This window comes from Pseudomonas sp. c313 (assembly GCF_055407145.1).
Window position 1 is genome coordinate 1 of record NZ_JBUZRD010000007.1, and the last position, 111,802, is coordinate 111,802.

The 111,802-nt window shown below is 59.5% G+C and carries 111 protein-coding genes; 56 read left to right on the forward strand and 55 right to left on the reverse strand.

The window, feature by feature from the left end:
- Positions 1–198: 198 nt before the first annotated feature.
- Positions 199–1,419: a CaiB/BaiF CoA transferase family protein gene (locus ACZRKZ_RS19020; RefSeq protein WP_463967424.1), complete on the reverse strand. Its 1,221-nt coding sequence runs from the start codon at positions 1,417–1,419 to the stop codon at positions 199–201.
- A gap of 13 nt (positions 1,420–1,432) precedes the next feature.
- Positions 1,433–2,614, reverse strand: coding sequence for an acyl-CoA dehydrogenase family protein (locus ACZRKZ_RS19025; RefSeq protein WP_133100527.1), 1,182 nt, complete (start codon positions 2,612–2,614; stop codon positions 1,433–1,435).
- Between the two features lie 157 nt (positions 2,615–2,771).
- On the opposite strand from ACZRKZ_RS19025, the gene ACZRKZ_RS19030 reads away from it, so the two are divergent.
- The 11 genes from ACZRKZ_RS19030 to ACZRKZ_RS19080 all read left to right on the forward strand — a co-directional run bounded on the left by ACZRKZ_RS19030 (position 2,772) and on the right by ACZRKZ_RS19080 (position 12,913).
- Positions 2,772–3,671, forward strand: a complete 900-nt coding sequence (locus ACZRKZ_RS19030) for a LysR family transcriptional regulator (RefSeq protein ID WP_463967425.1) — start codon at positions 2,772–2,774, stop codon at positions 3,669–3,671.
- Between the two features lie 452 nt (positions 3,672–4,123).
- Positions 4,124–5,245 (forward strand): Re/Si-specific NAD(P)(+) transhydrogenase subunit alpha, encoded by a 1,122-nt coding sequence (locus ACZRKZ_RS19035; RefSeq protein ID WP_463982433.1) that lies wholly within the window; start codon positions 4,124–4,126, stop codon positions 5,243–5,245.
- Between the two features lie 15 nt (positions 5,246–5,260).
- Positions 5,261–5,584, forward strand: a complete 324-nt coding sequence (locus ACZRKZ_RS19040) for an NAD(P) transhydrogenase subunit alpha part 2 (RefSeq protein ID WP_003187010.1) — start codon at positions 5,261–5,263, stop codon at positions 5,582–5,584.
- On the forward strand, positions 5,584–7,020 hold the full coding sequence (locus ACZRKZ_RS19045) for an NAD(P)(+) transhydrogenase (Re/Si-specific) subunit beta (RefSeq protein WP_463967427.1): 1,437 nt from the start codon (positions 5,584–5,586) through the stop codon (positions 7,018–7,020). The genes ACZRKZ_RS19040 and ACZRKZ_RS19045 overlap by 1 nt, the downstream gene beginning before the upstream one ends.
- Positions 7,021–7,200: 180 nt before the next feature.
- Positions 7,201–8,694, forward strand: a complete 1,494-nt coding sequence (locus ACZRKZ_RS19050) for an acetyl-CoA hydrolase/transferase family protein (RefSeq protein WP_463982434.1) — start codon at positions 7,201–7,203, stop codon at positions 8,692–8,694.
- A gap of 318 nt (positions 8,695–9,012) precedes the next feature.
- Positions 9,013–9,228: a DUF1127 domain-containing protein gene (locus tag ACZRKZ_RS19055; RefSeq protein ID WP_007911656.1), complete on the forward strand. Its 216-nt coding sequence runs from the start codon at positions 9,013–9,015 to the stop codon at positions 9,226–9,228.
- A 262-nt stretch (positions 9,229–9,490) separates the two neighbouring features.
- A complete protein-coding gene (locus tag ACZRKZ_RS19060; protein ID WP_463982435.1) occupies positions 9,491–9,703 on the forward strand; it encodes a DUF1127 domain-containing protein in 213 nt (70 codons plus the stop codon).
- 168 nt (positions 9,704–9,871) lie between these two features.
- Complete coding sequence (locus ACZRKZ_RS19065) at positions 9,872–10,192, forward strand: DUF2388 domain-containing protein (protein ID WP_463967430.1); 321 nt, start codon at positions 9,872–9,874, stop codon at positions 10,190–10,192.
- Positions 10,193–10,299: 107 nt separating this feature from the next.
- Positions 10,300–10,608: a DUF2388 domain-containing protein gene (locus ACZRKZ_RS19070; RefSeq protein WP_133100534.1), complete on the forward strand. Its 309-nt coding sequence runs from the start codon at positions 10,300–10,302 to the stop codon at positions 10,606–10,608.
- A 26-nt stretch (positions 10,609–10,634) separates the two neighbouring features.
- Positions 10,635–10,955, forward strand: a complete 321-nt coding sequence (locus tag ACZRKZ_RS19075) for a DUF2388 domain-containing protein (protein WP_133100535.1) — start codon at positions 10,635–10,637, stop codon at positions 10,953–10,955.
- Positions 10,952–12,913: a DUF7844 domain-containing protein gene (locus ACZRKZ_RS19080; protein ID WP_463982436.1), complete on the forward strand. Its 1,962-nt coding sequence runs from the start codon at positions 10,952–10,954 to the stop codon at positions 12,911–12,913. The genes ACZRKZ_RS19075 and ACZRKZ_RS19080 overlap by 4 nt, the downstream gene beginning before the upstream one ends.
- Here ACZRKZ_RS19080 and ACZRKZ_RS19085 read toward each other — a convergent pair.
- Positions 12,910–13,311 carry a GFA family protein gene (locus tag ACZRKZ_RS19085; protein WP_463982437.1) on the reverse strand — a complete coding sequence of 134 codons (402 nt, stop codon included), beginning with the start codon at positions 13,309–13,311 and terminating at the stop codon, positions 12,910–12,912. The genes ACZRKZ_RS19080 and ACZRKZ_RS19085 overlap by 4 nt on opposite strands.
- 298 nt (positions 13,312–13,609) lie before the next feature.
- Here ACZRKZ_RS19085 and ACZRKZ_RS19090 point away from each other — a divergent pair, with 298 nt between their 5' ends.
- From ACZRKZ_RS19090 to ACZRKZ_RS19130, 9 genes are all read left to right on the forward strand, one after another.
- Entirely contained in the window at positions 13,610–14,917 is a 1,308-nt protein-coding gene (locus ACZRKZ_RS19090) for a CitMHS family transporter (RefSeq protein ID WP_463967435.1), read from the forward strand.
- A gap of 69 nt (positions 14,918–14,986) precedes the next feature.
- A complete protein-coding gene (locus ACZRKZ_RS19095) occupies positions 14,987–15,754 on the forward strand; it encodes a TerC family protein (protein ID WP_463982438.1) in 768 nt (255 codons plus the stop codon).
- A gap of 235 nt (positions 15,755–15,989) precedes the next feature.
- Positions 15,990–17,648 carry a Na/Pi cotransporter family protein gene (locus ACZRKZ_RS19100; RefSeq protein ID WP_463982439.1) on the forward strand — a complete coding sequence of 553 codons (1,659 nt, stop codon included), beginning with the start codon at positions 15,990–15,992 and terminating at the stop codon, positions 17,646–17,648.
- Between the two features lie 55 nt (positions 17,649–17,703).
- Entirely contained in the window at positions 17,704–19,086 is a 1,383-nt protein-coding gene (locus ACZRKZ_RS19105; RefSeq protein ID WP_463982440.1) for a M16 family metallopeptidase, read from the forward strand.
- A 69-nt stretch (positions 19,087–19,155) separates the two neighbouring features.
- Positions 19,156–20,199 carry a DUF5924 family protein gene (locus ACZRKZ_RS19110; protein WP_463967439.1) on the forward strand — a complete coding sequence of 348 codons (1,044 nt, stop codon included), beginning with the start codon at positions 19,156–19,158 and terminating at the stop codon, positions 20,197–20,199.
- A gap of 55 nt (positions 20,200–20,254) precedes the next feature.
- Positions 20,255–21,403 (forward strand): ABC transporter permease, encoded by a 1,149-nt coding sequence (locus tag ACZRKZ_RS19115; RefSeq protein ID WP_463982441.1) that lies wholly within the window; start codon positions 20,255–20,257, stop codon positions 21,401–21,403.
- Entirely contained in the window at positions 21,400–22,203 is an 804-nt protein-coding gene (locus tag ACZRKZ_RS19120) for an ABC transporter ATP-binding protein (protein WP_463967441.1), read from the forward strand. Before ACZRKZ_RS19115 ends, ACZRKZ_RS19120 begins: the two co-directional genes overlap by 4 nt.
- Position 22,204: 1 nt before the next feature.
- The gene (locus ACZRKZ_RS19125; protein ID WP_463982442.1) at positions 22,205–23,143 is read left to right on the forward strand and encodes an MlaD family protein; all 939 of its coding nucleotides are present in this window, start codon (positions 22,205–22,207) and stop codon (positions 23,141–23,143) included.
- Positions 23,140–23,751 carry an ABC-type transport auxiliary lipoprotein family protein gene (locus ACZRKZ_RS19130; protein WP_463967443.1) on the forward strand — a complete coding sequence of 204 codons (612 nt, stop codon included), beginning with the start codon at positions 23,140–23,142 and terminating at the stop codon, positions 23,749–23,751. The genes ACZRKZ_RS19125 and ACZRKZ_RS19130 overlap by 4 nt, the downstream gene beginning before the upstream one ends.
- 39 nt (positions 23,752–23,790) lie before the next feature.
- Here the strand turns inward: ACZRKZ_RS19130 and ACZRKZ_RS19135 are convergent, their stop codons facing one another.
- From ACZRKZ_RS19135 to ACZRKZ_RS19155, 5 genes are all read right to left on the reverse strand, one after another.
- Complete coding sequence (locus ACZRKZ_RS19135; RefSeq protein WP_463982443.1) at positions 23,791–25,020, reverse strand: nucleoside recognition domain-containing protein; 1,230 nt, start codon at positions 25,018–25,020, stop codon at positions 23,791–23,793.
- Positions 25,021–25,124: 104 nt separating this feature from the next.
- Positions 25,125–26,456: a glutamate/aspartate:proton symporter GltP gene (gltP, locus tag ACZRKZ_RS19140; protein WP_149412744.1), complete on the reverse strand. Its 1,332-nt coding sequence runs from the start codon at positions 26,454–26,456 to the stop codon at positions 25,125–25,127.
- A 666-nt stretch (positions 26,457–27,122) separates the two neighbouring features.
- Positions 27,123–27,590: an inhibitor of vertebrate lysozyme family protein gene (locus tag ACZRKZ_RS19145; protein WP_463982444.1), complete on the reverse strand. Its 468-nt coding sequence runs from the start codon at positions 27,588–27,590 to the stop codon at positions 27,123–27,125.
- A gap of 2 nt (positions 27,591–27,592) precedes the next feature.
- Positions 27,593–27,757, reverse strand: a complete 165-nt coding sequence (locus ACZRKZ_RS19150; protein WP_084378456.1) for a DUF1328 domain-containing protein — start codon at positions 27,755–27,757, stop codon at positions 27,593–27,595.
- Between the two features lie 78 nt (positions 27,758–27,835).
- Positions 27,836–28,120, reverse strand: a complete 285-nt coding sequence (locus ACZRKZ_RS19155) for a hypothetical protein (RefSeq protein WP_463967447.1) — start codon at positions 28,118–28,120, stop codon at positions 27,836–27,838.
- Between the two features lie 391 nt (positions 28,121–28,511).
- Here ACZRKZ_RS19155 and algB point away from each other — a divergent pair, with 391 nt between their 5' ends.
- Positions 28,512–29,858 (forward strand): sigma-54-dependent response regulator transcription factor AlgB, encoded by a 1,347-nt coding sequence (gene algB / locus ACZRKZ_RS19160; RefSeq protein ID WP_463967448.1) that lies wholly within the window; start codon positions 28,512–28,514, stop codon positions 29,856–29,858.
- A 10-nt stretch (positions 29,859–29,868) separates the two neighbouring features.
- A complete protein-coding gene (locus tag ACZRKZ_RS19165; protein WP_463982445.1) occupies positions 29,869–31,656 on the forward strand; it encodes a KinB sensor domain-containing domain in 1,788 nt (595 codons plus the stop codon).
- Here ACZRKZ_RS19165 and ACZRKZ_RS19170 read toward each other — a convergent pair.
- The 6 genes from ACZRKZ_RS19170 to ACZRKZ_RS19195 form a co-directional block, all read right to left on the reverse strand.
- Positions 31,635–32,468, reverse strand: a complete 834-nt coding sequence (locus ACZRKZ_RS19170; protein ID WP_463982446.1) for an N-acetylmuramoyl-L-alanine amidase — start codon at positions 32,466–32,468, stop codon at positions 31,635–31,637. The genes ACZRKZ_RS19165 and ACZRKZ_RS19170 overlap by 22 nt on opposite strands.
- A gap of 99 nt (positions 32,469–32,567) precedes the next feature.
- Entirely contained in the window at positions 32,568–34,694 is a 2,127-nt protein-coding gene (locus ACZRKZ_RS19175) for a GGDEF domain-containing protein (protein WP_463982447.1), read from the reverse strand.
- Positions 34,691–35,569 (reverse strand): endonuclease/exonuclease/phosphatase family protein, encoded by an 879-nt coding sequence (locus tag ACZRKZ_RS19180; protein WP_149412751.1) that lies wholly within the window; start codon positions 35,567–35,569, stop codon positions 34,691–34,693. The genes ACZRKZ_RS19175 and ACZRKZ_RS19180 overlap by 4 nt, the downstream gene beginning before the upstream one ends.
- Positions 35,570–35,579: 10 nt before the next feature.
- Positions 35,580–36,215: a thiol:disulfide interchange protein DsbA/DsbL gene (locus tag ACZRKZ_RS19185; RefSeq protein WP_463967452.1), complete on the reverse strand. Its 636-nt coding sequence runs from the start codon at positions 36,213–36,215 to the stop codon at positions 35,580–35,582.
- 200 nt (positions 36,216–36,415) lie between these two features.
- Positions 36,416–37,030 (reverse strand): c-type cytochrome, encoded by a 615-nt coding sequence (locus ACZRKZ_RS19190; protein WP_463982448.1) that lies wholly within the window; start codon positions 37,028–37,030, stop codon positions 36,416–36,418.
- Positions 37,031–37,076: 46 nt separating this feature from the next.
- Entirely contained in the window at positions 37,077–37,367 is a 291-nt protein-coding gene (locus ACZRKZ_RS19195) for a c-type cytochrome (protein ID WP_133100558.1), read from the reverse strand.
- Positions 37,368–37,559: 192 nt separating this feature from the next.
- Here ACZRKZ_RS19195 and yihA point away from each other — a divergent pair, with 192 nt between their 5' ends.
- On the forward strand, positions 37,560–38,204 hold the full coding sequence (yihA, locus tag ACZRKZ_RS19200) for a ribosome biogenesis GTP-binding protein YihA/YsxC (RefSeq protein WP_133100559.1): 645 nt from the start codon (positions 37,560–37,562) through the stop codon (positions 38,202–38,204).
- 288 nt (positions 38,205–38,492) lie between these two features.
- Here the strand turns inward: yihA and polA are convergent, their stop codons facing one another.
- The gene (gene polA / locus ACZRKZ_RS19205; RefSeq protein ID WP_463982449.1) at positions 38,493–41,264 is read right to left on the reverse strand and encodes a DNA polymerase I; all 2,772 of its coding nucleotides are present in this window, start codon (positions 41,262–41,264) and stop codon (positions 38,493–38,495) included.
- Between the two features lie 74 nt (positions 41,265–41,338).
- On the opposite strand from polA, the gene ACZRKZ_RS19210 reads away from it, so the two are divergent.
- Together ACZRKZ_RS19210 and ACZRKZ_RS19215 are read left to right on the forward strand one after the other, a co-directional pair.
- Positions 41,339–41,629: a DUF2782 domain-containing protein gene (locus ACZRKZ_RS19210; protein ID WP_133100561.1), complete on the forward strand. Its 291-nt coding sequence runs from the start codon at positions 41,339–41,341 to the stop codon at positions 41,627–41,629.
- A gap of 56 nt (positions 41,630–41,685) precedes the next feature.
- On the forward strand, positions 41,686–42,636 hold the full coding sequence (locus ACZRKZ_RS19215) for a homoserine kinase (RefSeq protein ID WP_463967456.1): 951 nt from the start codon (positions 41,686–41,688) through the stop codon (positions 42,634–42,636).
- 31 nt (positions 42,637–42,667) lie between these two features.
- Here the strand turns inward: ACZRKZ_RS19215 and ACZRKZ_RS19220 are convergent, their stop codons facing one another.
- Positions 42,668–43,597, reverse strand: coding sequence for a zinc ABC transporter substrate-binding protein (locus tag ACZRKZ_RS19220; protein ID WP_463967457.1), 930 nt, complete (start codon positions 43,595–43,597; stop codon positions 42,668–42,670).
- A gap of 58 nt (positions 43,598–43,655) precedes the next feature.
- Here ACZRKZ_RS19220 and zur point away from each other — a divergent pair, with 58 nt between their 5' ends.
- Genes zur through ACZRKZ_RS19240 form a run of 4 tightly spaced genes read left to right on the forward strand, consistent with a single transcriptional unit; the run spans position 43,656 to position 46,461 of the window.
- Complete coding sequence (gene zur, locus ACZRKZ_RS19225; RefSeq protein WP_149412759.1) at positions 43,656–44,138, forward strand: zinc uptake transcriptional repressor Zur; 483 nt, start codon at positions 43,656–43,658, stop codon at positions 44,136–44,138.
- Entirely contained in the window at positions 44,138–44,923 is a 786-nt protein-coding gene (gene znuC / locus ACZRKZ_RS19230; protein ID WP_133100565.1) for a zinc ABC transporter ATP-binding protein ZnuC, read from the forward strand. The genes zur and znuC overlap by 1 nt, the downstream gene beginning before the upstream one ends.
- The gene (znuB, locus tag ACZRKZ_RS19235) at positions 44,916–45,704 is read left to right on the forward strand and encodes a zinc ABC transporter permease subunit ZnuB (RefSeq protein WP_463967459.1); all 789 of its coding nucleotides are present in this window, start codon (positions 44,916–44,918) and stop codon (positions 45,702–45,704) included. The genes znuC and znuB overlap by 8 nt, the downstream gene beginning before the upstream one ends.
- Positions 45,705–45,741: 37 nt before the next feature.
- Complete coding sequence (locus tag ACZRKZ_RS19240; RefSeq protein ID WP_463967460.1) at positions 45,742–46,461, forward strand: PA5502 family lipoprotein; 720 nt, start codon at positions 45,742–45,744, stop codon at positions 46,459–46,461.
- 52 nt (positions 46,462–46,513) lie between these two features.
- Here the strand turns inward: ACZRKZ_RS19240 and katE are convergent, their stop codons facing one another.
- Positions 46,514–48,655: a catalase HPII gene (gene katE / locus ACZRKZ_RS19245; RefSeq protein ID WP_463982450.1), complete on the reverse strand. Its 2,142-nt coding sequence runs from the start codon at positions 48,653–48,655 to the stop codon at positions 46,514–46,516.
- A gap of 268 nt (positions 48,656–48,923) precedes the next feature.
- Here katE and ACZRKZ_RS19250 point away from each other — a divergent pair, with 268 nt between their 5' ends.
- The 3 genes from ACZRKZ_RS19250 to ACZRKZ_RS19260 are packed head-to-tail and all read left to right on the forward strand — an operon-like array spanning position 48,924 to position 51,430.
- Complete coding sequence (locus ACZRKZ_RS19250) at positions 48,924–49,931, forward strand: methionine ABC transporter ATP-binding protein (RefSeq protein WP_463967462.1); 1,008 nt, start codon at positions 48,924–48,926, stop codon at positions 49,929–49,931.
- Positions 49,931–50,605 carry a methionine ABC transporter permease gene (locus ACZRKZ_RS19255; RefSeq protein ID WP_149412765.1) on the forward strand — a complete coding sequence of 225 codons (675 nt, stop codon included), beginning with the start codon at positions 49,931–49,933 and terminating at the stop codon, positions 50,603–50,605. The genes ACZRKZ_RS19250 and ACZRKZ_RS19255 overlap by 1 nt, the downstream gene beginning before the upstream one ends.
- Positions 50,606–50,656: 51 nt before the next feature.
- Entirely contained in the window at positions 50,657–51,430 is a 774-nt protein-coding gene (locus ACZRKZ_RS19260) for a MetQ/NlpA family ABC transporter substrate-binding protein (RefSeq protein ID WP_463982451.1), read from the forward strand.
- A 54-nt stretch (positions 51,431–51,484) separates the two neighbouring features.
- Here the strand turns inward: ACZRKZ_RS19260 and ACZRKZ_RS19265 are convergent, their stop codons facing one another.
- From ACZRKZ_RS19265 to ACZRKZ_RS19285, 5 genes are read right to left on the reverse strand one after another with little or no spacing between them, the layout of a single operon-like run.
- Complete coding sequence (locus ACZRKZ_RS19265; RefSeq protein ID WP_463982452.1) at positions 51,485–52,120, reverse strand: SCO family protein; 636 nt, start codon at positions 52,118–52,120, stop codon at positions 51,485–51,487.
- Positions 52,117–53,016 (reverse strand): heme o synthase, encoded by a 900-nt coding sequence (cyoE, locus tag ACZRKZ_RS19270; RefSeq protein ID WP_133100573.1) that lies wholly within the window; start codon positions 53,014–53,016, stop codon positions 52,117–52,119. Before cyoE ends, ACZRKZ_RS19265 begins: the two co-directional genes overlap by 4 nt.
- A complete protein-coding gene (locus ACZRKZ_RS19275; protein ID WP_463967465.1) occupies positions 53,004–54,083 on the reverse strand; it encodes a COX15/CtaA family protein in 1,080 nt (359 codons plus the stop codon). Before ACZRKZ_RS19275 ends, cyoE begins: the two co-directional genes overlap by 13 nt.
- 10 nt (positions 54,084–54,093) lie before the next feature.
- Positions 54,094–54,693: a hypothetical protein gene (locus ACZRKZ_RS19280; protein WP_463982453.1), complete on the reverse strand. Its 600-nt coding sequence runs from the start codon at positions 54,691–54,693 to the stop codon at positions 54,094–54,096.
- Positions 54,659–55,399 carry an SURF1 family protein gene (locus tag ACZRKZ_RS19285; RefSeq protein WP_463967467.1) on the reverse strand — a complete coding sequence of 247 codons (741 nt, stop codon included), beginning with the start codon at positions 55,397–55,399 and terminating at the stop codon, positions 54,659–54,661. Before ACZRKZ_RS19285 ends, ACZRKZ_RS19280 begins: the two co-directional genes overlap by 35 nt.
- Before the next feature lie 85 nt (positions 55,400–55,484).
- On the opposite strand from ACZRKZ_RS19285, the gene ACZRKZ_RS19290 reads away from it, so the two are divergent.
- Positions 55,485–55,688, forward strand: a complete 204-nt coding sequence (locus ACZRKZ_RS19290; protein ID WP_463967468.1) for a twin transmembrane helix small protein — start codon at positions 55,485–55,487, stop codon at positions 55,686–55,688.
- Between the two features lie 6 nt (positions 55,689–55,694).
- Here the strand turns inward: ACZRKZ_RS19290 and ACZRKZ_RS19295 are convergent, their stop codons facing one another.
- From ACZRKZ_RS19295 to coxB, 4 genes are all read right to left on the reverse strand, one after another.
- On the reverse strand, positions 55,695–56,582 hold the full coding sequence (locus ACZRKZ_RS19295) for a cytochrome c oxidase subunit 3 (RefSeq protein WP_463967469.1): 888 nt from the start codon (positions 56,580–56,582) through the stop codon (positions 55,695–55,697).
- A gap of 34 nt (positions 56,583–56,616) precedes the next feature.
- Complete coding sequence (locus ACZRKZ_RS19300) at positions 56,617–57,168, reverse strand: cytochrome c oxidase assembly protein (RefSeq protein ID WP_133100579.1); 552 nt, start codon at positions 57,166–57,168, stop codon at positions 56,617–56,619.
- 27 nt (positions 57,169–57,195) lie between these two features.
- On the reverse strand, positions 57,196–58,785 hold the full coding sequence (gene ctaD, locus ACZRKZ_RS19305) for a cytochrome c oxidase subunit I (RefSeq protein WP_463967471.1): 1,590 nt from the start codon (positions 58,783–58,785) through the stop codon (positions 57,196–57,198).
- A 70-nt stretch (positions 58,786–58,855) separates the two neighbouring features.
- Complete coding sequence (coxB, locus tag ACZRKZ_RS19310; RefSeq protein ID WP_463967472.1) at positions 58,856–59,983, reverse strand: cytochrome c oxidase subunit II; 1,128 nt, start codon at positions 59,981–59,983, stop codon at positions 58,856–58,858.
- A 367-nt stretch (positions 59,984–60,350) separates the two neighbouring features.
- Here coxB and ACZRKZ_RS19315 point away from each other — a divergent pair, with 367 nt between their 5' ends.
- Positions 60,351–60,998, forward strand: coding sequence for a hypothetical protein (locus tag ACZRKZ_RS19315; RefSeq protein WP_149412775.1), 648 nt, complete (start codon positions 60,351–60,353; stop codon positions 60,996–60,998).
- Between the two features lie 54 nt (positions 60,999–61,052).
- Here the strand turns inward: ACZRKZ_RS19315 and ACZRKZ_RS19320 are convergent, their stop codons facing one another.
- The 6 genes from ACZRKZ_RS19320 to ACZRKZ_RS19345 all read right to left on the reverse strand — a co-directional run bounded on the left by ACZRKZ_RS19320 (position 61,053) and on the right by ACZRKZ_RS19345 (position 68,630).
- Positions 61,053–62,594 (reverse strand): SulP family inorganic anion transporter, encoded by a 1,542-nt coding sequence (locus ACZRKZ_RS19320; RefSeq protein WP_350615009.1) that lies wholly within the window; start codon positions 62,592–62,594, stop codon positions 61,053–61,055.
- Between the two features lie 86 nt (positions 62,595–62,680).
- A complete protein-coding gene (locus tag ACZRKZ_RS19325) occupies positions 62,681–63,412 on the reverse strand; it encodes a carbonic anhydrase (protein ID WP_463982454.1) in 732 nt (243 codons plus the stop codon).
- 228 nt (positions 63,413–63,640) lie between these two features.
- Positions 63,641–64,699, reverse strand: coding sequence for a PA0069 family radical SAM protein (locus ACZRKZ_RS19330; protein WP_133100585.1), 1,059 nt, complete (start codon positions 64,697–64,699; stop codon positions 63,641–63,643).
- An 80-nt stretch (positions 64,700–64,779) separates the two neighbouring features.
- Positions 64,780–66,078 carry a c-type cytochrome gene (locus ACZRKZ_RS19335; protein WP_463982455.1) on the reverse strand — a complete coding sequence of 433 codons (1,299 nt, stop codon included), beginning with the start codon at positions 66,076–66,078 and terminating at the stop codon, positions 64,780–64,782.
- 12 nt (positions 66,079–66,090) lie between these two features.
- The gene (locus ACZRKZ_RS19340) at positions 66,091–67,875 is read right to left on the reverse strand and encodes a GMC family oxidoreductase (protein WP_463982456.1); all 1,785 of its coding nucleotides are present in this window, start codon (positions 67,873–67,875) and stop codon (positions 66,091–66,093) included.
- Between the two features lie 2 nt (positions 67,876–67,877).
- Positions 67,878–68,630, reverse strand: a complete 753-nt coding sequence (locus ACZRKZ_RS19345; RefSeq protein WP_463967475.1) for a gluconate 2-dehydrogenase subunit 3 family protein — start codon at positions 68,628–68,630, stop codon at positions 67,878–67,880.
- 292 nt (positions 68,631–68,922) lie between these two features.
- Here ACZRKZ_RS19345 and ACZRKZ_RS19350 point away from each other — a divergent pair, with 292 nt between their 5' ends.
- Positions 68,923–69,567: a dual specificity protein phosphatase family protein gene (locus tag ACZRKZ_RS19350; RefSeq protein WP_463982457.1), complete on the forward strand. Its 645-nt coding sequence runs from the start codon at positions 68,923–68,925 to the stop codon at positions 69,565–69,567.
- A gap of 93 nt (positions 69,568–69,660) precedes the next feature.
- Here ACZRKZ_RS19350 and ACZRKZ_RS19355 read toward each other — a convergent pair whose 3' ends face one another.
- Entirely contained in the window at positions 69,661–69,933 is a 273-nt protein-coding gene (locus tag ACZRKZ_RS19355) for a YheV family putative zinc ribbon protein (protein WP_463982458.1), read from the reverse strand.
- Positions 69,930–71,981: an oligopeptidase A gene (gene prlC, locus ACZRKZ_RS19360; RefSeq protein ID WP_463982459.1), complete on the reverse strand. Its 2,052-nt coding sequence runs from the start codon at positions 71,979–71,981 to the stop codon at positions 69,930–69,932. Before prlC ends, ACZRKZ_RS19355 begins: the two co-directional genes overlap by 4 nt.
- Before the next feature lie 102 nt (positions 71,982–72,083).
- Here prlC and ACZRKZ_RS19365 point away from each other — a divergent pair, with 102 nt between their 5' ends.
- Positions 72,084–72,629 (forward strand): gamma carbonic anhydrase family protein, encoded by a 546-nt coding sequence (locus ACZRKZ_RS19365; RefSeq protein ID WP_463967478.1) that lies wholly within the window; start codon positions 72,084–72,086, stop codon positions 72,627–72,629.
- 8 nt (positions 72,630–72,637) lie between these two features.
- Positions 72,638–73,291: an HAD family hydrolase gene (locus ACZRKZ_RS19370; protein WP_463967479.1), complete on the forward strand. Its 654-nt coding sequence runs from the start codon at positions 72,638–72,640 to the stop codon at positions 73,289–73,291.
- 111 nt (positions 73,292–73,402) lie between these two features.
- On the opposite strand, the gene ACZRKZ_RS19375 is transcribed toward ACZRKZ_RS19370, so the two are convergent.
- Positions 73,403–74,482, reverse strand: a complete 1,080-nt coding sequence (locus ACZRKZ_RS19375) for an aminopeptidase (RefSeq protein ID WP_463982460.1) — start codon at positions 74,480–74,482, stop codon at positions 73,403–73,405.
- A gap of 59 nt (positions 74,483–74,541) precedes the next feature.
- On the opposite strand from ACZRKZ_RS19375, the gene ACZRKZ_RS19380 reads away from it, so the two are divergent.
- Together ACZRKZ_RS19380 and ACZRKZ_RS19385 are read left to right on the forward strand one after the other, a co-directional pair.
- A complete protein-coding gene (locus ACZRKZ_RS19380) occupies positions 74,542–74,955 on the forward strand; it encodes a PA0061/PA0062 family lipoprotein (RefSeq protein WP_463982461.1) in 414 nt (137 codons plus the stop codon).
- A 42-nt stretch (positions 74,956–74,997) separates the two neighbouring features.
- Complete coding sequence (locus ACZRKZ_RS19385; protein ID WP_149412788.1) at positions 74,998–75,426, forward strand: PA0061/PA0062 family lipoprotein; 429 nt, start codon at positions 74,998–75,000, stop codon at positions 75,424–75,426.
- Here ACZRKZ_RS19385 and ACZRKZ_RS19390 read toward each other — a convergent pair whose 3' ends face one another.
- Together ACZRKZ_RS19390 and ACZRKZ_RS19395 are read right to left on the reverse strand one after the other, a co-directional pair.
- The gene (locus ACZRKZ_RS19390; RefSeq protein ID WP_149412789.1) at positions 75,427–75,666 is read right to left on the reverse strand and encodes a DUF1161 domain-containing protein; all 240 of its coding nucleotides are present in this window, start codon (positions 75,664–75,666) and stop codon (positions 75,427–75,429) included.
- Between the two features lie 141 nt (positions 75,667–75,807).
- A complete protein-coding gene (locus tag ACZRKZ_RS19395; protein ID WP_133100595.1) occupies positions 75,808–76,239 on the reverse strand; it encodes an OsmC family peroxiredoxin in 432 nt (143 codons plus the stop codon).
- A gap of 221 nt (positions 76,240–76,460) precedes the next feature.
- On the opposite strand from ACZRKZ_RS19395, the gene ACZRKZ_RS19400 reads away from it, so the two are divergent.
- On the forward strand, positions 76,461–77,462 hold the full coding sequence (locus ACZRKZ_RS19400) for an LLM class flavin-dependent oxidoreductase (RefSeq protein WP_463967484.1): 1,002 nt from the start codon (positions 76,461–76,463) through the stop codon (positions 77,460–77,462).
- A gap of 62 nt (positions 77,463–77,524) precedes the next feature.
- Here the strand turns inward: ACZRKZ_RS19400 and ACZRKZ_RS19405 are convergent, their stop codons facing one another.
- Both ACZRKZ_RS19405 and ACZRKZ_RS19410 read right to left on the reverse strand, forming a co-directional pair.
- Positions 77,525–77,749 (reverse strand): DUF1161 domain-containing protein, encoded by a 225-nt coding sequence (locus ACZRKZ_RS19405; RefSeq protein WP_133100597.1) that lies wholly within the window; start codon positions 77,747–77,749, stop codon positions 77,525–77,527.
- A gap of 118 nt (positions 77,750–77,867) precedes the next feature.
- Positions 77,868–78,083, reverse strand: a complete 216-nt coding sequence (locus tag ACZRKZ_RS19410; protein WP_133100598.1) for a dodecin — start codon at positions 78,081–78,083, stop codon at positions 77,868–77,870.
- 156 nt (positions 78,084–78,239) lie between these two features.
- On the opposite strand from ACZRKZ_RS19410, the gene ACZRKZ_RS19415 reads away from it, so the two are divergent.
- Positions 78,240–78,566, forward strand: coding sequence for an ElaB/YgaM/YqjD family protein (locus ACZRKZ_RS19415; protein ID WP_149412792.1), 327 nt, complete (start codon positions 78,240–78,242; stop codon positions 78,564–78,566).
- On the opposite strand, the gene ACZRKZ_RS19420 is transcribed toward ACZRKZ_RS19415, so the two are convergent.
- On the reverse strand, positions 78,563–79,459 hold the full coding sequence (locus ACZRKZ_RS19420) for a LysR family transcriptional regulator (protein WP_463982462.1): 897 nt from the start codon (positions 79,457–79,459) through the stop codon (positions 78,563–78,565). The genes ACZRKZ_RS19415 and ACZRKZ_RS19420 overlap by 4 nt on opposite strands.
- Positions 79,460–79,573: 114 nt before the next feature.
- Here ACZRKZ_RS19420 and trpB point away from each other — a divergent pair, with 114 nt between their 5' ends.
- A complete protein-coding gene (gene trpB, locus ACZRKZ_RS19425) occupies positions 79,574–80,815 on the forward strand; it encodes a tryptophan synthase subunit beta (RefSeq protein ID WP_133100601.1) in 1,242 nt (413 codons plus the stop codon).
- A complete protein-coding gene (trpA, locus tag ACZRKZ_RS19430; RefSeq protein ID WP_463982463.1) occupies positions 80,815–81,624 on the forward strand; it encodes a tryptophan synthase subunit alpha in 810 nt (269 codons plus the stop codon). The genes trpB and trpA overlap by 1 nt, the downstream gene beginning before the upstream one ends.
- A 142-nt stretch (positions 81,625–81,766) precedes the next feature.
- On the opposite strand, the gene ACZRKZ_RS19435 is transcribed toward trpA, so the two are convergent.
- The 6 genes from ACZRKZ_RS19435 to ACZRKZ_RS19460 all read right to left on the reverse strand — a co-directional run bounded on the left by ACZRKZ_RS19435 (position 81,767) and on the right by ACZRKZ_RS19460 (position 87,483).
- Complete coding sequence (locus tag ACZRKZ_RS19435) at positions 81,767–83,077, reverse strand: MFS transporter (protein WP_463967488.1); 1,311 nt, start codon at positions 83,075–83,077, stop codon at positions 81,767–81,769.
- Between the two features lie 125 nt (positions 83,078–83,202).
- Positions 83,203–84,351: a galactonate dehydratase gene (gene dgoD, locus ACZRKZ_RS19440; protein ID WP_149412796.1), complete on the reverse strand. Its 1,149-nt coding sequence runs from the start codon at positions 84,349–84,351 to the stop codon at positions 83,203–83,205.
- A 46-nt stretch (positions 84,352–84,397) separates the two neighbouring features.
- On the reverse strand, positions 84,398–85,018 hold the full coding sequence (locus ACZRKZ_RS19445; RefSeq protein WP_463982464.1) for a 2-dehydro-3-deoxy-6-phosphogalactonate aldolase: 621 nt from the start codon (positions 85,016–85,018) through the stop codon (positions 84,398–84,400).
- Position 85,019: 1 nt separating this feature from the next.
- Positions 85,020–85,997, reverse strand: a complete 978-nt coding sequence (locus ACZRKZ_RS19450; RefSeq protein WP_463982465.1) for a 2-dehydro-3-deoxygalactonokinase — start codon at positions 85,995–85,997, stop codon at positions 85,020–85,022.
- A gap of 177 nt (positions 85,998–86,174) precedes the next feature.
- The gene (locus ACZRKZ_RS19455; protein WP_149412798.1) at positions 86,175–86,501 is read right to left on the reverse strand and encodes a DOPA 4,5-dioxygenase family protein; all 327 of its coding nucleotides are present in this window, start codon (positions 86,499–86,501) and stop codon (positions 86,175–86,177) included.
- 31 nt (positions 86,502–86,532) lie between these two features.
- A complete protein-coding gene (locus tag ACZRKZ_RS19460) occupies positions 86,533–87,483 on the reverse strand; it encodes a choline sulfate utilization transcriptional regulator (protein ID WP_463982466.1) in 951 nt (316 codons plus the stop codon).
- 103 nt (positions 87,484–87,586) lie between these two features.
- On the opposite strand from ACZRKZ_RS19460, the gene betC reads away from it, so the two are divergent.
- The 3 genes from betC (at position 87,587) to ACZRKZ_RS19475 (ending at position 91,741) form a co-directional block, all read left to right on the forward strand.
- Positions 87,587–89,101 (forward strand): choline-sulfatase, encoded by a 1,515-nt coding sequence (gene betC, locus ACZRKZ_RS19465; RefSeq protein WP_463982467.1) that lies wholly within the window; start codon positions 87,587–87,589, stop codon positions 89,099–89,101.
- Between the two features lie 15 nt (positions 89,102–89,116).
- Positions 89,117–90,052 (forward strand): choline ABC transporter substrate-binding protein, encoded by a 936-nt coding sequence (gene choX, locus ACZRKZ_RS19470; protein WP_463982468.1) that lies wholly within the window; start codon positions 89,117–89,119, stop codon positions 90,050–90,052.
- Positions 90,053–90,172: 120 nt separating this feature from the next.
- Positions 90,173–91,741, forward strand: coding sequence for a SulP family inorganic anion transporter (locus ACZRKZ_RS19475; RefSeq protein WP_463982469.1), 1,569 nt, complete (start codon positions 90,173–90,175; stop codon positions 91,739–91,741).
- Positions 91,742–91,778: 37 nt separating this feature from the next.
- Here the strand turns inward: ACZRKZ_RS19475 and aroE are convergent, their stop codons facing one another.
- Positions 91,779–92,603: a shikimate dehydrogenase gene (gene aroE / locus ACZRKZ_RS19480; protein WP_463982470.1), complete on the reverse strand. Its 825-nt coding sequence runs from the start codon at positions 92,601–92,603 to the stop codon at positions 91,779–91,781.
- The gene (gene hemF, locus ACZRKZ_RS19485; RefSeq protein WP_463982471.1) at positions 92,603–93,535 is read right to left on the reverse strand and encodes an oxygen-dependent coproporphyrinogen oxidase; all 933 of its coding nucleotides are present in this window, start codon (positions 93,533–93,535) and stop codon (positions 92,603–92,605) included. Before hemF ends, aroE begins: the two co-directional genes overlap by 1 nt.
- 157 nt (positions 93,536–93,692) lie before the next feature.
- On the opposite strand from hemF, the gene ACZRKZ_RS19490 reads away from it, so the two are divergent.
- On the forward strand, positions 93,693–94,670 hold the full coding sequence (locus ACZRKZ_RS19490; RefSeq protein ID WP_463982472.1) for an NADPH:quinone reductase: 978 nt from the start codon (positions 93,693–93,695) through the stop codon (positions 94,668–94,670).
- Positions 94,671–94,746: 76 nt separating this feature from the next.
- On the opposite strand, the gene tsaC is transcribed toward ACZRKZ_RS19490, so the two are convergent.
- The 3 genes from tsaC to ACZRKZ_RS19505 form a co-directional block, all read right to left on the reverse strand.
- A complete protein-coding gene (tsaC, locus tag ACZRKZ_RS19495) occupies positions 94,747–95,304 on the reverse strand; it encodes an L-threonylcarbamoyladenylate synthase type 1 TsaC (RefSeq protein ID WP_463967498.1) in 558 nt (185 codons plus the stop codon).
- A 54-nt stretch (positions 95,305–95,358) separates the two neighbouring features.
- Positions 95,359–96,453, reverse strand: coding sequence for a DNA-processing protein DprA (gene dprA / locus ACZRKZ_RS19500; RefSeq protein ID WP_463982473.1), 1,095 nt, complete (start codon positions 96,451–96,453; stop codon positions 95,359–95,361).
- A 64-nt stretch (positions 96,454–96,517) separates the two neighbouring features.
- Complete coding sequence (locus tag ACZRKZ_RS19505; protein WP_463982474.1) at positions 96,518–97,318, reverse strand: peptidoglycan-binding protein; 801 nt, start codon at positions 97,316–97,318, stop codon at positions 96,518–96,520.
- Positions 97,319–97,452: 134 nt separating this feature from the next.
- On the opposite strand from ACZRKZ_RS19505, the gene def reads away from it, so the two are divergent.
- From def to ACZRKZ_RS19530, 5 genes are read left to right on the forward strand one after another with little or no spacing between them, the layout of a single operon-like run.
- On the forward strand, positions 97,453–97,959 hold the full coding sequence (gene def / locus ACZRKZ_RS19510; RefSeq protein WP_149412811.1) for a peptide deformylase: 507 nt from the start codon (positions 97,453–97,455) through the stop codon (positions 97,957–97,959).
- A gap of 57 nt (positions 97,960–98,016) precedes the next feature.
- Positions 98,017–98,976, forward strand: coding sequence for a methionyl-tRNA formyltransferase (fmt, locus tag ACZRKZ_RS19515; RefSeq protein ID WP_463967501.1), 960 nt, complete (start codon positions 98,017–98,019; stop codon positions 98,974–98,976).
- Positions 98,973–100,283 carry a 16S rRNA (cytosine(967)-C(5))-methyltransferase RsmB gene (gene rsmB, locus ACZRKZ_RS19520; RefSeq protein WP_463967502.1) on the forward strand — a complete coding sequence of 437 codons (1,311 nt, stop codon included), beginning with the start codon at positions 98,973–98,975 and terminating at the stop codon, positions 100,281–100,283. Before fmt ends, rsmB begins: the two co-directional genes overlap by 4 nt.
- A 23-nt stretch (positions 100,284–100,306) precedes the next feature.
- Positions 100,307–101,680, forward strand: coding sequence for a Trk system potassium transporter TrkA (gene trkA, locus ACZRKZ_RS19525; protein WP_463967503.1), 1,374 nt, complete (start codon positions 100,307–100,309; stop codon positions 101,678–101,680).
- Between the two features lie 18 nt (positions 101,681–101,698).
- Positions 101,699–102,010, forward strand: a complete 312-nt coding sequence (locus tag ACZRKZ_RS19530) for a hypothetical protein (protein WP_463967504.1) — start codon at positions 101,699–101,701, stop codon at positions 102,008–102,010.
- 132 nt (positions 102,011–102,142) lie between these two features.
- Here the strand turns inward: ACZRKZ_RS19530 and ACZRKZ_RS19535 are convergent, their stop codons facing one another.
- Complete coding sequence (locus tag ACZRKZ_RS19535; protein ID WP_463967505.1) at positions 102,143–103,030, reverse strand: lysophospholipid acyltransferase; 888 nt, start codon at positions 103,028–103,030, stop codon at positions 102,143–102,145.
- Positions 103,031–103,070: 40 nt separating this feature from the next.
- On the reverse strand, positions 103,071–103,628 hold the full coding sequence (locus tag ACZRKZ_RS19540; RefSeq protein ID WP_463967506.1) for a DNA-3-methyladenine glycosylase I: 558 nt from the start codon (positions 103,626–103,628) through the stop codon (positions 103,071–103,073).
- An 81-nt stretch (positions 103,629–103,709) separates the two neighbouring features.
- Here ACZRKZ_RS19540 and glyQ point away from each other — a divergent pair, with 81 nt between their 5' ends.
- The 4 genes from glyQ (at position 103,710) to ACZRKZ_RS19560 (ending at position 108,108) form a co-directional block, all read left to right on the forward strand.
- Positions 103,710–104,663, forward strand: a complete 954-nt coding sequence (gene glyQ, locus ACZRKZ_RS19545; protein WP_133100625.1) for a glycine--tRNA ligase subunit alpha — start codon at positions 103,710–103,712, stop codon at positions 104,661–104,663.
- Entirely contained in the window at positions 104,660–106,714 is a 2,055-nt protein-coding gene (gene glyS, locus ACZRKZ_RS19550) for a glycine--tRNA ligase subunit beta (RefSeq protein WP_463982475.1), read from the forward strand. Before glyQ ends, glyS begins: the two co-directional genes overlap by 4 nt.
- Positions 106,714–107,253, forward strand: a complete 540-nt coding sequence (gmhB, locus tag ACZRKZ_RS19555) for a D-glycero-beta-D-manno-heptose 1,7-bisphosphate 7-phosphatase (RefSeq protein ID WP_463982519.1) — start codon at positions 106,714–106,716, stop codon at positions 107,251–107,253. The genes glyS and gmhB overlap by 1 nt, the downstream gene beginning before the upstream one ends.
- An 84-nt stretch (positions 107,254–107,337) precedes the next feature.
- Positions 107,338–108,108, forward strand: coding sequence for a lysophospholipid acyltransferase family protein (locus ACZRKZ_RS19560; RefSeq protein ID WP_463982476.1), 771 nt, complete (start codon positions 107,338–107,340; stop codon positions 108,106–108,108).
- Positions 108,109–108,289: 181 nt separating this feature from the next.
- On the opposite strand, the gene ACZRKZ_RS19565 is transcribed toward ACZRKZ_RS19560, so the two are convergent.
- The gene (locus ACZRKZ_RS19565) at positions 108,290–110,593 is read right to left on the reverse strand and encodes a CHASE2 domain-containing protein (protein ID WP_463982477.1); all 2,304 of its coding nucleotides are present in this window, start codon (positions 110,591–110,593) and stop codon (positions 108,290–108,292) included.
- Between the two features lie 18 nt (positions 110,594–110,611).
- Positions 110,612–111,607 (reverse strand): FecR family protein, encoded by a 996-nt coding sequence (locus ACZRKZ_RS19570; protein ID WP_463982478.1) that lies wholly within the window; start codon positions 111,605–111,607, stop codon positions 110,612–110,614.
- Positions 111,608–111,802 lie beyond the last annotated feature (195 nt).

The window sequence follows — 111,802 nt, forward strand, 5'->3', positions numbered from 1 at the left end:
ATCGAAACCTACATAACTCTTTGTTTACCAAGGAGTTTTCCGTTTCGACTGCGCCGGAAGTGGGGCGAATTATAGACTTCCAGAATCTGCCGTCAACCCTTAATTTTGGCTTTCTATCAATAAGGTCGATTTGGTTAAAAAGCGATCGCCGCTTCTTCTATATAGAAGGGCTCTCGCACTCTATATAGAAGAAGGCACTCAGATAACGCCTGACTCCTTCAATGCTTCAACACTCGATGAAGACAACCCCAGCACCTGCTGCAACACCTGAAAGGTATGCTCGCCCAACAGGGGAGGCGCACTGCGGTATTCAACAGGCGTCTTGGAAAGGCGAATAGGGCTGGCAACCTGTGGAACCATTCCAGCCAACGCGTGAGGCAGCTCGATAGCCAATCCCCGGGCCTGAACCTGAGGATCGGCAAACACCTGCGCCAAATCATTGATCGGCCCACAAGGCACGCCAACCTTCTCAAGCTGTGCCACCCACTCAGCCGTGGTCTTGAAGACAGTCGCCTGACGAATCAAAGGAATCAGCGCCGCCCTATTGGCCACCCGCAGCTTGTTGGTGGCAAACCGAGGATCATCGGCCCACTGAGGCTGCCCAGCGACCTGAGCAAACTTGCGAAACTGCCCGTCATTACCCACGGTCAGAATGAAATCCCCGTCGGACGTGGGAAAGTCCTGATACGGCACGATATTAGGGTGCGCATTGCCTAGCCGCCTGGGCGACACACCCGTAGTCAGGTAATTCATCGCCTGATTGGCCAGACAAGCCACCTGGACATCCAGCAAGGCCATATCGATATGCTGCCCACCGCCATCATGATCGCGGTGTGCCATGGCCGCCAGAATCGCAACGGTGGAGTAAAGCCCCGTCAGGATATCGGTCAAGGCAACACCTACCTTGACCGGCCCTTCTCCCTCATCGCCCTCAGGTCGACCGGTCAGACTCATAAGCCCGCCCAACCCCTGAATCATGAAGTCATATCCAGCCCGCTTGGCATAAGGACCTGTCTGGCCAAAGCCAGTGATCGAGCAATAGATCAGCTCCGGATTGATTTCCTTGAGCGACTCATAGTCCAAGCCATAAGCCGCCAGGCCACCGACCTTGAAGTTCTCGATCAGAATGTCCGACTTCGCCGCTAGATCTCGAACCAGCTTCTGCCCCTCCGGCCGCGTGAAGTCGATGGTTACCGACTCTTTATTACGATTGGCCGATAAATAGTACGAGGCCTCACTGGTGTTCTCGCCATAAGCGTCCTTAAGGAAGGGCGGGCCCCAGGCGCGGGTATCATCGCCATTGCCAGGCCGTTCGACCTTGATCACCTCAGCCCCGAGGTCCGCTAGAATCTGCCCGGCCCAAGGGCCCGCCAGCACTCGCGACAAATCTAGTACCCGCAGATGCGATAGCGCGCCCATGGTCGTCCTCCTATTAATAGAACGCCTGAATACCGGTTTGGGCGCGCCCCAGAATCAGCGCATGCACGTCGTGAGTACCTTCATAGGTGTTCACCACTTCCAGGTTGACCAGATGACGGGCGATTCCGAACTCGTCGGAGATACCGTTCCCACCGAGCATGTCGCGAGCCATACGGGCAATATCCAACGATTTACCGCACGAGTTGCGCTTCATGATCGAGGTGATCTCGACCGCAGCCGTACCCTCATCCTTCATACGCCCCAAACGCAGGCAGCCTTGCAGGGCCAAGGTGATTTCGGTCTGCATGTCCGCCAGCTTCTTCTGAATCAGCTGGGTAGCGGCCAACGGACGACCGAACTGCTGGCGATCAAGGGTGTATTGGCGAGCCGTGTGCCAGCAGAACTCCGCAGCACCCAATGCCCCCCAGGAAATGCCATAACGCGCCGAGTTGAGGCAAGTGAACGGCCCCTTCAAACCCCGGACATCCGGAAAGATGTTTTCTTCCGGCACAAACACGTTGTCCATGACGATCTCACCCGTGATTGAGGCGCGCAGACCGACCTTGCCGTGAATCGCCGGGGCACTCAGGCCTTTCCAGCCTTTTTCCAAAACAAAACCGCGAATGTCGCCCGCATCGTCCTTGCCCCAAACCACAAACACATCAGCAATCGGGCTGTTGGTGATCCACATCTTGCTGCCGGTAAGGCTGTAGCCGCCATCCACCTTGCGTGCACGAGTAATCATCGCACCCGGGTCGGAACCATGGTCAGGCTCGGTCAGACCGAAACAACCAATCCACTCGCCGGACGCCAGCTTGGGCAGGTACTTTTGCTTTTGCGCTTCAGTACCGAATTCATTGATAGGCACCATGACCAAAGACGACTGCACACTCATCATCGAGCGGTAACCGGAGTCGACGCGCTCGACCTCACGAGCAATCAAGCCATAGCTGACGTAGTTCAAACCGCTGCCGCCGTACTGCTCGGGAATCATTGCCCCCAACAAACCTGTTTCACCCATTTCACGGAAGATCGCCGGGTCAGTCTTTTCATGGCGGAAGGCTTCAAGAACGCGCGGCGCCAGCTTGTCCCGGGCGAACTGCTCGGCACTGTCGCGCACCATGCGCTCTTCTTCGGTGAGCTGCTGATCCAGCAACAGTGGATCGATCCAGTTGAAGCTTGCCTTACCGCCCATGAGTGAGTCCTCGCGAAGTAGATCAAAAGTCGTGCATGGAGCCTAGGCCGGGCAGGCGAGGAGAGCAAACGAGGTTTTTGCATAGCCTTGTGCTAATTTATCACTCCGTAACGATTCAGAAGGGCATATATGCCTTTCATTAGTGAGGGTACGGTACATGCGCAGAAAGATCCCCAGCACCACAGCGCTGGTCAGTTTTGAGGCCGCAGCCCGCCACGAGAGCTTTACCAAGGCGGCGCAGGAGCTTTCCATCACTCAAGGCGCCATCTGTCGACAGATCGCCAGCCTTGAGGAGTTTTTGAGTGTCGAGCTATTTCGGCGGTCGCGCCGCGGGGTGAAGCTGACCGAAGCCGGCCTGTCCTACAGCCGCAGAGTGGCGACTCAACTGGATGCAGTGGAGCGCGATACGCTGTCAGTGATGGGCCAACAAGGTACCAATGTCATCGAACTGGCGGTGGTCCCGACCTTTGGCACCCAATGGCTGATTCCACGCCTCAAGGACTTCCAGCACCAGCACCCAGAAGTCACCGTAAACCTCACCAACCGCACACGGCCCTTTCTGTTTGCCGATACCGAATTCGACGCGGCGATCTACTTCGGAGACGCCGACTGGTCAGGTACCGAATCTCACAGATTGATGGGAGAAAACCCGCTCCCAGTATGCAGCCCGAAACTGCTGGGGGACCGCACACACTTCAGTGCACAAGAGATCGCCGAAATGCCCCTTCTGCAGCAAACCACCCGGCCTTACGCTTGGCGCCAGTGGTTCAACGCGCAGCAACTGAACGTCCCCCGCGACATGACAGGACCCCGTTACGAGCTATTCTCCATGTTGTCCCAGGCAGCCATGCATGACATGGGTGTCGCGCTGATCCCGCCGTTCCTCATTCAACGGGAATTGAGCGAGCACCAGTTGGTGGTTGCCAGCCCTCAGGTCCTCGCAAGCTCAAAGGCCTATTACCTGATGATTCCCGAGAGGAAAGTCGAATCAGCCTCCCTGCATGCGTTCAGAGACTGGCTGATCGACCAGTCACAGCGCTACAACCCTAATGTTTAAACAGGCATCTTACATTGTTGACCATGTAGTCAATTAATATTGAATCCTACAGATGTACATATATGTCGCAATTCGACAGACTGTACCTATCAGTCTTAAATCCGCCTTTAAGCCATGACTTACGTGGCCCACAGCGCCTTATCAAGCCCGATACTCACTTATTCACATCAACGATGGCGAAACTCTTTATTTTCGCCTTTATGCCTTTAGAAACCGGCATTTGACGTAGTTATTTACGGGTATTGCGACAATCAGTCACAGGGTGACTTGTAGTTAATTTTTCGTCACCCGCCATAATCCCTTGATGCTCGTAAAGTTCGCCTGCAAAATGCCGCGCCCCGCTGTCATTTCGGCGGGATCGTGCTGATCGGCCGCCCCAGTCACGCCCTCCATGGCGCGCTGGCCTTTTTACAAAAAGATCAAACGCAAAAAGATCACGCAGGAGATTTGACGTGCACATTGGTGTTCCTCTCGAAACCCAGACCGGTGAAACGCGGGTTGCTGCAACCCCGGAAACCATCAAGAAGCTGATCGGCCAGGGCCATAAGGTCACTGTACAGAGCGGGGCAGGCATTAACGCCAGCATCGTCGACAGTGCCTATGAAACGGCAGGCGCAACCATTGGCAGCGCCAACGATGCATTTGGCGCAGAGCTTATCCTCAAGGTGGTCGCCCCCAGCGACAGCGAACTGACGCTGATCAAAAGCGGCACCGTATTGGTGGGCATGCTCAATCCGTTCAGCAACGAAACCATCACCAAACTCGCCGACCGCGGCATCACCGCCTTCGCCCTTGAGGCGGCGCCGCGCACATCTCGCGCACAAAGCCTGGACGTACTGTCCTCCCAGGCCAACATCGCCGGCTATAAGGCTGTGTTGCTGGCCGCTCATCACTACCCACGCTTCATGCCGATGCTGATGACCGCCGCAGGAACTGTGAAAGCCGCCCGCGTGTTGATTCTCGGCGCTGGCGTTGCTGGCCTGCAGGCGATTGCCACGGCGAAACGGCTGGGCGCAGTGATCGAAGCGTCCGACGTGCGTCCCGCGGTGAAAGAGCAAATCGAATCCCTCGGCGCCAAGTTCGTCGATGTGCCGTATGAAACCGATGAAGAGCGCGAATGCGCCGTCGGCGTCGGTGGTTATGCCCGTCCCATGCCCACCAGCTGGATGCAGCGCCAGGCCCTCGCAGTGCATGAGCGCGCCAAGCAGGCCGATATCGTCATCACTACTGCACTGATCCCCGGTCGCAAGGCACCGACCCTGCTGAGCGCCGAAACCGTCGCGCAGATGAAGCCAGGCTCAGTGGTCATCGACCTCGCCGCAGCCCAGGGCGGTAACTGCCCGTTGACCGTGGCCGATCAAGTGGTCGTGGAAAACGGCGTGACCATTTGCGGCCCGACCAACTTGGCTGGTGCCGTCGCCGCTGATGCCTCGGCCCTGTATGCACGCAACCTGCTGGACTTCCTGAAGCTAGTCTTCACCCAGGAAGGGCAGTTTGAAATCAACCTTGAAGACGACATCGTCGCCGCGTGCCTGATGTGCCGCGACGGCCAAGTCATCCGCAAAAACGCCTAAGCAGGGATTCAGACGATGGAAGAGCTTATCTCCCCCGGTATCTACAACCTGATCATCTTCGTGCTGGCGATTTATGTCGGTTATCACGTGGTCTGGAACGTCACTCCCGCACTGCATACCCCTCTGATGGCGGTGACCAACGCCATTTCGGCGATTGTGATCGTCGGCGCCATGCTCGCCGCAGCGCTGACCGTCACTCCGCTGGGCAAGACCATGGGCACTCTTGCCGTGGCTCTGGCTGCGGTCAACGTGTTCGGCGGCTTCCTGGTCACCCGACGCATGCTTGAGATGTTCAAGAAAAAAGCCCCGAAAGCCGTAAAAGAAGAGGCGCCCAAGTAATGAGCATGAACCTTGTCACGACGCTCTACCTGATCGCGTCGATCTGCTTCATTCAGGCCCTCAAAGGTCTCTCGCACCCGACTACATCCCGACGCGGCAACCTGTTCGGCATGCTCGGCATGGCGCTGGCAGTACTCACCACCGTGGGCCTCATCTATAAGTTGGGCGCTGAGCTGGCCACCGCCGGTATCGGCTACGTGATTGTCGGCCTGCTGGTAGGCGGTACCGCTGGCTCAATCATGGCCAAGCGCGTGGAAATGACCAAGATGCCGGAGCTGGTAGCCTTCATGCACAGCATGATCGGCCTGGCTGCGGTGTTTATCGCCATTGCCGCTGTGGTTGAGCCGCAGTCCCTGGGTATCGTCAAACAGCTGGGAGATGCGATCCCTGCTGGCAACCGTCTGGAGCTATTCCTCGGTGCGGCCATCGGCGCCATCACCTTCTCCGGCTCGGTAATCGCCTTCGGCAAGTTGTCGGGCAAATACAAGTTCCGCCTGTTCCAGGGCGCATCAGTACAGTTCGGTGGCCAGCACAAGTTGAACCTGGTGCTGGGCCTGGCGACCCTGGGCCTTGGCCTGGCCTTCATGTTCACCGGCAACCTCAGCGCCTTTGCTCTGATGCTGGCCCTAGCGTTCGTGTTGGGCGTGCTGATCATCATCCCGATTGGCGGCGCCGACATGCCGGTGGTCGTATCGATGCTCAACAGCTATTCCGGCTGGGCAGCAGCGGGCATTGGCTTCTCGCTGAACAACTCGATGCTGATCATCGCCGGCTCGCTGGTAGGCTCCAGCGGCGCGATCCTTTCGTACATCATGTGCAAGGCGATGAACCGCTCCTTCTTTAATGTGCTGCTCGGCGGGTTCGGCACCACGACAGAGGCCGCCGGCCCGGCAGGCTCGAAAGAGGCGCGCCCAGTGAAATCCGGCTCGGCCGATGACGCCACCTTCCTGCTGACCAACGCCGACACCGTGATCATCGTTCCCGGTTACGGCCTGGCGGTAGCACGAGCACAACATGCGCTCAAAGAGTTGACCGAGAAGCTGACCCAACGTGGCGTGACCGTGAAGTACGCGATCCACCCGGTCGCCGGTCGTATGCCTGGCCACATGAACGTACTGCTGGCCGAGGCGGAAGTGCCTTACGACCAGGTGTTCGAGATGGAAGACATCAACTCCGAGTTCGGCCAGGCCGACGTGGTGCTAGTGCTTGGCGCCAACGATGTGGTCAACCCGGCCGCCAAGAACGATCCGAAATCGCCGATCGCCGGCATGCCGATTCTCGAAGCGTTCAAGGCCAAGACCATCATCGTCAACAAGCGTTCGATGGCCAGCGGCTATGCCGGCCTGGACAACGAACTGTTCTACCTGGACAAAACCATGATGGTCTTCGGCGACGCCAAGAAAGTCATCGAAGACATGGTCAAGGCCGTCGAATAAACACTGCTCCAGCGCAACACCCAAAACCCCGGCCTTTAGTAGGCTGGGGTTTTTTATTATCGAGGAAAACCCGACCAAAGGCTCTAAATCGCTGCCCTGCATTCGACCATGGTAGCGGGACGAAACTTTTTGAAATCACTAGACTGCCCACCTTGCCTCCGTTGCCCGAGATAACAATCCATGTACCGTGATCGTATCCGCTTGCCTTCGCTGTTGAACAAGGTCATGAGCGCTGCCGATGCCGCCGCCCTGATCCAGGACGGCATGACCGTCGGCATGAGCGGCTTCACCCGCGCCGGTGAAGCCAAGGCCGTGCCCCACGCCCTGGCCGAGCGCGCCAAGACCTCGCCGCTGAAAATCACCCTGATGACCGGCGCGAGCCTGGGCAACGACCTGGACAAACAGCTGACCGAAGCCGGGGTACTGTCACGCCGCATGCCGTTCCAGGTCGACAGCACCCTGCGCAAGGCCATCAATGCCGGCGAAGTGATGTTCATCGACCAGCACCTGTCGGAAACCGTCGAGCTGCTGCGCAACAAGCAACTCAAGCTGCCAGACATTGCCATCATCGAAGCCGTCGCCATCACCGAGCAAGGGCACATCGTGCCAACAACCTCGGTCGGCAACTCGGCCAGCTTTGCGATTTTCGCCAAGCACGTGATCATCGAGATCAACATGGCGCACAACCCAAACCTGGAAGGCCTGCACGACATCTACATACCGTCCTATCGCCCGACCCGCACACCGATCCCACTGGTGAAGGTAGACGACCGTATTGGCAGCACCGCAATCCCGATTCCGCCGGAAAAGATTGTCGCCATCGTCATCACCAACCAGGCAGACTCAGTGTCCACCGTGGCGGCGCCCGACAGCGATACTCAATCGATCGCCAATCACCTGATCCACTTCCTCAAAGAGGAAGTGGATGCCGGCCGTATGACCAACAAGCTCGGCCCGCTGCAAGCGGGTATCGGCAACATTGCCAACGCGGTGATGTGCGGCTTGATCGACTCGCCGTTTGAAGACCTGACCATGTATTCGGAAGTGCTTCAGGACTCGACCTTCGACCTGATCGACGCAGGCAAGCTGAGCTTTGCCTCGGGCAGCTCAATCACCTTGTCGGAACGTCGGAACGCTGATGTGTTCGGTAACCTGGAGCGCTACAAGGACAAACTGGTGCTACGTCCACAGGAAATTTCCAACCACCCGGAAGTAGTGCGGCGCCTGGGCATCATCGGCATCAATACCGCGCTGGAGTTCGACATCTACGGCAACGTCAACTCCACCCATATCTGCGGCACACGGATGATGAACGGTATTGGCGGCTCAGGCGATTTCGCCCGCAATGCGCACTTGGCGATCTTCGTCACCAAGTCGATTGCCAAAGGCGGGGCGATTTCCAGCGTGGTGCCCATGGTGAGTCACGTCGACCATACCGAACATGATGTCGACATCCTTGTGACCGAAGTGGGCCTGGCAGATCTGCGGGGCCTGGCTCCACGGGAACGGGCACGGGTGATCATCGATAACTGTGTACATCCAGCCTACCGCGACGCGCTGAACACCTACTTCACTACAGCCTGCACCCTGGGTGGGCATACCCCGCACATCCTGCGCGAAGCACTGAGCTGGCACATCAACCTGGAAGAAACCGGGCATATGCTGAAAGCGTAATTGATACAGATCCGGGCTGATGCAAATACAGTTTCATCAGCCTTGGATTGCCAGCGTAGATTCCGCAAAAAACTGTACTGCTGTACCGGTCATTTCCTACCAAAAAATCCTACAATCACCCTCATAAACACCTATAACGCACCATTTAAGTGCACACAGGTACAGTTTCCTCATTTTCGTACAGTACAGCCGCTATAAACAGTTAACTGGCCCCTCACAATACAGATGAACTGTATCTAGAGAGTCTTGCGCCGGAGGAGGATCATTGGCATCAGTTAAACCACTACCTAATCCCGCCACAAGCGGAAGGATGTCACCATGGAACGTACACTCAGTTCCGAACTGTTCTTCGAAGACAAAGCTGTAAATACCCAGGCTTCCTTGCCTTTGCGCGTTATCGCCAACCTGATGTTGTGGCAGCGCCGCATCTCCAGCCGCCATCAATTGGCTCGCCTGGATTCGCGTCTGCTGGCTGATGCCGGGATCAGCGAAGCTCAACGCTACGAAGAGCTGAGCAAGCCGTTCTGGCGCTAATGTAGCGCCCGCTGGTCCGAACCCACTGGGTCCACCGCCAGCATCCCGAATTGTTATAGCAAGACCCGCCCCGGGTGACTGGAGGCGGGTTTTGTTGTTTTTGGAACCTCGATTTCAGACAGCACACAGAAGGCCTGTCAAAAGAGCAGTACAGTTAAAAAAACAAAACAATTAAACAGTACAATTTATTATTAGTGTATCTGTACCGGTAATCGCAACAAGCCCAGCATGGTGCTCCAGAACACCAAGAAAGGCGCTCGCCATGAACCCCCTGCCAAATACCCTCGCCACCTTTGCACGATGTAATCTTTTTAAACGCCTTCTGCGCCGCGCCGCCTACACATTAACCCAATGGGCACGGCGCGCCCGCACGCGGCGCCAGTTGGCCGAGCTCGACCCACGAGAATTGTCAGATGCAGGTATCAGCCATGGCGACCGAATGGCCGAACTGTCCAAGCCCTTCTGGAGCGAGTAATCACGCCTACCGCCGGGACAGGCTATCCGAACAGATAAGTGGCAGCTAATATCCTGCTACCACGTGGCGAGCTCTGTAGAACGCGCGTCTGATGCCCTACGGCAACAACGCCCCGCTTACAGCGGCGGCTCTGCGCCACCTTCTTAGTTCATTCACAGGAGTCACCCCATGTCCCGTCTTCGTCTGCTGAGCGCTGCAGCCCTGCTGGTCCTGGCCGCTAACGCAAACGCTACCAGCCTGATCGTGACCACCGATTCGATCGTCGGCGCGCTAAAAGCTACTTCCGACGCCACCTCCGATGCCACGTCCTCACTGCGTGACAACAAGGTCGTACGCGCCGCCCGCGACGACGCGGCCAGCTTTGTTGCCAGCGAAGGCGCCATTCGTGGCGTGAAACTGGAAAGCGCCCTGGCGCAGATCCGCCAGCAAGCGCCACAACTCAATACAGCGACCGACGCGCAATTGGCCCAAGCCATCCTGGCGATCTGACCGCAAACCGGGACGAAGGGAACGCCAGCCGTTCCCTGAGACCTCGGCGCTGGCTCTCGCCCGGGCATTGCGCTAGCCTTGGCACTCGTTTTCAGTTGTCGAGTCCCATGGCTTTTTCATACCGCTTGTTGATTGTCCCTGCATTGCTTGCTGGCTGCTGGTCCGGTTCGGCCCTGGCCTTTGATCTGTCCACCCAAAGCATCGTAGTCAGCGCTTATGCCACCAGCAAAGTGACCTCCGCCCCGTTCGACAATAAATTGATACTGGCCGCCCAGGATGACGCTGCTGCTTTCATTGCCACTGACGGCCAATGGCGGGGAGCCCAGCTGGAATCAGCGTTGGATTATCTACGTCGTACCCAGCCAAAACTTAAGTCCAGCGACCTTGAACTGGCTCAGGCAATTCTCGTCCAATAATCATCTTTGTCTTACGGAGTTATTCCATGCGTAGCCCGCTGATCGCCGCCGCCCTCGGCCTGCTGTTGTTGGCCGATGTTGCCCAGGCACAAACCCTGGTGGCCACCAGTAACATCATCGTCCGGGCCTCTGGCCGTACCATTGATTTCACCTCGGACACCACCACCTCAATCCGAGATTCAAAAATTGTGCGCGAAGCCCACGATGATGCCGCCAGTTTCGTCGCCAGCGATGGCAACATTCGCGGCGCCCAACTGGAAGCAGCCTTCAACACCCTGCGTACCCGCGTGCCAGAAGCCCGTGACGCTAGTGACCAGATACTCGCCGAAGCCATCCTCGCACTGTGAGGCGCCTTGCCGCCTGGCTATTGGCCGCAACTGTACTGCTGTGTGGCAACGCCGCCCAAGCTAGCCTGCAACTGCGGCTCAAGACCGACGGTTTGAGCCCGGCCGAACAGCAGGCCAGCCAGGCATTACTCGATGACGCCATGCAGTCCTTGCCACCGCGCTTCATTGAGCAGTTGGACCGGCGCATAGACGTCGGCTGGACCAATGACATGCCCGGCAACGCCTACGGCCAGGCATCCCTGGTGTCCGAGCTGGACCTCAACCGCAACCTTCTGGCCAGCCTTACCGACGGCACGGCTGCCACTAAAAAAACCAATCGCCCCCACGGCACCGTACGCCGGGAAATGCTCGCCACCGTGCTGCATGAACTGACCCACATCTACGACCGCGCCCGCCTGTGGCCCAACGCTGACCGCGCGCGGATCCAGCGCTGCAGCCGCCAAAACAGCATCACCGGCCTGATTGGCCTACCCGATCAATGCCGCGGGCAAAATGACCGCCGCTTCACCCTCAGCGACGACCCGCGCCTGCTGGACCTGGCTGGTTGGCCGCAATACGTCGGCCGGCGTGGCGAGCGCGAACAGCACAACCGGCAGATTGCCCGCAGCCCTGACATCTACGAAATCACCAATCCCAAGGAGTATGTCGCGGTCAACATGGAGTATTTCCTCCTCGACCCGAGCTACGCCTGCCGCCGTCCCTCGCTGTACCGCTATTACAAGGAGCACTTTGGTTGGGCGCCGCCAGCCAAGGACAACTGCGCCAAGACCTTCGCCTTCCTCAACGCCGGCAACGATTTCGCCAAGACCCCGCTGGGCCAGGTTGACCCAGAACGGGTCTACGCCATCGATTACCTGCTGGCCGAAGCCAACCAGAACCTGGTCAGCCGCTGGGGCCACAGCATGCTACGCCTGGTGATCTGCGCACCGGGCCGGCCACGGGGTCCGGATTGCCGACTGGATCTGGATCAGCACCTGGTGTTGTCCTACCGCGCCTTCGTTGGTGACGTACAGCTGTCGAGCTGGGATGGCCTGGTGGGCAAGTACCCGTCGCGACTATTCGTGCTGCCATTGGCCCAGGTCATCGATGAATACACCAAGACCGAATTGCGCGGGCTGGCTTCTGTGCCGCTGATCCTGACGCGACAAGAGATCAACGACACTGTCGAGCATGCCGCCGAGATGCACTGGAGCTACGACGGCAATTACTACTTCATCTCCAACAACTGCGCGGTGGAAAGCCTAAAACTGTTACGCAGTGGCAGCGCCAACCCGCAATTGACCGGCCTGGACAACATCACCCCCAACGGCCTGCTGGAAGTGCTCAAGGGCCGGGGCTTGGCCGATACCAGCGTGCTGGACGATCCCAAAGAGGCCCTGCGCCTGGGCTATCACTTCGACTCTTTCCGCGAGCGCTACCAGGCGATGTTCGAGGTGCTGAAAAAGCACCTGCCGATCAAACAAACCCAAGTCGAAGACTGGCTGGCACTGAGTGCCAAGGAACGCCGCCCATGGTTCGCCCAGGCCGACCTACGCACCAGCGCCGCGCTGCTACTGTTGGAGCAGGCGAGCTTCCGGCGACAGCTGATGCTGGCCCAAGATGAAGTCAAACAACGCTACCTGGGCGCTCGCGAGCTGAAGAACGGCGGCATGGACAAAGCCAACGCCACCTTGCAGCAGATCCTCGCCAACAGCGGCTTTCTTAGTCGCCCGGCAGAGCTGCTGGGCAGTAGCGGCTATGGATTGCCCCAGCCAGTGGAGTCCAGGCGCCTGGAGTCTGAGAGCAGCCTGCGCCAAAAGCAGCTGCAATCGCTGACCGGCGAACTGGACAAGGAAGTGAGAGCGCTGCTGGAGCCTTCAAGGGCGGCAGAGATTGCTGAGTGCGAGGCCAATCTCAAGCAGGTCGGCGAACACCTGCGGGCCTTGCACAAGGCCGCCGGTGGATTGGAGTTGCCTTAGAGCTGCTCTTCATCCTCCTGCGGTAACTGCTCATCCAGATGCACCCACGGCAACCGGCTCGTCACCCAGATATGCCGATCCGCTGGTGCATCTTCTGGATGATCCAGGGTCGCGATGGTCACATCGATATTTTCCGGGCTCAGCCGCGTCACCAGCGCCAACTGCGCCCCACAGTGAGAACAGAAATACCGCATACAACTCTCAGAAGAGTCGTACTGTGCAGGCAGCCCTGTCATCCAGGCAAACGCTGCACGGGGCAGGGTGATCCAGGTGGTCACCAACCCACCGCTAACCCTGCGGCAAATCGAACAGTGGCAATGGGCGATATCTACCAACGGCCCGCTGAACTGATAACGCACCCTGCCGCAATGGCAGCCGCCTGCATGCAAATCGCTCATCTCCCAAGCCCCTGGATGCTCTATGCCAGCAGATTACTCCCCGTCGCCTGTTTTTCCAGCGAAAGCTGGCTGAAAGCTTGCGCGATTAGGATCGCCCCCACTTCCGGCAATAGACCGGCAGGCCTGCCTGAGCGTTCCGACGCCCAACGGCCCAATTAACAACAACAATGGTGATTCTGATGCCTGCTCGTACCCGCCTGTTTGCCCCGACTCCTCCCGTACGCCTCGCGCTTTTCGTTCTGCGCTGACCAACCCTCGGTTCGCCATTCCCTAGCCGCGCTACGCCTGGAGTATTCCTATGCTGACTTTCCTTGGCTTTGCCATGGTCATCACGTTCATGTTCCTGATCATGACCAAGCGCCTGTCCGCGCTGATCGCCCTAATCATCGTACCCATCCTGTTCGCGCTGTTCGGCGGCTTTGCGCCGAAAATCGGCCCGATGATGCTCGAAGGCATCACCAAGCTGGCGCCAACCGGCGTGATGCTGATGTTCGCCATCCTCTATTTTGCCCTGATGATCGACTCTGGCCTGTTCGACCCGGCCGTGCGCAAGATCCTCAAACTGGTCAAGGGCGACCCGCTGAAAGTCTCGGTCGGTACTGCAGTGCTGGCGCTGGTGGTGTCCCTGGACGGTGACGGCGCCACTACCTACATGATTTGCGTGGCCGCCATGCTGCCGCTGTACAAGCGCATCGGTATGAGCCCGCGGATCATGGCCGGCCTGATCATCCTCGCTGGCGGCGTGATGAATATGACACCATGGGGCGGCCCGACCGCTCGTGCTGCCAGCGCACTGCATGTGGACCCATCGGACATTTTCGTACCGATGATTCCGGCGATGCTCGCAGGCGTGGTGGCTATCCTGGTGATTGCCTACATGTACGGTAAACGCGAACGTGCCCGTCTCGGCGAATTACACCTGCTAGGCGATGAAATCGACCACAGCGAAATCAGCGTCTCGCAATACCCCGACGCCCGCCGTCCGAAGCTGATCTGGTTCAACGGCGCCCTGACCCTGGTCCTGATGTGCACACTGATCGCCGGCCTGTTACCGCTGCCCGTGCTGTTCATGGTGGCCTTCAGTATCGCGATGATCGTCAACTACCCGTGCCTGCAACAACAGAAAGACCGCGTCGCCGCCCACGCCGGTAGCGTCCTGGCGGTGGTCGGGTTGATCTTCGCCGCCGGTATCTTCACCGGCATCCTGTCGGGCACCGGCATGGTCGATGCCATGTCCAAGAGCCTGCTGGCGGTCATTCCCGATGCCCTTGGCCCTTACCTTGCCGTAATCACCGCACTGGTGAGCATGCCGTTCACTTTCTTCATGTCCAACGATGCGTTTTACTACGGCGTACTGCCGGTACTGGCCGAAGCCGCCAGCCACTACGGCATCACCGCCGTAGAAATGGCCCGCGCCTCGATCGTTGGCCAGCCGGTACACTTGCTCAGCCCGCTGGTGCCGTCGACTTACCTGCTGGTGGCCCTGGCCGGTATCGAATTTGGCGATCACCAGCGTTTCACCCTCAAGTGGGCAGTGCTGGTGTGCCTGTGCATAATGGTTGCCGCGTTGCTGATGGGGATTTTTCCGCTGTTCAGCACTCTATAATCGTACAACTCACTGCGCCGACCTGACCTGAGGGTTGGCGCGGTCCAGCACTCGCTCAAAGGAATACACATGGAATGGCTGAGCAATCCGGAAATCTGGATTGCCTTCTTCACCCTGACAGCTCTTGAGATCGTCCTGGGCATCGATAACATCATCATGATTTCGATCCTGGTCAGCCGCATGCCCAAGCATATGCAGGCGCGCACCCGGATCTTCGGCCTGGCCCTCGCCATGATCACGCGCATCCTGTTGCTGCTATCGATCACTTGGGTCATGCGCCTTACAGGTGACTTGCTCACGGTGGCCGGCCACGACATTTCCGGTCGCGACCTGATCCTGTTCTTCGGTGGCCTGTTCCTGCTGTGGAAAAGCTCCCAAGAGATGTATCACGCGCTGGAAGGTGAAGACGAAACCCACGACGAGCCAACAGGCAAGGGTGGCAAGTTCATCTACACCATCATCCAGATTGCGATCATCGACATCGTCTTCTCGCTGGACTCGGTCATTACCGCCGTGGGTATGGTTTCCCACGTTCCAGTGATGGTGGCGGCGATCATCGTCGCCGCACTGGTGATGATGCTGGCCGTTGGCACCATCAGCGACTTCATCGACAAACACCCATCGCTGAAGATGCTGGCGCTGTCCTTCCTGCTCGTAGTGGGTACCGTATTAATCGCCGAAGCCTTCGACGTTCACATGCCAAAAGGCTACGTCTACTTCGCCATGGCGTTCTCGCTGGCTGTGGAAGCGGTGAACATCAAGATGCGCACCGCCATCGCGAAAAAGAAAAAACAGCAGGGCCCTGTGAAACTACGCAAGGATATTCCGGGTCAATAAACTTGCGCAGACCAAAATCTAGGCGTCCTCGCTCCTACAGGAAAGAGGCTTTCGGGCCTCTTTTTTTCAGCTGCAAAAAGCTGATTTCATGACAGTTTTGTTTCAATCCCTTCTTTAGCTATGCGATGCTGGCGCGCAGCCCATTCGCCAACTACAGCTTAAGTACACAACGTAGAACAATACGCGGCACCAACCATTTGCTCCTTTGGAGCACGACCAACACAGGGGGCCGAGCATGCTGACCCTGCTCAATCTGCTTTCCGCGGTGACCCTGCTGATCTGGGGCACGCACATCGTCCGTACCGGCATCCTGCGGGTCTACGGCTCCAACTTGCGCCAGGTTATCGGGCAGAACATGTCCAAGCGCTGGCTGGCATTCATCGCCGGGATACTGGTCACCGCCATGGTGCAAAGCAGCAACGCCACGGCGATGCTGGTGACCTCATTTGTCGGCCAGGGCCTGATGGGCCTGACGCCCGCCCTGGCGACCATGCTCGGCGCCGACGTTGGTACCGCATTAATGGCCCGGGTGCTGACCCTCGACCTGTCCTGGCTATCGCCGCTGCTGATTTTTCTTGGCGTGATTTTCTTCCTGTCCCGCAAACAAACGCGAATCGGACAAATGGGCCGCGTCGGCATCGGCCTGGGCCTGATCATCCTCGCGCTGCAATTGATCGTCGAAGCCGCTGGGCCCATTACCCATGCCCAGGGCGTCAAGGTGCTGTTCGCCTCGCTGACCGGCGACATTCTGCTCGATGCCCTGATAGGCGCATTGTTCGCGATGATTTCCTACTCCAGCCTGGCTGCCGTGCTGCTGACCGCCACACTGGCCGGCGCCGGCGTGATCGGCCTGCACGTGGCCATAGGCCTGGTAATCGGCTCCAACATCGGCTCCGGCGTGCTGGCCTTTCTCAGCACCAGCATGCAGAACGCCGCCGGGCGCCAGGTCGCGCTGGGCAGCTTGCTGTACAAGCTGATCGGCTTGCTGCTGATTATTCCGGTCCTCGATCCGCTGGTGCAGTGGATGGACACCCTGGACTACAGCACCCAAGGCATGGTCATCACCTTTCACCTGCTCTACAACGTCACCCGTTGCCTGATCCTGTTGCCCACTATCGGCCCGATGGCGCGTTTGTGTGCCTGGCTGCTGCCGGAGCGGCCGGAGGTCAACGGCCTGGCCAAACCCCGTCACCTAGACCTGACGGCACTGGCCACCCCAAGCCTGGCGCTGGCCAATGCCGCGCGGGAAACCCTGCGCCTGGGAGACTTGATCGACAATATGCTGACCTCAATGCTGGAAGTGCTGCGGGGCAATCAAACCGCAATCACCCAGGAAATGCGCAGCATCAGCGACGATGTCGAAGCCCTCTACAGCGCCATCAAGCTCTACCTGGCGCAGATGCCTCGCGAAGACCTCAGCGAACAGGACAGCCGCCGCTGGGCCGAGATCATTGAACTTGCGATCAATCTGAAACTGGCCGGCGACTTGATCGAGCGCATGCTGCGCAAGGTCCAGCAGCAAAAAACCTCCCAGCGCCGCTCGTTTTCCGAAGTTGGCCTGGAAGAACTGGCCGGCCTGCACAGCCAATTAATCGCCAACCTGCGCCTGGGCCTTTCGGTGTTTCTCAGTGCCGACCCGGAAAGCGCCCGGCAATTACTGCGTGAAAAACGCCGCTTCCGCGCCCAGGAACGGCGCCTGGCCCACGCCCACGTCAGCCGCCTCCAACGAAAGATCGTACAGAGCATCGAGACCAGTTCCCTGCATCTGGAGTTGATTGCCGACATGAAGCGCCTGAACTCGTTGTTCTGCAGCAGCGCCTATGTGGTTCTGGAAACCTCCGAAACCGGCGCACTGGCGACGGACAATATCGCCGACATCACCCATTCGCCCTGAACGTACGGCGGTGCGTGAAGTCAGTTAAAACGGACCTCACGCCAGGAAGCTTGTTATGCGTCGCCTGTTATTCGCCTGCCTGCTCATGGGCTCGGCACATGCCTTTGCCTTTGATCGCTTGCAGGTAGAAGGCTATATGTTACCCAACGGCCTGCAATTGCTGCTCAAGCCGGGCACCGCGCGTGGGCACGTGGCCATTCGTTTGGTGGTCGGCGTTGGTCTGGACGACTTCAGTTGCCAAGACAAGGAGCTGCCGCATCTGCTGGAGCACCTGCTGTTCAGCGGTATCGGCGGCGGCGAAGGGGCTCTGGAAGAGCAGATGCAAGCCCTGGGCGGCGAATGGAACGCCTTCACCAGCAACGCCGACACCACCTTCGTCATCGAGGCACCGGCGCACAACCAGCGCAAGGTGCTGGACCTGTTGCTGGCGATCCTGACCCGAACCGAGCTGAACGACACCGCCATCACTGCCGCCAAGCAAGTGGTCGAGCGCGAAGATGGCGGCCATTACTCCCACTTGCAACGCCTACTGGATCGCCAGGACCTGGGCCACAACGCCAGCAATCAACTGGCGGTAGAGTTAGGCATCAAGTGCGCCGAACGGGCAGAAGTCCACGACTTGACCCGCGACCAACTGGAAAAGGTACGAAAGGATTGGTACGCACCCAACAACATGACCCTGATCATCGTCGGCGACCTGGACAAGTTGCTGCCGGCCTACCTGGAACGCACCTACGGACAGCTCGACCCGGTAGACCCCAGCGAACATCGGCCCCTGCCGCAGATTCAGCACGCCGCAGCCACTCACCGCGATCTGATCCACGGCTGGGTCGGCGATGGCGCCAAGCTGCACTGGCTGTTCCCGGAACCGGTGCAGGACGATCAACACGACGAAACCTACGACCTGCTCAAGGACTACATGGACTGGGCGCTGTATCGCCAACTGCGGCTCAAGCACGGTTTGTCCTACGGCCCGTGGAGCGAGCGGGAGGTGCTCGGCGGCGTTGGTTTCCTGAGCCTCAACGCCGACCTTGAACGCGACAACCTGCCCGAAGCCGAGCAGGTGCTGGAAACCCTCAAGACCACACTGCTCAAGGACGGCCTCGACCCGACCACCTTCGCTCGCCTGAAACAGGCTGCCATCGCCCGCCAGGCCTGGGCCGTGCAGGGCAACAGCGCGCTGGCCGACTATTACTGGAGCGCCTCGGGCGACTACATCGACGGGCGCTTCAGTGACCCGGTCAAGCGCATCAAGGCGGTCAGCCTGGAGCAGACCAACCAGGCCATGCGCCAGGTCCTTAACCAGACCGGCTACTGGCGCATCGAAAAACCACTGCTTAGCTACGACGCTCTCAACTGGGTCGGCGCAGGCGTTCTGGGGCTGATCGCGATTGTGTTGCTGGGTCTGCGGCGTTATCGCAAAGCGATTGCGCAATGACACCCCAATGAAACGGCTAAGGCGTTATTCTGTCTGGGATTTTCCCCGACAAAGACTGTGAACTGCCGAATGCCTAACCTGACCCATTACATACAGCGCGTCATCGAACTGATGAAGCGCTACCCAGGTGTGATTGCACTCGGCGGTTTTATCTCGGGAGTGAGCAGCTTCATCCTGGTGGATCGTCAGCAAGGTATGGCCAGCTGGATCGCCATCATCATGCTGGTGAGCTGGTTATGGCTGATGCTGGAAAACAGCTTCACCCAGTTGTTCAGCAAAGTTTTCAAGCGGGAAATCCCCGAACCGCTGCTGCGCTACGCCACGCAGATGATCCACCAGGAAAGCCTGTTCTTCGTCCTGCCGTTCTTTTTTGTCACCACCACCTGGAACAGCGGCCAATCGGTCTTCACCGGCCTGCTGGGCGCGGCGGCGCTGGTATCGATCACCGACCCGCTGTACTACAAGTGGCTGGCACCCAAGCGCTCGCTGTTCTTGGCGCTGCACACCTTAACCCTGTTCGCCGCCCTGCTGACCGCGCTGCCGATCATCCTGCACCTGACCACCGCCGAGAGTTACAAGCTGGCACTCGGGGTGGCGATGGCTCTTTCGATCCCCAGCCTGGCGGTCAGCCTGCCGCTGCGCAGTGTGCGGGGCTGGGTCATGTTGCTGGGAGTAACCGCAGCCATTGGCGCCGCCGGCTGGTTCCTGCGCAGTTGGGTACCGCCAGCCACGTTGTGGATGAGCGAAGTCGCCATCAGCACCCAGTTGCAAGACCGTACCCCCGGCGATGACCTCAAGGAAGTCAGCTCCAGCCAACTGCGCAGCAGCGGGCTGTATGCCTATACCGCGATCAACGCGCCGCGCGGGCTGGATGAGAGGATCTACCATGTCTGGAAATTCAACGGCAAAGAGGTCGACCGTATTGCCCTGGATATTCACGGTGGGCGCAAGGAAGGCTACCGAGCCTGGACCCACAAACAAAATTTCCCGCCGGACGCGGTGGGGCACTGGCAGGTGCGGGTGCTGACCGAAGACGGGCAGGTGATCGGCGTGTTGCGCTTCAACGTAACTGACGCCAGTCAGGACGCCGCGACGGCGAACGCGCCAAAGTAGGCAGGATCGTGCTATTACGTAGGAACTGTGTAGTTGCCAAACAAGCTCGGAGCTTATGACCAGTAGCACAACGGCTGGAGCCGCTCACCTGGACACGTCCACCACCCCACCACAACTCAGGGTTACAGGGGACTGGACGCTGGCCCACTACACCTCCCTGAAAAAGCTTTCGCAAAAGCTCGACGGCCAATACGACGCCGGTACCCACATCGACCTTAACGGCCTGGGCGCCCTGGATACCGCCGGCGCCTCACTGCTGGTCGAGTTGCTCGGCCCCGAGCGCATTGAGCAATCCGCCGAACATTCCGATTGCAGCCTGTCCACCGCCGACCGGGCTCTGCTCAAAACAGTCTATCGCTCCCTGAACGACTTCTGTGTGCCGGTCAAAGAACCGGAAGAGGGCGCCGGCATTCAACTGCTGGCACGCATAGGCAGCGCGGTGGACACCGTCTGGCAAGACGGCATGAAGTTGCTGGGTTTTATCGGCCTGATCCTCGAAACCTTTGCCCGCGGCGTGTTCCGCCCCAAGCGCTGGCGCCTGACCCCGATGGTCGCCCATATCGAACAAACCGGCCTCGACGCCGCACCCATCGTCGCCTTGCTGACCTTTCTGGTGGGCGCAGTGGTGGCGTTCCTCGGTGCCACGGTGCTGGCCAGCTTCGGCGCGAGTATTTTCACCGTGGATCTGGTGGCCTTTTCGTTCCTGCGCGAATTCGGAGTACTCCTCACCGCAATCCTGATGGCCGGCCGTACCGCCAGTGCCTTCACCGCGCAAATCGGCTCGATGAAGGCCAACGAAGAAATCGACGCCATCCGCACCCTGGGCCTGGACCCGATGGAGTTGTTGGTGCTACCCCGGGTGCTGGCGTTGCTGGTGGCGCTGCCGATGCTGACATTCCTGGCGATGATCTCGGGGATTATCGGCGGTGGCGTGGTGTGTGCCGTGTCACTGGGCATCTCGCCGGCGATGTTCCTCTCGCTGCTGCAGTCGGACATCGGCGTGCAGCACTTTTTGGTGGGCATGGTGAAGGCACCGATTTTCGCCTTCCTGATCGCCGCCATTGGTTGCCTGGAGGGCTTCAAGGTCAGCGGCAGCGCCGAGTCCGTCGGCGCCCACACCACCTCCAGCGTGGTGCAGTCGATTTTTGTGGTGATCGTGCTGGATGCGGTGGCCGCCTTGTTCTTCATGGAGATGGGCTGGTGAGTCGTTTACCCCGTGCGCCCGCCGAGGCGGTGATCGAAGTGCGTGGCCTGTGCAATCGCTTCGGCAAGCAGAGCGTGCACGAAAATCTCGACCTGGATTTGTACAAAGGCGAGATCCTTGCCGTGGTCGGCGGCTCCGGCAGCGGCAAGTCGGTGCTGCTGCGCAGCATCATCGGCCTGCGCCAGCCCAGCGAGGGCGCGGTGCGGGTATTCGGCCAGGACCTGCCGAGCCTGTCGGAGCATGAACGGTCGATGGTGGAACGGCGCTTCGGCGTGCTGTTCCAGAAGGGCGCGCTGTTTTCTTCGCTGACGGTGACGGAAAACGTCGCCTTGCCGTTGATCGAACACGCGGGCCTCAGTCGTCCCGACGCTGAACACCTTGCTGCAGTGAAACTGGCCCTGGCCGGGTTGCCACTGTCGGCCGCCGACAAATACCCAGCCTCTCTCTCCGGCGGCATGATCAAGCGCGCCGCCCTGGCACGCGCCCTGGCGCTGGACCCGGACATCCTGTTTCTCGATGAACCGACCGCCGGCCTTGACCCGATTGGTGCGGCCGCCTTCGATCAATTGATCCTGACCCTGCGCGATGCGTTGGGCCTGAGTGTGTTCCTGGTCACCCATGACCTCGACACGCTGTACACCATCACCGACCGGGTGGCGGTGCTGGCGCAGAAAAAAGTACTGGTGGCCGATGCCATCGACATCGTCTCGGAAACGGACGATGCCTGGATTCACGAATATTTTCATGGCCCACGAGGCCGCGCGGCATTGGATGCCGCTCAACAGTTCAACGAGGTATGACATGGAAACCCGAGCCCATCATGTGATGATCGGCCTGTTCAGCGTGATCGTGGTGGTCGGCGCCATGCTGTTCGGCCTGTGGCTGGCCAAATCCAGCGTTGACAGCGCCTTTCAGGATTACGAAGTGATCTTCAACGAGGCGGTCAGCGGCCTGTCCCAGGGCAGCTCGGTGCAGTACAGCGGGATCAAGGTCGGCGATGTCACCAGTCTGCGCCTGGACCCCAAGGACCCGCGCCGGGTATTGGCGCGCATCCGCTTGGCCGGGCAGACGCCGATCAAGGAAGACACCCAAGCCAAACTGGCGCTGACCGGCATCACCGGCACCTCGATCATCCAGCTCAGTGGCGGCACGCCGCAAAGCCCCAAACTCAAGGGCAAGAATGGCGAACTGCCGCAAATCACTGCCTCGCCATCGCCCATCGCCCGCCTGCTGAACAACAGTAATGACTTGATGAGCAGCATCAACCTGCTGCTGCACAACGCCAACCGCATGTTCTCCCCGGATAACGTCGACCGCCTCAGCAGCACCCTGGAACACCTGGAGCAGACCACCGGCGCCATCGCCGATCAGCGCGGAGATATCAAGCAGGTCATGCAGCAGCTGATGCAGGTCAGCAAGCAGGCCGGCGCCACCCTGGAGCAAACCACCGCGCTTATGCGTAACGCCAACGGCCTGCTCAATGACCAGGGCAAGCAGATGTTTGGCAGTGCCGAACAGGCCATGCACTCGCTTGAACAGAGCACCGCGACCATCAACAGCCTGCTGACCGACAACAAGGATTCCCTGAACAGCGGTATGCAAGGCCTCAATGAGCTGGCCCCGGCCGTGCGCGAACTGCGCGACACCCTCGGTTCATTGCGGGCCATTTCCCGCCGTCTGGAAGCCAACCCCAGCGGGTATCTGCTGGGCAGCGACAAGAACAAGGAGTTCACGCCATGAAGCGTGCTTACCGCGTTATCGTCCCCGTCGCTCTGGCATTAGTCAGCGCCTGTTCGATCTTGCCCAAGGCCGATCCGTCCGACGTCTATCGGCTGCCTTCGGCCCAGGCCACTTCTCAAGCCAGCGCTGTAGCCTGGTCGTTGCGCCTGGCAAAGCCACAGACCAGCGAGTTCCTCGACAGCCCGCGCATCGCCGTGGTGCCTCAGGGTGACCTGATCAGCAGCTATGCGAACTCACGCTGGAGCGATCCGGCACCGGTGCTGTTGCGTAATCGGCTGCTGGATGGTTTCCAGCGGGATGGACGGGTGACATTGCTCAGTACCGATGACACCAACCTGCAGGCGGACTTTGAGCTGGGCGGGCAGTTGCAGGCGTTTCAAAGCGAATATCGCGGCAGCGCCGTTGAAGTGGTGATTCGCCTGGATGCACGGCTGGTGCGCGGTAGTGATCAGCGGATCATTGCCAGCCGGCGCTTTGAAGTACGTCAGCCGGTCAGTGACACCAAGGTTCCGGCTGTGGTGGCGGGGTTTGGCCAGGCAGGGGATGTGTTGAACAAGCAGGTGGTGGATTGGGTGGTGGGGCAGGGCAATACAGCAGCGAAAAGATAGCCCTTTCTCTGTAGGAGCTCGCTCCTACAGGAACAGCGATTAGCCAAAAAACCAGTAGCACACCGCAATCGCCGCGATGACACCGGCCAACTCCGCCAACAACGCACACCCCACCGCATGCCGCGCCCGCTGGATGCCCACCGAGCCAAAGTACACCGCCAACACATAAAAGGTGGTCTCGGTACTGCCCTGAACCGTCGCCGCCACCAGTGCCGGGAAGCTATCGACACCTTGGGTCTGCATGGTTTCAATCAGCATCGCCCGCGCCGCGCTGCCGGAGAACGGCTTGACCATCGCCGTCGGCAACGCGTCGACAAAGCGGGTATCCATCCCGGTCCAGGCCACTAGATGACGAATGCCCTCCAGGCCAAAATCCAGCGCCCCGGAGGCCCGCAATACGCCCACTGCACAGAGCATCGCCACCAGGTACGGCAGCAAATTTTTGGCGACGTCGAAGCCCTCTTTGGCGCCTTCGACAAACGCTTCATAGACCTTAACCTTGCGCAGGGCGCCGATCAGCAGAAACAACATGATCAGGCCGAACAACGTCAGGTTGCCGAGGATCGATGACAAACCGGCCAACGCCGTGGCCGACAAGGTCGCCAGCAACGCCATGAAGCCGCCCAGTATCAGGGCGCCCGGAATCAGATAGGCCAGTACCACCGGGTCCCACAAGCGCAGGCGCTGCATGACAGCCACCGACAACAGCCCCACCAGGGTCGAAGCACTGGTGGCCAGCAGGATCGGCAGGAATACCAACGTCGGATCAGGCGCGCCTTGCTGCGCGCGGTACATAAAGATAGTCACCGGCAGCAGGGTCAGGGAGGACGCGTTGAGCACCAGGAACAGGATCTGCGCGTTACTGGCAGTGTTGGGGATGGGGTTGAGTTCTTGCAGCGACTTCATGGCTTTCAGGCCGATAGGCGTGGCCGCGTTATCGAGACCCAGGCCGTTGGCGGCAAAGTTCAGGGTGATCAAGCCGATGGCAGGGTGACCAGCAGGCACTTCTGGCATCAGCCGCAGGAATAGCGGACCGAGGGCCTTGGCCAACCATTCGACGATCCCGGCCTTCTCGGCGATGCGCAGGAAACCCAGCCAAAGGGTCAGGGTGCCGAACAGCAGCACCATCACTTCCACTGACAACTTGGCCATGGCGAAAATGCTTTCGACCATCGCCGCGAAGATCCCGGCGTTACCGCCAATCAGCCACTGCGCCAGTGCTGAAACCATTGCAACGATAAAGAAGCCAAGCCACAGGCCATTGAGCATCAGTTAAATCCCCCGGAAGATGTGGCGAATGATAGCGGGGCTGGCAGAAACGACAAACCCCGGATTTCCCGGGGTTTGTTCAGGTCACGTTGACGCAGGCATTATCAGCCTTGGGTGGTCTCGCCAGCCGGCAGCACTTGCTTGGTGCGCCAGTGCGGCAGGGAATTCCAGTAGCGCTCGCCCTTGGCATCGTCGTACATGCCTTCCCAGCGAGCGATGACCAGTACGGCCAGGGCGTTGCCGATCACGTTCAGTGCGGTACGGGCCATGTCCATGATCCGGTCGACACCGGCGATGAACGCCAGGCCTTCCAGCGGAATACCGACACTGCCCAGGGTCGCCAGCAGCACCACGAAGGACACACCAGGAACGCCGGCGATGCCTTTGGAAGTCACCATCAGGGTCAGCACCAGCATCAGTTGCTGGCCAACCGACAGGTCGATGCCATACAGCTGGGCGATAAAGATCGCCGCGATGCTCTGGTACAGGGTCGAACCGTCGAGGTTGAACGAGTAGCCGGTGGGCACCACGAAGCTGCAAATGGCCTTCGGTGCGCCGTAGGCTTCCATCTTCTCGATCACGCGCGGCAATACGGTTTCGGAACTGGCGGTGGAGTAAGCCAGCACCAGCTCATCCTTGAAGATGCGCATCAGCTTGATCACCGAGAAACCGAACAGGCGAGCGATCAGGCCCAATATTACAAAGGCAAAGAACAGGATGGCGACGTAAACCAGGATCACCAACTTGGCCAGCGGTAACAAGGATGCGAAGCCGAAGTTGGCAACAGTCACAGCGATCAGGGCGAATACACCGATAGGGGCGTACTTCATGATCATGTGGGTGACTTTGAACATGCTCTCGGACACGCCCTGGAACATCGTCACCAGCGGCTCGCGCAGCTCAGGCTTGAGGCTCGACAAGCCAAGGCCGAACAACACCGAGAAGAATATGATCGGCAGCATGTCGCCACGGGCCACAGCGGCAAAGATGTTCGAGGGGATCAGGTTGAGGATGGTCTGGACAAACGCATGCTCATGCTGAACCTCGGCGGCTGTCGCCTGGTACTTGGAAATATCGACGGTACCCAGGGTACTCATGTCGATGCCGGTACCCGGATGGAACAGGTTGGCCAGCAACAGACCGACGACGATCGCAATGGTGGTGACCACTTCGAAATAAAGGATGGTTTTCACACCGATCCGACCTAGTTTTTTCGCGTCCCCAACACCCGCGATTCCGACAATCAGCGACGAAATCACAATCGGGATCACGATCATCTTGATCAGGCGAATAAAGATATCGCCGGCTGGTTGCAACACGTTGCTGATCCACCAGGCCTTTTCGGCACTGAAATGGTTGAGCAACGCACCGATTGCAATCCCTAGTACCAGACCGATGAGGATCTGCCAGGCGAGGCTTAGCTTTGCCTTCTTCATGTCATTACCCTTACTTCAAGTGGACTCAGGCAGATGCGCCAGCTGGAACGCCCGGAAGCGAAAAAGTGTGTGCATCAGCCTCCGTAGAAGGTCACCGCTAGATGGCCGATATGGCTCACTGGCAGGCGAAAAAAGGCGCAACTATTCCGATGCCAGGGGGCGACGTCTAATGCCGTAAACGACTACCCTATGCCGAATCGGCATGAGTTTATAGGAGGAAACCTGTCCGTATGGTCAAATCAAATGCGACATTTCGGCACACGCACATACCGTGAACCGGCCATTTTAGCGTCGCTCAGGGTTTTAGGGGGATTTGTACCCGTGCGTAAAAACTCTTGAAGATTCCTACGGATACCATTGAAAAAGTCGTCTTGCTGCCAGCGAACTTTCTCGATAGATGGTCGTGTGGAAACACCGCGAAACGGTAAGAGAGGGAAAAAAGGAAAATTTCCGCTATACGCGGCATAAGAGGGATGTGACCGCAACAAGCCCACCGCAAGTTCGTCAAGCCATCACGGCTTGCGAACTTGCGGCGCAGCTTTTCTCCTGACCCGGCCCTTGATCAGAGCAACCCAGCCCCTTGGTCATGCACCACTGTCAGGCAGGAGTGCAAACAGAAAGAAGCGTTTGGCTTCTTTCTATGGGCGTTAGATCCGCCAAACAGGCCTAGTACCAGTTCGGGTCTTTCTTGAGCTGTTCCATCAACAACTTCTGCATGCCTTCGTCCGGCTTGCCGAGGAAGCGGTAATCGGCGTGCCGGGTCGGCGACTTGTCCGCCGGCAGGCCGGCCGGGACTTCCACTAACATCGCGTAGGCATCTTCCTTGTCCAAACTGAAAGCAACGATCAGGCGCTTATTCAGGCACGTCTCTGCGGTTTCACAGAGCGGTCCTACAAGGTACTGGTCGCCATCTTCGGTAACGGCATTCATTTGTTCAGAGGTGCCCGAGAGGTTAATTACCCAATCCGGCAAGCGCTCTTCCTTCTTGACCACGCCCTGCCAGGTTTCGCGGTACTGCGGGTCCGCGCTCAGCAGTTCGTTGGCCCTGGACTGACCATCATTGGCCGCCATGACCAGGCCACTGCCGCCCAACAACAGGGCAGCAGCAATGGCTTTAAGGGACGAATTGAACATGTTCAGCCTCGGCCGCGACGGCCAAAGAAGAAGGAAACGATGAACATCACCAGGAAGACCACAAAGAGAATCTTGGCAATACCCGTGGCGGTGCCCGCGATACCACCGAAGCCCAGGACTGCAGCCACAATGGCAATGATCAGGAATGTGATTGCCCAGCTCAACATGGTAACTCTCCTTACTCTTCTATATGAGTGACTGCTGTGAAACTTCCCCGTTGCCCCAATCGAGCCACGGGTTCATGCCTAGAACACCCAGCGTTCTTGATGAGGTTGATCGCTCAGGGCAATGTCCTGTTCAACCGCCATCAACTGCGGGACTGTCACGTCGGCGGTACTGCTGCCGACGGAGCGAAAATGGGTCTGTGTCGTCGTCGGGCGCTCGAAATGCCGGACTTGCTGCTGACCCGGCTCCCAACGCTGCAATTGCTGCCCACCGATCAAGGTGACCATCAAGGCCAGACTTGCAAACAGGCCCTGCTGCAAGCGCAGTGGCGATACGCGCAATTGGGTGAGGCGTTGGCGAGTCATCCTGAATCTCTCCCGCATTCTGATTATTCATTTATGACGGTTATGTGAGAAATAGTGCAGGGTGCATGCCAGTTTTTTTATTGAAAAATAATCAATAAAATCAAATAGTTAATAAAAGTACAGATTTCATCTCACCAGCATCCTGCACGATACCCCTACCTGCATCGTGCGAAATGCACGATGGTCAGTGGTCGGATCAGCGGGTCGGAAACGAACATTTGGCTGCCGAAGTGGCTAAAAAGACTGAAAACGCCATCAACGGGCGTTGATGTAGGAAAGGGTGCAGATAGCTGCACGGCAATGCTTTTAATCAATCAGAATAAACCATGCAACTTGCCCGATTATTCTGGGACTAAACAAGATCACTCATTCTTAAAGGAGCGCAGGACAGATGGAATCAGCCAAGGAACTTCAAGGCCGCATTCTTTTAGTGGATGACGAGTCCGCGATCCTTCGCACCTTCCGTTACTGCCTGGAAGATGAAGGCTACACCGTAGCTACCGCCAACAGCGCGGCCCAGGCCGATGCCTTGCTGCAGCGTCAAGTTTTCGACCTGTGCTTCCTGGACCTGCGCCTGGGTGAAGACAACGGCCTCGATGTGCTGGCGCAAATGCGTATCCAGGCGCCGTGGATGCGCGTGGTCATCGTCACCGCCCATTCTGCTGTCGACACCGCAGTGGACGCCATTCAAGCCGGGGCTGCCGATTACCTCGTCAAACCCTGCAGCCCCGATCAACTGCGCCTGGCCACGGCTAAACAACTGGAAGTGCGCCAACTCTCGGCCCGCCTGGAGGCCCTGGAAGGCGAAGTGCGCCAGCCCAAGGACGGCCTCGACTCCCATAGCCCGGCGATGATGGTGGTGCTGGAGACTGCTCGTCAGGTGGCTGGTACCGACGCCAACATCCTGATCCTCGGCGAATCCGGCACCGGTAAAGGTGAACTGGCCCGAGCGATCCACGGCTGGAGCAAACGGGCGAAGAAATCCTGCGTCACCATCAACTGCCCGTCGCTGACGGCCGAGTTGATGGAAAGCGAATTGTTCGGTCACAGCCGTGGCGCGTTTACAGGGGCCAGCGAAAGTACCTTGGGCCGTGTGAACCAGGCCGATGGCGGCACGCTGTTTCTCGACGAGATCGGCGATTTTCCATTAACGTTGCAACCAAAATTACTGCGTTTCATCCAGGACAAGGAGTATGAGCGGGTCGGTGATCCGGTGACCCGTCGCGCCGACGTGCGCATCCTGGCCGCTACCAACCTGAACCTGGAAGACATGGTTCGCGACGGTCGTTTCCGTGAAGACTTGTTGTATCGCCTGAACGTCATCACGTTGCATCTGCCGCCCCTGCGCGAACGCAGTGAAGATATCCTCACGCTCGCCGATCGTTTCCTCGCGCGTTTCGTCAAGGAATACGCAAGGCCGGCACGGGCTTTCAGCGATGAAGCACGTGAGGCGCTGCTCAACTACCGTTGGCCAGGCAATATCCGCGAACTGCGCAACGTGGTCGAACGCGCCAGCATCATCTGTCCCCAGGAAAAAGTTGAGATCAGCCACTTGGGGATGGCCGAACAACCGACCAACAACTCACCGCGCATCGGCGCAGCACTGAGCCTGGATGAACTGGAGAAAGCCCACATCGGCGCAGTGCTAGCCACCAGCGACACCCTTGACCAGGCGGCCAGAACCCTCGGCATTGATGCGTCGACGCTGTACCGCAAACGCAAACAATACAACCTGTGAGCTGTACCCTATGAAGCTTGCGATGAAACTGCGCACTCGGTTGTTCTTGAGTATTTCAGCGCTGATCACCGTTGCCCTGCTCGGGTTGCTGCTGGGTCTGGTGAGTGTCATGCAAATGGCCAAGACCCAGGAGTCACTGATCCGCAGCAACTTCATTACCCTGGACCTAGGGCTAAAGCTGCGCCAGACCCTGGGTGACCAGTTAATGATCATGCTCAACGAGCGGCCGGACCAGGCCACACTGCAAGCGTCCAAGCAGCAGTATTTCACCCTGCTGGAGCAAGGCATCGAACACGAGCGCAAGGATGCCAAGAACAACAGCTTTACCCAGGCTAAAACCGATTATCTGAACTTCCTGCAAGCCTTCGACGAAAGTGAAAACACGTCGCCATTGCTGCGTAACAACGACAAGCTCACCGCAAGCTTCAACGTGTTGCGCAACGGCCTGATCAGTGAACACAAGAAAGCCCTGGAAAACATCAACGATACTGAACAACAGTCAAGGGAACGGGCGCTATTGATTGCTGGCCTACTGGGGCTGGTGGGGCTGGCCGTGCTGATCATCGGTTTCATCACCGCCCACGGCATCGCCCAACGTTTTGGCGGCCCTATCGAGGCGTTAGCCAAAGCCGCCGACAAGATCGGCCAAGGCAATTTCGAGGTAACGCTGCCCATCTCCTCGGCGGCAGAGATGAACCTGCTGACCCGGCGTTTCGGCATCATGGCCGAAGCCTTGCGCCAGCATCAGGCAACCAACATCGATGAACTGCTCGCCGGTCAGCAACGCCTACAGGCGGTTCTCGACAGCATCGACGACGGTTTATTGATGATTGACCGCCAGGGGCGCCTGGAGCACCTTAACCCAGTGGCACAGCGCCAGCTGGGTTGGGACACAGACCGCTTGGGGCAGGGCCTTGGCGAAGCTCTCGGGCGTCCGGAACTGGATGAACAACTGCACTTGGTACTTCGCGGCGGCAACCTGGAACGGGCGCCTGAAGACTTGGAAGTAGAGGTTGAAGGTGAACTGCGTCTGCTGACCTACAGCCTGACGCCCGTCAGCCATACCCAGGGGCATATTCTGGGAGCTGTGATGGTGCTGCATGACGTCACCGAGCAACGGGCCTTCGAGCGGGTGCGCAGCGAATTCGTGTTGCGCGCCTCCCATGAGTTGCGCACACCGGTCACCGGCATGCACATGGCGTTCGGGCTGTTCCAGGAGCGGGCGAAGTTCCCTCCCGAGTCTCGCGAAGCCGACCTGCTGAGCACGGTGAATGAAGAAATGCAGCGTCTGATGCAGTTGATCAACGACTTGCTGAACTTCTCCCGCTACCAGAATGGCCTGCAAAAACTCACCCTGGCGCCCTGCGACATCACCGATCTGCTTGAACATGCCCGCGCCCGGTTTACCGAGCAGGCCAATGTGCAAAACATTGAGTTACTAGTCGAAGAGCAATCCCAACTCCCCAGGTTGCACGCCGATCAAGCGCAGTTGGAACGAGTGCTCGACAACCTTCTGGGCAATGCCTTGCGGCACACCGCCGAAGGCGGACAAATCCGCTTGCAGGCACGCCGCCATGGCGAGCGGGTGATTGTCAGCGTCGAAGACAATGGCGAAGGCATCGCCTATGGGCAGCAGGGGCGAATCTTCGAACCCTTTGTCCAGGTGGGACGCAAGAAAGGCGGCGCCGGCCTTGGCCTGGCGCTGTGCAAGGAGATCGTGCAACTGCACGGCGGCCGCATGGGGGTGTACTCGCGGCCAGGGCAGGGGACGCAATTTTACATGGCGTTGCCGCTATAAGCTTGAACGGCAGGGCTCAAGCTTGAGGCGTGCAGCTGACGCCCGTTCAACGCCTGCAAAATCGCCGCGCTTTCGGCGTCCGGTGTCCCGTCAAACAGCGACGCTCGGAAATGCATCTGGAACGCCGCCAGCACGTGCCGCGTAGCCACATCCAGCTCGCCCGTTTGCGGCGTCGCGTAGCCCAGTCGCGCCAACTCCTCCTGAAACCAGGTAATACTCGGCAGCTCGTTGGCATACTGCGCCTGAAAGCCCGCGACTATCTGGGCGTCCGGCCAAATCCCAAGCCCTTCATCGGCCAGGCGTTTCCAGGGGAACAACGGGCCAGGATCCAGTTTGCGCAGTGGCGCGATATCGCTATGGCCAATGATGTAGCGCGGGTCAATCTTGTTCCGCTTGCTGATGTCCTTGAGCAAAATCACCAACGACTGGACCTGCGCCTCGGAATAGGGATACCAGACACGGCCCGTCGGCGTATCGCGATAACCCTGATTGACGATCTCGATTCCGATGGAGCTGGAGTTGAGCCAAGTGCGGCCCAGCCATTCGCTTTCTCCGGCGTGCCAGGCACGCTGACTCTCATCCACCAACTTATAAATGGTGGCAGACGCATCGTCGCCAATCAGGTAATGGCTGCTGACCTGGCCATGAGTCAATAGCGCCAGCGAACGCTCCAAGGAAGTCGACGTATAGTGCACGATGACGAACTGCACACGGTTGTCGTAATTCGCCGAAGGATGGCTGGTATCCAGGCGAGGACCGCTCGCGCAGCCGGCGAGCATCAAAAACAGAAAGGCAGAACACAGAAATTTCATGGCAGCAGACAGTACACTAAAGACGATAATGCAACAGTGTAACGTACCGCTTACCGCCAAGAAGCCAAAAGCCAGCTTTTATACAAAATGGAACATTTTTCAGGCCATCTGCACCTGATTGCGCCCTGCGGCCTTGGCCCGGTATAGCGCCTCGTCGGCACGCTTGAGCGCCAAGTCACTGCGCTCTCCAGACTGAAACTGCGCCATGCCGATAGACATCGTGATTGTCACTCGCTCGCCCTTGAAGTGAAACGGGCAGGCTTCGATGGCAGCACGCAGAGTTTCACCCAACGCCAACGCCTCGACCACGGTTGAATCAGGCATCAACAGGACAAACTCCTCACCGCCAAAACGCGCGATAAAGTCAGTTGGCCTCAAGCGCTTGCTCAGCACGTTGGCAATGATTTTCAGCACCTTGTCGCCGGCCAGGTGGCCGTAGCTGTCATTGATGCGTTTGAAGTGATCCAGGTCCAGCATCGCCAGTGACAGACTATTGCCACACTGATGCCAAGCGTTGACTTCATATTCCAGACGTTCGCTCCAGGCAGCGCGGTTGGGCAATCCGGTAAGCGGATCGATCAAGGCTTTCTGGCGCTGCACCTCAAGGTGCTCACGATAACCCAAGGCCTCCTGCTCCATGTTGGCGACTCGTTCTGCCAAACCCTGCAATCGCGCGGCGACTTCGTGCTCGCGCTGGTCACGCTGCTGCTGGTGCTGGTCCATGGTGCCCAGCAACCCTTCAAGGTGGCTTTCCAGCACATGCTTGAGGCTGTCCAGGTCAGCAGCTTCCTGGACGCTGCTTTGCAGGCCATCTACCTGCTCGCGAATTTGCGTATCCAGCTCCCGTGCCGCCGTGCGGCTGTCGGCGTGCCCGTCACTGGCGGCCTGCAGGTTGCCCTGAAACGCTTCAAGACGCTCGTTAAGCTGCTTGAGGTAAGTCTCGAACTCGTGCTGACCGCTGTCGGTGATAGCCAGCATCAATACGGCCAAATCATCGAGGATCGGCAGCAATTCGTACCAATTCAGTCCATGGGCGAGGCGCTCGCGCATGGCTTCGGCCTGGGGGCGGTAACGTTCAGGCAAGGCCAGGTCTTCCAGCAGGCCCAGCAGGGTATCTTCAATGTGCTTGGCCACTGAGCTGTAGGAAGGCTCAGGGGAGTCCGGCAGGGCGTAAATCACCTCTGACTGCGGCCCTTCAGGGTCTATCTCGATCGGTTCTTCAGCCATTACCGGCGGCAAGGACAGGCTACCGATCACCGTCAGTTCCGGCACGCTGGCCTGGGCCTGCAGCGGTGGCGCCATGGCGGCGAGGGCACTCTCCGATGGCAGATCAGTCGCCACATCGACAGGTTGCTGCTGTTCTGAAACGTCGGCGACGTGCACCGGCACATCGATGAGCGGTGCCTGGGACACGGCGGCAATGAGTCGGGGAGTTTGCGGCGCATCGCTGGCGACCTTGACCGTGTCTATCATCGATACACGCGCAGCATCAGGCACCGACTCATCGACCACAGGCGTCGCAACTGCCAGCGGTAGCGGGGCAAAGGCCCGCAACGCCTGTGTCAGTTCAGGTGTTGGCGTTGCAGGTTCAGGCGCCAGGGCCGGCTTGGGCGGGCGGCTTACCTCGGCGGCAGGCTGTGGCTGGGCAGCAGCAGGCCGCGGCAAAGCCACCGTTGCCACCTGTGGCGCCTCTCCTGCGGCCTCTTTCGCGCCAAACAGACGTTGCAACAGTCCAGGGCGATCGGGTTCGCCATCCACCTCCAGGTTATTCAAGGCTTGGCCTTGAAGGCCACTCAGCTCACTGAGCAGCAGCGGAATCTCCCGAGCCTGGCCAACGCGACTGTCCAACTGCTTGGCGAAGCTCTTCAGCGGGCGGCTCACTTCGCGGGGCAAGGGCAACGCCTGCAACTGGGTCACCAACGCCGTCAATGCCGTACCGATCTGATCAACACGGGTTTCGCGGCGCTGCTCGGAATCCAGCACGGCTTTTTCCAGGCGCGGCAACAAAGCAGCCAATGCTGCGTCCATGTCGTCGGTGCGAACGACGTCACGCATCTCCTTCATGCACTGGTCAACCGCCCGATCAGTTCCCTCGGCCGCCAACGTGCTGCGCACCAGGCCACGACGCAACAGGTCGAGACGAGCGGCCCAACGGCGTTCGAGCTTTTCTTGTTGCTCGATGTTTAACAGGTACTTTTCTTTCCAGCGCTGGGCGTCGTCGCTCATGCAAGGGGTCCGCGAGGGCCAGGGCTCAACGCGGGCAATGCATCAGCCGTGAGCGAACCCGGCAGACGAATTTCTACCGCGACCGGCAGGTGATCGGAGATGGGCTGCGCCAATACCTGTACGCTTTCGAGTGTCAGGGTCGGGCTCAGCAGGATGTGATCAAGGCAACGTTGCGGGCGCCAACTGGGGAACGTGGCTTCAACTTGCGGAGCCAGCAACCCAAGGTCGCGCAACGGGGAATTCTGTAGCAGGTCACTGGCATGGGTATTCATGTCACCCATCAGCACCTGATGTTTGTAGTCGCCAATCAGCTCACGGATGTAGGCCAATTGCATGGTCCGGGCTCGAGCCCCTAGCGCCAGGTGCATCATCACCACCACCAGCGCCTCCGGCCCTTCGCCGAAACGCACGAGAATCGCACCGCGCCCCTTGGGGCCTGGCAACGGGTGATCCTCGATCGCCCACGGTTTCAAACGGCTGAGCACACCATTACTGTGCTGGCCGAGTTTTCCGAGGTTGCGATTGAGTTGTTGATACCAGTAGGGAAAGGCGCCCAACTGGGCCAGGTGCTCGACCTGATTGACATAGCCGGAGCGCAGGCTGCCGCCGTCGGCCTCCTGCAGGGCTACCAGGTCGAAGTCACCCAATAGATCGCCAATCTTTTGCAGATTGCCGGCCCGCCCATTGTGGGGCAGCAAGTGCTGCCAGCCCCGGGTCAGGTAATGCCGATATTTCTCGGTACTGATCCCCACCTGGATATTGAAGCTGAGCAGGCGCAGCCGGCTGTCTGCCGGCAGGCCCGTGGATTCCAGATGGTGTTCGTTGACCTGCGGATCATGCAGGCCTACGACGCGTTCGGTACCCCAACGCCGCATGGCGAGCCCCTTACTTGGCTGCGCGCTCTTTGCCGATCAGTTGGTCGGCAATATTCAGGGTCTGCTCCGGACCACCGGAAGTGCCCAGGTCAAAGCGGTATTTGCCGTTGACAATCATGGTTGGAACGCCTTGCACGCCGTACTTTTGCGCAAGCTCCTTGGCTTTGGCGATCTGACCCTTGATGGCAAAGGAGTTAAAGGTCGCAATAAACTTGTCCTTGTCGACACCCTGGGTGGCAACAAAGTTAGCCATATCGTCAACCTTGGTCAGTGGCTTGCGATCTTTCTGGATGGCCTCGAACACTGCGTTGTGGACCTTATGCTCGACACCCATGGCTTCCAGGGTCAGGAACAACTGGCCATGGGCATCCCATGCGCCACCGAACATGGCTGGAATACGTACGAAGTTCACGTCCGATGGCAGCTTTTCGACCCACGGATTGATGATCGGCTCAAACGAGTAGCAATGCGGGCAGCCATACCAGAACAGCTCCACCACTTCGATCTTACCTGGCACGGAAACCGGCACTGGGTTGCTTAACTCAATATAGGTTTTACCCGCTTCAAGCGGCACATCGGCGGCTTGCGCGGTCATGCCGAAGAGGCTGGCAGTGACGAGAGCGGCGCTGAGGATCAGATTACGCATGCTTTACTCCTGGACAAATAAAGTCGCCTCGCGCGACCTTTATTCAGACAGGTCTACACGGGCATGAGTTCGTTAGTGTAACGGTAGCAGCCACAAAAAAGGGCGGCCTAAGCCACCCTTTTTATGCTCGCATCGATAGATTAATCGAGCGTTAACGTTGCAAGAGATGTATAGCCCCGCAACGTTTGGTCATCCCGGCCTTACTTGTGCAGGCCTTGGATGTAGCTCGATACCGCAGCGATGTCTTCGTCGCTCAGCTTACGGGCGATAGTGCGCATGGTTTGAGCATCACCATCGTTGGCACGGCCGCCGTCTTCCTTGCGGAAATCGGTCAACTGCTTGGCAATGTACGTAGCATGCTGCCCACCCAGATGCGGGAAGCCTGCTGCAGCGTTGCCGGAACCGTCCGGCGAATGGCAGCCGGTGCAGGCTGGCAGGCCTTTTGCCAGATCACCACCACGGAACAAGGCCTCACCGCGTTTTACAAGTTTTGGATCGGCCGCACCCACACTGCCTGCCTGACTGGCGTAATAAGCCGCGATATCCGCCAGATCCTGATCACTGAGATTAGTCAGCAAGCCGGTCATTTCCAGGACAGTACGCTTGCCGTCCTTGATGTCGTGCATTTGCTTGGTCAGGTATTTTTCACCCTGGCCTGCGAGCTTCGGAAAATTGGGCGCCGGGCTGTTGCCATCCGGTCCATGGCAAGCACCACATACGGCGGCTTTCGCCTGGCCAGCAGTGGCGTCGCCTGCAGCATGGGCAACACCGGTGATGCCCAAGGTCAACAGCAGACTCACGATCAGTTTGTTCATCAGCTAATCCAACTACGGCTAAGGGTTAAAGAGTTATGGACCGGGTTTACTCGCTCATCCAACGGATGATGGCCTGGTAATCCTCGGTACTGCAGTCCATGCACAAACCACGCGGCGGCATCGCCTTGAAACCCTGGGTCACGTGCTGCACCAGCGTATCCATGCCTTGCGCCAGTCTCGGCGCCCAAGCGGCCTGATCACCCCGTTTGGGGGCGGTCGGCAACTGTCCGGCATGACAGGCTACGCAAGCGCGGTTGTACATGGCTTCCGGATCCTGTGTAGCCTGAGCGCTGTAAAACGGCATCAAGACACCGGCAGCTAGCAGCCATTTCGTCATACGACGACCTTTACAGGGTTTGAGAGCGTTTTGCGTTCTAATGCGCAATATAGGTCTTTCGCTCCCGCGAACTTCATCCTTCGCTGGGACAAAGCACACACAAAATCTGCGGCATTATATACTGGCGCTACTGAAACGGAAACGACACCGCTTGCCGCACCCATTCCCGGCACCGCCCACATCGGAAATCTCATGCAACTCAAGAACCCCATCCTCGGCCTGTGCCAACAGTCCACCTTCATGCTCAGCGCCGCCAAAGTCGACCAATGCCCCGACGACGAAGGCTTTGAAGTCGCCTTCGCGGGCCGTTCCAATGCCGGCAAATCCAGCGCTCTGAACACCTTGACCCATGCCAGCCTGGCTCGCACCTCGAAAACCCCTGGGCGCACACAGCTGCTCAACTTCTTCAAGCTAGACGATGATCGGCGTCTGGTCGACCTGCCGGGCTACGGTTACGCGAAAGTACCTATCCCGCTGAAGCTGCACTGGCAGCGTCACCTGGAAGCCTATCTGGGTGGTCGGGAGAGTTTGAAGGGGCTGATTCTGATGATGGACATCCGTCATCCAATGACCGATTTCGACCTGCTGATGCTCGATTGGGCAGTCGCCAGCGGCATGCCGATGCACATTCTGCTGACCAAGGCCGACAAGCTGACCTATGGCGCAGCAAAAAACACCCTGCTCAAAGTGCAGGCGGACATTCGTAAAGGCTGGGGTGATGCGGTGACGATCCAGCTATTCTCGGCGCCGAAACGCCTGGGCCTGGAAGATGCCTACACCGTGCTGGCAGGCTGGATGGAACTGGCGGACAAGGGTTCGGAAGCTGCTGCCGAGTAAAAGCTACAGGCAAAAAAAACCCCGGACTTCGCATGGGGAGGGGAAGTTCGGGGTCCAAGTTCCGGACCGCTAGGGCGGGATCCAGATATCTGCCAACACTTAACACAACATAGGAGCATTGAAGGGCTTCACCACCCATTCAGTAACTCTGAGTGACTTTTCATCGGTTAAGTTCCGGCGCTCCGGGAAACTATTGGAAATAACCTTCGGCTGTTTCCGATCTAAAAAGCTCAAAAGGGCGCGTTTGCGCGACAGCGCGCCGCAGCAAACGCCCTTCGTGGCGACTGATCAGTGCGCCTCGTCCCAGTTATTGCCCACCCCGACTTCAACCAACAACGGCACATCCAGCTTCGCTGCGCTGCTCATGTGCAAGCGAATTTCCTCGCGAACCTTGTCCACCTGATCCTCGCGAACCTCCAGCACCAGTTCATCGTGCACTTGCAGGATGACTTTGGCGTCCAAGCCAGACTCAGCCAGCCAGTTATCCACCGCCACCATGGCTTTCTTGATGATGTCAGCGGCCGTGCCCTGCATTGGCGCGTTAATCGCCGTGCGCTCGGCGCCTTTGCGCAAGGCCGCGTTTTTCGCGTTGATTTCCGGCAAGTACAGGCGACGACCGAAAATGGTTTCCACATAACCCTGTTCGGCCGCCTGGGCGCGGGTGCGCTCCATGTACGCCAGCACACCAGGGTAACGGGCGAAGTAGCGGTCGATATAAGCCTGCGATTGCTTGCGGTCGACGCCGATCTGCTTGGCCAGGCCAAAGGCGCTCATGCCATAGATAAGCCCGAAGTTGATCGCCTTGGCACTACGACGCTGATCAGTGGTAACAGCGTCCAGCTCCACGCCAAACACTTCCGCCGCTGTCGCCTTGTGCACGTCTAGGTCATTGCGGAAGGCGTGCAGCAGCCCTTCGTCCTTGGCCAGGTGAGCCATGATCCGCAGCTCGATTTGCGAGTAGTCCGCCGCCAGTAGCTTGTAGCCCTTGGGCGCGACGAAGGCTTGACGAATCCGTCGGCCTTCGGCAGTGCGGATGGGAATATTCTGCAAATTCGGATCGCTGGAAGACAAGCGTCCGGTAGCCGCCACCGCTTGATGATAAGAGGTGTGAATTCGCCCGGTGCGCGGGTTGATCTGCTCCGGAAGGCGGTCGGTGTAGGTGCTTTTCAGCTTACTCATGGAGCGGTATTGCATCAGCACTTTGGGCAGCAGGAAATCCTGGTCTGCCAACTCGGCAAGCACCGCTTCAGCGGTGGAAGCCTGGCCCTTGGCGGTCTTGCTGAGAATCGGATAGCCGAGCTTCTCGTACAGAATCGCTCCCAGCTGTTTAGGTGAGCCGAGGTTGAATTCCTCACCGGCGATTTCAAAGGCTTCGCGCTCCAGGGCGACCATTTTCTCGCCCAGCTCGACACTTTGAATACCCAGCAACTTGGCATCCACCAGCGCGCCCTGGCGCTCGATACGCGCCAGCACCGGCACCAACGGCATTTCGATGTCCGACAACACGCTTGCCAGACTCGGGATCGCCGCCAGTTGCGCATGCAGGGTCTGATGCAGGCGCAAGGTCACATCGGCATCTTCGGCAGCGTAGGGGCCGGCCTGCTCCAGGGAAATCTGGTCAAAGGTCAACTGTTTGGCACCCTTGCCAGCAATGTCCTGGAAACTGACAGTGCTGTGGCCCAGGTATTTCAGGGCCAGGCTGTCCATATCGTGGCGGGTCGCGGTGGAGTCGAGAACGTAGGACTCCAACATAGTGTCGTAGGCAATGCCCTGCACCGTGATACCGCAACTCTGATCGCCGCCAATGGCGCAGTTGGCCAGAATATTCATGTCGAACTTGGCGTGCTGGCCGACCTTGAGCTTGGCCGGGTCTTCCAGAATGGGCTTCAAGGCGCGCAGCACGGTGTCGCGATCCAGCTGATCAGGCACGCCCATGTAGGAGTGGGTCAACGGGATGTAGGCCGCTTCATAGGCCTCGACTGCAAAAGACAGGCCTACCAGTTGCGCCTGCTGCGCATCAATACCCGTGGTCTCGGTGTCGAAGGCGAACAACTTGGCGCTGCCGAGCTTCTTCAGCCAGACGTCGAAACGCGCCTGGTCAAGGATGGTTTCGTACTTGATCTCAGTATCGACAACGACTGTGTCAGCTACTGGTGCCGTCACGTCCTGACCGGCACGCTTGGCATCGCGCTGAACATCTTCGTACCAGCTCTTGAATTCCAGCAAGGTGTACAACTCAAGCAGCTTCTCGCGATCCGGCTCGATCAGGTGCAAGTCTTCCAGGCCAACATCCAGCGGCACATCGACCTTGATCGTCGCCAACTGGTAGGACAGGAACGCCATCTCCTTATGCTCTTCAAGCTTGGCGGGCAAGGTCTTGGCACCACGAATCGGCAGTGTCGGGACAATCTCGAGCTGCTCGTAGAGTTCCTTCAAGCCACCGTTGACCCCCACCAGCAAACCGGAAGCCGTCTTGGGGCCAATACCCGGGACGCCTGGAATGTTGTCGGACGAGTCGCCCATCAGCGCCAGATAGTCGATGATCTGCTCGGGAGCGACACCGAATTTCTCCTTCACGCCCTCAACGTCCATGGCACTACCAGTCATGGTATTGACCAAGGTAATGTGCCCGTCGACCAGTTGCGCCATGTCCTTGTCACCGGTGGAGATCACCACTGGCCGGTCGGCGGCCGCGCTACTGCGGGCCAGGGTGCCGATCACATCGTCCGCTTCTACCCCTTCGACACACAGCAGGGGAAAACCCAGGGCGATCACGCTGGCATGCAGCGGCTCGATCTGCACGCGCATGTCATCGGGCATGCTCGGGCGATTGGCCTTGTATTCGGCATACATGTCATCGCGAAATGTCCCGCCCTTGGCGTCAAACACTACCGCGAACGGGCTGTCCGGGTACTGCTTGCGCAGGCTTTTGAGCATGTTCAACACGCCCTTGACCGCACCGGTCGGCAGGCCTTGGGAGGTGGTCAACGGTGGCAGCGCATGGAAGGCGCGGTACAGGTAAGAAGAACCGTCCACCAGGACGAGGGGGGCTTGGCTCATGAGCAGGATCAACCTTTTCGGCGGGTCAGGCGCTAGAATAGCCGGACCAATGACAACAAAGGGACAAGGTTATCATGCGCACACTGAATCGCCTGTTGTTGACCGGCTTGATTACAATCGCTCCGATGGCTGCCATCGCGGCCGACACCGCCCCCTCGGGAGACCCGGACGTTACCATCCGCACCGAAGGCGACAGGGAGATTCGGGAGTACCGCCAAAACGGCTTCCTGTATGCGATCAAGGTCACCGTCAAGGGTGCCCCACCCTATTTTCTGGTGCGCGCGGACGGAACCGATGCGAACTTCATCCGCTCGGACCAGCCGGATATGCTGATCCCGTCATGGAAGATCTTCGAATGGAAATGATTTCTTAACTTTAATCGGCGCTGCGCACTGCGGCGCCCGTACTGGCAGTTTTAACCATGTCTGTGTTCACCCCCCTGGCTCGGCCCGAGCTGGAAACCTTTCTGGCCCCTTACGGGCTCGGCCGCCTGCTTGACTTCCAGGGGATTGCCGCTGGTAGCGAAAACACCAACTTCTTCATCAGCCTGGAAAAGGGCGAGTTTGTCCTGACCCTGGTTGAACGCGGTCCCGTCCAGGAAATGCCGTTTTTCATCGAACTGCTGGACGTGCTCCACAAGGCCGGCCTTCCGGTGCCTTATGCCCTGCGCACCACCGACGGCGTGGCCTTGCGGGAATTGGCCGGCAAACCGGCACTTCTGCAACCGCGCCTGGCAGGCAAGCACATCAAGGACGCCAACGCCCAGCACTGCGCGCAAGTGGGTGAACTGCTGGGTCATCTGCACCAAGCAACCCAGGCCAAGGTGCTGGAGCGCAAGACTGATCGCGGGCTGGACTGGATGCTCGACGAAGGTGCACAGCTGATCTCGCACCTCGATGAGGAACAACGCCGCCTGCTGCAGGACGCACTGGACGAAATCCAGCAGCGCAAGGCGCAGATCCTGGCGCTGCCGCAGGCCAATATCCACGCCGACCTGTTTCGCGACAACGCGATGTTCGAAGGTACGCACCTGACCGGTCTGATCGACTTTTACAACGCCTGCTCGGGGCCGATGCTGTACGACGTGGCAATTGCCCTGAATGACTGGTGCTCGGATGCCGATGGCGTGATTGATGGCCAACGGGCACGGGCGATGCTGGGAGCCTATGCAGGTTTGCGGCCGTTTACCGCCAAGGAAGCCGAGTTGTGGCCAACGATGTTGCGAGTGGCTTGCGTACGCTTCTGGCTATCACGCCTGATCGCTGCCAAGACGTTTGCCGGCCAGGACGTGCTGATTCATGACCCGCGAGAGCTTCAGCAGCACCTGGCGCAACGCCAGCAGGTCAATACACCGCTGCCGTTCGCCCTGTAACAAACCGATTTTGCAGGGGCCAGCCTGGCCCCTACAACGACTCCAGGCACCCCGCCAGAGCATTCCCCAATTTCTCCAGCACCTGCTCATAACCCTGAGCGGTAGCCGGCGTGTACCCACCCAATGCATCCAGCTCTGCCAGCTTCACCGGCAAACCGGCCACCAACGTTTGCGCCAGGCGCGGACGCAATGGTGGCTCGCTGAACACACACGTCTTGCCAACTTCCTGCAAGCGGGTACGCATCGCCGCGACATGCTGTGCGCCGGGCTGCACTTCAGCGGCCACGCTGAACACGCCGGTGTGCTTGAGGCCGTAAGCATCTTCAAAGTAGTCAAACGCTTCATGGAACACGAAGTACGGCTTGCCGGCAACGCCAGACAAGCGCGCCTTCAAACGCACATCCAAGGCATCCAGACGGCCGTCAAAGACTTGCAGGTTGCTCTGATAACGTTCGGCATTGGCCGGATCGGCAGCGCTGAGGTCCGCCGCCATGCGCGTTGCGATCACCCGGGCATTGATCGGTGACAGCCACAAATGGGCATCAAGGCTGCCAGGGCGATGATCGTGATCATGATCGTCGCCATCTTCGGCGTGGGAGTGGCCATCGTCGGCGAAGTGCCGCAGTTTAAGCCCTGGGAGGTCCTGAATGGCCACGGTCGGCAAGCTGCGACCTTTCAGGACTCGCGGCAGAAAGCCTTCCAGGTCGGGACCGATCCAATAAATCAGATCCACCGATTGCACACGCCGTACGTCGGAAGGACGCAGCGCGTAGTTATGAGGCGATGCTCCCGGTGGCAGCAACACCTCTGGGACCGCCACACCGTCCTGCACAGCGGCCGCAATCAGTTGCAGGGGTTTGATACTGGTAAGCACCCGAACCTCGGCCTGAGCGGTGCCAGTAATGAATAAACTGGTGACGAAAACGACAAAAATGGGAAAAAGTCGGGACACGATGACCACTCAAAGGCGTAGGAACAGGTAACATAATAACGTCTCTCACAAATATCTGTCGCCGCTCATGCCCAAAACACCGCTTGCCAGCCGTCCCCATGACCACTCTCACTGCGTCCACAGCGCGCTGTCAGAGGCCGACGCCCTGTGCGCGCGTCAAGGCCTGCGCCTGACCGCCTTGCGGCGCCGGGTGCTGGAACTGGTCTGGCAAAGCCACAAGCCGCTGGGTGCCTACGACATTCTTGGGGTACTCAGCGAACAGGACGGCCGCCGTGCCGCGCCGCCGACAGTCTACCGGGCGCTGGATTTCCTGTTGGAAAACGGCCTGGTGCATCGCATCTCCTCACTGAACGCCTTTGTCGGCTGCAATCACCCGGAACACGCCCACCAGGGCCAGTTCCTGATCTGCCGCGAATGCCACGCCGCCATCGAACTTGAGCAAAAAATCATCAGTGACGCCATCATCAAAAGCGCCAGTGATGTCGGCTTCAACGTCGAAGGGCAAACCGTCGAAGTAGTCGGCATCTGCTCGGGTTGCCAGGGGGCTTGATGAGCACTGCGCTAATCCGCCTGGAGCAGGTCGGGGTCACGTTCGCCGGGCAAAACGTGCTGGACAATATTCACTTGAGCGTCGAGCCAGGCCAGATCGTTACGCTGATCGGCCCCAACGGTGCCGGCAAGACCACCCTGGTGCGCGCCGTACTCGGCTTGCTCAAGCCCGACCGTGGCAGCGTCTGGCGCAAACCGAAGCTGCGTGTGGGCTATATGCCGCAAAAGCTGCATGTCGACCCGACCTTGCCGCTATCGGTATTGCGGTTCCTGCGTTTGGTGCCTGGCGTGGACCGCGCCCGCGTCCAGTCTGCCCTGAAGGAAGTCGGCGCCGAACAAGTGATCGACAGCCCGGTGCAAAGTATCTCCGGCGGTGAAATGCAACGCGTGCTGCTGGCCCGCGCCCTGTTGCGCGAACCCCAATTGCTGGTACTCGATGAACCTGTGCAGGGCGTCGACGTCGCCGGCCAGGCCGAGCTGTACAGCCTGATCACCCGTCTGCGAGACCGCCATGGCTGCGGCGTGCTGATGGTTTCCCACGATTTGCATCTGGTCATGAGCACTACTGACCAAGTGGTGTGCCTCAATCGTCACGTTTGCTGCTCCGGCCACCCGGAACAAGTCAGCGGCGACCCGGCCTTTGTCGAGCTGTTCGGCAAGAACGCCCAGAGCCTCGCCATCTACCACCATCGCCACGATCACGCCCATGACCTGAATGGCGCAGTGGTCGACGAAACCCCGGCACCCCACACCCACGTTCACGGAGATAGCTGCAAGCATGGCTGATTTTCTGCTCTACGCCCTGCTGGCAGGCTTGGCTCTGGCACTGGTGGCGGGCCCCCTGGGCTCGTTTGTGGTCTGGCGACGCATGGCCTATTTTGGCGATACCTTGTCCCACGCCGCTCTGCTGGGCGTGGCCATGGGCTTTTTGCTGGACGTCAGCCCCTCCATCGCCGTGACCGTCGGCTGCCTGCTGCTGGCGGTGCTGCTGGTGACCTTGCAAAAGCGCCAGCCACTGGCGTCCGACACGCTTTTGGGGATTCTTGCACCGAGCACCCTGTCGTTGGGTCTGGTAGTACTAAGCTTCATGCATGAAGTACGGATCGACCTGATGGCCTATCTGTTCGGCGACCTGCTGGCGATCAGCCCTACCGACCTGGCCTGGATCCTCGGCGGCAGCGCCGCGGTGCTTATTTTGCTGGTGACCCTGTGGCGCCCATTGCTGGCGATCACTGTCCATGAAGAGCTGGCCACCGTCGAAGGATTGCCCGTCGCAGCGCTACGCATGACCCTGATGTTGCTGATCGCCGTGGTGATTGCTGTCGCGATGAAGATTGTCGGCGTATTGTTGATCACCTCGCTGCTGATCATTCCCGCGGCAGCTGCCCAACGCCATGCCCGCTCTCCGGAGCAAATGGCGGTCGGCGCCAGCGTGCTGGGGATGATTGCCGTGTGTGGTGGCCTGGCGCTGTCCTGGTTCAAGGACACACCGGCCGGGCCATCGATTGTGGTCACGGCAGCCGCGCTGTTTCTGCTGAGTTTTGTCCTGCCCCGTCGAGGGGTGTAGACTTGCTCGCTTTTTGCGCAATTAGAGAGTCGCAGGAATGAAGCCGTTCACCTCCCGTTATCTGCTCCTTGCCGCATTTTCCCTGCTGCTGGGCGCCTGCCAAAACACACCGCCCGTCGCCCCCCAGGTTCCGGATGCGCGGGCTACGGCCATCGCACAGCTGGAACAAAACCTCGCCAGCAGCGAATTGGCTACCGCCGAAGACCAACTCGCCACGTTGCAGGCCCAATCGCCTAACGATCCGACGCTGGAACCCTATCAGCGTCAATTGGCAGAAGCCTACTTGCAGCGCAGCCAGATCGTCCTGCAAAAAGGTGATGTCAACGCCGCAGCCACGGCCCTGAGCCGCGCCCGGGCGTTAATGCCCAAGGCACCGGCGCTGACCGGTGGCGTCAACAGCGCCATCGCCCACGCCCGTAAAGCGGAGCTGGATAAAGCCGAAGCCGCGCTGAAGGCTGCCGAAGCCAAGCCACCGGCCAAGGTCATCGACCCGGCCGCTGAAAGCACTACCGTGGCACTGAACCTCACCGACATTGAGAAATTGCGCCATCAACTGGATGCGATTGCCACCGATGTGGTGAATTACCAGTGCGATGTCAGCATCCAGGCGCCGCGCACCGAGGATTACCCGTGGCTGGCCACCTTGCTGACCAAACGGGTGAAACGGATTGATTCGGGGTATGACCTGAAGATTCACCGGCAAATTCTGAAAAATATCCCAGCTCAGGTTGTGCTGATTCCGCGCAAGCCGGACTGACGCCAATCACTGTAGGAGCGAGCTTGCTCGCTCCTACAGTTTTAATCGCAGTTTAGGCCGGAATAGCCTTGGCCTTAGGCTCCCGATCCCAAACCCGATGCTGGGCAATCGCCGCAAAAAACGCCTTCAACGCCTTGGCATCCCCGCCGACAATCAACCCCGCATCCGCCTCCAGCCTCAACACATCCAACAATTGCTTCGCCTCGCCGGCCAACGCAATCGCCTTCAAATGCTTGTACGCCTCCAGCAGGTAATGCAGAGCCACGCCATCGCCGCTCAACGCCTGCACCGACTTCGCTCCGCCCGGTACAAACACGGCATCGAACGCCACAGACGGCGAGCCTTCCATCGACGCATCCACCGGCAGGCTCTTGCCATCGGCGGTGGTCACCGGTGCCGACGTCGGCCCCAGTAGCTTGGCGTGCGCACCTTGCGCCATCAGCGCCTTCTTCAACGCATCAATTGCTGCGCCATCTACTCCGTTGGCCGCCAGAATCGCCACTTTGCGGGTCTTGATATCACCCGAAAGCAAGTTGGCCTGGCTCAACGCCGGCGAACGCTCTGGAGCCGTCTTGCGCTCAGGCAGCGTGCCTTTTTTCGGTACTGGCAAGCCGAGGTTCTGCGCAACACGCTTGGCCAGTTCCAGGTCAATATTGGCCAGGATCTCGTTGACCTGACGGGCGCGGATAAACTCGCGCGCAACCTTGCCCAACTCAAAGCTGTAGGCGGCGATGATGTGCTCCTGCTCGGGTTTGCTCATGCTGCGGAAAAACAACCGAGCCTGGGAGAAGTGATCGCTAAACGATTCACTGCGCTCGCGGATCTTGTGGGCATCGACGCGCTCTGGATAGGTTTCAAACCCGCCGTCTTGCGCAGCCGGCGGGGTTTCCTTCGGCCACCCGCCATCAATCGAGTTAGGCTCGTAGGAGGCGCGTCCCTTGTCGATGGTGGTGCGGTGCATGGCATCGCGCTGGCCGTTATGGAACGGCGATACCGGGCGATTGATCGGCAGCTCATGAAAGTTCGGCCCGCCCAGTCGGCTGATCTGCGTGTCGGTATAGGAAAATAGCCGGCCTTGCAGCAGCGGATCGTTGGAGAAGTCGATTCCCGGCACGATATGCCCAGGGCAGAACGCCACTTGCTCGACTTCGGCAAAGAAATTGTCCGGGTTGCGGTTAAGCACCATCTTGCCCAGCGGCGTGATCGGCACCAGCTCTTCAGGAATCAGCTTGGTTGGGTCGAGAATGTCGAAGTCGAACCTGTGCTCGTCTTCCTCGGCGATGATCTGCACGCCCAACTCCCATTCCGGGTAGTCGCCGCCTTCGATGGATTCCCACAGGTCACGACGATGGTAGTCGGCATCTTTACCTGCAAGCTTTTGCGCCTCATCCCACACCAGCGAGCAGGTGCCAACGGTCGGCCGCCAGTGGAATTTTACGAAGCTGGACTTACCTTCAGCGTTGATCAAACGAAAGGTGTGAACGCCAAAACCTTGCATGCTTCGCAGGTTTTTGGGAATCGCCCGGTCAGACATCGCCCAAATCACCATATGGGCCGATTCCGGCTGCAGCGAAACAAAGTCCCAAAAGGTATCGTGTGCCGAACCGCCGGTAGGCATCTCGTTATGCGGCTCAGGCTTTACCGCATGGACGAAGTCGGGAAACTTGATCGCGTCCTGAATAAAAAACACCGGCATATTGTTGCCCACCAGATCGAAGTTGCCTTCGTCGGTAAAGAACTTCACCGCAAAACCGCGCACGTCGCGCACGGTATCACCAGAGCCCCGAGGGCCCTGCACAGTGGAAAAGCGGGTGAAGACCGGGGTTTTATGGCCAGGGTCCCGCAGAAAACCAGCCTTGGTCAGCGCCGAATGGTTTTCATAGGTCTGAAAATAACCATGAGCACCGGTGCCACGGGCATGAACAATGCGCTCCGGGATGCGCTCATGGTCAAAGTGCGTGATTTTTTCACGCATGATGAAGTCTTCCAGCAGCGAAGGGCCTCGGGGCCCGACCTTCAAGCTGTTCTGGTTGTCGGAGACTTTTACGCCTTGATTGGTACGCAGCGCCTGGCCTGTTGCGTCGGAGCGGAATTTTTCCAGGCTGCGCAGCTTCTCATTGGTGTTGCCACGGTCCAGGGTGTCGGTACCCGCCAGTTCGCTCTTGGGCGGGGTCACTGGTTTTTTAGTGCTCATCAGACAAAAACTCCTCGTTTGCGTAGGCCAGAGCAATCCCCGGCTCTTTTTGAGCAAAACCCCAGGCACGGCACCTGGGTATTTCGAGTTGCTTAAGTAGTGACTGACACTGTTTTGGACCGTTCCTTTTTTATGACCTTTGATCGTGTTATTGCCAAATCGCTGGTCGGATGCGAAATAAATGCTAAGAGCCTCTATACGGACAGGCTAAAATGCGCGCCCGGCTAACCGCTGATCCCTTTTTAATGCGCCCCACAAGGTTCGCTACGTGATCGAGTTTCATAACGTCCACAAAACCTACCGGGTCGCCGGTAAGGATATCCCCGCGCTGCACCCCACCAGCCTGCGGGTCGAGAATGGCCAGGTGTTCGGCCTGATTGGCCACTCTGGCGCGGGAAAAAGCACGCTGCTGCGCCTGATCAATCGCCTGGAAGAGCCAAGTGGTGGCCAGATCAAGGTAGATGACGAAGAAGTCACCGCCTTGGATGCCAACGGTTTGCGCCGTTTCCGGCAGCAGGTCGGAATGATCTTCCAGCACTTCAACCTGCTGGCCTCCAAGACTGTCGCCGACAACGTGGCGTTGCCACTGATCCTGGCGGGCGAATTGTCGCGCCGCGAGATCAACCAGCGTGTTGCTGAATTGCTGGAGCGTGTCGGCCTGTCGGACCACGCCAAGAAGTACCCGGCCCAGTTGTCCGGCGGCCAGAAGCAGCGCGTCGGCATCGCCCGCGCCCTGGCCACCAAGCCGAAAATCCTGCTGTGCGATGAGGCCACCAGCGCCCTCGACCCGCAGACCACCGCCTCAGTCCTGCAACTGCTGGCCGAGATCAACCGCGAGTTGAAGCTGACCATCGTGCTGATCACCCATGAAATGGACGTGATCCGTCGGGTTTGCGATCAGGTGGCTGTGATGGACGCCGGCGTCATCGTCGAGCAAGGCACCGTGGCTGACGTATTCCTGCACCCCAAGCACCCGACCACCAAACGCTTCGTGCAAGAGTCCGAACAGATCGACGAAGGTGAGCAGCGTGATGACTTCGCCCACGTTCCTGGCCGCATCGTGCGCCTGACGTTCCAGGGCGAAGCAACCTACGCGCCGCTGCTCGGTACTGTCGCTCGCGAAACGGGCGTGGACTACAGCATCCTCGCCGGCCGTATAGACCACATCAAAGACACTCCCTACGGGCAACTGACCCTGGCCATCACCGGCGGCGACATGGATGCAGCGTTCACCCGCTTCACCGCGGCCGATGTCCACATGGAGATCCTGCGTTAATGGACGATTTACTGCATTACTTCGACCAGGTTGACTGGACGGACATCTGGGTCGCCACCGGCGACACCATGCTCATGCTCAGTACCTCCCTGCTCTTCACCGTGCTGGTAGGCCTGCCGCTGGGCATTTTGCTGTTCCTGTGCAGCCCACGGCAATTGCTGGAGCAGAAAACTACCTACTCGGTACTGGCCTTCGTGGTTAACGCGATACGCTCCCTGCCATTTATCATCCTGTTGATTGTGATGATTCCCACCACCGTCTTCCTTACGGGCACCTCCCTGGGCGTGGCCGGCGCGATTCCACCGCTGGTGGTCGGCGCGTCGACGTTCTTCGCCCGGCTGGTGGAAACCGCCCTGCGCGAAGTGGATCGCGGCATCATTGAGGCGACGCAGGCCATGGGCGCGACTACCCGGCAGATCATCATGAACGCCCTGCTACCCGAGGCGCGTCCCGGCATCATCGCGGCCATCACCGTCACAGCCATCGCGTTGGTGGGTTATACCGCCATGGCGGGCGTGGTGGGTGCCGGCGGCCTGGGCGACCTGGCAATCCGCTATGGTTATCAGCGCTTTCAGGATGACGTAATGGTTGTCACCGTGGTGATGCTGATCGTGCTGGTGCAAATTCTACAAACCATCGGCGACAAGCTGGTGACGCACTTTTCTCGAAAATAACGGCCATTCCCGGCCAAAAGTTGGCCAATGTCCGAACAAGGAGCTTGCTGGATGAAAAAACTACTGGTTGCTTTTGCCGCCGTTGCCGCGTTTTCCGCCCACGCCGCCGAGACCCTGACAGTCGCCGCGACGCCGGTGCCTCACGCCGAAATCCTCGAATTCATCAAGCCAGCACTGGCCAAGGAAGGCGTTGATCTGAAGGTCAAAGTCTTCACCGACTACGTTCAACCGAACGTGCAAGTGGCCGAAAAACGCCTGGACGCCAACTTCTTCCAGCACCAGCCGTACCTGAATGAGTTCAACAAGGCCAAGGGCACAAACCTGGTGAGCGTTGCCGGTGTGCACCTGGAGCCATTGGGCGTCTACTCCAGCAAATACAAGACCCTGGCCGAGCTGCCAGATGGCGCCAATGTGGTGATCCCCAACGACGCCACCAACGGCGGCCGTGCGCTGTTGCTGCTGGAGAAGGCCGGCCTGATCAAATTGAAGGACTCGACCAACATCCTGTCGACCATCAAGGACATCACCGAAAATTCGAAAGGTCTGAAGTTCCGCGAACTGGAAGCCGCCACCATCCCGCGCGTGCTGACCCAGGTCGACCTGGCGCTGATCAACACCAACTACGCCCTGGAAGCCAAGCTGGACCCGTCCAAGGACGCCCTGGTGATCGAAGGCAGCGACTCGCCTTACGTCAACATCCTGGTAGCCCGCCCGGACGACAAGGACTCGGACGCCATGAAGAAGCTGGTCGCGGCCCTGCACAGTCCAGAAGTGAAAGCGTTCATTCTTGAGAAGTACAAAGGCGCGGTATTGCCAGCGTTCTGATCCGAAGCTGAAACAACAAAAACCCCACCCTACTTACGTCGGATGGGGTTTTGTTTATTTACGCTGCAACAACCCTGGCAACTGCGCCACCAGCTTCTGGTTGTTCAGCGGCGCCCGGATAAAGCCACGCTGAGTACCGTCCGGACCGATCAGCGCCAGGTTGCCACTGTGGTCGACGGTGTAGTTGGGCTTGCTGGTATCAGCAGGAATAAACGGGATGCTCACGGCGTTAGACACCTTCTGCACATCGTCCACATTGGCGCCCGTCAGACCCAGGAACTGCGGGTCGAAGTAACCCAGGTACTGCTTGAGCTGCGCCGGAGTGTCGCGGTGGGGATCGATGCTGACCAAGACGATCTGCAGCTTATCCACCACATCCTTGGGCAGCTCACTCTTGATCTGCCGCAACTGGGCGAGGGTGGTGGGGCAGATGTCCGGGCAGAAGGTGTAGCCGAAGAACAGCAGACTCCACTTGTCCTTCAACTCGTTGATCACCACCGGCTGGCCGTCCTGGTTGGTCATGGTCACGGGCGGCAATTGACGACTTTGCGGCAACAGGATAATCCCTGCGTCGATCAACGCCGTCGGATCCCCCTGGCCTTTGCCAGACAGTACTTTGTTAACGGTCAGGCCCAAGATCAACGCCACCAGGGCCACCAGGATAAAGACAGTTTTTTGAGTTCGAGTCATAGGTTCAACAATAAGTAGTGGTCTACGAGCAGGGCGATAAACAGTAAAAACAGGTACCAGATAGAGTACTTGAAGGTGTTGATCGCCGCGTGCGGCCGACTGCCACGGTACAGCACCCAGGCCCATTGCAGAAAGCGACCGCCCAGAACCAGTGCACATCCCAGGTACAGCAACCCACTCATGTGGATGACATAGGGCATCAGGCTGACCGCCAGCAACGCGAAGGTGTACAGCAGGATATGCACCTTGGTGTAGTGCTCGCCGTGAGTCACCGGCAGCATCGGGATATCGGCCTTGGCGTACTCCTCCTTGCGATGAATCGCCAGGGCCCAGAAGTGCGGCGGAGTCCAGGCGAAGATAATCAGCACCAGCAGCAACGGTTCGGCGCTGACGTGGCCGGTGACCGCCACCCAACCCAACAGCGGCGGCGCGGCGCCAGCAAGGCCGCCGATGACGATATTCTGCGGCGTCGCCCGCTTGAGAAAGCCGGTGTAGATCACCGCATAACCCAGCAGCGAGGCCAACGTCAGCCAGGCCGCCAGCGGATTGGTAAATGCCAGCAGCAGCGCAAGCCCTCCCACCGCCAGTGCCATGGCGAAGGTCAGGGCAGCGGCCGGTGATACCCGACCTTCGGCCAGCGGACGCTTGTGAGTACGCGCCATCACCGCATCAATGCGCCGGTCCACCACATGATTGACCGCGGCCGCGCCGCCGGCACACAGGGCGATCCCCAGATTGCCAAAGATCAGTACCGTCCACGGCACGCCGGCGCGAGTGGCGAGGAACATGCCCACCAGCGAGGTGATGAGCATTAGCACCACCACCTTAGGCTTGGTCAGCTCCAGGTAATCACGCCAGATCGCCTGACTGTGGCGCTCGCCGATCAAGGTCGCCATGGCATCTCTCCTTTAATAGTTATGAGGCCCGAAACCTGTCGACGCGGGCTGAAGCGCCAGCCCCACGGCAGTTGATGCCTGACCCGAACCAGACTGGTTCGTGCGTGATAATTGACCAATACCAGCGTCAGTAATAAAGCTGCGCCGCCGGCGTTATGAGCGACTGCCACCGGCAGCGGCAAGTGGAAATAGACGTTGCTCAGGCCAAGGCTGATCTGTGCCGTCAACGCCACCAGCAGCAGACCGGCCAAGCGCGTCATGCCGACCGCCCTGAGCTGCCAGGCCAGGCCCAGCAACACGACCGTGACTATCACGGCGCCAATCCGGTGAGTCAGGTGAATCGCGGTGCGCGCATCGCTGTCCAGTTGCCCGCCCAGGTAATTGGGGCCGATGTGCTGGGTCAGGTGAAAGCCATTGGCGAAATCAGCGGCCGGCCACCACTCCCCATGACAGGTGGGCAGGTCGATACAAGCCACCGCCGCATAGTTGGAGCTGACCCAACCGCCCAAGGCAATCTGACCGACCACCAGCACCAACCCGGCGGTGGCCCAATATTGCAGGCGCCTAGGCACAATCAGCGCCGGCAACACACCAGACAATCGCAAGGTCAGCAAAAACAGCAGGCTCAACGTCGCAAATCCGCCCAACAGGTGCCCGGTGACCACTTGCGGCCAAAGCTTGAGGGTCACCGTCCACATACCAAACGCCGCCTGGGCGATCACCACCGCCAGCAGAAACAACGGCAACTTCAATGGCTGCCCCGGATGACGCCGATGGGTCCAGGCGCGTGCGGCCAGCAGGGCGATCAACAACCCCAGCGTGCCGGCAAAGTAGCGGTGGAGCATCTCGTTCCAGCCCTTGTCGGCCTCCACTGGAGCGTCCGGGAAATGCAGCTCGGCATGGGCCAGTTGGGCTTCGCTGTTCGGCACGCTGATAAAACCGTAGCAGCCCGGCCAATCCGGGCAACCGAGGCCAGCATGGGTCAGCCGGGTATAGGCACCCAGCAGCACCACAATCAGTGCGAGCAAGGTGGCAAACAACGCGAGGCGAAATCCAGGTTTGGCCATGACGATGCCCTTATCCGATATTCGACAGTTTCAACAACAGGCGCAGGTCGTTCAGTAAATCCTTGCCCTTGACCCGAGCGTCATAGCGCAACACCAGGTTGCCGTGGGGATCAACGATCCACAGTTGGGCGTCACCGTTGCCCTGGGCCGCGGCGTCCTTGTTGAAGGTCGGCAGGTCCAGCGGGTAGCGCTGCAATTGTGGGTACTCAACCTTGAGCTTTGCCTCGTACTCGGTACTCACCGGTTGCGCGACGGCCAAGGCATGACTGGCGCGGGAGGCATCGCGACCCAGGCCGATTTGCAGTTGGCGCGCCAGGTACACCAGTTGCTGGCAATCGGTAGAGCAAGCCGCAGGCGCGGTGACCAGCAACTGCCAGCGCTCCTCGTTTGCCTGCACACCGATGTCGGCGCGGGTCTGGCCATTGCCGATCAGTTCGCCGTGATAGCTGCGGTTTTCCGGTACCCAGAACTGCAGTTTGTACATGAAGGTGGCCAGCACCATCGGGCCGATCACCATCAGCACGATCAGGATCAATTGCCAGCGCCCCTTGCTACGACCGGGCAACTGCGACGCGTCAGACATGTTGAGTGGATTCATGGCCGCTCCCATGGTGCTTCTCCCTTGCGTTGTGCCATCCGAGGTAGAGGTAAAGACCGAACAGCGCCACCGCCATGGCGAACCACTGCACGGCATATCCCAGGTGTTTTTCCGGCCCCATGGCGACAACAGGCCAGTGGGTTTCGTAGGTCGCAGGACCCGCTTCAGCCCGTAATTCATAGGCAAACCCGCTACGCCCCAACTCCGCCCACAGCGTGTCGGGATGCAGCGCTGTCAGCAGTCGCGGCCATTGCGCACCCGCCGGGTCCGCGTGCAGCTGGAAGGTCGCGCCAGGAGCGACATAGACCCAGGCATCGACATTCAACGGTTGTTCGGGCGTGGTGAAGGCTGGCGGCGTGCGGCGATCCGGCCAAGGCAGCCAGCCGCGATTGAGCAGCAGCCAAAGACCGCTCGCCTGGTCATGAAAGGGTTGCAGCAACTCGACGCCGACCTTGCCGTCGCGCATGCGGTTATCCAGCAGCACGCTGTGGGCGGCGTCGAACTGTCCGCGCAGATGTACACGGCGAAAGGCCGGATCAGCACTGGCGCTCAATTGATCACTGCTCATCGGCTCGCCAGCACGGCGCTCGGCGTAGTTTTCCAGCAGTACCTGTTTTTCCTGCCCACGGGACAATTGCCAGAAGCCGAGCCACACCATCAGAGGCAGCAGCACAAACACCACCAGCGTCGGCGCAATCCCGGGGCGAAAACGTTTCATGGCGTTGCCGCAAAGGTCGACACTGCGCTGGCTATACTGAATCTCATTGCCCGCCCCTCCAAATAAAGAGTCCAGGAGCCAGACCATGCTCAAAGCAGCTATTGCCCTGATGCTGATCGCTACCGTTGTGAGCCTGTTCAGTGGCTTGTTCTTTTTGGTCAAGGACGAGGGCAACTCCAACCGCCTCGTCACCGCCTTGACCGTACGTGTCGTGCTGGCCGTGATCACCGTGTTGCTGATTACCTGGGGCTTCTACAGCGGCCAGTTGGTGTCCCACGCGCCGTGGTAAGGCGCCTCAGAGCACGTAAACGAAGAAAAACAACCCAATCCACACCACGTCGACAAAGTGCCAATACCAACTGGCCGCCTCGAAGCCGAACTGGTGCTCAGCATTGAAATGCCCCCGCAGAACGCGCATCAGCATCACAAACAGAATGATGGTGCCGATGGTCACGTGGGCGCCGTGAAAACCCGTCAGCATGAAGAAGGTCGCACCGTACACGCCGGAACCCAACGTCAGGCCCAACTCCTTGTAGGCGTGGATGTATTCCTCGGCCTGAAACCCGAGGAATGCCAGCCCCAGCAGCACGGTGATCGCCAGCCAGATTTTCAACGCGCCACGATGACCCTTGCGCAGGGCATGGTGGGCGATGGTGATGGTCACGCTGGAGCTGACCAGCAGGATGGTATTGACCAGCGGCAGGCCCCACGGGCTGATGGTGCCTTCGGGTGCAGGGAAGAGTTTCGGGTCGGGGTTATTGAGCAGCGGCCAGGCGAACTCGAAGTTCGGCCAGAGCATGTGCGCCACACCCTTGGAACCCTCCCCCCCCAACCATGGGCCAGACATGTGGCGCACGTAAAACAGCGCACCGAAGAAGGCGATAAAGAACATCACCTCGGAAAAAATGAACCAGGTCATGCCCCAGCGAAAGGAACGGTCCATCTGCGCGCTGTACAACCCGGCACGGCTTTCCTTGATCACCGCACCAAACCAGCCAAACATCATGTAGGCCAGTAACAGGCCACCGACGAAAAAGATCAGCGGGCCATGGGACTCCGGACGTGCCGCCTTGAGGTCGTTGAACCACACGCCCAGGCCGTACACTGTGACCAGCATGCCAATCGTGGCAATTATCGGCCATTTGCTTTGCGCTGGTACGTAGTACGTATCATGAGTTGACATGTATTCGTTCTCCTAATCGAGCCCGCAGGCACGCCTAGCCGCCGGTATGGACAGCCACGGGCGGTTGGCGCGCGGTGATATCGAACAGCGTGTACGCCAGGGTCAAATGCTTCACATCCTTAGGCATGTCGCGATCGACAATGAAACGCACCGGCATCTCGATGCGCTCGCCTGGCTGCAGCACTTGCTGGGTGAAGCAAAAACACTCGGTCTTGTGGAAGTACATCGCCGCTTCGGCCGGGGAAATGCTCGGGATCGCCTGCGCAGTCATCGGCTTGTCGCTGGGGTTGAAGGCGACAAAAATCATCTCGTTGACCGCGCCGGGGTTGACCACGATTTCGTCGGCCCTGGAATGAAACTCCCAGACCATGTCGATGGCATTGGTGGAGAGGAACTGCACCCGCACCTGCCGCGACGGGTCGACAACCTGCGAACCCTCGTACTGCCCCGCGGTCTTGCCGTTGATGCCGAACGCCTTGCACATCACGTCGTAGATCGGCACCAGGGCAAAGCCAAAGGCGAACATCGCCAGCACCAGGATCAGCAGACGCGTGACCAGCCGATTGAGGGGTATGGAGTCAGACATGACCACCTCCTGCACCCATCACGGTGTTCACTTGACCTCCGGCGGCGTGGTGAAGGTGTGATACGGCGCTGGTGAAGGCACGCTCCACTCCAGCCCCTCAGCTCCATCCCATGGTTTGGCCGGCGCAGGCTTGCCGCCGCGAATGCACTTGATGACGATGAACAGGAAGAAGATCTGCGTTGCGCCAAAGGTGAAGGCGCCGATGGAAGACACCATATTGAAGTCGGCAAATTGCAGGTTGTAGTCCGGCACCCGACGCGGCATGCCGGCCAGCCCGACGAAGTGCATCGGAAAGAACGCCATGTTCATCCCCACGAACGACAGCCAAAAGTGCAGTTTCCCCAGGGTTTCGTCGTACATGTGGCCGGTCCATTTCGGCAGCCAGTAGTAGGCCGAGGCGAAGATCCCGAAGATAGCCCCTGGCACCAATACGTAATGGAAGTGCGCCACCACGAAGTAGGTGTCGTGGTACTGGAAGTCCGCCGGGGCGATGGCCAGCATCAGCCCAGAGAAGCCGCCGATGGTGAACAGGATCACGAAAGCCACGGCAAACAACATCGGCGTCTCGAAAGTCAGCGAGCCTTGCCACATGGTGCTGACCCAGTTGAACACCTTGACCCCAGTAGGCACCGCAATCAGCAGTGTCGCGTACATGAAGAACAACTCGCCCACCAGCGGAATGCCCACCACGAACATGTGGTGCGCCCAAACGATAAACGACAGGAAGGCGATGCTCGCCGTGGCGTAGACCATCGAGGTGTAGCCGAACAACGGCTTGCGCGAGAAGGTTGGGATGATCGAGCTGACGGCGCCGAAGGCCGGCAGGATCATGATGTACACCTCGGGATGGCCGAAGAACCAGAACACATGCTGGAACAAGACCGGGTCACCGCCACCAGCAGCGCTGAAGAAGCTGGTGCCAAAGTGGATGTCCATCAGCATCATGGTCACGCAACCCGCCAACACCGGCATCACCGCGATCAGCAGGAAGGCGGTGATCAGCCAGGTCCAGACGAATAACGGCATTTTCATCAGGGTCATGCCGGGGGCGCGCAGGTTGAGGATAGTGGCGACCACGTTGATCGCGCCCATGATCGAACTGATGCCCATCAGATGGATGGCAAAGATGAAGAAGGTCACGCTTTCGGGCGCATAGGTGGTGGAGAGTGGGGCGTAGAAGGTCCAGCCGAAGTTCGGCCCACCGCCCGGAGAGAACAGCGTGGACACCAGCAGCAGGAACGCCGCCGGTAACAGCCAGAAACTGAAGTTATTCATACGCGGCAGAGCCATGTCCGGCGCGCCGATCATCAACGGGATCATCCAGTTGGCCAGGCCCACGAACGCCGGCATCACCGCACCGAAGACCATGATCAGGCCGTGCATGGTGGTCATCTGGTTGAAAAACGCCGGCTCGACGATCTGCAAGCCCGGCTGGAATAGCTCAGCACGGATCACCATGGCGAACGAGCCGCCCAGCAGGAACATGGCGAAGCTGAACCACAGGTACATGGTCCCGATGTCTTTATGGTTGGTGGTCAGCACCCAACGCATCAAGCCTTTGGCGGGCCCATGAGCGTGGTCACCGGCATGGCCGTGGTCATCGATCACAGTGCTCATGGCCTTTCTCCTGCAAACGAGTGGGCGGGACGGTCAGCAGACCGGTTCAGGAAAGATGCAATGAAGGAAGTCATTTGCTTTCCGCCTGTTTGATGGCCAGCACGTCTTTGGGGGTGACCATGTCGCCTTTGTTGTTGCCCCAGGCGTTGCGTTCGTAGGTCACGACGGCGGCGATATCGACTTCCGAAAGCTGCTTGCCGAAGGCTGCCATCGCAGTACCTGGCTTGCCGTGATAGACGATACCCAGGTGAGCTTCCTTCGGTCCCATGGCGATTTTCGAACCCTTGAGGGCCGGGAACATTGGTGGCAAGCCCTGGCCTTCGGCCTGGTGACAGGCCACGCAGGTGGTGTGGTAGACCTTGTCGCCACGGGCCACGAGCTCTTCGAGGGTCCACTCCTTGGAGGTCAGTTCCTTGAGCTTGGCAGCCTCTTCCTTGCGCTCACCGAGCCAGGTGTCGTAGTCGGCCTTGGACTTGACCTCGACTACGATCGGCATGAAGCCATGGTCCTTGCCACACAACTCGGCGCACTGGCCACGATAGATGCCGGGCTTCTCGACCCGGGTCCAGGCCTCGTTGACGAAACCAGGGATGGCGTCGCGCTTGACCGCGAAGGCCGGCACCCACCAGGAATGGATTACATCGGCGGCAGTCACCAGAAAGCGCACTTTGGCGCCCACGGGAATCACCAGCGGCTGGTCAACTTCCAGTAGGTAATGCTCGCCCTTGACGGCCTGGTTATGGATCTGCTCGGCGGGAGTGGCCAGGTTGCTGAAGAATTCGACGTCCTGACCCAGGTATTTGTAATGCCACTTCCACTGGTAGCCGGTGACCTGGATATCGATATCCGATTCACTGCTGTCGTAGATGTTGATCAGGGTCTTGGTCGCCGGAATGGCCATGGCCACGAGAATCAGCAAGGGCACCACGGTCCAGAGGATCTCCACCGTCGTACTCTCGTGGAACTTGGCCGCCACCTGCCCGGTTGAGCGACGATGGACGATCATCGACCAGAACATCGCGCCAAACACCACAATGCCGATCACCACACATATCCAGAAAATGGTCATGTGCAGATCGAACACCGCGTTACTTACCTCTGTGGCCCCTGGTGTCATATTCACTGTCCAGGCGGCTTGCGCCTGGCTGAATACTGACCACAAGAGTAGGCCCATCCAAACGTGTGGATGTCGCGTCATGCGGGTTCCCCTTATCGTTCTTGTTATCCCGCCGGTTTGCACCTGCGGCCAAGGGAGCGGCTTCCATATTGCAAACACACCGCCAAGCCTTGCCTGCTCATGCAGTCGGGCGTCATCAGCTAATTGCGTACAAAACCGAGTATAGACAGCGACCGCCACCCCGCAATGTGATCGGGCAAATGAACGGAAATGGACGAACGGGGCCGGCAAAATAGCTGACGGCGTGGGTTATCCGACGAACGATGGCAATTCGATATAACGTCGGTGCATAACCATGAAATAATTATGACAAATGCGTCTGAGGGGCTCGTATAAACGAGTTACCTTGTGTTTTCCCTTTTCCTACGCCTATTTTCCTGGAGCTTTCATGAACACCGCCGCATTGCGCGAGCAGATTTCCCGTGCCCATCAACATGAATCCAGCACTGGCCAGTTGACCCGTCAATTGGAAGTTCAGTTACCGCACCTGCACCCGGCGATTTCTCTGCCTGACGTCGACGCCAAGGGCGTGATGACCCGCTTTGTTGCCGCCTACATCGACCAGGTACCGGACTTGCTGGATGCCGCCAACGATGTGGCCCGTGAAGCCGGTATCGAAAGCCAGATCAAACCGGTGCTGAAAATCGCCGAGCATTTCTTTCTCCAGCCGCCAGCGATCCTGGCCGGCCATGAAGGCCTGGATAGTTTGCTGGACGAGGCCTACCTGGCCCATCGCCTGGTGGAAGAGGTCAATGACCTGTACATCAAGCATTTCGGCCAGCCGTTGATTCCGCTGGATACCACGGTGGCCAATGTGATTGCTCATCAATTGATCGGTGAGACCTTCGCCAATCAACTGGACGAGGCAGTGCACCACGCAGTGGATGAGATGCTCAATGAAGAGAGCTTTGCCCTGGAGTCTGTCGAAGCCTACCGCGACAAGCTCAAGAGCCCGGACACTGAGGCAGCCTGGAAGCGCTGGCCGTGCCTGTCGCGGCAGTTGGGTGTTGGGTTAGATCTGGATCAGCCGGCCTGAATCCCTGGATAACGCCAGCGTCTGTGGCGAGGGGGCTTGTCCCCCTCGCCACTTTTAGACTGCGGCAGAACCGATTCCGGTAGTCGTCCGCACCCGGCCTTCCAGCCGCCGCTTCAACCCTCGCGCCTCGATCACCAGCGTCGAACCCTTGGCCGCATTGGCCCGCCCCCATTCTTCCAGCAACTCAAGGCAGGAGTGGTCCACGTAACTCAAGTTATTGAGCGGTACATGCACGGTGGTTCCCGCCGGCACCGTCGACAACACCTGGGTCAACGCTGGCACCTTGAGAAAGGTTGCCGCACCGGTCAGTCGCAACTCCATTTCGCCGTCCTTGGGCAGATCGATCAGGCTGATTTTCAGCCGTGAAGCCTTCCACGCCAGTTTGGCCAGGGTCAGCCCAAAGCCCACCAGTACGCCGGTCAACAAGTCGGTGAAAACGATCACCAGCGCAGTGGCCGCATAAGTGAACATCGGCATCCGACCGTAACGGGCCAGGCCACGGAAAGCCTTGATGTCCACCAACTTGATACCGGTGTACACCAACACACCCGCCAGGCTCGCCACCGGAATGCTTTGCAGCACACTGGACAGCAGCAAGACGAACGCCAGCAGCCACAGGCCATGGAACATCGCCGACAAGCGCGTAGTGGCACCGGCCTGGACGTTGGCCGAGCTGCGCACGATCACGCCAGTCATCGGCAACGCACCGACCAAGCCACAGAGCATGTTGCCCACACCTTGGGCCGACAGTTCCTTGTCGAAGTCGGAACGCTGGCCATTGTGCATACGGTCGACAGCGGCAGCCGACAGAAGGGTTTCGGCGCTGGCGATAAAGGCCACCGCGAAGGCTGCGATCAACAGATTGGGATCGGCCAGGTTCAGCAGATCGCTGGGGCGCAGCCAGTCAATGGCGTCCGCCAGGTTTTCCGGCACTTCCACCCGCTTTACCTGTAATGCCAGCACCAGGCTGGTCACCGTCGCCAATCCCACACCGAGCAAGGCGCCTGGCACGAAGCGCAGCTTTTGCGGACGAAACTTGTCCCATAGCCACATCACCAGGATCGTCGATAATCCGAGCAGACCGGCCTGCCAGCCCAACCCGCCGCCCAGCGTCGGGATAGCCTGGATCAACGCTGCCGGGAAGCCGGCGAGATTATCCAGCCCAGAGGGTTTCGGTACGCCGTCGAGCATCACATGGACCTGCGACAGCACGATCAACACCCCGATCCCCGCCAGCATCCCGTACACCACCGCTGGCGCGGTAACACGGAACCAGCAACCCAGGCGCAAACGCCCGGCCACCAGTTGCAGAAAGCCCGCCAACAGCAGGATCGGCCCGAGCATGACCATGCCATGCTGGCGCACCACTTCGAATACCAGCACCGCCAGGCCCGCCGCCGGGCCGCTGACTTGCAGTGGCGAACCAGCCATCCAACCCACCACCAGACCACCGATAATACCGGTGATCAAACCTTTGGCCGGTGGCATCCCCGACGCAATGGCAATCCCCATGCACAAGGGCAGGGCGACCAGAAACACAACCACGGAGGCCAACAGCTCCCGTGGCAGTACAGCTTTTAATTGAGCAGCACGCATGATGACTCTCCCGAGGCATTCGCCGGGCATGGAAAGGCCTGGCTGCTTCAACGGCAGCCATCGCGTTACCCGACATTGGGAATGTTTTAGAAGCGCGCTTTAGGCGTCGCCGAAGGGATAGGTTGGGTACCGTTCAACGGCAGGAACGCCCCTTTTTCCGCATCGTAGGCTTTGATTTCGCTGGTTTCGATGTTGTAGACCCAGCCATGGATAAACAACTGACCGTTGGCAATGCGTGAGGCCACGGACGGGTGAGTGCGCAAATGCTGCAACTGGGCAATCACGTTTTCTTCAGTCAGCACATGCATGCTTTCGACTTCGCTGGTGCAATGACAGTTGTCCTGGACCATGGTCTTGGCAACCTCGGCATGACGCAGCCAGGCTGCGACCGTGGGCATTTTTTCCAGGCTCAGCGGGTTGAGCACCGCACGCATGGCGCCGCAATCGGAATGGCCACAAATGATAATGTGCTGCACGCCCAAAGCCAGTACCGCGTATTCGATGGCGGTGGAAACACCGCCATTCATCTGCCCATAAGGCGGCACGACGTTGCCGACGTTACGGGTCACAAACAAATCGCCAGGGGCGCTTTGGGTGATCAGTTCCGGAACGATGCGCGAATCGGCGCAGGCAATAAACATCGCCCTAGGGCTCTGGGCCGTGGCGAGCTTCTTGAAGAGTTCCTCCTGCTGCGGAAAGATCTCGTGATGAAAATGCAAAAAACCTTCAACAATGTGTTGCAGCGCTGCATCGGCGGTCTCCGCCTCGTGAGGGGCTGAAGCCGACGCAGCCAACGGCTGTTTATCCTTGTCACTCATGATTCATCCTCTTGGTTGGAGCAGGGGAGCTTTCCAGTTCTGTTCGGCGCGCAACCAGTGCAATAGTTGGAAAGCTGCAAAACCAGAGGCGCCGACTCATTAGTCACTCGATGAACACGTTAACTACCGAAACTTAACTCAAACTGAATCAACCGCTCTATCTCGCGGGCCTCAGTGATGTCAAAGCGCGACTACTCAACCGTAAATAGTCCGCGTACCTGCATGAGTCTACAACAATGCCATTTGCCTGCCGGGCGGACAAAACGCTGTGCAGTCCAGATTAAACCCTTCCCGACGATTGAGCCCAAGTCGTTTGATCGCCTTGGCAAACCGCTGCGCCAATAGATCCGCAAATGGCCCTTCACCGCGCATGCGCACGCCGAAGCGACTGTCGTAGACCTCACCGCCCCGTACCTGACGCACCAGACTCATCACATGGGCTGCCCGCTGCGGATAATGGGCCGCCAGCCATTCCTCAAACAACGGCGCCACCTCCAGGGGCAGGCGCAACATCATGTAGGCCGCGCTCTGTGCGCCAGCCGCATGGGCTTCGGCCAGCAGGCTTTCCAGTTCGCTGTCGTTGATCATCGGGATCATCGGCGAACACAGTACCCCCACCGGAATTCCCGCCTCACGCATCACCCGAATGGCCCGCAACCGCGCCTTGGGCGCCGCCGTGCGCGGTTCCAGAATGCGCTTGAGTTCGTCGTCCAGGCTGGTGAGGCTGATCATCACTGCCACCAACCGTTGTTGCGCCAGCTCGGTGAGCAGGTCGAGGTCCCGCAGAATCAGCGAGCCCTTGGTGATGATCGTCACCGGATGGCGATAGCGCAGCAGCACTTGCAGCGTTTGCCGGGTGATCTTGTACTCGCGTTCGATAGGCTGGTACGGGTCGGTATTGGACCCCAGGTTGATCGGCGCGCAGGTATAGCCCGGTTTCGACAGTTGCTGCTCCAGCACGTCGGCGGCGTTGGTCTTGGCAATCAATTTGGTTTCAAAATCCAGCCCAGGGGACATGTCCCAATAGGCGTGGCTGGGCCGCGCATAGCAGTAGATACAACCATGCTCGCAGCCTCGGTAGGGGTTGATGGAGCGGTCGAACGGCAAGTCTGGGGAGTTGTTGCGGGTGATGATGGTTTTCGCCATCTCGATACGGACTTCGGTGCCCTGGGTCGGTGGCACTTCCTGGTACCAGCCGTCATCCTCGGCCACGCTGACGGTGGGTGCGAAACGATTGTGCAGGTTAGTGGCGGTGCCCCGCCCGCGTGGCGGCAGAGGAGTGAACATGAAAGCGCCTATATACTGTTTTTTTATACAGTACAGAGGCGCAAGGTATCTGACCAGTGCCGTTGAGCGGCAAGCACCAATCAGTGTTTTTGCGTCACCTGGCCAAGGTCGTCACCCGAGGTGGTCTGCATGTCGCTCTTGCGCAAGTCCGCCACTTCGCCGGCCTTCACCGGTGCACCTTTATTCCCCCAGCTACCGCGAATGAAACTAACCACATCCGCCACTTCCTCATCCGACAAGCGCCAGGCAAAAGCCGGCATGGTGAAGGTCGACGGCGCCGCATGAGTGGCCGGCAAGGTGCCGCCATTCAATACGATGTTGATCAACGAGGTGGCATCCGCCGTCTGCACGACCGGGTTGCCCGCCAGCGCCGGGAATACCCGCGTATAGCCATGACCGTCGGTACGGTGGCACGCCGCGCAGTTGTCGATGTAGACCGACGCTCCGCGCTGGCTGTCGTCACCTTTCAACAAAGCCTCGGCGGCCTGTTTGTCGTACTGATGAGGTTGATCTTTTGGATCAACAGCCGGCAGGCTCTTGAGGTAACGGGCGATCGCGGTCAGGTCGTCTTCTGACATGTATTGCATGCTATGGACGACAACATCGCTCATGCCGCCAAATACTGCACTGCGGTCACTGCGACCGGTCTTGAGAAACTGCACCAGTTGATCCTCGCTCCAACTGCCCAGACCGTCCTTGTGATCGCCCCGCAGGCTCTTGGCAATCCAGCCTTCCAGCGGCGCACTGCCGGACAAAAACTCAGCCCCTTCAGAAGCACTCAGGGCTTTCTCCTGCATGGTCAGGGCGCGTGGCGTATGGCACGCGCCGCAATGGCCGAGGCCTTCCACCAGATAGGCGCCTCGGCTGATCACTGGATCTGCCCCGGCCTGCGCCTGGTAATCCGAAGCATCGGGCGCAAACATCCAGCGCCAGGCTGCCAGCGGCCAACGCATGCTGAGCGGCCAGGGAATGTCGCTGTCCTTGTTCTCTTGGGCGACCGGTTCAACACCCTTCATGAAGTAGGCATACAACGCCTGCATGTCGGTTTCGCTGACCCGTGAATAAGATGGGTAGGGCATCGCCGGGTAAAGAGTACTACCGCTTTTGGCGATGCCGTGGCGCACGGCCTTGTCGAAGTCTTCAAAGCTGTAGTCGCCCAGGCCAGCCTTGTCCGGGGTGATGTTGGTGGAATAGATGATGCCAATGGGGGTTTCCATCGGCAGGCCACCGGCGAAGGGTTTTCCGCCCTGGGCGGTATGGCAGGCCACGCAGTCACCGGCGCGGGCCAGGTATTCGCCCTGTTTGATCAAATCATCCTGGGCGGCGCTTACCGAGCAACTGCTGAACAAGGCCAGGGAGGCGATAACGAATGCTTTCATGGTCATCGCTCCTTATGCCTGAACCAGCGGGCCGGGGTTTTTCAGGTACTGCTCGCGAATCGCCCGTGCCGACCAGTAGGTCAGCGCCGCTACCAGGCCCGTAGGGTTGTAACCCAAGCCTTGTGGGAACGCAGACGCGCCAGGGACGAACACGTTGTGCACATCCCAACACTGCAGGTAACGGTTCAAGGCACTGGTTTTCGGGTCGGTGCCCATGATTGCGCCACCGTTGAGGTGGGTGGTCTGGTAGGACGCAGTGTTGAAGTGATCACCCACCTTTTTACCCAGCAACGCGATGGCCTTGGGGTTCATCGCCTCGGCGATCTTGCCCATTTTCTCGACCATGAAGCGGTTCATCTTGATGTCGTTTTCCTGCCAGTCGAAGGTCATACGCAGCAGAGGCAGGCCGTAGGCATCGCGGTAAACCGGGTCCAGATCGAGGTAGTTGCCTCGGTAGGATTGATGGGCGCCGTGGGCGTCCATCGACACCTGGTGGGTGTAGTAATCGGCGGTAGCGCGTTTCCAGGCACTGCCCCAAGCCGGGGTGCCGGGTGGGTTGGAGGTGCCGGCAATCGGTCGGCTCCCGGCCTGATTGACCCACATCGGCGAACCACCGACAAAGCCGTGAGGCCCGTGGTCGAAGTTGTCGGCGTTGAAATCATCCACCGCCACGCCGTTGCCGCCGGCGCCGATAAAGTTGTTGGTGTGCACGTCTTTATCGAAGAAGGCCTTGATGGTGGCCATGTTCTGGTAGGCGAAGTTCTTGCCCACCACGCCGTCCCCGGAAATCGGGTCGTAGGGCTTGCCGATACCCGAGAGCAGCATCAAGCGCACATTGTGGAACTGGAACGCGCCGAGGATCACCAAGTCCGCTGGTTGCTCGATTTCCCGGCCTTGGGCGTCGATGTAGGTCACACCGGTGGCTTTGCTCTTGGTGCTGTCGAGATTGACCTTCAACACGTGGGAGTTGGGCCGCAGTTCAAAGTTCGGCACCTGCTTGAGGGCCGGCAGGATGTTCACGTTCGGCGAGGCCTTGGAGTACATGTAGCAAACGTAGCCACTGCAGAAGCCGCAGAAGTTGCACGGGCCCATCTGCGCGCCATAGGGGTTGGTGTAGGGCCCCGAGGTATTGGCTGATGGCAGGTTGTAGGGTTTGTAGCCCACGGCATTGGCCGCTTGCTGGAACAGCTGCGCGGAGTAGGTATTTTTCTGCGACTCCAGGGGGAAATGGTTCGAACGGTCTGGCGCATAGGGGTTGCCGCCACGGCCTTCGCCCACCAACTGACCTTGCACCGTCCAGGCCTGGCCAGAGGTGCCAAAGACTTTCTCGGCGTAGTCAAAGAACGGTTCCAGCTCTTCATAGCTGACGCCGAAATCCTGGATGGTCATGTCCTTGGGAATGAAGCTTTTCCCGTAGCGCTCTTCGTAGTGGCTGCGCATGCGCAACTCGATGGGGTCGACACGAAAGTGCACGCCCGACCAGTGCAACCCCGCACCGCCGACACCATTACCCGGCAGGAAGGCGCCCAACTGACGATTAGGCAAGGCGACGTCATTCACGCTATGGCGAATAGTCACCGTCTCCTTGGAGATATCCTGGAAGAGTTTTTTGCGAACGCTGTAGGTCAGTTCGTCAATAACTTGCGGGTAGTTGCCGTCCGGGTAGGTGTCCTGCATCGGCCCACGCTCAAGCGCAACAACGTGCAAGCCCGCTTCAGTCAGTTCCTTGGCCATGATCGCGCCGGTCCAGCCGAAGCCGACGATGACCGCATCCACTTTCTTCATGATGGTCGCCACGCTTATGCCCTCTCGCCACGGATGGAAACAGCCGGGAAGGGGTATTGCTCGTTGCGTTCAACCCAATCCATGAAATCGGCGCGGGCGCCGGGGAAGCCGATCATGGTCCAGCCGACCATGCCTTTGTTGCCACCGTGGATCGGGTCGCAGAAGAACCCTTCCTTGGTGTTTTGCAGCAACAAGTTGAAGAAAATCTTCGACGGCACGGCGTCAAAATGCACAGCGGATTCACCGCCGCCGGCTTCCAGGCGCTTGAGCATATCGTCCTGGGTAGCGCTGTCTTGCGCAGCAAAAGCTTTACCGTTGAACGCTTTCGACCACGCATCCGTGGCAGCAATGCCTAGCCGATAGATTTCCTTGGGCACCAATTTGCTCTGCCAACCCATCTCCGGCGGCGCGTCGGCGTTGAACGGACCTTGCATAAACCACAGGGCGCCGCTGGCGTATGGGGTGTTCATCTGGCGGTCGATGTATTCCGGCGCACCGGCTTCCAGAGCACCAGGGCCTTGCGCATCAGCTGGGATCAAGCGAGCGACAGCGGCATTGATAAAGGCCCATTCTTCGGCAGTGAAATAGCTCGGCTCGTAAGCCTTGCTACTGACAGAGGCCTTGGCCGGACTGGCTTGAGCAGGCTCGGACGTAGCCATCAGCACCGAACCGCCCAGGCCCGTGCTGGCAACAGTGACCACCGGGATCAAGGTCAAGGATTTGCGCAAAAACTCACGCCGGGGGTTGTCTCGATCTTGATCAGACATGGTGGAACCTCATCATGTGGTCACGGGTTTGTCAGCCGCTTCTAAGGAGCGACTTGTCGTTTTGGCAGAAAATGGGGATCCAAAGGACCCAAGGGGATAGAACGCAGCGGCAATCAATAGTTACAAATGATAGCAGGCTAAGCATTAAGGCGAACCGATTCAGCAGAGAAATATCGAGAGCCCAAATCAAGAAGCAGCGATTTACAAATCTTTGACAGTGCCCTCACAGCCTTTTGACCCCGCCGCCGCAAAGATGTGCGCATCAGCCAACTCCTCCCCGGTCGCCATTCGCATGTTGAAGATCAGCCACCTCTCTGCACTCTGCCTGTCCTTCATGACATCGCTGGTGATCGCCCACGCCCAAGCCGCGGACACATCGCCGACCCGGCCACCGGAATGGGCGCAACCGCTGGAAACGCGCTACAACTTCTATCAAATGTCGCCCACGCTCTACCGCAGCGCGCTGCCCGACAGCGGTGCTGTAGCCCTATTGGAAACGCTCAAGATCGGCACCGTGATCAACTTCCTGCCCGAGTCCGACGCCGACTGGCTGAAAAAGTCCGACATCAACCAGGTGCAATTGCCTTATCGCACCAATCATGTCGACGATGCCGACGTATTGGCTACCCTGCGCGCCATACGGGCCGCCGAGGCCAGCGGCCCGGTATTGATCCACTGCAAGCACGGCTCGGACCGCACCGGTTTGATGGCCGCGATGTATCGGGTAGTGGTGCAAGGCTGGAGCAAGGAGGAGGCACTGAGCGAAATGACCCAAGGAGGGTTTGGCAACAGTGCAGGCTTCAAGGACGGCGTTCGCTACATGATGCAGGCCGATGTCGACAAACTGCGTACAGCGCTGGCCAATGGTGATTGCAGCACCAGCGCGTTTGCGCTGTGCTCGATGAAGAGTTGGATTAATACGGGGAGTTCGGGTTAATGAGAGTTGCTCGCGATGGACGGACACCGCGCCTTGCCAGGCACAGCGCGTTATCGTTCACGTCCATCGCGAGCAAGCTCGCTCCTACAAGGATCAGTGTTTTTTCAGTTTCGGATTGGGGAAAAACTGCACCGCTTGCACCTTGGCATCCGGCACTTTCAACGCCAATGTGTTCACCCGCGTACCCAATTCCTTGGGCACCGACAGGCCTTGTTCATTGAGCGTGTCGGAGTAACCGCAGGCCACGCACTCGCGGTGCGGTACGTCGTCTTCGCTCCACATCATCAACTTGTCTGGCTCGCTGCACGCCGGGCAGACCGCCCCGGCGATAAAGCGTTTTTTGGTTTTCACAGGTCCGTCACTCATGCTGCCGCGCTCTCACTCAGGCCGCTGTGGCGCAAGAGTGCGTCAATCGAGGGCGCACGTCCGCGGAAGTCGACGAACAGCACCATCGGCGCCTGTGAACCGCCACGAGCCAGGATCGCTTCGCGAAATGCCCGGCCAGTCTCGGCATTGAGCACGCCGTCTTCTTCAAACTTGGAGAAGGCATCGGCGGACAGTACTTCTGCCCACTTGTAGCTGTAATAACCCGCCGCGTAACCGCCGGCAAAGATGTGGGCAAAGCTGTTAGGGAAGCGGTTGTAGGCGGGCGGGCGCATCACCGAGACTTCGTCGCGCACGCCTTCGAGCACTTGCAACACACTGCGGCCATCACCGTGGGTGGCGTGCAGTTCGAAGTCGAACAGGGAGAACTCCAGTTGGCGCACCATCATCAGGCCGGACTGGAAATTCTTCGCCGCGAGCATTTTTTCCAGCAGGTCCTGAGGCAGCGGCTCACCGGTTTCGTAGTGACCGGAAATCAGCGCCAAACCTTCTGGCTCCCAGCACCAGTTCTCCATGAACTGGCTCGGCAGTTCTACCGCATCCCAGGCCACGCCGTTAATACCGGACACGCCAGCATGTTCGACGCGGGTCAGCAGGTGATGCAGGCCGTGGCCAAACTCGTGGAACAGCGTCGTCACTTCATCATGGGTCAGCAGCGCAGGCTTGCCGCTGTCGGCCGGGGTGAAGTTACACACCAGGTTGGCCACCGGGCTCTGCAGCACGCCATCAATAGTGCGGCGGCGATCACGGGCGCCATCCATCCAGGCACCGCCACGCTTATTGGCGCGGGCATACAGGTCGAAGAAGAAGCGGCCGACGTGCTGACCGTTTTCCTTGATTTCGAACAGGCGAACATCCGGGTGCCAGGTGTCGAAGCCTTTCTGCTCGGCGATCTCAATGCCATACAGACGCTGGACAATGGCGAACAGGCCGCCAAGGACCTTGTCGATAGGGAAGTAGGCGCGCAGGGCTTCCTGGGCCACGCTGTAACGCTGTTCACGCAGCTTTTCACCGTAGAAACCGCTGTCCCAGCTTTGCAGGTCCGGGCAGCCTTGTTCGGCGGCGTAGGCCTTGAGCTGCTGCAGGTCCTGGGTAGCAAACGGCTTGCTGCGCTTGGCCAGGTCGCGCAGGAAGCTCAGTACCTGATCGCTGGACTCAGCCATTTTGGTGGCCAGGCTGAGTTCGGAGAACGAGGCGAAACCCAGCAGTTGAGCAAGCTCCTGACGCAGGTCGAGGATTTGTTCCATCACCGGGCCGTTATCGTTCTGACCGGCATTCGGGCCTTGGTCCGATGCACGGGTGCAGTAGGCGGCGTAGATTTCCTCGCGCAGGGCGCGGTCGTGGGCGTAGGTCATCACCGCGTAGTAGCTGGGGAATTCCAGGGTGATCAGCCAGCCGTCCTGGCCCTTGGCCTGGGCGGCGGCGGCCATCTGTGCCTTGGCAGAATCGGTCAGGCCGGCGAGGGTGGCTTCATCGGTGACGTGCTTGGTCCAGGCCTGGGTAGCGTCCAACAACTGGTTGGAGAAGCGGCTGCCCAGCTCCGACAGCTTGCTCTGCACTTCGGCGTAGCGTTTTTGCTGCTCTGGCGGCAAGTCGATACCCGACAGGCGGAAGTCGCGCAGCGAGTGCTCAAGAATGGTTTTTTGCGCCACATCGAAACCAGCCGCTTGCGGGCTGCTGGCCAAGGCTTCGAAAGCCTGGAACAACTCACGGTTCTGGCCCATCTCGGTGGAATAAGCGCTCAACGCCGGCAGGCAAGCCTCGTAGGCTTCCCGCAACTCGGCGCTGTTGCACACGGCATTGAGGTGGCTGACCGGGCTCCAGGCGGCGCCCAGGCGGTCATTGAGTTCGTCCATGGCCAGGATCAGGCCGGCCCAGGTCGGATTTTTGCCCTGGCTTTGCAGGATGCCTTCGATGGCGACACGGTTGTCGGCCAGGATCTGTTCGATGGCCGGTTGCACGTGCTCGGCACGGATCGCCGAGAACGGCGGCAGGTCGTAGGACTGCAGAAGAGGGTTGTTCGCGCTCACGGTTGGCACCTTGGCTGAAGAAACATGTAAGAACAAAGATGGGGCCATCTTAATTACAATCAACGCCCACCGCAGCTATCAGCAGAAGAGAGAGAGCCTATCGTGACCCTTCGCACCTACCAGAATCACACGCCGGCCTTGGCCGCCGGGGCTTTTGTCGATGCATCGGCGGTGGTGATCGGCGATGTCGAAATTGGCGCCGACAGCTCGGTCTGGCCACTAACGGTCATTCGCGGCGACATGCACCGCATCCGCATCGGGGCGCGCACCAGCGTGCAAGACGGCTGCGTGCTGCACATTACCCATGCCGGGCCCTTCAATCCTGACGGTTTCCCACTGCTTATCGGCGACGATGTGACCATTGCCCACAAGGTCATGCTCCATGGCTGCACGGTGGGTAGCCGGATTCTGATCGGCATGGGTAGCATCGTGATGGACGGGGCGGTGGTGGAAGACGAGGTAATCATTGGTGCTGGCAGCCTGGTGCCACCAGGGAAAAAGCTTGAGAGCGGCTTTTTGTATGTCGGCAGCCCGGTAAAGCAAATCCGTCCGCTGACTGACAAGGAGCGGGCGTTTTTCACCTACAGCGCCGCGAACTACGTGAAGCTCAAGGACCTGCATCTGGCCGAAGGTTTCAACGAATGTTAAGGACACCCATGCACTACAAAACTGTTTTGTTCGACCTGGACGGCACCCTCACCGACCCTCGGGAAGGGATCACCCGCTCGATCCAATACGCCCTCGCCAAACTGGGGATCGATGAGCCTGACCTGACCAAGCTGGAACATTTTATCGGCCCACCGCTGCTCCAGGCCTTCATGCAGTTCTACAGCTTCGATGAGGCCAAGGCGTGGGAGGCCGTGAATTTTTACCGCGAGCGATTCAAGGTCACCGGGCTGTATGAGAACCGCGTGTTCGACGGGGTCATGCCGCTGCTTGAGGACCTTAATGGCCAAGGCCGGCAGCTATATGTCGCCACCTCCAAGCCCTGGGTGTTTGCCCGTGAGATCGCCCGGCACTTTGATTTCGCCAAACACTTCAAGGTGATCTACGGCAGCGAGTTGGACGGCTCGCGCACCAACAAGGTCGAGCTGATCGCCCACCTGATGGCCGAAGAAGGCCTGGACCCGGCCAGCACCCTGATGATTGGCGACCGCAAGCACGACCTGATCGGCGCCCGCAGTAATGGACTGGATGCGGCGGCGGTGGGTTATGGGTTTGGCAGTCATGAGGAGCTGAGTGCCGAGGCGCCGGCCTGGCATTTTGAAACCTTGGCCGAGATGCATCAGGCGTTTTTGCCTCGCTCTTGAAGTAATCTCGTAGCAAGCTGTCGAGCCCCAGCGAGGCTGCGGCGGGAGCACCTCGGTCCCCAGGTTTGAGAGCTGCGGTGCGGCCGACGTAGCCTCGCTGGTGCTCGACAACTACGGACCTTCCAGTGCCCTCAGCGCCGCCTTGCGCTCATCCATCGGCAACCCACCCAACGTCTCCACCGCCCCGTAGAACTTCAGCCAATCCCCACCCATCTGCCGGAACAACGCTGCAAACGCCGGCACCCATTGGTCATACAAGCCAAACGGCAATAACCGGGCGTTGTTCATCGGCGCATTGATCCAGGCGTCATAGCGCTTGTCGCCCTGCCATTGGCTGTCGCGCACCTGCCGGTAATCACTGCGCAACCGCTCAAATTCAGCAGCTTTGGCCTGACGCATCGTGTCCGCCGCCAACGGCTGCGCATATACGAGTTCCAGGCGCTTGCGAGTGTCGAGAATCAGTTGGATAAACTGATCACGCTGCTTCAGCGCAGCGCTGCTGGTCGGCGGCAAATCACGGGCCGCACGCCATTGGCGAGAGCCCTCCTGCTCGACAAAGGTGGCAAACGACTCGTTGAATTCAGTGTCGTCCTTCACATAAAACCGCTGATGGGCCAATTCATGAAAAATCAGCGTGGCCAGGCGCTCATCGCCCCAGCCCATCATCGAACTCATGATCGGGTCATTGAACCAGCCCAAGGTGGAATAGGCCTCGACGCCGCCAATCGACACGTCCATGCCTTGCTGCTGCAACAACGCTGCTTCACCCCGCGCAGCGCCCTGGCTGTAGTAGCCGCGATAGGCCACGCAGCCGGCAATCGGGAAACAATGGTTCTGCGGTGACAGGGAAAATTGCGACGTGGCGAAGACATTCCAGACCACGTAAGGCCGACCGATATCGGCGTACAGGCGATAGCTTTGGTTGTCCGGCAGGTGCAGCTGCTGGCTGGCAAAGGTGCGGGCTTTTTGCGACTGGACCAGGTGTTCGCGCAACACCTGGGGCCGGGAAGGGTCGGCGATCACCTCAGCCACCGCCTCACGGGCCCGAAGCAGTTGCCATTGGCCACTGGCCAATTGGGTGTAATAGCCGACGCTTGAACAACCGTTGAGCAACAAAAATATCAGCCCCGGAAACAAAAGCCGGAAATGACGATCAAGTACCCCATGACGTGAACACCAACGTCCAACCATTACCGCCCTTCCTCGCAGAGTCTGCCCGCCAGACTATCTCGCTTGTACGGAGTTTCGCCATGCGCATGTTCATGCTTACGGGGGGCCTGCTGATCCTGACAGGCTGCGCCGGATTGCCCGACCCCGACCCGGCCCAGGCCTGGATTGACCTCGATAGTGGTCACAACACGGCGCTGCATGCGCTGGAAGTCGACGACAAGGCGGCGGTAGATAAACGCTTTTTTGAAGTGCCGCCTGGTCGCCACCAACTGACTGTTCGCTATCAGTTCGCCGTAGACACCACGAATATCGGCCCGGACGCCCAGCCGTTATGGCGAGATTGCCAACTCAACCTGACATTCAAGGATTTCAGCGCTGCAGAGCGTTACCAGATACAGGCTGGGAGCACCGGTTTCAGGCCTTGGGCCAAACTGTATGACCGTAATCACAGAGTCATTGCCCTGGCACAGCCCGCTGGCTGCCAGCGAAGTTGATCAGCTGTATGCTGGATTCTTTTCTACAGTCGAGTGCCCGCCATGCGTCAGCTTTTGTTACCCATCGCCGCGATTTTACTCAGCGCCTGCGCCTCGACCCCCATCCCTCCTGTTGACCCGCAGCAAGCCTGGGTCGACTTCGCGACCCCGACTCCGGGTGCCAAACTGGTAATGGCCCAACGCTTGGACGGTAAGTCCCTGAACGACGGGCGCTACTTCCAGGTACCACCCGGCAGCCACGAGTTGATGGTGCGCTTTGATTTCGAGGTGTATTCCGGCGGCGGCCTGGGCGGCGGACTGAGCCAACCTCAAGACCGAACCTGCTTCATCACCTTGCAGTACGACCATTTCGAGGCGGGCCAACGCTATCGCCTGGAAGGGCGCTCGTTGGCCTTCACCCCCAATATTCGGCTGTACAACGCCGCACGGCAATTGCTGGCCGAAGAACGCAGCATCAACTGCATTCCCTGATCAGTCGTTGTTTTTTTGGTAGATGATGGCCTTGGTACCGTTCTCACAGCTGCCGACGACCATGGCGATGTCGTGCTTGTCGGCTTCTTCCTTGGTCACGATCTCCAGGGTGTAGGACGGAACCGCATTGGCCTGGATCTTGACTTCAATCTCTTTCCTGAGCTCTTCACAGTCTTTCGGGGCTGCCAGCGCCGAAGTGGCCAGCACACCGCACATAATCGCCAGGGCAAAACGTTTCATGAGTGAAGCTCCCTAAATGCATTGCGCACGGGTGTGCGCCAAAGCTGCAGTCGAGTATTCGACCACAGTTATGAAACGCGAGTTCTGATTTAACGCAGACAAAAGACCCTGGGAGGTCGCTCCCAGGGTCGGGGGAGTTGATCAGCTTACGAGGGTGCCATCCAGGGTGATCGTGGCATTCAGCACCTTGGACACTGGGCACCCTTCCTTGGCCTTTTTGCTCAGCTCATCGAACTGCGCCTGGCTGGCGCCCGGAATCTTCGCCTTGAGGATCAGGTGTACCGCCGTGATCGCAAACCCACCGTCCACTTGGTCCAGGGTCACTTCGGCCTGGGTGTCGATGCTGTCGGCCTTGAGCCCGGCGTCGCCGAGGATCATGGAAAAAGCCATGGAGAAACAACCGGCATGAGCCGCGCCGATCAGTTCTTCAGGGTTGGTGCCTTTGCCACCTTCAAAACGGGCCTTGAAGCCGTAGGGCGCTTCGCGCAGGACCCCGGTTTCGGTGGAGATGGAGCCAATGCCGGTTTTCAGATCACCTTCCCAATGCGCCGATGCTTTCTTTTTGATGCTCATAGCAGTCTCCTCGTGCCTGTGGTTTTCGGTTGCTTAGGGTTCTGAGGATAGAAGCTCTGGCAAAGTTCACCCTGTCGGACAAAGCCATTTATCGGGTGGGCAAATTCACGTCAGCTATTGAATCTCGGGTATATGCCCTCATTGCATAGAACACGCATCTGAAGCGGCAGGTTTTGGCTCGTCCAAAAAAGCCTGCGCCCCCCAACTGGAGAAGCAGGCTTATGACCTCCCTGTCTGACGTGAAGTTTTCGACCCTTGACCTGGTACCTGTGCGCGCCAACGGCAGCCCGGCGCAATCATTGCGCAACTCCCTGGACCTGGCCCAGCACGTGGAAAAACTCGGCTACCACCGCTTCTGGGTGGCCGAACACCACAATATGGATGGCATCGCCAGCTCGGCGACCTCGGTGTTGCTGGGCTACCTGGCCGGCGGCACTTCGACCATTCGCGTCGGCTCTGGCGGCGTGATGCTACCCAACCACGCGCCATTGGTGATCGCCGAGCAGTTCGGCACCCTGGAAAGCCTGTACCCCGGCCGGATCGACCTGGGCCTGGGCCGCGCCCCCGGTTCCGACCAGATGACCGCCCGCGCCCTGCGCCGCGAACGCTCGGGCAGTGCCGACGACTTCCCCAGCGATGTTGCCGAGTTGATGGCGTATCTAGGCCCACGCACGCCCGACCAACGGGTGATCGCCGTACCCGGCACCGGTACCAACGTACCTGTTTGGTTGCTGGGTTCCAGCTTGTTCAGCGCACAGCTGGCAGGCGAGCGCGGTTTGCCTTACGCCTTTGCCTCACATTTCGCACCGCGCCTGATGCATGAGGCGATTCGCGTCTACCGCAACCACTTCAAGCCTTCGGCGGTGCTGGACAAGCCCTACGTGATGCTCGGCATTCCGCTGGTGGCCGCCGACACCGATGAGCAAGCCGACTACCTGGCAACCTCGGTGTACCAGCGAATCCTCGCGCTGATGCGTGGGCAAAGCCTGGTGCAGCGCCCGCCGGTTAAAACCATGGACGGCCTGTGGCTGCCCCATGAAAAAGACGCCGTCGGCAGTTTCCTCGGCCTGGCCATGGTCGGCAGCCCGGAAAAGATCCGCGCCAAGCTGCAAGTGCTGGTGGAGCAGACCGGTGCTGATGAGCTGATCTTTACCTGCGACCTATACGAGCACGCCGACCGGATTCATTCCTACGAACTGCTGGCGCAGGTCATGAAGGGCTAAACCCCCAGGCGTAAAAAAACCGACGCACTTGCGTCGGTTTTTATATCTGCAAGCACACGGAATCACCCGCGGTTGTAGACGATTTCCTTGGTGCCACCTTCACAGCTGCCGACGACCTCGCCATTAGCCGCTGCACCTTTGTCCACCACTTCAAGGGTATACCCCGAAGCGCCATTACCTTGGATCTTCGCATCAATTTCGTTTTTCAGTTCTTCACAAGGCTTGCCCGCCGCCAGGGCTGTACCCGCGATGCTCAACAAACCTACCGCCAACAAAAAGTTCTTCATCCGTCACATTCCTTGCGCTGATCGAAAAAAGTACGCCGGCCCTCGTCGAGCCGGCGCATCTAAAAGGTTGTAACGAAGTTTATGGCAATCGGCCAGCGCGCAAGTTCAACTGGTTCGATCAACTGTTGGCAATACGAAAACCCACCTTGAGCGTGACCTGGAAGTGCGCAGCCTTGCCATCCTTGATGTGCCCACGGGTTTCGCTCACTTCAAACCACTCCAGATGCTTGATGCTCTTGCTGGCCTCGGCCAAGGCATTGTTGATGGCGTCCTCGATGCTGGTTGGCGACGAGCCCACCAATTCGACTTTCTTGTAAGTGTGATGATCAGTCATGGTGCTTCTCCTAAGGGGCGTAAATGAAGCCTAGCAGTGAATTCTCGTACTGCTTCTGGCGACTATCCCCACTCGAAAGTTCAGATTTACTGCACTTTCTGAAACCCCCGCAGTCGGAATCAACACACGCCACTCAATCACTCCAGGAGAGCCCACATGGCCAACACCTCTTTACGCAAAGCGTCATTGGAAAGCATGGAAGCCGAGATTTCGAGCCTGCTCAAATCCCTTGAAAGCCTCAAGGACGATGCATCGGATGAGTCGCTAAAAACCCTGAAGGCCCTGAAAAGCAATGCCGAGAACGCCCTGAGACATTCTCGCCACCTGATCAGCGATGCCTACGAAGAAGTCAAAGTCAAAACCCGTGAAACCGGTGTTGCAACGCGGGACTACGCACAAGAGCACCCATGGACTACCGCTGGCGTCGCCGTTGGCGCGCTGGGTCTGCTGGCAGCCTACTTGCTGTGCAAACGCGGCGACTAAACGTCCTGGCGCGCCAGCTCAGCCTTGAGCCACTGCGCCAGTTGCCGGGCGCGCCCGTCTGCGGCGCGCTTGGGTAGCCACAACGCCAGTTGCGCCGGGGTTTCACTGAAGCCCCACGGCGCAACCAGGCGCCCCGCCCGCAGATCCTCTGCAACCAGCGGTTCGGGCGCAATCGCCACCCCAAGACCTGCCACGGCCGCTTCCAGCAAATAATACAAATGCTCGAAACCTTGCCCGTACTTCAATGCGCCAGGCTCAATCCCGTGACGTTGCGCCCAACTGGGCCAGGCTTGAGGACGGGAAGTGGTGTGCAACAAAGTTTCGTTACGCAATGCCTCGGCAGGCGCCTGACGCAAACGCTCGTAGTGAGCAAAACGCGGGCTCATGACCGGGCCGATGCGTTCGCTGGTCAATTCATAAACCTGCATATCCGCCGGCCACGGTGGCTCGGCAAACACCAGCAGGGCGTCCAGCCCGGGGCGCCGTGGGTCGAGATCGCCTTCGCCCGCCGACAGGTGCAGTCGCAAGTCCGGCAACTCAGCGTTCAAACGGCCCAGACGTGGAATAAACCAACGCGCCAGCAAACTGCCTGAACAACCGAGGACAAACGGTGCATCGGCGCTGCTTTGTGTGAGTTCTGCGCAGGTATCCCTTAACCGCTCGAACGCCTCAAAGCTGGCATCCCGCAGCCTGATGCCGGCATCTGTGAGTTTGAGGCCGCGCCCGTCCTTGATGAAAAGACTCACGCCCAAGTGTTCTTCCAGCACCTTTAACTGTCGGCTGACCGCACCATGGGTAACGTGCAATTGCTCGGCGGCCTGGCTGACGCTGTTGAGCCGGGCGGTGACTTCGAACGCGCGCAAGGCGTTCAGCGGGGGAAGGTCTCGGCTCATGATACCTGTGAGTTTTCCTGACATGTTGTGGCGATCTTATCGGTTTTCACAGCCTAGCGTCAGGGGTAGAGTGACCGTCATTGCCTCTCACACGAATTCTTCCTGGAGCGCCCCATGACTCAGTCCCAGACCGATCTACGCAACGGCCCTGACGCCAATGGCCTGTTTGGCTCGTTCGGCGGCCGCTACGTGGCGGAAACCTTGATGCCGTTGATCCTCGACCTGGCCCGCGAATACGAAGCAGCGAAGATCGACCCGGCCTTCAACGAAGAACTGGCCTACTTTCAGCGCGACTACGTCGGACGCCCAAGCCCGCTGTACTTCGCCGAACGCCTGACCGAATTCTGCGGCGGCGCCAAGATTTACCTCAAGCGCGAAGAGCTGAACCACACCGGCGCCCACAAGATCAACAACTGCATCGGCCAGATCTTGCTGGCGCGGCGCATGGGTAAAAAACGCATCATCGCCGAGACTGGCGCCGGCATGCACGGTGTGGCCACTGCCACCGTCGCCGCACGGTTTGGCCTGCAATGCGTGATCTACATGGGCACCACCGACATCGAGCGCCAGCAGGCCAACGTGTTTCGCATGAAGTTGTTGGGCGCCGAAGTGATCCCGGTGGTCGCAGGCACCGGCACCCTCAAAGACGCGATGAACGAGGCCCTGCGTGACTGGGTAACCAACGTCGACAGCACCTTCTACCTGATCGGCACCGTAGCGGGCCCACATCCATACCCGGCAATGGTCCGCGATTTCCAGTCCGTGATCGGCAAGGAAACCCGTACTCAGCTGCAAGCCCAGGAAGGCCGTCTGCCCGACAGCCTGGTAGCGTGCATCGGCGGTGGCTCAAACGCCATGGGCCTGTTCCACCCGTTCCTCGATGACACCAGCGTCGAAATCATCGGCGTCGAAGCCGCCGGTTACGGCATCGAAACCGGCAAGCACGCGGCCAGCCTCAACGGCGGCGTACCAGGCGTACTGCACGGCAACCGCACCTTCCTGCTACAGGACGACGACGGCCAGATCATCGACGCCCACTCGATTTCCGCCGGTCTTGATTACCCAGGTATTGGTCCTGAACACGCCTGGTTGCATGACATCGGCCGTGTCCAGTACACCTCGGTCACCGACAACGAAGCCCTCGACGCCTTTCACAAATGCTGCCGCCTGGAAGGGATTATTCCTGCACTGGAAAGTGCCCACGCCCTGGCCGAAGTGTTCAAGCGCGCACCGACCCTGCCCAAGGATCACCTGATGGTGGTCAACCTGTCCGGCCGTGGCGACAAAGACATGCAAACCGTGATGCACCACATGGAACATTCTCAACAAGAGCACTCCCAGCAGGAGAAACACTGATGAGCCGCCTGCAAACGCGTTTTGCCCAACTGAAGGAACAAAACCGCGCCGCCCTGGTGACCTTCGTCACCGCCGGCGACCCGGGTTATGGCACCTCTCTGGCAATCCTCAAGGGCTTGCCGGGTGCCGGCGCCGACGTGATCGAGCTGGGCATGCCCTTCACCGACCCGATGGCCGACGGCCCAGCCATCCAACTGGCCAACATCCGTGCGCTGACGGCCAAGCAGAACCTGACAAAAACCCTGCAGATGGTCCGCGAGTTCCGCCAGGGCAACAGCGATACGCCGCTGGTATTGATGGGCTACTTCAACCCGATCCACATGTACGGCGTACCGCGCTTTATTAGCGACGCCAAGGAAGCCGGTGTCGACGGGCTGATCGTGGTCGACCTGCCACCGGAACATAACAGCGAGCTGTGCGACCCCGCCCAGGCCGCCGGTATCGACTTTATCCGCTTGACCACGCCGACCACCGACGATGTGCGCCTGCCAACGGTACTTAACGGAAGCTCGGGGTTTGTGTACTACGTGTCAGTCGCCGGGGTAACCGGTGCCGGTGCCGCCACCCTGGAGCACGTCGAAGAAGCGGTCACTCGCCTGCGTCGCCATACCGACCTGCCCATCAGTATCGGTTTTGGCATCCGCACCCCGGATCAAGCCGCCGCCATCGCCCGCCTGGCGGACGGTGTGGTAGTGGGTTCGGCGCTGATCGATCACATCGCCAACGCCAGCAACGACCAACAAGCGATTGATGGCGTGTTGACCCTGTGCGCGGCGCTGTCAGAAGGTGTACGTAACGCGCGCAAGTAAGCGCCTCGTAGCTGTAGGTAAAGCTCCTGAGACACAGGAGTCAAGCCGCACAATTACGGCCTAAACAGCAAGACCAAGGGATTTCGAACCTCGTTCGAAATCCCTTTTTGTTGTTTGCGCAATGAGAAATACCCAACCACCACTACAGCTCAATCCGCTCGACCTTGCCCACCAGCAGGATGTAGGACAACGCCCCAAGCAACGCCAACACCGCGATGTAGGTAATCGCCGGAGCAAACGAATCGCCGCTGGCTAAAAAGCCGATGACGATAGGCGTGGTGATCGCCGACAGGTTACCGATGAAGTTGAACACACCCCCCGTCAGCCCCAGCAACCGTGCTGGCGCCAGGGTCGACACCAGCGACCAAGTGATCGAAGCCAGGCCATTACCGAAGAACGCCACGGCCAGGAAGGCGATAACCCATGCCGTCGAATCAACAAAGTTGGCGCCGATGATCGCCGTGGAGATCAGCAGCCCACCAATGATCGGCAACTTGCGGGCAAAACCCACCGATGCGCCACGGCGAATCAGCCAGTCGGAAAACAGCCCGGAGCACAGCACGCCGACAAATGCCGCCAGAAACGGCAGCGAAGCCAGCAAGCCAGACTTGATGAAGTCCATGCCGCGATACTTCACCAGATAGGTCGGGAACCAAGTCAGGAAGAACCACAGGGTCGAGTTCAGGCAGAACTGCCCCAGGTAAATCCCCCAAAGCTTGCGCTTACTCAGCACGATACCCAGGTCGACCCAACTGAAAGGCGCCTTGCGTTTGGCGGTTTGCTCCTGGATATCCACCAGCCCGCCGCCCTCGCGGATCAGCTCGATCTCGGCAGCGTTGACCCCTTTGAAATCCCGAGGCTCGCGGTATACCGCGTACCAGATCACCGCCCACAGAATGCCAACGACACCGGTGCTGATAAACACCATGTGCCAGCCATAGTGATGCTGCAACCACGCCAACACCGGCGTCAGGAACGCCAGGCCGACAAACTGCCCGGAGGTGTAGAAGCCGATAGCGGTGGCCCGTTCGCGCTCGGGAAACCAGGTGGTGACCACTCGGCTGTTGATAGGGTAGGCCGGCGCTTCCAGGGCGCCGACGGCCATGCGCAGCACAAACAGGGCGATGAAACTGGCGGCAAAACCGAGCATCACGGTAGCAATGGACCACAGCAGCAAGGCGACGGTGTACAGAATGCGTGGCGGCACTCGGTCCACCAGCCAGCCGCCAGGAATTTGCATGGCGGCGTAGGTCCAGCCGAATGCCGAGAAGATCAATCCGACATGTACCGGGTCGATGCCCAGCTCAGAGGTCAGGGCCGGGGCGGCAATCGACAGGTTGCTACGGTCCAGGTAGTTGATCACCACGGTGATAAACAGCAGGACCATGATGAAATAGCGCTTGCGGGTAGGCGTGACTAAAGAAGCCTTCCCGGTGAAGGATTCAGGTTGCATGGGGTGCCTCTTCTTATGGTTATTGAGGGCTGATGCCGGACTTACTGAATAAACCGGATTGAATGTGGGAGCTGGCTTGCCTGCTCCCACATTGACCGCACTTTTTCAGCAACTGAATGGTGTGCTTACCACTCCGCAAAGCTGCCATCGGCATGACGCCAGATCGGGTTGCGCCAGCGATGACCAATGGCCGCACGCTCGATCACATATTCCTCGTTGATCTCAATGCCCAGGCCTGGCCCATTAGGAATTTTCACAAAGCCCTGGTCGTAATCGAAAACCCCTGGGTCGCGAACGTAATCGAGCAGGTCGTTGCTCTCGTTGTAGTGGATGCCCAGGCTTTGCTCCTGGATAAACGCGTTGTAGCAAACCGCATCCAATTGCAGGCACGCCGCCAGGGCAATCGGACCCAGCGGGCAGTGCAGCGCCAGGGCCACGTCGTAGGCTTCGGCCATGTTGGCGATCTTGCGGGTTTCGGTGATGCCGCCAGCGTGGGAAGCATCCGGCTGGATGATGTCGACGTAGCCTTCGCTGAGCACCCGCTTGAAATCCCAGCGCGAGAACAGCCGCTCGCCCAAGGCAATCGGGGTACTGGTCAGCGGCGCCAACTCTTTGAGCGCTTCGTAGTTTTCGCTAAGCACCGGCTCTTCGATAAACATCAGTTTGTAGGGGTCCAGCTCCTTCATCAGCACCTTGGCCATGGGCTTGTGCACTCGACCATGGAAGTCGACACCGATGCCAACGTTCGGCCCCACCGCATCGCGCACGGCAGCGACATTGGCCAGGGCCAGGTCGACTTTTTCGAAACTGTCGAGAAACTGCAGCTCTTCGGTGCCGTTCATTTTCACTGCAGTGAAACCACGGGCGACGGCCTCTTTGGCAGCGCGGGCTGTGTCCGCCGGACGGTCGCCGCCAATCCACGAATACACGCGGATCTTGTCACGCACCTGGCCGCCCAGCAGGTCGCTGACCGACACGCCCAACGCCTTGCCCTTGATGTCCCACAACGCTTGGTCGATGCCGGCCAGAGCGCTCATGTGGATCGCGCCACCACGGTAGAAGCCACCGCGATAGAGTACGGTCCAGATATCTTCGATGTTGCGTGGGTCTTTGCCGATCAAGTAGTCGGAAAGTTCTTCGACGGCGGCCGCTACGGTATGGGCGCGGCCTTCAACCACGGGCTCGCCCCAACCGGTCACGCCCTGGTCGGTTTCAACCTTGAGGAAGCACCAGCGCGGCGGCACGATGAAGGTGGTCAGTTTGGTGATTTTCATCTTTTTATCTCTCTTGTCAGATGCAGCGCCGGGGCGCCAAACACATTCAGTTCAAGGCGTTCCAGGCGGCGACATAAGCCTGGGCGCGGCTCGCTACCTGATCGACGGTCATACCCGGCTTGAACAGCCCCGAGCCCAGACCAAAGCCTTTGACCCCGGCCTCGACAAACACCTGCATGTTGTCCGGCGTGATCCCACCCACGGGCAACAACACCGTGCCCGCCGGCAATACTGCAAGCCAGGCCTTGATCACCGCCGGGCCCATTTGCTCGGCAGGGAACAGCTTCAACACATCCGCGCCTTCGGCCAACGCCGCAAAGGCCTCGGTCGGCGTGGCGACGCCGGGCGACAGATAAAGGCCCGCGGCTTTCGCTGCGCGCAGTACCTTCGCATCGCTGTGGGGCATGACGATCACCTGGCCGCCAGCGGCCTTGACCTGCTCCACCTGCTCAGGGGTCAGCACCGTACCGGCGCCGATCAGGCAATCGGCCGGCAGGGTGTCGCGCAGGATGCGGATGCTGGTGTAGGGATCTGGCGAGTTAAGCGGCACTTCAATGACCCGAAAACCGGCCTGGTACAGCACCTGACCGATAGCTGCTGCCTCATCCGGGCGCAGGCCCCGCAGGATCGCGATCAAACCGTTGTGTGTCAGTGCTTGCTTGAGCATGTCAGGCCTCCAGTACAGGTTGAACGGATGCAGGCAGCAGCCCTGCGGCGACTGCCAACTGCCAAAGGCCACGCTCGGTGGCCTCCTGTGCCAGCGTCACGCGGGGGAAGCCGCAGAGTTCGAGGGCACGCTGATAGCGGGCGCACAGTTGAGAGTTGCCCACCAGAACGATGTCCGGCCACCGAACGCGTAGCCCGGACAATTCGTGGCCGATCAGCAGCCCGGACAGATAGTCCGGTTGCTCGTCCGGCGCCAGTTCACCGGTCAACCCTAGGGTACGGGCGCTGAACAAGGTCGACAGCAAGCCCATCTGGCCGGCGGCCGACAACGCCACCTGTACGCCTCGATCAAAGGCGGCCGTCTGGAAGTGTTTTGACGGTTGTTGGGTGCGGCCCAGGATGCTGTGCTCGCTGAGCACGGCGAACAGTTCGCCAGTCATGAAGGTGTCAAAGTGGGTAATACAGCCACCCGCCACCTCGACCCATTTGGAATGACTGCCGGGCAGGCCGATCAACAGTTGGCTGTCGAGGCCGGCGGACAGGCTTTGCAGCACGCCGAGCACCTGGGTTTCTTCGCCGCGCATGACATTGGGCAAACTCGAACGCTGAATCACACCAGGCACGATATGCACATCGACACCCCGCAGGCTGCGCACCACCTGCAGTGCCTGGCCAAGGGTGGCGACATCGGCGGGTGTGTCGCGGTAGGCCGCTTCGCTCCAGCCCTGGGCGCTGCCGACCATGCCGCAAGCAATGACGGGAAGACCGGGCTGGGCATCGAGCCAGTCGCCGCAGGCCGCATCAAATGCCAGCTCGAAACCATCGGTACAGCGAATGCCGGCGATGACCCGAGGCTCGCTGGGCAAATGCATGATCCCCGACGCCTGGGCGCGTCGTTCGAGGACCAGGCCCCCTGGGCCGAGTTTGTAAGCACGAAGGGAGCTTGTTCCCCAATCGAGCGCGATCAATTGCGCCGGCATCGCTTCACCTGAAGTGTGTGGGTGCTGAAAAAGCAGATGAGCGAATATAAACCTAGGGGAGGCAAAATCTCAATATATAAATAACAGTCCCATATATTGGGAGGCGGCAAGCGAAATCCTACAACTCTTTGCGCTTTTACCGCGAGCAAAAAGGGGATTCACGTGACAAGAAGGTGGTTAAAAAATAGACAGATCCAAAGTACGCATCGCGCCCATCCAGATCGCGTACTCGGTGTGGTCTTTCAAGTCATCGCCGGTCTCGGGGTGCAAGAACACCACCAAGCCTTTGCGATTAAGCGCCAGCCATGGCAGGACTACGCCAATATATTCCGGATCGAATGCCAGCTGGCAGCTCCAGTCCGGGTGCGGGCCCACCGGGCGCTCATGCACGCGGCCCATGCGCAGCGGAAACAATTGCGCCGCTTCCTCACAGAGCTTGCGCGCCTGTGAGAGGGTACTGGCGTCGAAATAAATGTGGGCGTGGTAGCCCTTGATACGTTGCATGACGAATTCCGAACTCAATGATCGGCAGATCCTAGACCGCAATGGACGGCAGGGCCAGACCGGTCAGCGATTGCGCACTGCTGGCCTGCTCCGCCATTAGCCAGTCGACGAAACGCTCGATCAACTGGCCACGGCGTTTGCGCTGGGGCAGCACCACGTAATAACCAAAACGCGAAATCACCGTGTCGCCAATCGGCCGACACAACCACTTCTGCTCCAGCAAGTTATCCACAAGGTGTCGCCAACCGATGGCCACGCCCTGGCCGGCAATTGCCGCCTGAATCAGCAGGGTGTAATTATCGAAACGCAATTGCCCCGGTGTCGGCGCGGTGGTGATGCCCAACTCGCGGAACACGCCACTCCAGTCAAACCACTGGCTGTTGTTTTCCTGGCGCAGGTGCAGCAATGGGAATTCCAGCAGGCTTTGGGTGGGCAGCGGTAAGGCGCGGTCCTTGAGCAGCTGCGGGCTGCACACCGGAAACACTTGTTCATTGAACAGCCATAGGCTATCGCCTTGCTTGAAGCGACCGTCGCCAAACAGCACGGCCACATCGATATCGCTGCGCAAGGTGGCGTGATTGCGTTCGCTGGTGACCAGGCTGACATCCACTTGCGGGTTGGCTTCATGGAAACGGTGCAGGCGCGGCATCAGCCAGTAGGCAGCGAAGGCAAAGTCCGTCGCCACTTGCAGCACTTCGTGCTGGTCCTGCTGGGCGATGGCACTCAGGCCCTGGTTGATATTCTGCAAGCCCGCCTGCACTTGCTCGAACAGCAGAGCGCCAGCATCGGTGAGTTCGATACCCCGGTAGATGCGATCAAACAAGCGAACCGCCAGTTGTTCTTCCAGGCGCTTGATCTGCTGGCTGATGGCCGGCTGGGTGGTGCCCAGCTCCATCGCCGCTGCCGTAAAGCTGCGTTGGCGCGCCGCCGCTTCAAAGGCACGCAGCAGGTCCAGTGACAGGCTACCAAGGGATTCATACATAAGCGGTGCTTATCCTAGACATTGCTTTACATGGGCTTTACCACGTTTTCCATGGCCTGCATGCTCATTCGCATAAACATCGACTATGGAATGCCGCGAAACCATGAAGCGCAAGAACATTCTTTTCATCATGGCTGATCAAATGGCCGCACCGATGCTTCCGTTCTACGGTTCTTCGCCTATCAAATTGCCGAATCTGAGCCGCCTCGCCGCACAGGGCGTGGTGTTTGACGCTGCTTACTGCAATAGCCCGCTCTGCGCGCCGTCGCGTTTTACCTTGGTCAGCGGCCAACTGCCGAGCAAGATCGGCGCCTACGACAACGCGGCGGATTTCCCAGCTGACGTGCCGACTTATGCCCACTACCTGCGCCGCCTCGGCTACCGCACGGCCCTGTCCGGCAAGATGCATTTTTGCGGCCCCGACCAACTGCACGGCTATGAAGAACGCCTGACCAGCGACATCTACCCGGCCGACTATGGCTGGGCGGTGAACTGGGATGAGCCAGACGTGCGGCCGACCTGGTACCACAATATGGCCTCGGTACTGCAAGCTGGGCCTTGCGTGCGCACCAATCAGCTGGATTTCGATGAAGAGGTGGTGTTCAAGGCCCAGCAGTATCTGTTCGACCATATCCGCGAGGATGGCGACCAGCCGTTCTGCCTCACTGTTTCCATGACGCACCCGCACGACCCGTACACCATTCCCAAGCCGTTCTGGGACCTGTACGACGACAACGACATTGCGTTGCCCACAACGCCACCCCAGGGCGATCTCGACCCTCACTCCCAGCGTCTGCTCAAGGTTTACGACCTGTGGGACAAGCCACTGCCGGTGGACAAGATCCGCGATGCGCGCCGAGCTTACTTCGGCGCCTGCAGCTACATCGACAGCAACGTCGGCAAGCTGCTGCAAACTCTGGAAGACACGGGCCTTGCCGACGACACCATCATCATCTTCTCCGGCGACCACGGCGACATGCTCGGCGAGCGTGGGCTCTGGTACAAAATGCACTGGTTTGAAATGGCCGCCCGGGTGCCACTGCTGGTCAGTGCGCCGGGGCAATTCAAGGCCGGCCGTGTGAGTGCGGCGGTATCGACCGCCGACCTGTTGCCGACCCTGGTGGAACTGGCTGGCGGCGAGCTTGACGCCCGTCTGCCACTGGACGGTCGCTCACTGGTCTCGCACTTGCTAGGGCAGGGCGGGCATGACGAAGTGTTCGGCGAATATATGGCCGAAGGCACCATCAGCCCATTGATGATGATCCGCCGTGGTGCCTACAAATTCATCTACAGCGAAGACGATCCCTGCCTATTGTTCGATGTGCACAACGACCCGCGCGAACAGGAAGAACTCAGCCACTCACCAGTGCATCGGCCGCTGTTCGACGCTTTCCTGGCCGAAGCACGGGCTAAATGGGACATCCCGGCGATCCACCAGCAGGTGCTCGCCAGTCAACGCCGTCGCCGCTTGGTGAGCGAGGCGCTAGCCCAGGGCAAGCTGAAGAGCTGGGATCACCAGCCACTGGTGGACGCCAGTCAGCAATACATGCGCAACCACATCGACCTGGACGATCTGGAGCGCAAGGCACGTTATCCACAACCCTGCCAAAACCAATAAAACCTAGGGGAAGCCATGCAAAAGTTATCCACACTCCGGTTATCAAAAGCATTGGGCGTCGGGCTACTGGCGTTGAGCAGTGCCAGCGCGTATGCCGAGCAAAGTTGCGAGACAGTGAAGATGGCCGATCCGGGCTGGAGCGATATTGCGGCCACCAATGCCATTACCGGTTTTTTGCTGACCGGCATGGGCTACAAGGCCAAGGTCGATACCCTGGCGGTGCCGATCACCTTTGGCGGGCTCAAGGACGGCCAGGTGGATGTGTTCCTGGGTAACTGGATGCCGGCGCAGCAGGGTTTCTATGACAAGTTCGTCGCCAATGGCGATGTGGTGCAACTGGCGAAGAACCTCGCCGGCACCGAGTTCACCCTCGCCGTGCCGGATTATGTGTGGGACGCCGGGGTGCATGATTTTGCCGATTTGAATAAATTTTCAGAAAAGTTCGACAAGAAAATCTACGGCATCGGTTCGGGTGCGCCAGCGAACATCTCGCTGCAAGAGATCATCAAGAAGGATGACTTCAACCTCGGCCAGTGGAAACTGATCGAATCCAGCGAACAGGCGATGCTTGCCGAAGTATCTCGGGCGGTAAAAAAACAGCGCTTCGTTACCTTCCTCGGCTGGACCCCGCACCCGATGAATGTGCAGTTGAAAATGCATTACCTCAAGGGCGGCGAAAAGTACTTTGGCGATACGGGCAGCGTCTATACGCTGACCCGCAAGGGGTATGCGCAGGCCTGCCCCAACGTCGGCAAGCTGTTGACCAACCTGAGTTTTACCCAGGAGATGGAGAACAGCATCATGGCTGAGGTGGTGAACAACAAAGTCAGTAATGCTGGTGCGGCGAAGGCGTGGATCAAGGCCAATCCGGCGGTTTTGGATAAGTGGCTGGAAGGGGTCAAGACCTTGGATGGCCAGGACGCGCTGGCCGCCATTAAAGCCAAGCTCTAACGACCCAGGCTGCGTCTACGGTGTGTCAGATACACCGCAAACGCAGCCTCGCCTGGGCTCGACTGCTGCTACGCATAGCCAACTGATACCCTGACCCAAACCTTTTAACCCGAGCCCGCCATGCCTTGGCCCAACCGCCATAAACTCTTTCCCTTCCTGAGCTGGCTCCCCCGCCAAACCCGCGCCAGCGTCGGGCGGGACGCTATCGTCGGCTTGAGTGGCGCGGTTCTGGCATTGCCGCAATCCATTGCCTACGCGCTGATCGCCGGCCTCCCACCGGAATACGGGCTTTACGCCGCGATCATTCCGGTGCTGATCGCCTGCCTCTGGGGCTCATCCTGGCATTTGATCTGCGGCCCGACAGCAGCGATTTCCATCGTGCTGTATGCCAGTGTCAGCCCGCTGGCCGTGCCCGGTTCCCAGGACTACATCACCCTGATTCTGCTGCTGACGTTTCTGGCTGGCGTGTTCCAGTGGTTGCTCGGCATGTTGCGCTTTGGCGCCCTCGTCAATTTCGTTTCCCATTCGGTGGTGCTCGGTTTCACCCTGGGCGCCGCAGTGGTAATCGCCCTCGGCCAGTTGCCCAACCTGCTGGGCCTGGACCTGCCGAGCCAAGCCACCGCAATGAACAGCCTGCTGTCGCTGATCAACCACGCCGGGGACTGGGATCATTCGTCGCTGCTCTTGGGGTTGGGCACCCTAGTGGTGGGCGTACTGCTCAAATACCTGCTGCCGCGTTGGCCGACGCTGTTGATCACCTTGGCACTGGGCACGCTGGTGGCGTGGCTGTGGCCGGCGCTGTTCGGTCATGTTGCGCGGGTCAGTTCGTTTATTGGCCAACTGCCGCCGTTTAGCCCGTTGCCACTGGATCTGGACACGATCCTGCGCCTGCTGCCCAGTGCCGTGGCGGTGGGCATGCTGGGGCTGGTGACGAGCCTGTCGATTGCCCGCTCGTTGTCGGCCCGTTCGCAGCAATTGCTCGATGCCAATCAGGAAGTACGCGCCCAGGGACTGTCGAACATCGCAGGAGGATTTTTCTCAGGCTATTTGTCGGCCGGTTCCTTCACCCGGTCGGGGCTTAGTTACGAGGCGGGCGCACGCTCACCGCTGGCGGGAGTATTTTCGGCGCTGTGGGTGGCGCTGTTCGCCGTGTTCGGCGCGGCGCTGATCGCGCATATCCCGATCCCGAGCATGGCCGCCAGCATCCTGCTGATTTCCTGGGGGCTGGTGGATCATCGGGGCATTCGTGCGTTGTTCCGGGTCAGTCATGCCGAGTTTTTGGTGATGAGCCTGACGTGCGTTGCCACACTGTTGCTGGAGTTGCAAACGGCGATCTACGCCGGGGTGCTGGCGTCGCTGTTTTTCTACCTCAAGCGGACTTCGCAGCCACGGGTGCAACAGTGGCGTGACGGTGACGATGATGTACTGCGGGTCGGCGGGTCGATCTTTTTTGGCGCTAGCCATTACCTGCAGGTTCGACTGCAACGCTTGCACGGCGAACGGGTGGTGATCGAGGCGCAGCAGATTAACTTTATCGACTATTCCGGGGTGGAAATGCTGCACCAGGAAGCACGGCGATTGAGGGATTTGGGGCGTAGCCTGACGTTGCGCCGGGCCAGGCCGCAGGTGGTGGAAGAATTGAAAAAGCTGGAAGGGGCGGATAAGTGCCCCATCAACTTTGAAGATTGAATACCGCCCACTGTAGGAGCGAGGGGACGCCTAGTTCCTACAAAAGGGCCAACTGCCGGCGCAACTCAGCCAGCACCGGTGCCGAATCCGGCCGCACGCCGCGCCACAGCAAGAAGGCTTCCGCCGCCTGTTCCACCAGCATGCCTAAACCATCCATCGCTACCGCTGCGCCGTTTTCACTGGCCCAGCGGCAGAACGCGGTAGGTTCCTTGGCGTACATCATGTCGTAGCAAAAAGTCTTACCGGGTTCGATCAAGCTGCTGGCAATCGGCGGCACATCCCCTGACAGGCTGGCGGACGTGGCGTTGATGATCAGGTCCACGGATTCGCGCAACCAGTCAAAACCACTCGCGGAAACCGGACCAAGGTCGTCGAACAGTCCAGCCAGCAATTCGGCCTTTTCCACAGTGCGGTTGGCGATGATCAGCGACGCCGGCTGCTGCGCCAGCAATGGCTCCAGCGCTCCGCGCACCGCTCCGCCCGCGCCAAGCAGCAGTATGCGTTTGCCTTGCAGGCTGAACCCGGCATTGACTGTCAGGTCTCGCACCAGCCCGGCGCCATCGGTGTTGTCTCCCAGCAGGCTGCCATCGGCCAACTTGCTCAGGGTATTCACCGCTCCGGCACGCAGGGCACGTTCGGTCAGGGTGTTGGCCAGGCGATAGGCTTGTTCCTTGAACGGCACAGTGACGTTGGCGCCACGGCCCTCAAGAAAAAATGCCTTGGCGCTGCCGGTAAAGTCGTCCAGCGGCGCCAGCAAGGTGCTGTAGTCCAGTTGCTCGCCGGTCTGTTGGGCAAACAGACGATGGATCAGCGGCGACTTGCTGTGGCCGATGGGGTTACCAAACACAACGTAGCGATCCATCAGATCGCTGCCTTGGGCGCAGCAATGCCCAACCAATCGCGGTCTTGCAGGAAGTAATCGGTCAAACGCGCCTCGATGCTGCCCGGCGCGGCTTTCCAGTCATAGCTCCAGCGCACTTGCGGCGGCAGGGACATCAGGATCGACTCGGTACGCCCGCCCGATTGCAGGCCAAACAGGGTGCCACGGTCATACACCAGATTGAATTCAACGTAGCGCCCGCGGCGAAACTCCTGGAATTCACGCTGCTGCTCGGTATAGGCCAGGGTCTGGCGACGCTGGACGATGGGCAGGTAAGCGTCGATGTAGGCATCGCCGATGGCGCGCATGAAGGCGAAGCTGGTGTCGAAGTCCCACTCGTTCAAATCATCGAAGAACAAACCACCGATGCCTCGGGGTTCGTTGCGGTGCTTGATGTGGAAATAGCTGTCGCACCAGGCCTTGTAGCGCGAATACACGTCCGGCCCGAATGGCGCACAGGCCTGTTCGGCAACCCGGTGCCAGTGGATGCAATCTTCTTCGTTACCGTAGTAAGGCGTCAGGTCGAAGCCGCCACCGAACCACCACACGGCGTCTTCACCTTCTTTTTCGGCGATAAAAAACCGCACATTGGCGTGGGACGTCGGCACATGAGGGTTGTGAGGATGGATCACCAGGGACACGCCCAGGGCTTCAAATCCACGACCGGCCAGTTCCGGGCGATGGGCGCTGGCGGACGGTGGGAGGTTGGCGCCAAATACGTGGGAAAAGTTTACGCCGCCTTTTTCGATCACCGAACCGTTCTCGATCACTCGCGTGCGACCGCCGCCGCCGGCAGGCCGGGTCCAGGTGTCTTCGATAAAGCGAGTGTCGGCCTCGAAGGTTTCCAGGGCGCTGCAAATGCGGTCTTGCAGGTCGAGCAGGTAGGCTTTAACAGCCTCGGTGCGGGTAGTCATGGCATCACCTTGAATCGGGCAAAGCTACTCGAAGCCGTGGGGCGTCGGCGGCAAATGGGCACACAGGATACCACCCCACCGGGAACAGCCACAGTTGACGAAGTTCAAGCTTAGGAGTCCGATAGGCCTTCGCGAAACCGACTAGAGGACAGTGCAGATGGCCAAACGTATCCAGTTCAGTGCCCATGGCGGCCCCGAAGTACTTGAGTATGTCGACTACACCCCGGCAGAACCCGGCCCGCTGCAAGTTCGTGTGAGCAACAAGGCCATTGGCCTGAACTTTATCGACACGTATTTGCGCAGCGGCCTCTATGTGCCACCAGCCTTGCCATCGGGCCTGGGCGCGGAAGGCGCCGGGGTGGTCGATGCGGTCGGCAACGAAGTCACTCAGTTCAAGGTCGGCGATCGTGTGGCCTATGGCAGCGGTCCGTTGGGCGCCTATAGCGAATTGCACGTGCTGCCTGCCGCCAACCTTATTCATCTGCCGGACGACATCAGCTTCGAACAGGCCGCCGGCGCCATGCTCAAGGGCCTGACCGTGCAGTACCTGCTACGCCAGACCTATGACTTGAAAGGTGGCGAAACCATTCTGTTCCACGCCGCTGCTGGCGGCGTCGGCTCCCTGGCCTGCCAATGGGCCAAAGCCCTGGGCGTGAAGCTGATCGGAACCGTCAGTTCGCCGGAAAAAGCCGCCCTGGCCAAATCCCTCGGTGCCTGGGAAACCATCGACTACAGCAAGGAAAACGTCGCACAGCGAGTGCTGGAGTTAACCGACGGCAAGAAATGCCCAGTGGTGTACGACGGTGTCGGCAAAGACACCTGGCTGACGTCCCTGGACAGTGTGGCGCCACGGGGTTTGGTGGTGAGTTTCGGCAATGCATCGGGCGCGGTAGACGGGGTCAACCTGGGGATTCTCGCAGCCAAGGGCTCGCTGTACGTAACCCGGCCGACCCTGGCGACCTACGCCAGCAATCCCAAGGATTTGCAGGCCATGGCCGATGATCTGTTTTCGATGATCAAGAGCGGCAAGGTGCGCATTGATATCAACCAGCGCTATTCGCTGGCCGAAGCGGCGAAGGCCCAGACGGAGTTATCGGCGCGGCGTACTACGGGGTCGACGATTTTGTTGCCGTAAGGATTTAGGTCTCTGGGGCCTATGAGGGCCTCATTGCGGCCAGCGCGGGCTTGCCCGCGATGGCCGCAACTCGGTCTTACGAAGGCCGCACCACCTCACCACTCGCCAGGTCGCGGATCAGGCTCGGATTCTTGCGCCCTCCCAAGTTACCGCCCAACACCACATCCACCTGCCCACGGAAATACTGCTCCACGCGAATCCGCGTGCGCGCCGCCGGGCGGCCCTGAGGGTTGGCCGAGGTGGAGATCAACGGCCCCACCAGCGAACACAAATCCCGCACCAGCGGATGATCGCTAACCCGCAACGCCACCGTGTCATGCACACCGGTAATCCACTCGGGCAACAAGTCCTGATGAGGCACCAACCAGGTATTGGGCCCCGGCCAGGTGCTGGCCATGCGGTCTATCCACAGGTCCGGGAAGTCCTCGAAGAGAAAATCGAACTGCCGGATATTGTCGGCAATCAGGATCAGGCCCTTATCCACAGACCGGCCTTTGATCGCCAGCAAACGATCCACAGCCTCCTCGTTCCATGGGTCGCAGCCCAGGCCCCACACCGCCTCGGTTGGATAGGCAATCACCGCGCCTGCGCGAATTTCTCGTGCGGCTTCTTGCACACGCCACCTGTTGACCATTGCTCACTCTCCGGACTAAAGCTCTGCGCAGTTTACCGATCTTCGTTACAAAACCTAACTGCGCGCAAGCCAGCGACCGCTTTCGCAGATCACCCGGCCTTCCAGCTCCAGTTCCGTAAGGGTTGCCAGCACCCGGGACAAGGCCAGGCCGCTGGCAATCGCCAAGGCTTCGCTGGTGTGGGGCGCGGCGTGCAGCAGCGCCACCAGCGGGTGAACAACAGGGATCGGCGCCGGGCGTGACAGTGCTTGCCAGCCGCGCAGGCCTTCAAGGATATGTTCGACGGTTTCCACCAGTGTTGCACCATCACGAATCAACTGATGGCAGCCCTTGGCCCCCGGATGATGGATAGAACCGGGAATCGCATACACTTCGCGCCCTTGCTCCGCCGCCAACCGTGCGGTGATCAGCGAACCGCTGGCCATCCCGGCCTCCACCACCAGCACACCAAGGGACAGGCCACTGATAATCCGGTTGCGCCGTGGAAAGTTACCGGCCTGGGGCGGAGCGTCCAACGGAAATTCGGAAACCACGGCACTGCCTTGGGCAATCATCGCCTCGGCCAAGCGTCGGTGGCGCTGTGGATAAAAATTTTCCAGCCCGGTGCCCAGCACGCCGATTGTATGCCCCCCAACATCCAAAGCCGCCTGGTGAGCGGCGCCGTCGATGCCCAGGGCAAGGCCACTGGTAATGACAAAACCGGCACTCGCCAGGCTGCGGGAAAACGCGGCGGCGGTGTCCATTCCTGGCCTGGAGGCACGGCGGCTGCCGACCATCGCCAGCTGTGGCTTTTCCAGAATGCCCGGGTCGCCGGCGACGAATAATAGCGGTGGCGCGTCATCCAATTCTGCGAGCAGCGCCGGGTAGTCGGGATGGTCCCACATCAGCAAATGCTGGGCCGGACGCTCTAGCCAGGTCAATGCCGCGCTGGCGCCGTCACGCACTTCCTCGCTGCGCCGAGCATCGGCGCTAGCCGCCTTGAGGCCCAGGGAGCGCCAGGCACTGGCCGGTGCACTGATGGCTTTTGATGCCGAACCAAACGCCTCGATGAGTTTTCGAAAACCCCTGGGGCCCAGTTCCGGCAGCCTGTGCAAGCGTAGTCGAGCTTCCAGTTCTGCCGGTGAAACTTCGCGGTTATTCGTCGGTAACATTTGATCATCCTTGATCATGAACAAGCTGTGGATAACTCTGTTGGTAACTTATTTAGCAGACTAATTATTGCACCGCGCCAGGACTCTGAAATCGGTCCATCACAGCCAGTGAGCGCGACGCGCTGAGGACCAAGCCGTAACTGAGCTTTTCATAGGTGCGAAACACCAGAAGAGTCCCGACGCGCTCGTCGGGAATCTTCACCGGTGTGCCTGTAACCCTGTCACGGACGGTTTCTCCGGTTTTCGTCACGGCCAGCAAATGACCTTGCGCCAGACCGTCGCGACGCCCCTTGTTCAGAATGACCGTATCAAACACCCCAATCTGCGTGACGCCACGGGGAACATCGATAATTTGTCCTGCAATGGCGTGAGTAGGCGCGTAAGCCAGCAAATTAGACATAACTTCGGGTAGTTGAGTGCTGAGCAGACGATCCCCCGGTCGTACCTCCTGGGTGACCCGTTGCACAGCCAGGGTGGTGACATCACCCACCATCACCACGCGGGCAGTGCCGATATCGTCAGCGTTGATCCCCAGCAGCTCCTGGCTGTCGGGATCGGTAAAGACCTTGCCCTGGCGGAAGATGCCATAGCTGGGCTGCGCAGGGTCCAGGGCGCCCCGGGCATAAATGCGTTCGCCGTTGGCGCCCAGCACACGCCCGGCCTGCGCCCCGACAATGTAAGGCGCGCTGTCCAACTCCTGCGACGTATCGAGGATGCGGTCATGCAGTAAAAAACGCTGGATAGCTTTCAGCGTCTCGCTGCCCAGCGGTTGCGGGTGTTGTGGGTAATTACCGATGGACGGGGCCTGTATATTGGCCGTGACGGCCTGTGCCCACACCAGCAAGACGAGTAGCGATTTCCTCATGGGGTGAATCTCCTTTATTATGTACGTTCGCGTGAAACGCTAGGGCCTTCGCGGCTTTGCAGCGTTTACACCGGCAACCTGGGTCCATCCCGGTGCCGACTTGCCTTTACCTCACATGTGCAGCAATTACGCTTATGGCTATTTTGAACATCCTCGAATTCCCGGACTCGCGCCTGCGCACTATCGCCAAACCGGTGGCCGTAGTGGACGACGAAGTTCGTCAGTTGGTCGATGACATGTTTGAAACAATGTATGAAGCTCCGGGCATCGGCCTCGCCGCGACCCAGGTCAACGTGCACCTGCGCGTCGTGGTTATGGACCTGTCCGAAGATCGCAGCGAACCGATGGTGTTTATCAACCCAGAGTTCGAAACCCTGACCGACGAAATGGGCCAGTACCAGGAAGGCTGCCTGTCGGTGCCTGACTTCTACGAGAACGTCGATCGTCCGCAGCGCGTCAAGATCAAGGCCCTGGACCCTAACGGCAAGCCGTTCGAGCTGATTGCCGAAGGCCTGCTGGCGGTGTGTATCCAGCATGAGTGCGATCACCTCAACGGCAAACTGTTCGTCGATTACCTGTCCACGCTTAAACGCGACCGGATCAAGAAGAAGCTGGAAAAGAAGCATCGCCAGCAAGCTTGATTCCCCTCTTTCAAAGGCTTGCTGCGGCAAGCCTTTTTCTTTTGTGAGATGTTTCCCATGACCGAGCCACTGCGCATCGTTTTTGCCGGCACCCCCGAATTCGCCGCCGAACACCTCAAGGCCCTGCTCGCCAGCCCCTATGAGATCGTGGCGGTGTACACCCAACCGGATCGCCCGGCCGGTCGCGGGCAAAAACTGATGCCCAGCCCGGTCAAGCAACTGGCACTTGAGAACAACATCGTCGTGCTGCAACCGCCAACCCTGCGTAACGCCGACGCCCAGGCCGAATTGGCTGCACTGAAACCGGATTTGCTGGTGGTGGTGGCCTACGGTTTGATCCTGCCGCAAGTGGTGCTGGATATCCCTCGCTTGGGTTGCATCAACAGCCATGCTTCGCTGCTGCCGCGCTGGCGTGGAGCGGCGCCCATCCAGCGCGCGGTGCAAGCCGGTGATGCCGAGAGCGGCGTGACCGTGATGCGCATGGAAGCGGGCCTGGACACTGGGCCGATGCTGCTGAAAGTCACCACGCCGATCAGCAATGAAGACACCGGTGGCAGCCTCCACGACCGCCTGGCCGAGATGGGCCCTGCGGCCGTCGTCCAGGCCATCGCCGGTTTGGCAGCGGGCATGTTGGAGGGCCAAGTGCAGGACGATAGCCTCGCCACCTACGCCCACAAACTGAACAAGGACGAAGCCCGCATCGACTGGAGCCTCCCGGCAGTGGAGTTGGAGCGCCTGGTTCGCGCCTTCAACCCATGGCCGGTTTGCCACAGCACCCTCAATGGCGAAGCCTTGAAAGTCCTCGCCTCTACCCTGGCCGAAGGCAAGGGCACGCCGGGCGAAATCATTGGCGCCAGCAAAGACGGCCTGCTGGTGGCCTGCGGCGAGCAGGCGCTGTGTCTGACCCGTCTGCAATTGCCCGGTGGCAAGGCGCTGAACTTCAGCGATTTGTTCAACAGCCGTCGTGAGAAATTTGCAGCCGGCATCGTCCTGGGCCTTGCGGTGGACGCCCAATGAACCCGCGTCTGGCCGCCGCCAAGGCCCTGGCCGCCGTGCTCAACGGCAAGGCTTCCCTCAACAGTTCGTTGCCGATCCAGCTGGATAAAGTCGAAGACCGTGATCGCGGCTTCACCCAGGACCTGGCCTTCGGTACCGCTCGCTGGCAGCCGCGATTGTCGGCGTTAGCGGCCAAGTTGCTGCAAAAGCCGTTCAAGGCTGCGGATGCCGATGTCGAGGCGCTGCTGCTGGTTGGCCTCTATCAACTGCTTTACACCCGAGTGCCACCCCACGCCGCCATCGGTGAAACCGTCGGTTGCGCCGACAAACTGAAAAAAACCTGGGCCAAGGCCCTGCTCAACGCCGTGCTGCGCCGCGCCCAACGGGAAAGCGAAGCGCTGCTGGCCGAGCTGGAACATGACCCGGTGGTGCGCACCGCCCACCCGCGCTGGCTGCAAAAATCCCTGAAAGCCTTCTGGCCTGAGCAATGGGAGGCCATCTGCGCCGCCAACAATGCTCATCCTCCGATGATTTTGCGGGTCAATCGGCGCCATAAAAGCCGCGACGCTTACCTTGCATTACTGAGCGAGGCAGGCATTGCCGCCACCGCCTGCGTCTACAGCCAGGACGGTATCGTCCTTACTGAACCTGGCGATGTGCGTAATCTGCCAGGCTTCGCCGAGGGCTGGATCAGCGTGCAAGACGAAGCCGCACAACTGGCCGCAGGCCTCCTGGACCTGGCGCCTGGTCAACGGGTTCTGGACGCCTGCTGCGCACCGGGTGGCAAGACTTGCCACATCATGGAAGTCGAGCCTGGCCTGGCCGGCGTAGTGGCGGTGGACCTGGAAGCCAAGCGCCTGGTACGGGTGCGGGAAAACCTTGCGCGCCTTGGCCTGAGCGCCGAACTGATCGCCGCCGACGGCCGCGACACCGCCACTTGGTGGGACGGCAAGCCGTTCCAGCGCATCCTGCTGGATGCACCGTGTTCGGCCACCGGGGTGATTCGCCGCCACCCGGATATCAAGCTGACCCGCCAGCCCGAAGACATCGCCGCCCTGGCCGTATTGCAAGGTGAGTTGCTCGATGCCCTGTGGCCAACCCTGGAAGTGGGCGGCATCTTGCTCTACGCCACCTGCTCCACCCTGCCCACCGAGAACACCGAAGTGATCGAAGCCTTCCTCGCTCGCACCAGCGGCGCGCGGGAGTTGGACCTCGACATCCAGGCTGGGATCAAGCAGCCTCATGGCCGCCAGCTACTGGCCCAAGAGGGCGGCCACGACGGCTTCTACTACGCCAAACTGATCAAGATTGCCGCCGCACGCGGCTGAAATAGTTTTAAAGGAGTGACCGGATGAAAATCATCATCCTCGGCGCAGGGCAGGTCGGCGGCACGCTGGCCGAGCATTTGGCCAGTGAAGCCAACGACATTACCGTGGTCGACACCGACGGCGAGCGCCTGCGTGATCTGGGCGACCGCCTCGATATCCGCACCGTGCAGGGCCGCGCCTCGTTCCCGACGGTGCTACGCCAGGCCGGCGCCGACGACGCCGACATGCTGGTGGCCGTGACCAACAGCGACGAAACCAATATGGTCGCCTGCCAGGTCGCCCACACCCTGTTCCACACCCCGACCAAAATCGCCCGGGTGCGGGAAGCGGCCTACCTGACCCGCGCCGGCCTGTTCGACAACGACGCGATTCCGGTAGACGTACTGATCAGCCCGGAACAGGTGGTCACCCATTACATCAAGCGCCTGATCGAACATCCCGGCGCCCTGCAAGTGATCGACTTTGCCGAAGGCAAGGCGCAGCTGGTGGCGGTCAAGGCCTACTACGGCGGGCCGCTGGTGGGTCAGCAACTGCGCCAGCTGCGCGAGCACATGCCAAATGTCGAGACGCGGGTGGCGGCAATTTTCCGTCGCGACCGGCCGATTCTGCCCCAGGGCGACACAGTGATCGAGGCTGACGACGAAGTGTTCTTCATCGCCGCCAAGGCAAATATTCGTGCGGTAATGAGCGAAATGCGCCGGCTTGATGAGAGCTACAAACGCATCGTCATCGCCGGTGGCGGGCAGATCGGCGAACGTTTGGCCGAAGCCATCGAAAGCCGCTACCAGGTGAAGATCATCGAGACGAACCCGGCGCGCTGCCGGTACTTGTCCGACACCCTCGACAGCACCGTGGTACTGCAAGGCAGTGCATCGGACCGCGACCTGCTGCTGGAAGAAAACATCGCCGACGCCGACCTCTTCCTGGCCCTGACCAACGATGATGAAGCCAACATCATGTCGTCCTTGCTGGCTAAACGGCTGGGGGCGAAGAAGGTGATGACCATCATCAACAACCCGGCCTATGTCGATCTGATCCAGGGCGGCGATATCGACATTGCCATAAGCCCGCAACTGGCAACCATCGGCACCTTGTTGGCCCACGTGCGGCGCGGCGATATCGTCAGCGTTCACTCGTTGCGCCGGGGCGCAGCGGAAGCCATCGAGGCGATTGCCCACGGCGACTCGAAGTCGAGCAAGGTGATCGGTAAGGCGATCCGCGACATTGGCTTGCCGCCTGGGACCACCATCGGCGCGATCATCCGTGATGAAGAGGTGATCATCGCTCACGACGACACGGTGATCGCTACCGGCGACCACGTGATTCTGTTCCTTGTGGATAAAAAACATATCCGCGATGTGGAGAAGCTGTTCCACGTGGGACTGAGCTTTTTCTGATCAACCGGAGTGACCGATATGCTCGAATCCCTGGAAAAAATGCTCGCCAAGGGTGTGGATAACTCGCTGCTGCGCTTTGGGTTGGGCAAGGGTTATCTGGACCTGAAAGACAATGCCAAGGCGGCCGAGCATTTACAGCAGTGCGTGGCGTTTGATCCAAAGTATTCGGCGGCGTGGAAGCTGTTGGGTAAGGCGCAGTTGGGACTGGATGATCGCGCAGCGGCGCGACTGGCCTGGGAGCAGGGGATTGCAGCCGCGCAGGCCCATGGCGACAAACAGGCAGAGAAAGAGATGACTGTGTTTCTGAAGAAACTCGATCGTCAGGCTTAAGCGGAACCCAATGTGGGAGCGGGCTTGCTCGCGAAGACGGTGTATCAGGTACACATTCAGTGACTGACACTGCGCTTTCGCGAGCAAGCCCGCTCCCACATTGTTTTGTGCCAACCTTGAGTCAGCCGTACATCAGTACCACCGCGCCTCACCCGGCGGGCGTTTCTTGAAGCGTTTCATGCTCCACATGTACTGGCTCGGATACGCCCTCACATACCGCTCCACCACCTTGCTCATCGCTGCGCAGGAAGTTGCGGTGTCGGTGCTGTACATGTCGTCTGGCGCCGCTTCGAGAATCACTTTGTACCCTGAACCGTCCGGCAGCCGTAGCGCATGCAGGAACACGCCAACGGCTTTACCGCCCGCCAGCATGTTCGGCACAAACTTGCTGGTCAGCGCCTGAGTGGCGAAGAACGGCACGAAGATCCCGGCAGACTCTGCCGGCTCCGGGTCGGCAGGAATACCCACCTGGCCACCTTTGCGCACTTCCTTGATGACGCTGAGGATGCCTTCCTTGGTGGACGCCGCCACCCGGTTGCCCAACTGCACCCGCTGTTTGCGCAGCAAGTCATCCACCGCCTTGAGCTTGGGCGGACGGTAGAAAATGATCGGCTTGCACTGGTTGCAATAGAAGTGGTTCAACACTTCCCAGTTGCCCAGGTGGCTGGTGATGCCCACCACGCCTTTGCCGGAAGCCAACGCTTCGTGCAGCACTTCCAGGCCTTCGACTTCGCGCACCAGGTCAATGGAGCGCTGGGCCGGCCAGATCCAGGCACAAGCGCTTTCGGTCAGGGACTTGCCGATGTCCATCAGGCTTTGCCCCACCAGGCGCTCTCGCTCGGCCGGGTCCATGTCCGGGAAGCATTTGGACAGGTTGATCCGCACCGTGTCACGGGAGCGATTGGGGGTTTTCCACATGATCCAGCCAATGGCCGTCCCCACGGTTTGCACAGCGCGCCAAGGCAGCAAGGCAAACACCCTCAGAGCGCCTACCAGCAAGGCGCCTTTAATCTTTTCCACAGGTCACTCCTGATGTTGTGCAGTGCGCAAAGCGACCATTCTAACCGCCGTTGGCGAGGGTAGCGTAACGATCACAGTCCAGGGTGTGGTCCATGACCATACCCGAGGCCTGCATAAACGCGTAACAGATGGTCGGTCCGACGAACGTGAAGCCGGCTTTTTTCAGGCCTTTACTCATGGCTTCTGCGATGGGCGTGACGGCCGGCACTTCGCTGCGATCCTTGAAATGATTGATGCTCGGCACACCGCCGACAAACGACCAGAGAAACCCTACCGGATCCTCCAAAGCCAGCCAGGCAACAGCATTGCGCCGGGCGGCATTGAGTTTCAGACGATTGCGGATAATCCCCGGATCAAGCATCAATGCCTCGATTTCTGCATCGCTCATCTGCGCCACCCGCTGTACATCAAAAGCGAACAACACCTTTCGATAGTGCTCGCGTTTGCGTAAAACGGTGATCCAGGACAGGCCCGCCTGGAACCCTTCGAGTAAAAGCAACTCGAACAAACCCTGCGCATCGCGTAGCGGCGTTCCCCACTCCTGATCGTGATAAGCCATGTACAGCGGATCTTCAGAACACCAAAAGCAGCGTGGCATAAGGCTCCAGGGGATGGTGGCGCGGCCGAATCGGGTATACTCCCGCTCTTTAAATCGCAGCCCAAGTAACAGGTGAATTTCGTGAGCCAGCCTACGCCAGCCGTGCGTACCTTCCAAGACTTGATCCTCGCCCTCCAGCAATACTGGGCCGAGCAAGGTTGTGTGGTACTTCAGCCCTATGATATGGAAGTAGGCGCCGGCACTTTCCACACCGCTACCTTCCTGCGGGCCATCGGCCCGGAAACCTGGAACGCCGCTTACGTGCAGCCCAGTCGTCGCCCGACTGACGGCCGCTACGGCGAAAACCCAAACCGCCTGCAGCACTACTATCAGTTCCAGGTGGTCTTGAAGCCTAACCCGGACAATTTCCAGGAGTTGTACCTGGGCTCATTGAAACATGTCGGCCTGGACCCGCTGGTCCACGACATTCGTTTCGTCGAAGACAACTGGGAATCGCCGACCCTGGGCGCCTGGGGTTTGGGCTGGGAAGTCTGGCTCAACGGCATGGAAGTCACCCAGTTCACCTACTTCCAGCAAGCGGGCGGCATCGAGTGCTACCCGGTGACCGGCGAGATCACTTACGGTCTTGAGCGCCTGGCCATGTACCTGCAGGGCGTGGATTCGGTCTACGACCTGGTCTGGGCTGACGGTCCGTTCGGCAAGGTCACTTATGGCGATGTGTTCCACCAGAACGAAGTGGAGCAGTCGACCTACAACTTCGAACACGCCAACGTCGAGAAACTGTTCGAGCTGTTCGACTTCTACGAAAGCGAAGCCAAGCGCCTGATCGAACTGGATCAGCCGCTGCCGTTGCCAAGCTATGAGATGGTCTTGAAGGCATCCCACACCTTCAACCTGCTGGATGCCCGCCGAGCCATCTCGGTTACCGCGCGCCAGCAATACATTCTGCGTGTACGCGCCCTGGCGCGTTCCGTCGCCCAAGCCTACCTGCTGGCTCGCGCCAAGCTCGGCTTCCCGATGGCGCACCCAGACCTGCGTGATGAAGTGTTGGCTAAGCTGGAGGCTGCACAATGAGTGCTCAAGATTTCCTGGTTGAACTGGGCACCGAAGAGCTGCCGCCCAAGGCACTCAATACCCTGGCCGACGCGTTCCTGGCCGGTATCGACAAGGGCCTGCAAGCCGCTGGCCTGGGTTATGAAGCCAAGAAGGTCTACGCCGCACCACGCCGCCTGGCCGTCCTGATCACCGCGTTGGCCACTCAGCAACCTGATCGCAGCATCAACCTCGACGGCCCGCCACGCCAGGCCGCCTTCGATGCTGAAGGCAACCCGACGCAAGCAGCCTTGGGTTTTGCCAAGAAGTGCGGCGTCGAGCTGAGCGAAATCGACCAGAGCGGTCCGAAACTGCGCTTCAGCCAGGTCATCAAGGGCAAGCCGACCGCAAGCCTCTTGCCGACCATCGTTGAAGACTCCCTGAACGACCTGCCGATTCCCAAGCGCATGCGCTGGGGTGCCCGCAAGGAAGAGTTCGTGCGTCCGACCCAATGGCTGGTAATGCTGCTCGGTGACCAGGTCGTCGATTGCACCATCCTCGCCCAGAAGGCCGGCCGAGATTCGCGTGGTCACCGCTTCCATCACCCGCAAAGCGTGCGCATCACCGCGCCGGCCAACTACCTCAATGACCTTCGCGCGGCCTATGTGCTGGCGGATGCCAATGAGCGCCGCGAGCTGATCAGCAAGCGCACTGAAGAGCTGGCCCGTTTGCAGGAAGGCACTGCCATTGTGCCGCCAAGCCTGCTGGACGAAGTGACCGCCCTGGTTGAGTGGCCAGTGCCGCTGGTGTGCTCGTTCGAAGAACGTTTCCTCGACGTGCCGCAAGAAGCGCTGATCACCACCATGCAGGACAACCAGAAGTATTTCTGCCTGCTGGACGTCGACGGCAAGTTGCTGCCGCGTTTCATTACCGTGGCCAACATCGAGAGCAAGGACCCGCAGCAGATCATCGAAGGTAACGAGAAAGTCGTTCGCCCGCGCCTGACCGATGCCGAGTTCTTCTTCAAACAAGACAAGAAGCAGAAGCTGGAAGACTTCAACCTGCGCCTGCAAAACGTGGTGTTTCAGGAAAAACTGGGCAGCGTCTACGACAAGGCTGTGCGGGTTTCCAAGCTGGCGGCCTACATCGCCCCGCGCGTTGGCGGCGACGCCACTCTCGCCGCCCGAGCCGGCCTGCTGTCCAAGTGCGACCTGGCCACCGAAATGGTCGGCGAGTTCCCGGAGATGCAAGGTGTTGCCGGTTACTACTACGCCCTCAATGACGGCGAGCCGCAAGATGTCGCCCTGGCCCTGAACGAGCAGTACATGCCACGCGGTGCCGGTGCTGAACTGCCGACCACCCTGACTGGTGCGGCCGTGGCCATCGCCGACAAGCTGGACACCCTGGTGGGTATCTTTGGCATCGGCATGTTGCCTACCGGCAGCAAAGACCCGTACGCCCTGCGCCGTGCGGCTCTGGGCGTGCTGCGGATTCTGATCGACAAGAAGCTCGACCTCGACCTGACCCAGGCCGTGGTGTTTGCCGTCGGCCAGTTCGGCGCCAACGTCAAGCAAGCCGGCCTGGCCGAGCAAGTGCTGGAGTTCGTCTTCGATCGTCTGCGTGCTCGTTACGAAGACGAAGGTGTGGACGTTTCGGTGTACCTGTCGGTACGTGCCCTGCAACCGGGTTCGGCGCTGGACTTCGATCAGCGTGTGCAAGCCGTACAGGCCTTCCGCAAGTTGCCGGAAGCCGATGCACTGGCCGCCGTGAACAAGCGCGTGTCGAACCTGCTGAGCAAGGCCGACAACCTCGGCAATGCTGAGGTTGACCCGGGCCTGTTCGCCGATGCCAAGGAGTTCTCGCTGAACTCAGCCATCGCCAAGGCGGAAAACGCGGTGAAGCCGCTGATCGCTGAACGCAACTACGCCGAAGCATTGGCGCGCCTGGCCACCTTGCGTGAGCCGGTCGATGCGTTCTTCGAAGCGGTGATGATCAATGCCGAAGATGCGGGCGTGCGGAAAAACCGCTACGCCATGCTGGCGCGTCTGCGTGGGTTGTTTATCAATATCGCTGACATTTCCGTACTGGGCTGATCATGTTGAAACTGCTGATTCTCGATCGTGACGGGGTGATCAACTACGACTCCGACGCTTACATCAAGTCGGTGGAGGAGTGGATTCCATTGCCCGGCTCGATCGAGGCCATCGCGCAGTTGAGCAAGGCGGGCTGGACGGTGGCAATCGCTACCAACCAGTCCGGCATCGCCCGTGGCTACTACGATGTTGCCACCCTCGATGCCATGCACGCGCGTTTGCGCACATTGGTAGCTGAGCAGGGCGGTGAAGTGGGGCTGGTGGTTTACTGCCCACACGGGCCGAATGAGGGCTGCGCTTGTCGCAAGCCAAAACCGGGCATGCTGAAAATCATTGCAGAATATTACAATGTGCCGTTGACGGGCCTATGGTTCGTCGGGGACAGTCTCGGTGACTTGGAGGCGGCCAAAGCCGTCGACTCACAACCAGTTTTGGTAAAAACCGGAAAAGGCGAAAAGACCCAGGGTAAAAACCTGCCGGTAGGCACCTTGATTTTTGACGATCTGGCGGCGGTTGCCACAGAACTTATCAATAACTAGCAGCACTTCTGACTTCCTGATCAAGGACTGTTCGGGAGCGCGCTTTTAACAGGCGGGCCTCGGCCCGCAACGGTAAATGCCGCCATGTCGATCTTGCAGGCCATCAGAACCTTCTTCTTTTACCTGCTGCTGGGCACCAGTTCCTTCCTCTGGTGCACCCTGAGCTTTTTTATCGCGCCTTTTTTGCCATTCAAGGCGCGCTATCGTTTCATTAATGTTTTTTGGTGCCGCTGCGCGTTGTGGCTGACCAAGGTGTTCCTGAACATTCGTTTCGAGATCAAGGGCGCCGAAAATGTCCCGGACACACCCTGCGTGATTCTGTCGAACCACCAAAGCACCTGGGAAACCTTCTTTCTGTCGGCGTATTTTTCGCCATTGAGCCAGGTGCTCAAGCGTGAACTGTTGTACGTGCCATTCTTTGGCTGGGCCATGGCTATGCTGCGGCCGATCGCCATCGACCGCGACAACCCCAAGGCCGCGCTCAAACACGTGGCGAAGAAGGGTAACGAGCTGCTCAAGGACGGGGTTTGGGTACTGATCTTCCCCGAAGGTACTCGCGTGCCGTTCGGTACGGTCGGCAAATTTTCACGCGGTGGTACGGCGTTGGCGGTCAACGCTGACCTGCCGGTCCTGCCGATTGCCCACAATGCCGGCAAGTTCTGGCCGAAGACGGGTTGGGCTAAATTCGCGGGCACCATTACCGTGGTGATCGGCGAACCGATGTACGCCGATGGCAGCGGCCCGCGTGCCATTGCCGCGCTCAATGACCGTGCTGCGGCCTGGAATGAAGCACAACAAAGAGCCATGGGTTCGCTGCCGCCTTTACCGGTTGCAGAAGATCAGACGGTGATTTGAGTTTCTGTGGATAAGCTGTGTACGGTTTGTTGAAAAATTGTAGTTTTTTGATTGTAGGTCGATGATTTACCTACATATTTCTCAAGCTCATAAAACAACTGAAATAGTGCATAAGTTTTTTCAGCAGTAAAAAACCGGCCCTTAAGGCCGGTTTTTTATGCACAGGTAAAAAGCCTGCTATTTAGTCTTTCCAGAGAGGCAGTTGCAGCCTGAACACAGTGCCTTCGCCCACGACGCTCTCACACCCGATACGGCCAGCATGACGATCCACCACCGCCTTGACCATGGTCAGGCCCAGCCCCAATCCTTCGCTGCCCTGGGCAGAGGCGAAGCGTCGGTATTGGCTGAACAGATCAGGTAAATTCTCAGCCGCGATGCCTGGGCCCTGATCCTTGATGTGGCACTCCAAGTATTCTCCTGTGCTTTCGAGGCTCAAGGTGACGGTCGTACCGGACGGGCTGTATTTAATCGCGTTCTCCAACAGATTGAACAAGGCGCGAGTCAGCAGCGATTGATCAGCCCAAACCATTTCCTCACCGGCCTCATCCAGGTCATGAACCAACTGGATGCCTTTCAACTGGGCCAGTAGCGCAACCTGGTCAAACGCATCGAGCACCAGCATGGCGAACAAACTGGACTGGAACTGATAGCCGTCGGATTCGGCTTTGGCCAGTTGGACAAACGACTCGGTCAGGTTCAAGGCGCGGCGCACTTGTTGTTCTATCTGCACAAATACAGGCGCGACCTCTGGGGATTCATGGCGTTGGACATCCAGCAACGCAAGAATCGCCGAATGAGGCGCCCGCAGGTCGTGAGACAGGAAGCGCAACAGGGTTTCCCGCTGCAGCTGGGCATCACGCTCAATGCTCAAGTCTGTCAGGCTCAGCAGCCAGCCCAGGGCCACATCGCCATCCGCCGGCAGAAGCGGGGCAAGGTCCAGGCGCAGGCTGCGTTGCTGGGTGTCACGAAATTCGAGAATTTCCAGGGCAGACAGGGGCGGGCGAGTGCCGTCCAGTAAAGGCGGATAGCCCAGCGCGGCGAGCTGTTCCAGCAGGTTCTCAGTAACCAGTTCACTACCAAACACATCACGGGCGATGCGGTTGGCCAACAGGATGCCGCCCCTCGGGTCTGTGATCAGCGTGGCCACCGGCAAACACTCCAGGCCATCGGCCATAAAACGCCGGGTGTCGCGAGTACGGCTGACAGCTTGCTCCAGAGCGAAGATCCGCCCCTGCAACACATCGCCGTTACTGGCGGGCGCACGACGACGTTCCGGCAGCACGTTGGGCTCGCTGTCCAGGCGTGCCAGCTCCCAGCCGAAATAGGCCAGGATTACGCTCAGGCGACGCCAATTCCAGATCAGGTAGCCAAGCAGCAAACCGATCAGGCATGCCCCCGGCGACCACCAGCCACCAAGGCGCAACAGCCCCCAGGAACCAAGGAGCGCGGCGCTCATGCACCCCAGGGTCAACCACAATGCATAACGCGGGCGAAACAGCAGCAGGCCCAATAGCAGCGCAACCATCGAGGTGCCCATCAACGTAGCCAGCCAAACGGGCAAGACGGTGATGCTGCGCCCTTGCAACAGGCCATTAAGGATATTGGCCTGGATCTCGACACCTGATGTGGTACCCACGCTGGCCGACAATGGCGTGACGTATCGATCCCCCATGCCTGGGGCGGTGGCACCCACCAGAATCAGGCGATCACGCAACAACTCAGGCGGGACTTCACCGCGCAAGACGCTGACGTAGGGCACACTGGGAAAGCCATCGTCGGTGTCGATGTAAGGAATCCGAATGGCATTTTCCCGCTGCCAATCGGCCCTGTCTGACGGGGCAGACAACCCGGGCATTACCGCCTGCCGCCCGGTCAGTTCGAACGCCAGCCATGCCAATTGAGGTGTCATTCGTCCCGGCGGGCCTTCACGCAGATAAAGGCTGCGGACAATGCCGTCGCTGTCCGCTTCAACATTGATATGGCCGACGCCTCTGGCGCAATCGCGAAGGGGCAGTACGGGCAGGATTTGCACCACCGGTTGACCGTAGCGCGGCGTGCCTTCTCGGATCAGCGGCAGCAACACATTGCCGGCATTGCAGAGCGCCTGGGCCAGCCGTTGATCGCTGGCGGGATCACGAGCCGCTTCGCTGAAAATCACATCGAACAAAATACCGGCAGGTTTAGCGGCGCTCAGTTGATCAATCAGGTCGGCATGCAGGCGGCGTGACCAAGGCCACTGACCCAGCTGCTTGAGGCTGAGGTCATCGATGGTCACTAGCAGAATACGCGGATCAACCGGTAAGGGAGCCAAGCGGCGCAGGCTGTCATACAACAGATTATTGAGCGCAAGGCCAGGGCTCAGAGACAGGAATGCTGTCATTGGCAGCAGCAGCAGGCTGATGCACAGCCACTCCCGTACCAGGCCGTAAAACAGCCGCTGAGCTTGAGTCGGCTGGCGCTTTTCAGCCCTGCGCCAAAACCTCACCGGCCGGTCGCCACAACGCTACTGCACACGGGTAGCGGGCGGGTAATAGAAAATGTCATAGACCCCGGCTTCCCCCTCCAGTCCCTGTTCATCAAAAGCAGATACGCGAACGTGATAAAACGATGCTTTCAATCCAGTGAAGCTCAAGTGCGGCTCACTGGAAAAGTTTTCCTGCTTGATGTTCATAAACGCTTTATCAGTGGCCACTTGGGCACGATAACGCTGGGCACCCGGTTGCGGGCGCAGGTACAGGGTCCAGACCGGCGCATTGCCCTTCTGGCCGTCCTGGCCGATCAGTCTGGGCGCATCCAGCAACTCTACAGTCTTGAGCTCGCCCTGTTTTTTGAGCAGTACACCTTGGCGGGCACCAACCTTCACTTCGCCTTCCACAGGACCTACCGGCAGCTGCTTTTTCGTTGTTCGCCCGGCCGTCGGCGGTTCTGTGCGATTAACCGCCACTTGACCATTGAGCACCTCGACAACTGATTGCTCGTCATCGTTACGCACGCGAAAGTGGGTGCCACGCACCCCAAGCACACCCACCGGAGTCACGATCTGAAAACGATCATAGTCGCTGGCGCGCTTGAGCACATACGCCTCAACCTGACCCTGCTCCAGGAACACCTGGGGAATTGCCTGCTCTTGCACCAGGTTCAATCGAACTTGAGAACTGGATGGCAACACGACTCGCGAACCATCCCCCAGCAGCAGACTGACAAACGCCGATGGGGAGGTTTTCACGCTTTCCTGCTCATCAATCAGCATGCCTTCCTCCAGCACGCTCGACCGCCCTTTGGCATCCAGCTTCCAGGCTTCGCCTGTAAGGTGCTGGACAACCGCAGGCAAGGGCTGTGCGCGACATAAATGATTGTCATCGATGTAAGGCGCACGGACAGGGGCGGGCCGCGCCATGACAGACAGGCTGCTGACACAGAGCGTAAAAATCAGGCCTGAGCCCAACAACGAGAAGAGGGCAGAACGATATCGGCAGGGAAAGAAGGTCATGGTGCTCATCAAGATTCTAATTCTAATGGTTCATCAGAAAGCACGTTTAGAAAGCGTCTTGCGGCGGCAGGGACCTTGAATGCTGCCTACGATACCCGATGACGCATCGCACTCGATAGCCGTAATGTCTGGCGCATTGGAAGTGATCGTCGGCTGGCCGGTGATCCATTGAAGAGGATGACACGTCCATGTGTCGACCAGATC

What these genes read in the sequence shown, in the direction of transcription:
- ACZRKZ_RS19300 (WP_133100579.1), bottom strand. Translation starts at nt 57,168, where the DNA reads ATGTCTGACTCCATACCCCTCAATCGGCTGGTCACGCGTCTGCTGATC.
- ACZRKZ_RS19280 (WP_463982453.1), bottom strand. Translation starts at nt 54,693, where the DNA reads ATGGGAGCGGCCATGAATCCACTCAACATGTCTGACGCGTCGCAGTTG.
- ACZRKZ_RS19315 (WP_149412775.1), top strand. Translation starts at nt 60,351, where the DNA reads ATGAACACCGCCGCATTGCGCGAGCAGATTTCCCGTGCCCATCAACAT.
- ACZRKZ_RS19170 (WP_463982446.1), bottom strand. Translation starts at nt 32,468, where the DNA reads ATGAAATTTCTGTGTTCTGCCTTTCTGTTTTTGATGCTCGCCGGCTGC.
- ACZRKZ_RS19030 (WP_463967425.1), top strand. Translation starts at nt 2,772, where the DNA reads ATGCGCAGAAAGATCCCCAGCACCACAGCGCTGGTCAGTTTTGAGGCC.
- trpA (WP_463982463.1), top strand. Translation starts at nt 80,815, where the DNA reads ATGAGCCGCCTGCAAACGCGTTTTGCCCAACTGAAGGAACAAAACCGC.
- ACZRKZ_RS19410 (WP_133100598.1), bottom strand. Translation starts at nt 78,083, where the DNA reads ATGACTGATCATCACACTTACAAGAAAGTCGAATTGGTGGGCTCGTCG.
- ACZRKZ_RS19085 (WP_463982437.1), bottom strand. Translation starts at nt 13,311, where the DNA reads ATGAGCGATTTGCATGCAGGCGGCTGCCATTGCGGCAGGGTGCGTTAT.
- znuC (WP_133100565.1), top strand. Translation starts at nt 44,138, where the DNA reads ATGAGCACTGCGCTAATCCGCCTGGAGCAGGTCGGGGTCACGTTCGCC.
- ACZRKZ_RS19055 (WP_007911656.1), top strand. Translation starts at nt 9,013, where the DNA reads ATGGAACGTACACTCAGTTCCGAACTGTTCTTCGAAGACAAAGCTGTA.
- ACZRKZ_RS19060 (WP_463982435.1), top strand. Translation starts at nt 9,491, where the DNA reads ATGAACCCCCTGCCAAATACCCTCGCCACCTTTGCACGATGTAATCTT.
- dprA (WP_463982473.1), bottom strand. Translation starts at nt 96,453, where the DNA reads ATGTTACCGACGAATAACCGCGAAGTTTCACCGGCAGAACTGGAAGCT.
- ACZRKZ_RS19125 (WP_463982442.1), top strand. Translation starts at nt 22,205, where the DNA reads ATGGAAACCCGAGCCCATCATGTGATGATCGGCCTGTTCAGCGTGATC.
- ACZRKZ_RS19380 (WP_463982461.1), top strand. Translation starts at nt 74,542, where the DNA reads ATGCGCATGTTCATGCTTACGGGGGGCCTGCTGATCCTGACAGGCTGC.
- ACZRKZ_RS19405 (WP_133100597.1), bottom strand. Translation starts at nt 77,749, where the DNA reads ATGAAGAACTTTTTGTTGGCGGTAGGTTTGTTGAGCATCGCGGGTACA.
- ACZRKZ_RS19130 (WP_463967443.1), top strand. Translation starts at nt 23,140, where the DNA reads ATGAAGCGTGCTTACCGCGTTATCGTCCCCGTCGCTCTGGCATTAGTC.
- ACZRKZ_RS19065 (WP_463967430.1), top strand. Translation starts at nt 9,872, where the DNA reads ATGTCCCGTCTTCGTCTGCTGAGCGCTGCAGCCCTGCTGGTCCTGGCC.
- ACZRKZ_RS19180 (WP_149412751.1), bottom strand. Translation starts at nt 35,569, where the DNA reads ATGCGGCGTTGGGGTACCGAACGCGTCGTAGGCCTGCATGATCCGCAG.
- ACZRKZ_RS19185 (WP_463967452.1), bottom strand. Translation starts at nt 36,215, where the DNA reads ATGCGTAATCTGATCCTCAGCGCCGCTCTCGTCACTGCCAGCCTCTTC.
- ACZRKZ_RS19345 (WP_463967475.1), bottom strand. Translation starts at nt 68,630, where the DNA reads ATGTCTGATCAAGATCGAGACAACCCCCGGCGTGAGTTTTTGCGCAAA.
- ACZRKZ_RS19150 (WP_084378456.1), bottom strand. Translation starts at nt 27,757, where the DNA reads ATGTTGAGCTGGGCAATCACATTCCTGATCATTGCCATTGTGGCTGCA.
- ACZRKZ_RS19475 (WP_463982469.1), top strand. Translation starts at nt 90,173, where the DNA reads ATGCCTTGGCCCAACCGCCATAAACTCTTTCCCTTCCTGAGCTGGCTC.
- choX (WP_463982468.1), top strand. Translation starts at nt 89,117, where the DNA reads ATGCAAAAGTTATCCACACTCCGGTTATCAAAAGCATTGGGCGTCGGG.
- algB (WP_463967448.1), top strand. Translation starts at nt 28,512, where the DNA reads ATGGAATCAGCCAAGGAACTTCAAGGCCGCATTCTTTTAGTGGATGAC.
- ACZRKZ_RS19155 (WP_463967447.1), bottom strand. Translation starts at nt 28,120, where the DNA reads ATGACTCGCCAACGCCTCACCCAATTGCGCGTATCGCCACTGCGCTTG.
- znuB (WP_463967459.1), top strand. Translation starts at nt 44,916, where the DNA reads ATGGCTGATTTTCTGCTCTACGCCCTGCTGGCAGGCTTGGCTCTGGCA.
- polA (WP_463982449.1), bottom strand. Translation starts at nt 41,264, where the DNA reads ATGAGCCAAGCCCCCCTCGTCCTGGTGGACGGTTCTTCTTACCTGTAC.
- rsmB (WP_463967502.1), top strand. Translation starts at nt 98,973, where the DNA reads ATGAACCCGCGTCTGGCCGCCGCCAAGGCCCTGGCCGCCGTGCTCAAC.
- aroE (WP_463982470.1), bottom strand. Translation starts at nt 92,603, where the DNA reads ATGGATCGCTACGTTGTGTTTGGTAACCCCATCGGCCACAGCAAGTCG.
- tsaC (WP_463967498.1), bottom strand. Translation starts at nt 95,304, where the DNA reads ATGGTCAACAGGTGGCGTGTGCAAGAAGCCGCACGAGAAATTCGCGCA.
- ACZRKZ_RS19460 (WP_463982466.1), bottom strand. Translation starts at nt 87,483, where the DNA reads ATGTATGAATCCCTTGGTAGCCTGTCACTGGACCTGCTGCGTGCCTTT.
- ACZRKZ_RS19090 (WP_463967435.1), top strand. Translation starts at nt 13,610, where the DNA reads ATGCTGACTTTCCTTGGCTTTGCCATGGTCATCACGTTCATGTTCCTG.
- dgoD (WP_149412796.1), bottom strand. Translation starts at nt 84,351, where the DNA reads ATGAAAATCACCAAACTGACCACCTTCATCGTGCCGCCGCGCTGGTGC.
- ACZRKZ_RS19415 (WP_149412792.1), top strand. Translation starts at nt 78,240, where the DNA reads ATGGCCAACACCTCTTTACGCAAAGCGTCATTGGAAAGCATGGAAGCC.
- ACZRKZ_RS19570 (WP_463982478.1), bottom strand. Translation starts at nt 111,607, where the DNA reads ATGAGCACCATGACCTTCTTTCCCTGCCGATATCGTTCTGCCCTCTTC.
- cyoE (WP_133100573.1), bottom strand. Translation starts at nt 53,016, where the DNA reads ATGGCGACCTTGATCGGCGAGCGCCACAGTCAGGCGATCTGGCGTGAT.
- trpB (WP_133100601.1), top strand. Translation starts at nt 79,574, where the DNA reads ATGACTCAGTCCCAGACCGATCTACGCAACGGCCCTGACGCCAATGGC.
- ACZRKZ_RS19095 (WP_463982438.1), top strand. Translation starts at nt 14,987, where the DNA reads ATGGAATGGCTGAGCAATCCGGAAATCTGGATTGCCTTCTTCACCCTG.
- fmt (WP_463967501.1), top strand. Translation starts at nt 98,017, where the DNA reads ATGACCGAGCCACTGCGCATCGTTTTTGCCGGCACCCCCGAATTCGCC.
- ACZRKZ_RS19275 (WP_463967465.1), bottom strand. Translation starts at nt 54,083, where the DNA reads ATGGCCAAACCTGGATTTCGCCTCGCGTTGTTTGCCACCTTGCTCGCA.
- ACZRKZ_RS19560 (WP_463982476.1), top strand. Translation starts at nt 107,338, where the DNA reads ATGTCGATCTTGCAGGCCATCAGAACCTTCTTCTTTTACCTGCTGCTG.
- ACZRKZ_RS19260 (WP_463982451.1), top strand. Translation starts at nt 50,657, where the DNA reads ATGAAAAAACTACTGGTTGCTTTTGCCGCCGTTGCCGCGTTTTCCGCC.
- ctaD (WP_463967471.1), bottom strand. Translation starts at nt 58,785, where the DNA reads ATGAGCACTGTGATCGATGACCACGGCCATGCCGGTGACCACGCTCAT.
- ACZRKZ_RS19265 (WP_463982452.1), bottom strand. Translation starts at nt 52,120, where the DNA reads ATGACTCGAACTCAAAAAACTGTCTTTATCCTGGTGGCCCTGGTGGCG.
- glyS (WP_463982475.1), top strand. Translation starts at nt 104,660, where the DNA reads ATGAGTGCTCAAGATTTCCTGGTTGAACTGGGCACCGAAGAGCTGCCG.
- ACZRKZ_RS19435 (WP_463967488.1), bottom strand. Translation starts at nt 83,077, where the DNA reads ATGCAACCTGAATCCTTCACCGGGAAGGCTTCTTTAGTCACGCCTACC.
- ACZRKZ_RS19400 (WP_463967484.1), top strand. Translation starts at nt 76,461, where the DNA reads ATGACCTCCCTGTCTGACGTGAAGTTTTCGACCCTTGACCTGGTACCT.
- ACZRKZ_RS19285 (WP_463967467.1), bottom strand. Translation starts at nt 55,399, where the DNA reads ATGAAACGTTTTCGCCCCGGGATTGCGCCGACGCTGGTGGTGTTTGTG.
- ACZRKZ_RS19350 (WP_463982457.1), top strand. Translation starts at nt 68,923, where the DNA reads ATGTTGAAGATCAGCCACCTCTCTGCACTCTGCCTGTCCTTCATGACA.
- ACZRKZ_RS19445 (WP_463982464.1), bottom strand. Translation starts at nt 85,018, where the DNA reads ATGCTCAAGCAAGCACTGACACACAACGGTTTGATCGCGATCCTGCGG.
- ACZRKZ_RS19395 (WP_133100595.1), bottom strand. Translation starts at nt 76,239, where the DNA reads ATGAGCATCAAAAAGAAAGCATCGGCGCATTGGGAAGGTGATCTGAAA.
- ACZRKZ_RS19115 (WP_463982441.1), top strand. Translation starts at nt 20,255, where the DNA reads ATGACCAGTAGCACAACGGCTGGAGCCGCTCACCTGGACACGTCCACC.
- ACZRKZ_RS19370 (WP_463967479.1), top strand. Translation starts at nt 72,638, where the DNA reads ATGCACTACAAAACTGTTTTGTTCGACCTGGACGGCACCCTCACCGAC.
- ACZRKZ_RS19165 (WP_463982445.1), top strand. Translation starts at nt 29,869, where the DNA reads ATGAAGCTTGCGATGAAACTGCGCACTCGGTTGTTCTTGAGTATTTCA.
- ACZRKZ_RS19210 (WP_133100561.1), top strand. Translation starts at nt 41,339, where the DNA reads ATGCGCACACTGAATCGCCTGTTGTTGACCGGCTTGATTACAATCGCT.
- ACZRKZ_RS19025 (WP_133100527.1), bottom strand. Translation starts at nt 2,614, where the DNA reads ATGGGCGGTAAGGCAAGCTTCAACTGGATCGATCCACTGTTGCTGGAT.
- ACZRKZ_RS19070 (WP_133100534.1), top strand. Translation starts at nt 10,300, where the DNA reads ATGGCTTTTTCATACCGCTTGTTGATTGTCCCTGCATTGCTTGCTGGC.
- trkA (WP_463967503.1), top strand. Translation starts at nt 100,307, where the DNA reads ATGAAAATCATCATCCTCGGCGCAGGGCAGGTCGGCGGCACGCTGGCC.
- betC (WP_463982467.1), top strand. Translation starts at nt 87,587, where the DNA reads ATGAAGCGCAAGAACATTCTTTTCATCATGGCTGATCAAATGGCCGCA.
- ACZRKZ_RS19490 (WP_463982472.1), top strand. Translation starts at nt 93,693, where the DNA reads ATGGCCAAACGTATCCAGTTCAGTGCCCATGGCGGCCCCGAAGTACTT.
- yihA (WP_133100559.1), top strand. Translation starts at nt 37,560, where the DNA reads ATGCAACTCAAGAACCCCATCCTCGGCCTGTGCCAACAGTCCACCTTC.
- ACZRKZ_RS19135 (WP_463982443.1), bottom strand. Translation starts at nt 25,020, where the DNA reads ATGCTCAATGGCCTGTGGCTTGGCTTCTTTATCGTTGCAATGGTTTCA.
- ACZRKZ_RS19290 (WP_463967468.1), top strand. Translation starts at nt 55,485, where the DNA reads ATGCTCAAAGCAGCTATTGCCCTGATGCTGATCGCTACCGTTGTGAGC.
- ACZRKZ_RS19105 (WP_463982440.1), top strand. Translation starts at nt 17,704, where the DNA reads ATGCGTCGCCTGTTATTCGCCTGCCTGCTCATGGGCTCGGCACATGCC.
- ACZRKZ_RS19110 (WP_463967439.1), top strand. Translation starts at nt 19,156, where the DNA reads ATGCCTAACCTGACCCATTACATACAGCGCGTCATCGAACTGATGAAG.
- ACZRKZ_RS19320 (WP_350615009.1), bottom strand. Translation starts at nt 62,594, where the DNA reads ATGCGTGCTGCTCAATTAAAAGCTGTACTGCCACGGGAGCTGTTGGCC.
- ACZRKZ_RS19100 (WP_463982439.1), top strand. Translation starts at nt 15,990, where the DNA reads ATGCTGACCCTGCTCAATCTGCTTTCCGCGGTGACCCTGCTGATCTGG.
- ACZRKZ_RS19050 (WP_463982434.1), top strand. Translation starts at nt 7,201, where the DNA reads ATGTACCGTGATCGTATCCGCTTGCCTTCGCTGTTGAACAAGGTCATG.
- ACZRKZ_RS19190 (WP_463982448.1), bottom strand. Translation starts at nt 37,030, where the DNA reads ATGAACAAACTGATCGTGAGTCTGCTGTTGACCTTGGGCATCACCGGT.
- katE (WP_463982450.1), bottom strand. Translation starts at nt 48,655, where the DNA reads ATGAGCACTAAAAAACCAGTGACCCCGCCCAAGAGCGAACTGGCGGGT.
- ACZRKZ_RS19240 (WP_463967460.1), top strand. Translation starts at nt 45,742, where the DNA reads ATGAAGCCGTTCACCTCCCGTTATCTGCTCCTTGCCGCATTTTCCCTG.
- ACZRKZ_RS19330 (WP_133100585.1), bottom strand. Translation starts at nt 64,699, where the DNA reads ATGTTCACTCCTCTGCCGCCACGCGGGCGGGGCACCGCCACTAACCTG.
- ACZRKZ_RS19455 (WP_149412798.1), bottom strand. Translation starts at nt 86,501, where the DNA reads ATGCAACGTATCAAGGGCTACCACGCCCACATTTATTTCGACGCCAGT.
- ACZRKZ_RS19505 (WP_463982474.1), bottom strand. Translation starts at nt 97,318, where the DNA reads ATGAGGAAATCGCTACTCGTCTTGCTGGTGTGGGCACAGGCCGTCACG.
- ACZRKZ_RS19175 (WP_463982447.1), bottom strand. Translation starts at nt 34,694, where the DNA reads ATGAGCGACGACGCCCAGCGCTGGAAAGAAAAGTACCTGTTAAACATC.
- ACZRKZ_RS19375 (WP_463982460.1), bottom strand. Translation starts at nt 74,482, where the DNA reads ATGGTTGGACGTTGGTGTTCACGTCATGGGGTACTTGATCGTCATTTC.
- ACZRKZ_RS19145 (WP_463982444.1), bottom strand. Translation starts at nt 27,590, where the DNA reads ATGTTCAATTCGTCCCTTAAAGCCATTGCTGCTGCCCTGTTGTTGGGC.
- ACZRKZ_RS19355 (WP_463982458.1), bottom strand. Translation starts at nt 69,933, where the DNA reads ATGAGTGACGGACCTGTGAAAACCAAAAAACGCTTTATCGCCGGGGCG.
- hemF (WP_463982471.1), bottom strand. Translation starts at nt 93,535, where the DNA reads ATGACTACCCGCACCGAGGCTGTTAAAGCCTACCTGCTCGACCTGCAA.
- ACZRKZ_RS19325 (WP_463982454.1), bottom strand. Translation starts at nt 63,412, where the DNA reads ATGAGTGACAAGGATAAACAGCCGTTGGCTGCGTCGGCTTCAGCCCCT.
- ACZRKZ_RS19020 (WP_463967424.1), bottom strand. Translation starts at nt 1,419, where the DNA reads ATGGGCGCGCTATCGCATCTGCGGGTACTAGATTTGTCGCGAGTGCTG.
- ACZRKZ_RS19195 (WP_133100558.1), bottom strand. Translation starts at nt 37,367, where the DNA reads ATGACGAAATGGCTGCTAGCTGCCGGTGTCTTGATGCCGTTTTACAGC.
- def (WP_149412811.1), top strand. Translation starts at nt 97,453, where the DNA reads ATGGCTATTTTGAACATCCTCGAATTCCCGGACTCGCGCCTGCGCACT.
- ACZRKZ_RS19335 (WP_463982455.1), bottom strand. Translation starts at nt 66,078, where the DNA reads ATGAAAGCATTCGTTATCGCCTCCCTGGCCTTGTTCAGCAGTTGCTCG.
- ACZRKZ_RS19390 (WP_149412789.1), bottom strand. Translation starts at nt 75,666, where the DNA reads ATGAAACGTTTTGCCCTGGCGATTATGTGCGGTGTGCTGGCCACTTCG.
- ACZRKZ_RS19040 (WP_003187010.1), top strand. Translation starts at nt 5,261, where the DNA reads ATGGAAGAGCTTATCTCCCCCGGTATCTACAACCTGATCATCTTCGTG.
- ACZRKZ_RS19385 (WP_149412788.1), top strand. Translation starts at nt 74,998, where the DNA reads ATGCGTCAGCTTTTGTTACCCATCGCCGCGATTTTACTCAGCGCCTGC.
- ACZRKZ_RS19255 (WP_149412765.1), top strand. Translation starts at nt 49,931, where the DNA reads ATGGACGATTTACTGCATTACTTCGACCAGGTTGACTGGACGGACATC.
- ACZRKZ_RS19295 (WP_463967469.1), bottom strand. Translation starts at nt 56,582, where the DNA reads ATGTCAACTCATGATACGTACTACGTACCAGCGCAAAGCAAATGGCCG.
- ACZRKZ_RS19215 (WP_463967456.1), top strand. Translation starts at nt 41,686, where the DNA reads ATGTCTGTGTTCACCCCCCTGGCTCGGCCCGAGCTGGAAACCTTTCTG.
- ACZRKZ_RS19450 (WP_463982465.1), bottom strand. Translation starts at nt 85,997, where the DNA reads ATGCCGGCGCAATTGATCGCGCTCGATTGGGGAACAAGCTCCCTTCGT.
- ACZRKZ_RS19045 (WP_463967427.1), top strand. Translation starts at nt 5,584, where the DNA reads ATGAGCATGAACCTTGTCACGACGCTCTACCTGATCGCGTCGATCTGC.
- ACZRKZ_RS19540 (WP_463967506.1), bottom strand. Translation starts at nt 103,628, where the DNA reads ATGCCACGCTGCTTTTGGTGTTCTGAAGATCCGCTGTACATGGCTTAT.
- coxB (WP_463967472.1), bottom strand. Translation starts at nt 59,983, where the DNA reads ATGACGCGACATCCACACGTTTGGATGGGCCTACTCTTGTGGTCAGTA.
- ACZRKZ_RS19075 (WP_133100535.1), top strand. Translation starts at nt 10,635, where the DNA reads ATGCGTAGCCCGCTGATCGCCGCCGCCCTCGGCCTGCTGTTGTTGGCC.
- zur (WP_149412759.1), top strand. Translation starts at nt 43,656, where the DNA reads ATGCCCAAAACACCGCTTGCCAGCCGTCCCCATGACCACTCTCACTGC.
- ACZRKZ_RS19420 (WP_463982462.1), bottom strand. Translation starts at nt 79,459, where the DNA reads ATGAGCCGAGACCTTCCCCCGCTGAACGCCTTGCGCGCGTTCGAAGTC.
- gltP (WP_149412744.1), bottom strand. Translation starts at nt 26,456, where the DNA reads ATGAAGAAGGCAAAGCTAAGCCTCGCCTGGCAGATCCTCATCGGTCTG.
- ACZRKZ_RS19530 (WP_463967504.1), top strand. Translation starts at nt 101,699, where the DNA reads ATGCTCGAATCCCTGGAAAAAATGCTCGCCAAGGGTGTGGATAACTCG.